The sequence below is a fragment of the Dyella sp. genome (genome assembly GCF_035503745.1).
Classification (GTDB): domain Bacteria; phylum Pseudomonadota; class Gammaproteobacteria; order Xanthomonadales; family Rhodanobacteraceae; genus Dyella_B.
On the sequence record NZ_DATJTC010000031.1, the window covers coordinates 1 to 111548 of the forward strand.

General features: G+C 63.3%; 112 protein-coding genes, 1 tRNA gene and 1 pseudogene (1 of these 114 running past the window's edge). 59 read left to right on the plus strand and 55 right to left on the minus strand.

Annotated features, from left to right (window positions below; all coding sequences use genetic code 11):
• The 5 genes from VME63_RS12105 to VME63_RS18470 all read left to right on the plus strand — a co-directional run.
• The coding region (locus VME63_RS12105) for a bacteriophage T4 gp5 trimerisation domain-containing protein (RefSeq protein ID WP_325433608.1) at positions 1-512 on the plus strand (512 nt) is incomplete at its 5' end.
• A gap of 23 nt (positions 513-535) precedes the next feature.
• Entirely contained in the window at positions 536-1225 is a 690-nt protein-coding gene (locus tag VME63_RS12110; protein WP_325433609.1) for a hypothetical protein, read from the plus strand.
• Positions 1222-3171, plus strand: a complete 1950-nt coding sequence (locus VME63_RS12115; RefSeq protein WP_325433610.1) for a hypothetical protein — start codon at positions 1222-1224, stop codon at positions 3169-3171. Before VME63_RS12110 ends, VME63_RS12115 begins: the two co-directional genes overlap by 4 nt.
• The gene (locus tag VME63_RS12120; protein ID WP_325433611.1) at positions 3171-3776 is read left to right on the plus strand and encodes a hypothetical protein; all 606 of its coding nucleotides are present in this window, start codon (positions 3171-3173) and stop codon (positions 3774-3776) included. The genes VME63_RS12115 and VME63_RS12120 overlap by 1 nt, the downstream gene beginning before the upstream one ends.
• Before the next feature lie 13 nt (positions 3777-3789).
• A complete protein-coding gene (locus VME63_RS18470; RefSeq protein ID WP_414648253.1) occupies positions 3790-4044 on the plus strand; it encodes a PAAR domain-containing protein in 255 nt (84 codons plus the stop codon).
• A gap of 152 nt (positions 4045-4196) precedes the next feature.
• Here the strand turns inward: VME63_RS18470 and VME63_RS12125 are convergent, their stop codons facing one another.
• The gene (locus VME63_RS12125; RefSeq protein ID WP_325433612.1) at positions 4197-4580 is read right to left on the minus strand and encodes a cupin domain-containing protein; all 384 of its coding nucleotides are present in this window, start codon (positions 4578-4580) and stop codon (positions 4197-4199) included.
• Between the two features lie 314 nt (positions 4581-4894).
• A complete protein-coding gene (locus tag VME63_RS12130; protein WP_325433613.1) occupies positions 4895-6286 on the minus strand; it encodes a cytochrome C in 1392 nt (463 codons plus the stop codon).
• A 297-nt stretch (positions 6287-6583) separates the two neighbouring features.
• Here VME63_RS12130 and VME63_RS12135 point away from each other — a divergent pair, with 297 nt between their 5' ends.
• Positions 6584-6916, plus strand: a complete 333-nt coding sequence (locus VME63_RS12135; RefSeq protein WP_325433614.1) for a high-potential iron-sulfur protein — start codon at positions 6584-6586, stop codon at positions 6914-6916.
• 438 nt (positions 6917-7354) lie between these two features.
• Here the strand turns inward: VME63_RS12135 and VME63_RS12140 are convergent, their stop codons facing one another.
• Positions 7355-7561, minus strand: a complete 207-nt coding sequence (locus tag VME63_RS12140) for a hypothetical protein (RefSeq protein ID WP_325433615.1) — start codon at positions 7559-7561, stop codon at positions 7355-7357.
• 307 nt (positions 7562-7868) lie between these two features.
• Positions 7869-9395: an ArnT family glycosyltransferase gene (locus VME63_RS12145; RefSeq protein WP_325433616.1), complete on the minus strand. Its 1527-nt coding sequence runs from the start codon at positions 9393-9395 to the stop codon at positions 7869-7871.
• 573 nt (positions 9396-9968) lie between these two features.
• Here VME63_RS12145 and VME63_RS12150 point away from each other — a divergent pair.
• Together VME63_RS12150 and VME63_RS12155 are read left to right on the plus strand one after the other, a co-directional pair.
• Positions 9969-10640, plus strand: a complete 672-nt coding sequence (locus tag VME63_RS12150) for a response regulator transcription factor (RefSeq protein ID WP_325433617.1) — start codon at positions 9969-9971, stop codon at positions 10638-10640.
• The gene (locus VME63_RS12155; RefSeq protein ID WP_325433618.1) at positions 10633-12084 is read left to right on the plus strand and encodes a sensor histidine kinase; all 1452 of its coding nucleotides are present in this window, start codon (positions 10633-10635) and stop codon (positions 12082-12084) included. The genes VME63_RS12150 and VME63_RS12155 overlap by 8 nt, the downstream gene beginning before the upstream one ends.
• A 58-nt stretch (positions 12085-12142) precedes the next feature.
• Here VME63_RS12155 and VME63_RS12160 read toward each other — a convergent pair whose 3' ends face one another.
• Together VME63_RS12160 and VME63_RS12165 are read right to left on the minus strand one after the other, a co-directional pair.
• The gene (locus VME63_RS12160; RefSeq protein ID WP_325433619.1) at positions 12143-12718 is read right to left on the minus strand and encodes a cytochrome b; all 576 of its coding nucleotides are present in this window, start codon (positions 12716-12718) and stop codon (positions 12143-12145) included.
• A 74-nt stretch (positions 12719-12792) separates the two neighbouring features.
• Positions 12793-14439, minus strand: coding sequence for an ArnT family glycosyltransferase (locus VME63_RS12165; protein ID WP_325433620.1), 1647 nt, complete (start codon positions 14437-14439; stop codon positions 12793-12795).
• 280 nt (positions 14440-14719) lie between these two features.
• On the opposite strand from VME63_RS12165, the gene VME63_RS12170 reads away from it, so the two are divergent.
• Entirely contained in the window at positions 14720-15814 is a 1095-nt protein-coding gene (locus tag VME63_RS12170) for a glycosyltransferase family 9 protein (RefSeq protein ID WP_325433621.1), read from the plus strand.
• 31 nt (positions 15815-15845) lie between these two features.
• A pseudogene (locus tag VME63_RS12175) lies at positions 15846-16037 on the plus strand (integrase core domain-containing protein); the annotation flags it as partial.
• 74 nt (positions 16038-16111) lie between these two features.
• On the opposite strand, the gene VME63_RS12180 reads toward VME63_RS12175, so the two are convergent.
• A complete protein-coding gene (locus tag VME63_RS12180; protein WP_325433622.1) occupies positions 16112-17419 on the minus strand; it encodes a hypothetical protein in 1308 nt (435 codons plus the stop codon).
• Positions 17420-18821: 1402 nt separating this feature from the next.
• Here VME63_RS12180 and VME63_RS12185 point away from each other — a divergent pair.
• Positions 18822-20270, plus strand: coding sequence for a hypothetical protein (locus VME63_RS12185; protein WP_325433623.1), 1449 nt, complete (start codon positions 18822-18824; stop codon positions 20268-20270).
• Between the two features lie 261 nt (positions 20271-20531).
• On the opposite strand, the gene VME63_RS12190 is transcribed toward VME63_RS12185, so the two are convergent.
• Positions 20532-21260 carry a hypothetical protein gene (locus tag VME63_RS12190; RefSeq protein ID WP_325433624.1) on the minus strand — a complete coding sequence of 243 codons (729 nt, stop codon included), beginning with the start codon at positions 21258-21260 and terminating at the stop codon, positions 20532-20534.
• A 940-nt stretch (positions 21261-22200) separates the two neighbouring features.
• Here VME63_RS12190 and VME63_RS12195 point away from each other — a divergent pair.
• Entirely contained in the window at positions 22201-22572 is a 372-nt protein-coding gene (locus tag VME63_RS12195) for a SnoaL-like domain-containing protein (protein WP_325433625.1), read from the plus strand.
• Positions 22573-22826: 254 nt separating this feature from the next.
• Here the strand turns inward: VME63_RS12195 and rpoD are convergent, their stop codons facing one another.
• Both rpoD and dtd read right to left on the minus strand, forming a co-directional pair.
• Positions 22827-24683 (minus strand): RNA polymerase sigma factor RpoD, encoded by a 1857-nt coding sequence (gene rpoD, locus VME63_RS12200; RefSeq protein ID WP_325433626.1) that lies wholly within the window; start codon positions 24681-24683, stop codon positions 22827-22829.
• 165 nt (positions 24684-24848) lie between these two features.
• On the minus strand, positions 24849-25289 hold the full coding sequence (dtd, locus tag VME63_RS12205; protein ID WP_325433627.1) for a D-aminoacyl-tRNA deacylase: 441 nt from the start codon (positions 25287-25289) through the stop codon (positions 24849-24851).
• Positions 25290-25527: 238 nt separating this feature from the next.
• Between dtd and VME63_RS12210 the strand changes: the two genes are divergently transcribed.
• A complete protein-coding gene (locus VME63_RS12210; protein WP_325433628.1) occupies positions 25528-26406 on the plus strand; it encodes a lipid A biosynthesis acyltransferase in 879 nt (292 codons plus the stop codon).
• Positions 26407-26469: 63 nt separating this feature from the next.
• On the opposite strand, the gene VME63_RS12215 is transcribed toward VME63_RS12210, so the two are convergent.
• From VME63_RS12215 to VME63_RS12230, 4 genes are all read right to left on the minus strand, one after another.
• Positions 26470-26799: a hypothetical protein gene (locus VME63_RS12215; protein WP_325433629.1), complete on the minus strand. Its 330-nt coding sequence runs from the start codon at positions 26797-26799 to the stop codon at positions 26470-26472.
• On the minus strand, positions 26796-28523 hold the full coding sequence (locus tag VME63_RS12220; RefSeq protein WP_325433630.1) for an ArnT family glycosyltransferase: 1728 nt from the start codon (positions 28521-28523) through the stop codon (positions 26796-26798). Before VME63_RS12220 ends, VME63_RS12215 begins: the two co-directional genes overlap by 4 nt.
• Positions 28524-28593: 70 nt before the next feature.
• Positions 28594-29628, minus strand: a complete 1035-nt coding sequence (locus VME63_RS12225) for a CDP-glycerol glycerophosphotransferase family protein (RefSeq protein ID WP_325433631.1) — start codon at positions 29626-29628, stop codon at positions 28594-28596.
• Positions 29628-30446, minus strand: coding sequence for a glycosyltransferase family 2 protein (locus VME63_RS12230; protein WP_325433632.1), 819 nt, complete (start codon positions 30444-30446; stop codon positions 29628-29630). The genes VME63_RS12225 and VME63_RS12230 overlap by 1 nt, the downstream gene beginning before the upstream one ends.
• Before the next feature lie 274 nt (positions 30447-30720).
• On the opposite strand from VME63_RS12230, the gene VME63_RS12235 reads away from it, so the two are divergent.
• Both VME63_RS12235 and VME63_RS12240 read left to right on the plus strand, forming a co-directional pair.
• Positions 30721-31983 (plus strand): O-antigen ligase family protein, encoded by a 1263-nt coding sequence (locus tag VME63_RS12235; protein ID WP_325433633.1) that lies wholly within the window; start codon positions 30721-30723, stop codon positions 31981-31983.
• Complete coding sequence (locus VME63_RS12240) at positions 31980-32834, plus strand: glycosyltransferase family 2 protein (RefSeq protein WP_325433634.1); 855 nt, start codon at positions 31980-31982, stop codon at positions 32832-32834. The genes VME63_RS12235 and VME63_RS12240 overlap by 4 nt, the downstream gene beginning before the upstream one ends.
• Here the strand turns inward: VME63_RS12240 and VME63_RS12245 are convergent.
• From VME63_RS12245 to def, 6 genes are all read right to left on the minus strand, one after another.
• Entirely contained in the window at positions 32824-33840 is a 1017-nt protein-coding gene (locus VME63_RS12245; protein WP_325433635.1) for a glycosyltransferase, read from the minus strand. The two genes, VME63_RS12240 and VME63_RS12245, sit on opposite strands and share 11 nt — an antisense overlap.
• Before the next feature lie 10 nt (positions 33841-33850).
• Complete coding sequence (locus VME63_RS12250) at positions 33851-34861, minus strand: glycosyltransferase (protein ID WP_325433636.1); 1011 nt, start codon at positions 34859-34861, stop codon at positions 33851-33853.
• 6 nt (positions 34862-34867) lie between these two features.
• Positions 34868-36592, minus strand: coding sequence for a glycosyltransferase family 39 protein (locus VME63_RS12255; protein WP_325433637.1), 1725 nt, complete (start codon positions 36590-36592; stop codon positions 34868-34870).
• Between the two features lie 147 nt (positions 36593-36739).
• Positions 36740-38035: a 16S rRNA (cytosine(967)-C(5))-methyltransferase RsmB gene (gene rsmB, locus VME63_RS12260; RefSeq protein ID WP_325433638.1), complete on the minus strand. Its 1296-nt coding sequence runs from the start codon at positions 38033-38035 to the stop codon at positions 36740-36742.
• Positions 38032-38958, minus strand: a complete 927-nt coding sequence (gene fmt, locus VME63_RS12265) for a methionyl-tRNA formyltransferase (protein WP_325433639.1) — start codon at positions 38956-38958, stop codon at positions 38032-38034. Before fmt ends, rsmB begins: the two co-directional genes overlap by 4 nt.
• On the minus strand, positions 38955-39464 hold the full coding sequence (def, locus tag VME63_RS12270; RefSeq protein ID WP_325433640.1) for a peptide deformylase: 510 nt from the start codon (positions 39462-39464) through the stop codon (positions 38955-38957). The genes fmt and def overlap by 4 nt, the downstream gene beginning before the upstream one ends.
• A gap of 188 nt (positions 39465-39652) precedes the next feature.
• Between def and VME63_RS12275 the strand changes: the two genes are divergently transcribed.
• From VME63_RS12275 to purD, 6 genes are all read left to right on the plus strand, one after another.
• Positions 39653-40801, plus strand: a complete 1149-nt coding sequence (locus VME63_RS12275; RefSeq protein ID WP_325433641.1) for a LysM domain-containing protein — start codon at positions 39653-39655, stop codon at positions 40799-40801.
• 84 nt (positions 40802-40885) lie between these two features.
• Entirely contained in the window at positions 40886-42034 is a 1149-nt protein-coding gene (dprA, locus tag VME63_RS12280) for a DNA-processing protein DprA (RefSeq protein WP_325433642.1), read from the plus strand.
• 194 nt (positions 42035-42228) lie between these two features.
• The gene (locus VME63_RS12285; protein ID WP_325433643.1) at positions 42229-44727 is read left to right on the plus strand and encodes a DNA topoisomerase I; all 2499 of its coding nucleotides are present in this window, start codon (positions 42229-42231) and stop codon (positions 44725-44727) included.
• 146 nt (positions 44728-44873) lie between these two features.
• Positions 44874-45446: an L-threonylcarbamoyladenylate synthase gene (locus VME63_RS12290; protein ID WP_325433644.1), complete on the plus strand. Its 573-nt coding sequence runs from the start codon at positions 44874-44876 to the stop codon at positions 45444-45446.
• A 155-nt stretch (positions 45447-45601) separates the two neighbouring features.
• Positions 45602-46984, plus strand: coding sequence for an AMP-binding protein (locus VME63_RS12295; RefSeq protein ID WP_325433645.1), 1383 nt, complete (start codon positions 45602-45604; stop codon positions 46982-46984).
• Positions 46985-47107: 123 nt separating this feature from the next.
• Entirely contained in the window at positions 47108-48391 is a 1284-nt protein-coding gene (gene purD / locus VME63_RS12300; RefSeq protein ID WP_325433646.1) for a phosphoribosylamine--glycine ligase, read from the plus strand.
• A gap of 17 nt (positions 48392-48408) precedes the next feature.
• On the opposite strand, the gene VME63_RS12305 is transcribed toward purD, so the two are convergent.
• From VME63_RS12305 to VME63_RS12315, 3 genes are read right to left on the minus strand one after another with little or no spacing between them, the layout of a single operon-like run.
• Complete coding sequence (locus VME63_RS12305; RefSeq protein ID WP_325433647.1) at positions 48409-48774, minus strand: DUF2784 domain-containing protein; 366 nt, start codon at positions 48772-48774, stop codon at positions 48409-48411.
• Between the two features lie 29 nt (positions 48775-48803).
• Positions 48804-49319 (minus strand): GNAT family N-acetyltransferase, encoded by a 516-nt coding sequence (locus VME63_RS12310; RefSeq protein WP_325433648.1) that lies wholly within the window; start codon positions 49317-49319, stop codon positions 48804-48806.
• Between the two features lie 9 nt (positions 49320-49328).
• Positions 49329-49760 carry an aldehyde-activating protein gene (locus tag VME63_RS12315; protein WP_325433649.1) on the minus strand — a complete coding sequence of 144 codons (432 nt, stop codon included), beginning with the start codon at positions 49758-49760 and terminating at the stop codon, positions 49329-49331.
• Positions 49761-49991: 231 nt separating this feature from the next.
• On the opposite strand from VME63_RS12315, the gene VME63_RS12320 reads away from it, so the two are divergent.
• Complete coding sequence (locus VME63_RS12320) at positions 49992-51866, plus strand: MFS transporter (protein WP_325433650.1); 1875 nt, start codon at positions 49992-49994, stop codon at positions 51864-51866.
• 52 nt (positions 51867-51918) lie between these two features.
• Here VME63_RS12320 and VME63_RS12325 read toward each other — a convergent pair whose 3' ends face one another.
• From VME63_RS12325 to VME63_RS12360, 8 genes are all read right to left on the minus strand, one after another.
• On the minus strand, positions 51919-52788 hold the full coding sequence (locus VME63_RS12325) for a beta-lactamase induction protein (protein WP_325433651.1): 870 nt from the start codon (positions 52786-52788) through the stop codon (positions 51919-51921).
• A 75-nt stretch (positions 52789-52863) separates the two neighbouring features.
• Positions 52864-53829: an NAD(+) diphosphatase gene (gene nudC, locus VME63_RS12330; protein ID WP_325433652.1), complete on the minus strand. Its 966-nt coding sequence runs from the start codon at positions 53827-53829 to the stop codon at positions 52864-52866.
• 16 nt (positions 53830-53845) lie between these two features.
• A complete protein-coding gene (erpA, locus tag VME63_RS12335; protein WP_325433653.1) occupies positions 53846-54214 on the minus strand; it encodes an iron-sulfur cluster insertion protein ErpA in 369 nt (122 codons plus the stop codon).
• A gap of 82 nt (positions 54215-54296) precedes the next feature.
• A complete protein-coding gene (locus VME63_RS12340; protein ID WP_325433654.1) occupies positions 54297-54719 on the minus strand; it encodes a polymer-forming cytoskeletal protein in 423 nt (140 codons plus the stop codon).
• Positions 54706-55467: a DUF6776 family protein gene (locus tag VME63_RS12345; RefSeq protein WP_325433655.1), complete on the minus strand. Its 762-nt coding sequence runs from the start codon at positions 55465-55467 to the stop codon at positions 54706-54708. Before VME63_RS12345 ends, VME63_RS12340 begins: the two co-directional genes overlap by 14 nt.
• A 114-nt stretch (positions 55468-55581) precedes the next feature.
• Positions 55582-56052, minus strand: coding sequence for a bacterioferritin (gene bfr / locus VME63_RS12350; protein ID WP_325433656.1), 471 nt, complete (start codon positions 56050-56052; stop codon positions 55582-55584).
• Between the two features lie 156 nt (positions 56053-56208).
• Positions 56209-56418, minus strand: a complete 210-nt coding sequence (locus VME63_RS12355) for a (2Fe-2S)-binding protein (protein ID WP_414648256.1) — start codon at positions 56416-56418, stop codon at positions 56209-56211.
• Positions 56419-56476: 58 nt separating this feature from the next.
• Positions 56477-57019: an RNA pyrophosphohydrolase gene (locus VME63_RS12360; RefSeq protein WP_325433658.1), complete on the minus strand. Its 543-nt coding sequence runs from the start codon at positions 57017-57019 to the stop codon at positions 56477-56479.
• A 189-nt stretch (positions 57020-57208) separates the two neighbouring features.
• Between VME63_RS12360 and VME63_RS12365 the strand changes: the two genes are divergently transcribed.
• Positions 57209-57285, plus strand: a tRNA-Met gene (locus tag VME63_RS12365).
• A gap of 608 nt (positions 57286-57893) precedes the next feature.
• Complete coding sequence (locus tag VME63_RS12370) at positions 57894-58403, plus strand: hypothetical protein (protein WP_325433659.1); 510 nt, start codon at positions 57894-57896, stop codon at positions 58401-58403.
• Positions 58404-58758: 355 nt separating this feature from the next.
• On the opposite strand, the gene VME63_RS12375 is transcribed toward VME63_RS12370, so the two are convergent.
• Positions 58759-59130: a hypothetical protein gene (locus VME63_RS12375; protein WP_325433660.1), complete on the minus strand. Its 372-nt coding sequence runs from the start codon at positions 59128-59130 to the stop codon at positions 58759-58761.
• Between the two features lie 927 nt (positions 59131-60057).
• On the opposite strand from VME63_RS12375, the gene VME63_RS12380 reads away from it, so the two are divergent.
• The 5 genes from VME63_RS12380 to arsB all read left to right on the plus strand — a co-directional run bounded on the left by VME63_RS12380 (position 60058) and on the right by arsB (position 64049).
• Complete coding sequence (locus VME63_RS12380) at positions 60058-60963, plus strand: RHS repeat-associated core domain-containing protein (RefSeq protein WP_325433661.1); 906 nt, start codon at positions 60058-60060, stop codon at positions 60961-60963.
• Between the two features lie 689 nt (positions 60964-61652).
• Entirely contained in the window at positions 61653-61997 is a 345-nt protein-coding gene (locus tag VME63_RS12385; protein ID WP_325433662.1) for a metalloregulator ArsR/SmtB family transcription factor, read from the plus strand.
• A complete protein-coding gene (locus tag VME63_RS12390) occupies positions 61994-62473 on the plus strand; it encodes an ArsI/CadI family heavy metal resistance metalloenzyme (protein ID WP_325433663.1) in 480 nt (159 codons plus the stop codon). The genes VME63_RS12385 and VME63_RS12390 overlap by 4 nt, the downstream gene beginning before the upstream one ends.
• A gap of 9 nt (positions 62474-62482) precedes the next feature.
• Positions 62483-62986 (plus strand): arsenate reductase ArsC, encoded by a 504-nt coding sequence (locus VME63_RS12395; protein ID WP_325433664.1) that lies wholly within the window; start codon positions 62483-62485, stop codon positions 62984-62986.
• Positions 62979-64049 (plus strand): ACR3 family arsenite efflux transporter, encoded by a 1071-nt coding sequence (gene arsB / locus VME63_RS12400; protein ID WP_325433665.1) that lies wholly within the window; start codon positions 62979-62981, stop codon positions 64047-64049. The genes VME63_RS12395 and arsB overlap by 8 nt, the downstream gene beginning before the upstream one ends.
• Positions 64050-64186: 137 nt before the next feature.
• Here the strand turns inward: arsB and VME63_RS12405 are convergent, their stop codons facing one another.
• Positions 64187-64945 (minus strand): sulfite exporter TauE/SafE family protein, encoded by a 759-nt coding sequence (locus tag VME63_RS12405; RefSeq protein ID WP_325433666.1) that lies wholly within the window; start codon positions 64943-64945, stop codon positions 64187-64189.
• Between the two features lie 135 nt (positions 64946-65080).
• Between VME63_RS12405 and VME63_RS12410 the strand changes: the two genes are divergently transcribed.
• Positions 65081-65302, plus strand: a complete 222-nt coding sequence (locus VME63_RS12410) for a hypothetical protein (protein WP_325433667.1) — start codon at positions 65081-65083, stop codon at positions 65300-65302.
• Between the two features lie 12 nt (positions 65303-65314).
• On the opposite strand, the gene VME63_RS12415 is transcribed toward VME63_RS12410, so the two are convergent.
• A complete protein-coding gene (locus VME63_RS12415) occupies positions 65315-65482 on the minus strand; it encodes a hypothetical protein (protein ID WP_325433668.1) in 168 nt (55 codons plus the stop codon).
• A 291-nt stretch (positions 65483-65773) separates the two neighbouring features.
• Here VME63_RS12415 and VME63_RS12420 point away from each other — a divergent pair, with 291 nt between their 5' ends.
• The 17 genes from VME63_RS12420 to glmU all read left to right on the plus strand — a co-directional run bounded on the left by VME63_RS12420 (position 65774) and on the right by glmU (position 82437).
• Positions 65774-66367: an HAD family hydrolase gene (locus VME63_RS12420; protein WP_325433669.1), complete on the plus strand. Its 594-nt coding sequence runs from the start codon at positions 65774-65776 to the stop codon at positions 66365-66367.
• A gap of 179 nt (positions 66368-66546) precedes the next feature.
• The gene (tal, locus tag VME63_RS12425) at positions 66547-67620 is read left to right on the plus strand and encodes a transaldolase (protein ID WP_325433670.1); all 1074 of its coding nucleotides are present in this window, start codon (positions 66547-66549) and stop codon (positions 67618-67620) included.
• Positions 67617-69935, plus strand: coding sequence for a glucose-6-phosphate isomerase (gene pgi, locus VME63_RS12430; protein ID WP_325433671.1), 2319 nt, complete (start codon positions 67617-67619; stop codon positions 69933-69935). The genes tal and pgi overlap by 4 nt, the downstream gene beginning before the upstream one ends.
• A 17-nt stretch (positions 69936-69952) precedes the next feature.
• Positions 69953-70978, plus strand: a complete 1026-nt coding sequence (gnd, locus tag VME63_RS12435) for a phosphogluconate dehydrogenase (NAD(+)-dependent, decarboxylating) (protein ID WP_325433796.1) — start codon at positions 69953-69955, stop codon at positions 70976-70978.
• A gap of 4 nt (positions 70979-70982) precedes the next feature.
• Positions 70983-72422, plus strand: a complete 1440-nt coding sequence (zwf, locus tag VME63_RS12440; RefSeq protein WP_325433672.1) for a glucose-6-phosphate dehydrogenase — start codon at positions 70983-70985, stop codon at positions 72420-72422.
• A gap of 56 nt (positions 72423-72478) precedes the next feature.
• Positions 72479-72841: a 6-carboxytetrahydropterin synthase QueD gene (queD, locus tag VME63_RS12445; protein ID WP_325433673.1), complete on the plus strand. Its 363-nt coding sequence runs from the start codon at positions 72479-72481 to the stop codon at positions 72839-72841.
• 164 nt (positions 72842-73005) lie between these two features.
• On the plus strand, positions 73006-73401 hold the full coding sequence (locus tag VME63_RS12450; RefSeq protein ID WP_325433674.1) for a phasin family protein: 396 nt from the start codon (positions 73006-73008) through the stop codon (positions 73399-73401).
• Positions 73402-73611: 210 nt separating this feature from the next.
• The gene (locus VME63_RS12455; protein WP_325433675.1) at positions 73612-73977 is read left to right on the plus strand and encodes an ATP synthase subunit I; all 366 of its coding nucleotides are present in this window, start codon (positions 73612-73614) and stop codon (positions 73975-73977) included.
• A gap of 3 nt (positions 73978-73980) precedes the next feature.
• On the plus strand, positions 73981-74784 hold the full coding sequence (gene atpB / locus VME63_RS12460; protein ID WP_325433676.1) for a F0F1 ATP synthase subunit A: 804 nt from the start codon (positions 73981-73983) through the stop codon (positions 74782-74784).
• 52 nt (positions 74785-74836) lie between these two features.
• Entirely contained in the window at positions 74837-75127 is a 291-nt protein-coding gene (gene atpE, locus VME63_RS12465) for a F0F1 ATP synthase subunit C (protein ID WP_414648258.1), read from the plus strand.
• 103 nt (positions 75128-75230) lie between these two features.
• Complete coding sequence (locus tag VME63_RS12470; RefSeq protein ID WP_325433677.1) at positions 75231-75701, plus strand: F0F1 ATP synthase subunit B; 471 nt, start codon at positions 75231-75233, stop codon at positions 75699-75701.
• Positions 75702-75704: 3 nt separating this feature from the next.
• Entirely contained in the window at positions 75705-76238 is a 534-nt protein-coding gene (locus tag VME63_RS12475; RefSeq protein WP_325433678.1) for a F0F1 ATP synthase subunit delta, read from the plus strand.
• 58 nt (positions 76239-76296) lie between these two features.
• Positions 76297-77847, plus strand: a complete 1551-nt coding sequence (gene atpA, locus VME63_RS12480; protein WP_325433679.1) for a F0F1 ATP synthase subunit alpha — start codon at positions 76297-76299, stop codon at positions 77845-77847.
• Positions 77848-77941: 94 nt separating this feature from the next.
• Positions 77942-78841, plus strand: coding sequence for a F0F1 ATP synthase subunit gamma (atpG, locus tag VME63_RS12485; RefSeq protein WP_325433680.1), 900 nt, complete (start codon positions 77942-77944; stop codon positions 78839-78841).
• A gap of 130 nt (positions 78842-78971) precedes the next feature.
• Positions 78972-80405 (plus strand): F0F1 ATP synthase subunit beta, encoded by a 1434-nt coding sequence (gene atpD / locus VME63_RS12490; protein WP_325433681.1) that lies wholly within the window; start codon positions 78972-78974, stop codon positions 80403-80405.
• A 91-nt stretch (positions 80406-80496) separates the two neighbouring features.
• Entirely contained in the window at positions 80497-80919 is a 423-nt protein-coding gene (locus VME63_RS12495; RefSeq protein WP_325433682.1) for a F0F1 ATP synthase subunit epsilon, read from the plus strand.
• Positions 80920-81066: 147 nt separating this feature from the next.
• Complete coding sequence (gene glmU, locus VME63_RS12500) at positions 81067-82437, plus strand: bifunctional UDP-N-acetylglucosamine diphosphorylase/glucosamine-1-phosphate N-acetyltransferase GlmU (protein WP_325433683.1); 1371 nt, start codon at positions 81067-81069, stop codon at positions 82435-82437.
• A 25-nt stretch (positions 82438-82462) separates the two neighbouring features.
• Here the strand turns inward: glmU and VME63_RS12505 are convergent, their stop codons facing one another.
• Entirely contained in the window at positions 82463-83455 is a 993-nt protein-coding gene (locus VME63_RS12505; protein WP_325433684.1) for a pteridine-dependent deoxygenase, read from the minus strand.
• A 94-nt stretch (positions 83456-83549) separates the two neighbouring features.
• Here VME63_RS12505 and VME63_RS12510 point away from each other — a divergent pair, with 94 nt between their 5' ends.
• The 4 genes from VME63_RS12510 (at position 83550) to VME63_RS12525 (ending at position 85584) form a co-directional block, all read left to right on the plus strand.
• The gene (locus tag VME63_RS12510) at positions 83550-83819 is read left to right on the plus strand and encodes a phosphopantetheine-binding protein (protein ID WP_325433685.1); all 270 of its coding nucleotides are present in this window, start codon (positions 83550-83552) and stop codon (positions 83817-83819) included.
• Positions 83820-83888: 69 nt separating this feature from the next.
• The gene (locus VME63_RS12515; protein WP_325433686.1) at positions 83889-84203 is read left to right on the plus strand and encodes a hydroxymyristoyl-ACP dehydratase; all 315 of its coding nucleotides are present in this window, start codon (positions 83889-83891) and stop codon (positions 84201-84203) included.
• The gene (locus VME63_RS12520) at positions 84200-85147 is read left to right on the plus strand and encodes an acyltransferase (protein ID WP_325433687.1); all 948 of its coding nucleotides are present in this window, start codon (positions 84200-84202) and stop codon (positions 85145-85147) included. The genes VME63_RS12515 and VME63_RS12520 overlap by 4 nt, the downstream gene beginning before the upstream one ends.
• A 2-nt stretch (positions 85148-85149) precedes the next feature.
• Positions 85150-85584 carry a phosphotransferase gene (locus VME63_RS12525; protein WP_325433688.1) on the plus strand — a complete coding sequence of 145 codons (435 nt, stop codon included), beginning with the start codon at positions 85150-85152 and terminating at the stop codon, positions 85582-85584.
• A gap of 3 nt (positions 85585-85587) precedes the next feature.
• On the opposite strand, the gene VME63_RS12530 is transcribed toward VME63_RS12525, so the two are convergent.
• The 3 genes from VME63_RS12530 to VME63_RS12540 are packed head-to-tail and all read right to left on the minus strand — an operon-like array spanning position 85588 to position 88351.
• Positions 85588-86352 carry a glycosyltransferase family 2 protein gene (locus tag VME63_RS12530; protein ID WP_325433689.1) on the minus strand — a complete coding sequence of 255 codons (765 nt, stop codon included), beginning with the start codon at positions 86350-86352 and terminating at the stop codon, positions 85588-85590.
• A complete protein-coding gene (locus VME63_RS12535) occupies positions 86349-87140 on the minus strand; it encodes a beta-ketoacyl synthase chain length factor (RefSeq protein WP_325433690.1) in 792 nt (263 codons plus the stop codon). Before VME63_RS12535 ends, VME63_RS12530 begins: the two co-directional genes overlap by 4 nt.
• Entirely contained in the window at positions 87137-88351 is a 1215-nt protein-coding gene (locus VME63_RS12540; protein ID WP_325433691.1) for a beta-ketoacyl-[acyl-carrier-protein] synthase family protein, read from the minus strand. The genes VME63_RS12535 and VME63_RS12540 overlap by 4 nt, the downstream gene beginning before the upstream one ends.
• A gap of 155 nt (positions 88352-88506) precedes the next feature.
• Between VME63_RS12540 and hemF the strand changes: the two genes are divergently transcribed.
• Positions 88507-89412, plus strand: a complete 906-nt coding sequence (gene hemF, locus VME63_RS12545; protein WP_325433692.1) for an oxygen-dependent coproporphyrinogen oxidase — start codon at positions 88507-88509, stop codon at positions 89410-89412.
• Positions 89413-89415: 3 nt separating this feature from the next.
• On the opposite strand, the gene VME63_RS12550 is transcribed toward hemF, so the two are convergent.
• Entirely contained in the window at positions 89416-90057 is a 642-nt protein-coding gene (locus tag VME63_RS12550) for a hypothetical protein (protein WP_325433693.1), read from the minus strand.
• Positions 90058-90209: 152 nt separating this feature from the next.
• Here VME63_RS12550 and gpmA point away from each other — a divergent pair, with 152 nt between their 5' ends.
• Together gpmA and VME63_RS12560 are read left to right on the plus strand one after the other, a co-directional pair.
• A complete protein-coding gene (gpmA, locus tag VME63_RS12555; RefSeq protein ID WP_325433694.1) occupies positions 90210-90953 on the plus strand; it encodes a 2,3-diphosphoglycerate-dependent phosphoglycerate mutase in 744 nt (247 codons plus the stop codon).
• Positions 90954-91033: 80 nt separating this feature from the next.
• Entirely contained in the window at positions 91034-91573 is a 540-nt protein-coding gene (locus tag VME63_RS12560) for a DUF1453 domain-containing protein (protein ID WP_325433695.1), read from the plus strand.
• Here VME63_RS12560 and glnK read toward each other — a convergent pair whose 3' ends face one another.
• Entirely contained in the window at positions 91574-91912 is a 339-nt protein-coding gene (gene glnK, locus VME63_RS12565; protein WP_325433696.1) for a P-II family nitrogen regulator, read from the minus strand.
• Positions 91913-92097: 185 nt separating this feature from the next.
• Between glnK and VME63_RS12570 the strand changes: the two genes are divergently transcribed.
• Together VME63_RS12570 and VME63_RS12575 are read left to right on the plus strand one after the other, a co-directional pair.
• Positions 92098-92355, plus strand: coding sequence for an accessory factor UbiK family protein (locus tag VME63_RS12570; RefSeq protein ID WP_325433697.1), 258 nt, complete (start codon positions 92098-92100; stop codon positions 92353-92355).
• A 144-nt stretch (positions 92356-92499) separates the two neighbouring features.
• Positions 92500-94014 (plus strand): YifB family Mg chelatase-like AAA ATPase, encoded by a 1515-nt coding sequence (locus VME63_RS12575; RefSeq protein WP_325433698.1) that lies wholly within the window; start codon positions 92500-92502, stop codon positions 94012-94014.
• A 196-nt stretch (positions 94015-94210) separates the two neighbouring features.
• Here the strand turns inward: VME63_RS12575 and aceA are convergent, their stop codons facing one another.
• The gene (gene aceA / locus VME63_RS12580) at positions 94211-95506 is read right to left on the minus strand and encodes an isocitrate lyase (protein WP_325433699.1); all 1296 of its coding nucleotides are present in this window, start codon (positions 95504-95506) and stop codon (positions 94211-94213) included.
• Positions 95507-95541: 35 nt separating this feature from the next.
• Entirely contained in the window at positions 95542-97137 is a 1596-nt protein-coding gene (gene aceB, locus VME63_RS12585) for a malate synthase A (protein WP_325433700.1), read from the minus strand.
• 251 nt (positions 97138-97388) lie between these two features.
• On the opposite strand from aceB, the gene VME63_RS12590 reads away from it, so the two are divergent.
• Complete coding sequence (locus VME63_RS12590) at positions 97389-98297, plus strand: LysR family transcriptional regulator (RefSeq protein ID WP_325433798.1); 909 nt, start codon at positions 97389-97391, stop codon at positions 98295-98297.
• A 64-nt stretch (positions 98298-98361) separates the two neighbouring features.
• On the opposite strand, the gene VME63_RS12595 is transcribed toward VME63_RS12590, so the two are convergent.
• Genes VME63_RS12595 through VME63_RS12625 form a run of 7 tightly spaced genes read right to left on the minus strand, consistent with a single transcriptional unit; the run spans position 98362 to position 103220 of the window.
• Positions 98362-98943: a 1-acyl-sn-glycerol-3-phosphate acyltransferase gene (locus VME63_RS12595; RefSeq protein ID WP_414648263.1), complete on the minus strand. Its 582-nt coding sequence runs from the start codon at positions 98941-98943 to the stop codon at positions 98362-98364.
• An 8-nt stretch (positions 98944-98951) separates the two neighbouring features.
• Positions 98952-99374: an alternative ribosome rescue aminoacyl-tRNA hydrolase ArfB gene (gene arfB, locus VME63_RS12600; protein ID WP_325433702.1), complete on the minus strand. Its 423-nt coding sequence runs from the start codon at positions 99372-99374 to the stop codon at positions 98952-98954.
• Positions 99375-99384: 10 nt separating this feature from the next.
• Positions 99385-100113, minus strand: coding sequence for a pseudouridine synthase (locus VME63_RS12605; protein WP_325433703.1), 729 nt, complete (start codon positions 100111-100113; stop codon positions 99385-99387).
• Between the two features lie 47 nt (positions 100114-100160).
• Positions 100161-101765, minus strand: a complete 1605-nt coding sequence (gene ubiB / locus VME63_RS12610; protein WP_414648264.1) for a ubiquinone biosynthesis regulatory protein kinase UbiB — start codon at positions 101763-101765, stop codon at positions 100161-100163.
• A gap of 38 nt (positions 101766-101803) precedes the next feature.
• The gene (locus VME63_RS12615) at positions 101804-102454 is read right to left on the minus strand and encodes a ubiquinone biosynthesis accessory factor UbiJ (protein WP_325433705.1); all 651 of its coding nucleotides are present in this window, start codon (positions 102452-102454) and stop codon (positions 101804-101806) included.
• Between the two features lie 48 nt (positions 102455-102502).
• Positions 102503-102973: a tRNA (cytidine(34)-2'-O)-methyltransferase gene (locus VME63_RS12620; protein ID WP_325433706.1), complete on the minus strand. Its 471-nt coding sequence runs from the start codon at positions 102971-102973 to the stop codon at positions 102503-102505.
• 40 nt (positions 102974-103013) lie between these two features.
• A complete protein-coding gene (locus VME63_RS12625; protein WP_325433707.1) occupies positions 103014-103220 on the minus strand; it encodes a hypothetical protein in 207 nt (68 codons plus the stop codon).
• 274 nt (positions 103221-103494) lie between these two features.
• Here VME63_RS12625 and VME63_RS12630 point away from each other — a divergent pair, with 274 nt between their 5' ends.
• Positions 103495-103917, plus strand: a complete 423-nt coding sequence (locus tag VME63_RS12630) for a DUF4156 domain-containing protein (RefSeq protein ID WP_325433708.1) — start codon at positions 103495-103497, stop codon at positions 103915-103917.
• A 7-nt stretch (positions 103918-103924) separates the two neighbouring features.
• On the opposite strand, the gene VME63_RS12635 is transcribed toward VME63_RS12630, so the two are convergent.
• Positions 103925-104554 carry a TetR/AcrR family transcriptional regulator gene (locus VME63_RS12635; RefSeq protein WP_325433709.1) on the minus strand — a complete coding sequence of 210 codons (630 nt, stop codon included), beginning with the start codon at positions 104552-104554 and terminating at the stop codon, positions 103925-103927.
• A 53-nt stretch (positions 104555-104607) separates the two neighbouring features.
• On the opposite strand from VME63_RS12635, the gene VME63_RS12640 reads away from it, so the two are divergent.
• The gene (locus VME63_RS12640; protein ID WP_325433710.1) at positions 104608-105177 is read left to right on the plus strand and encodes a hydrolase; all 570 of its coding nucleotides are present in this window, start codon (positions 104608-104610) and stop codon (positions 105175-105177) included.
• Between the two features lie 46 nt (positions 105178-105223).
• On the opposite strand, the gene thrC is transcribed toward VME63_RS12640, so the two are convergent.
• The 5 genes from thrC to VME63_RS12665 form a co-directional block, all read right to left on the minus strand.
• Positions 105224-106561: a threonine synthase gene (thrC, locus tag VME63_RS12645; RefSeq protein ID WP_325433711.1), complete on the minus strand. Its 1338-nt coding sequence runs from the start codon at positions 106559-106561 to the stop codon at positions 105224-105226.
• Positions 106558-107517, minus strand: a complete 960-nt coding sequence (locus VME63_RS12650; protein WP_325433712.1) for a homoserine kinase — start codon at positions 107515-107517, stop codon at positions 106558-106560. Before VME63_RS12650 ends, thrC begins: the two co-directional genes overlap by 4 nt.
• 26 nt (positions 107518-107543) lie before the next feature.
• Positions 107544-108686: a homoserine dehydrogenase gene (locus tag VME63_RS12655; RefSeq protein WP_325433713.1), complete on the minus strand. Its 1143-nt coding sequence runs from the start codon at positions 108684-108686 to the stop codon at positions 107544-107546.
• A 405-nt stretch (positions 108687-109091) separates the two neighbouring features.
• Positions 109092-111128: a bifunctional 2',3'-cyclic-nucleotide 2'-phosphodiesterase/3'-nucleotidase gene (locus VME63_RS12660; RefSeq protein WP_325433714.1), complete on the minus strand. Its 2037-nt coding sequence runs from the start codon at positions 111126-111128 to the stop codon at positions 109092-109094.
• A gap of 149 nt (positions 111129-111277) precedes the next feature.
• On the minus strand, positions 111278-111548 hold the end of the coding sequence (locus tag VME63_RS12665) for a hypothetical protein (protein ID WP_325433715.1). 1058 nt of this gene lie beyond the right edge of the window; the window shows 271 of its 1329 coding nt (coding positions 1059-1329); the start codon falls outside the window, past its right edge; it ends in the stop codon at positions 111278-111280.

Consider the following 111548-nt stretch of genomic DNA (forward strand, 5'->3'; position numbering starts at 1 on the left):
AGCACGACGAAACCGTCAGCATCGGCCATGACCGCACGGAGAGTGTGGGTAACGACGAACAGGTGACTATCGGCAAGGACCGCCGACATCAGATTGGCCAGGATGCGGAACTGACCATCGAGCGCAATCACACCATCGCCACCGGCAAGGACCGCATCGAGAACGTGGGCAACCACCGCAAGGACAAGACCACCGCCAATCACCTCATCGACGTCGGCGGGCATGTCGAGCAGACCGTACAAGGTCATCACAAGCTCAGCGCCGGTCAAAGCATCGAACGGCAGACGCAGCGGTATCAGTTGCAGACCGGCGAGCGTGCGGTGATCCGTGGGCCGGGCGGCAGCATCACGCTCGATAGCAGTGGTGTCACGCTGGAAGGTCTCGCTATTCGTTTCAAGGGCCCCATCACGCAAGAGAGCGTTGGCACCGGCCACGCTTTCCATCTCGACGGCCGTCCGCTACCCGGCGTCTCGCCGAACGATCTTTTGTCTCATCTGCCACTTTCCGAATGACCTCCTGACATCAGGACGATGCCATGCCCATCAGCCTTCCCTTTCCGACTTCCGTTAGCTCCGACGACAACAGCACAGGCAACACCCTGGGCGAGGCCACCGGCCAGGGGGCATTTCCACTGAGCCACCAATTTGGCTGGCATGGCGGCATCCACTTGCAGGCACCCGGTGGCACCAGTCCGGAAAAGGTCCGCGCCATCGCAGATGGCACCGTGGTGTTTGCGCGCGCCAGTGACGGTATCCCCGCACACGACACCGATCCTGCCATTGTCGCCGCCCACCCCTTGCTCTACTACAAAGGCTGGACCAGCAACGGTGTGGAGATCCTTCAGCACACCACCGAGATTGGCGAGGGTGTCAACGTCACGTTCTACTCGATCTACCAGCACCTGCATACGCTAGAGTCGCGTGGAGAAAAAGCCCAAGAAAAAGACGCCCACGGCAAGACGCACACCAAAACCCAGCAGCGACCACTCACGAAAGGTGACAAGGTTTACCGCAAAGATGCCATTGGCACAGCCGGCGCCATCTACGGCCAACCCAACCGCATCCATCTGGAAATTGTCGCCGACGAAGCCAACGTGCGCGCGCTCATGGGCCGCAGCACAGGGTCCATAGCCCAGGTGCGCACTACCAGCGTATGGGGTGCACGCATATCCGCGTTCCGGCGGGCACGGCCTACTACGCAAGTAACCCGTACGAGCAAACGGTGACCTACGCCGTCACCGCAAGCGACACGCCAACTAGCCTCGCGGCGCAATTCGCCACCACGCCGCAACGTCTGCGTGATCTCAACGCCACATGCATCGCCGAGCTAAGCAAGCGCTATCCCGACATGCGCGAGGACAGCTGGCTCGACGCCATCACCGGCCTCTACCAGCGTAACCGCAACCTGCCTCCGCCGAATGGCTCCGGCACCATCACGGTACCCGCACTCTGGGGCGAGGGGCGACGTCCTCAGAATGTACCAACTGAACTCTGGGCGATGTGGCAGGTGAAGCCAAAGGGACGCATCGCCGGCGAGCTGATCGTCTCCCTAAACGAGAGCGGCGGCACGATCACGCTCACCACCCGGGATGCCAACGGCGAGGCGCTGGGCACTACCACCGAAAGCAGCTACGACCTGTACGACCGCGCCACGAAACAGTTTCCCGGCTGCCCAAGCGCGGGCTATGAATTGATGCGCTTCGGGCGAGTGCTGGGGCTCGATACCTTGGCTGCCAGCGATCAGTATCGCGGCCGTGTGCCGCATCTGCGCACCATCAAACTCAACGGCAACGAGGTGGTTATCGACCTCAACGTGCCCGGTATCCAAGCGCACAGCGATGCCGACTTCCCCGAATGGCAAGGCTGGACGTTTATCGATGACGACACCGACGGCAACAGTCGGTGTGATTCACAAAAGCTGATCGCGCTGATTCTGGCGCAATTGCCCCCACCGTCCGATCCACGCCAAGCCCAGTCAGATCAGGCTGCACCCGTAGCCGCGCCGCCGACACTCGCGCAACAGCAACGCGATCGACTGCTGCGCGCTTATATCGGCTGCAACGAGCCGGCTGTCCGGGAACGCCTCAGGCGCTGCGTGGTGAAGATGCCCACCGAGTGGGCGCGGGGCGACTTCGATACGCGATGGAGTTGGGTCAAGAGCGCACCGGGCGACGTGCCAGCTAATGTGTTGCTGAGCGTGTACCTTACGCCGGAGGCGTATGAGAAGTTCAAGCGTCATCACTCGGCACTGGCATTTTGGGAGGATGCCGAGGCCGCAGGGCTACCACTAGACAAGGTGCACTATCACTTCCATCCAAAGCTGTTTGTGGAGACGTTGAAGAAGTGCGGATGGTTGAGCGAGAGCGATATAACGCAATTGTTGCCGATGTCGATCCTGCGCAAAGCTAACCATGACTGGTCATCGGAGCCGGTGACGGTCACTAGGCAGGCGCGAGACGTAATCGGCAGCACCCGCGTTGAACTCAACAAGGCTCTGCGTAAATTCGGTATCGCGTCAAGCCCGTTGCGCATGGCCTCATTCTTTGGCAATGCCGTCGAGGAAACCCAATGGTTCGGCAAGCTGTACGAGGGCAACAGTAGTGCCTGGTACTCGCCATGGGATGGTCGCGGCTTTTTGCAGTTGACTGGGCCAGACAACTACATCAGATATTGGCGATTCCGTGGTCGAGCGATTAGTGAATCACTTAAGAATGAGCTGAGCAAAGCTGCTACCAAGGCGCATGCGGAGGGGAAAAATGATGCCTTGCAGAACGGCAAGCACCCCGGGTTGACAGAAGAGATGAGGCAGTGGCGCGACCAAATGGCTGATACACGCTACATGGATAGTGCCGATGGCGCAGGTGCATATTGGGCATGGACGAATGCAGCGCAGTTCGCCGATTTGTCGTCGGCACTCAAGCGAGAAGTTCAGATCGTCGGCGGTGTAGCGCACACCTATTACAGTTGTGAGTCTTTTGGACAAGTTGCCGCCACGGTGAATTTTGGAAGCCCTGTGAAGGACGTGAGGAGCATTGCCAAGGTCAATGGCATCGTGGCGCGGTATCAGGCGTACACGAATGCGTTGGTGGTATTGGGTGACTATCGCGTGTTTCCTCATGCGCAAGGGCACCAGGACGAGATGCCGGAAGGCTACGAGCGGAGGAGGCCGTGATGAAGGCGCATATTGTAATGCTCGCCTTATTAGCTTGTAAGGCAACGCTTGCCTGTGCAAAGCAACCGAGCACCAAGGGAATCCAAGGGCATGAATGGAATTTTGATGGATGCCATTTCAAGATGGCCGATCCCTTCCGGGGGCGAACTTCGGGTCCCGGTGGGGCAGCCTATTTCGCCCAAATCAGCCCCAAAGCTCGTCATCCATTCGAGACATGGATTCAGTTTAGTTGCCAGAATCCAGTAACGCCCGAAATCTACGTGGATCGTGCGGGTATCCGAATGACGGACAAAGGATGGGCGCTTGATCCGTCCCCCGACAACATCGGCCTCAAAGAACAGCACACCACGTTCTACGCCTTACACGGCAAAGGATGGGATGGCGGTGGCGTTACGCAGGACGACATCAATGGCGACGAAAAGCGACGCACGCGCGCCTTCAGCTTCTGCATACCCCACAAGCAGCTAGCACTCTGCGGCTCCATTCAAAACGTGGCTTATTTGATGTGGCTCAAGGAGACCACGTTGCCACAGGTCATCAAGCTGCTGGAGAGCATTGAGTTTGTCGACACCCCGGCTTCGGGTGGCACCGCAGCTAAACCGTAGGGAGGGTACCGTCATGCCTGCTATCGTTCTTGTTGGTCACCGCCACTCCTGTCCCATCCACGGCGATGGCACCGTGACCACTGGCGCCAGCGGTGTCGCTGTCAACGGCCGTGCCGCCGCCTGCGTCGGTGACCACACCAGTTGCGGCGCTGTTATCACCACTGGCTCGCCGTCCACGTTCGGCGGGCAGGGTATTACGTATGTGGGATGTCAGACCAGCCATGGCGGAACACTGGTGGAGGGTGATGACAGCTGGCAACTCGAATAGTCCATTGCCCGGTGGGAAAGCTCTACAAGAAGCCGGGTTATCGCATGTAAACGCGTTCGAAAGCGAGTCTCTAGGACTCATGATCGCTATGGTTACTTGCATATGGCAAACGGCTGCTTGCCGCAACCCAGCGGAAGCCGCCAGGAACGCGTCTAAGCAGACGGCATTTCGATGCTATGTTCGGTAGGCTGGGGCGTGATGGTCATCACCTTGAGTCGGGCGGATCCTTCAAAACGGTGCCAGACACCTACGGGTATAACGATGAGTTCATGCTGGGCGAGGGTGAACCGCTCTTCCTTGGCATTTGTCAGCAGAACGATGGTGGTGGTCCCGTCCAGCACCATGACAACTTCGTCGCCGTTGGGGTGGCGCTCCCATTCGCTGGAGCCGGAGTAGTAGCTTACATACACGGCACCGTCGCGATACGGTGCGACCTCGGCAAATGCTTCGCTGGCGTCATCACCGAACGCCATCTCTGGAGTTCTGTTCGGTAGATGCTTCAATCCGGACAGAGCTTCGACAAGTGATTTCTTCATGAGCGAAGAGCGATCCTTTCTGTGTGAAATGATGACGAGTGCGGATATCCGTCAAGCACACTCCTGGCGAAGGTGTAAATGTAGCATTACTTGTATTCCTGTCATCCGTTCCGGGTGGGGGAAATGCTTTTTTTGTGCCCGTGCCGCCCTTTTAAAGTAGCGATATAACGTGTCCAATAGCTGGTTGGCGACAAACGAGCTTTCGGCTGGCCACGTTGTCCATCCGGTTGTCGGCGGGTTTCATCGAGGGCGAGAAGAGCCGTGGAGTCAAAACTAAGGTCGGTACGTGCTCGTGAAGTAGAAAGAGATCAAGCCTAGAACGCGAGCCACGTATACAGGAAGAGCGTGTTGTTATCCGCAGCAGTTCTACCCATGCCATCGACGTTGTACACCAGCCCGCTGTATCGGGTGTACCACGTATATTGCAGGCCGAAACGGACATTCAAGAACGGCTGCGCCCATGAGTCCGCCTGCCCGAATGGATTCCAATTCAACTCCACCACGCCGCCGTTGGTATTTGGACTCCCGTTATTGCCATAGAGCGTGAGGTCTTTGCTTCCGTCATCCGCAAAAGCGCCGAGCGTTACACCCCATGTGTTTTCGTACCAGTAGCTCGCATTGACATTCAACGCGTGCAGGTTGTCGTGCAAATTTGACGATCCACCCGCCGGATAGGTCGCATCCAGCTGCTGTTGTTCGCTCAGGTAGAGTCCGTTAACCGTAAGAATGTGGTTGCTGCCATTGAGCAGCTGGTAGCTGGTATCGATTCCGTAATCGGTGAATTTGTCGGTCGGGCCGCCGGCGGCAACGACGTTTCCTTGCGCATTGGTCGTTACCAGGCCGCGGGCCGCGTGGAATATGAAGCCGCCCACCTCGACGTTGCCGGTTGGCAGATTCCAGGTATACGCAACGCGCGCGTACGGCGTTGCGCCCGATAGCCGCCCGTTGAAATCGGCATTCACATCGCGCAGGAACGCGGGCGACAATGACCGATACGCACCCGCCTCAAGGTATAGTGCACCGTTGATCTGCGTATATGCATTAAGCCCGACGACTTGCTGCGCAAGTCCACCCATCAGGATCGGCGTGGCCGGCGGCCCTGGCGCGAGGTCAGGCGCCATGTACGGAAACTGCCATGCGGGCGCCGTGTTGAAGACATCCGTGACGCTCGGGTTGTTGTTGAGGGAAAGGCCCCAGATGGCCGGATGCCCATCCACGTTGTAGCTCCGCGCATAGCGAAGATCGCTGTTGTCCCAGCCGAGCAGTCCACCGTTTTGAGAATAAGTAGCCTGCGCCAGCACGCCAAGGTTTTCGGTAATGCGGCCGGCAACAAAGACCGAAGCTTGCTCCAGCTCCGTGTTGTCATTGGTGCCAAAGCCGTTGGCTGGAGGCGATGTTTGTGCCTTTTGGGTCTGTGTGTAGGTTTCCACCAGCATGAGCGACAGGGGCACTTTCGTATCGTTGCCCACTTTCAATGTGTAGCCCAAGAGTTTGAACTGCCGCCCGAAGGGCGTCAGCTGCGGACCAAAACCGCCTATATGGCAGGCCGCGCACGGTTGGTGAGTCTGCCGCGCAAACGCCGGAATGGCGTCCGCGCGGTTCGGAAAGACCAGCAAAAGCACCGCCAGCATGCACACCGCGCAAGCCAGCAGGGCACCAACGCGCCGATGCGGTGTTTCAGCCGTACGCACATATTCGATGATCATCGGACACTCCCATGCGGCTTGCCATGAACTGCCGCGGTAATCGTGAAAGACGTACGGAGGCCTGGTGACGATTGCCATCGACAAGAGGTCGATGCCGCTTTGCATTGGCTTGCATCCCCGGCGGTTACGGGTGAGCTTGCGATGGATCGGTTTGGATGGATTTGATTCAAATCAAGCAGGCGTGAGATCGGGTTCGCTATGGTTGGCGTACGTCGCACGAACGCCAGTGGAAAGGTATTTATACGGCGCAGGTTCGAAAGGACGGCATTTGAGCCACATACCCTTATTGGAGGTCTCATGTCTCACCACAGCGAAAGCAACCCGGGGCGCCGTCGATTCCTGCAGCTGGCCACAGCGGCGGTGGCCGTGGCGGCGACCGCGACGTTGACTCGATTTGCGCACGCCGATGATCAGATGCACGTCACCGACGCAGATCCCACGGCAAAAGCGCTTGGTTATGTGGAAGATGCGACAACGACCAAGAGCGCGCTGTACAAAGCCGGCAGCACCTGCGCAAACTGCCAGTTCTATAGCGGAAGCAAATCCGGTTACGGCCCTTGCCAACTGTTCCCCGGAAAAGTCGTCAACGCCAAGGGATGGTGTACCTCATACACCATCCATAAAGGTTGATGCGGCATGGTTAGGTGTCGCAGTTAAAGACGTCGCGGTTCGCAATGGGCTTTATGAAGCCGCAGCAATCCATGTGTACACCCAGGCCACGGCTCTTCCGGGCCAGCTCCGGGGCAAATTCGCGCGCAGGCCCGTCCGAGAGGCGACGCATACGCAATTCACTTGCTGGCAGCACACCGGGCGTCGCCTGTAGTGCTTTGCGATCAGCGAAGTTCTCGTTTAACTGAGGAGATCGATCCCGCCCTGGAGTGGTTACTGCTGCTTCAGTCCGGGGGGCATAGTCGGTGTTTGCCGGCAGTTCCGCACTGGCCGTTCTTCCAGCGAAATGCTACGCGAGCCGACTACGTCCTATTGAAGTTCGCCGATCGTTATCAAGCGCAGAGGACAGCCATGCTGGCTCAACCTCGATACGTACCAAGGTTGAGCCAGCATTCGTTATCACGCCGATGCGTTTATCAATTGCCCCAGCCTTTGCCCGGATGAATTGACCGTAGATTGAGGTTGAACAGTTGCCGGCGTCGAAGACGCCTTCTTTGAGCTGTCATCAGCGTCGCCATCATGATCCGGTGCGCCTGGAACTTCCGCGCTCTCGGGTTTGCCCGTGGTTTGCGTTGAGAGCGAAGAACCGACGGATGAAATGTTCATAGCAAATCCTCTGGTTGTTGGGTGCTGCCAAATCGTTATCGACTCTTCTATCAACTTCTTTATTTGGCAAGAAGATCCAACGATCCACCAAGTTGAATCTTAGAAGTGGCTTAGTTTGACGTTAACTGGTCGAAAGAAGATTGGTGGACGATAGAAGGCTTTTTGGCTAATTTTATGATGATTCGTACGCAGGTTTGACATCAGTTCTAGGGCAAACGCCGCACAACATGGTGACAAGCTTTTATTGGCGATCCGGCAATGAAATGTTCGTTCGACACGCCAATACTTGTATATATCGAGCCAGTCGTTATGGTTGCACGAGCTCCAACCTACGGCCTCGCCACGATCCATGATTGATAATTGTTCCATCTACGCAGCGACCGATGACCGCATTGATGTCGTTGGGTTTCAAATTTGGCTCGATCACTAGCAGCGACGTGCTCGAAGCGCGTAGGGCGTGGCAAAGCGCACTTTCTCCTTTCGACGCCAGCCACGGTATCCCATACACGGGCTTGCCCATGTAGAGCCGAAGTCCCCACGGAACATCTTCCTCGACGGCATAGTCCACGCCAGTTTCTTGCACGAAGATGATGGTCTCGTATGCGCGCGGATTGGCGATGGCGTCAAGTTGCCGCGCCATCAGGCGATTATCCTTGGCCGAATGGATGAAATAGGCCGTGCCAGCCTTCACCCCGATCAGGCCGAGCAGCCATAACGCAAGCATCGCAGCTTGAGGTGGGCTACGCAAATTCAGCCGGTCGCGCAGTGCCCATGCACCTAGTAGCGATAGTGGTAGAAAAAGCGGCAATAGATAGAGTGGGAGTCGGGACTGGGCGAGGCAGAACACTACGAAGGGTATCGAGAACCACATCGTGAGGAACCGCACGAGGCCACGGGAAGACGGAAGGGCGCTGTCCATGGCGCTGGATGCCCAGGCACTGGAATGCCGCATCAACAGTGGCCACCAGGGCAACGCGCCGAGGACGAGCGTAGGAAGGTAGGCTACCGCCCAGCCGAATAACCCGGGGTTGCGGTGCTGTACCGAAGTGAATATGCGCTGATACAACTCCTGATGCAGGAAGTAGTGCAAGAGACCTGCATAGCGCACGACCGCCACGGCGTACCAGGAAAGCCCTATCAGCAAAAACAGCAGGATGCCGGGTAGGGTGAAGTAGGGCTTCAGTCCGCGCCAACCGTCCCGTTGAACGAGAAACGGAATGATTGCCAGAAGCGGAAGCAGGCCCGGTGGACCCTTGGTAAGGAAGGCGGCTCCCAAGCCTAGCCAAAACAAAAGCACGTACCGCTTGAGGATGCGAGCGTCCGCAGCGAATGCGGCACTAATGAAGCCCCACATGGCAACGCCTTCGCACAGAGTCAGGAAGGCATCCGTGCTGACAACGTTGCTCGCCAACAGCGGGAACGCAGCGCAGCCGTAGATCAACCCTGGCAACCATGGCCTATCCGGCAACAGCACGCGCCCAACGCCGTACAGCGTCAGCAAGGTCAATACAAAAGCGATGGCATAGGGGATGCGCGCCGCCCAGGTGGTTCGGCCAAACACCTTGAAGGATGCAGCCAGAATCCAATACGTGGTGGGAGGTTTTGAAAAGTTGACCTCATCGGGACTGTAAGCAGGTGCGATGTAATTGCCGGAGTCGATCATCTCCAGGGCCGCATCGACGTAACGTCCCTCATCAGGACTCCACAGTCCGCGTGTACCTTGAAATGAGAAACCAAGAAGAAGACCCAATAAAATCAGGCCGAAAAGCCCTGGCCACGTTGAGTGTTTCGCCTGGTGTGCGACGTTGTCCGCGGCTGCGGAATCGTTCGGCATGAAATGTTCCGGAAGAATGTTACGGCGAGCGCGTATGTGTAGAAAGGCGCCATGGCGTGCGCGGCCGCATCAGAGCGCTATATCCGGGCATCAGCACAGCTGACGTGCGGGACAGTCCACTGGCATGCGTAGTCCCCTCGTCATTACGCGGTGCGGCAGCTGCGGAGTCGAATGACCGTCTTGGGCATAGCAACGCATCAGGCCGTCGGACGGGTATAAAGTGCACATGGATCGCGCCCTGCGCTTCGCCAGGATATGTCCGGCTTACGTAGGGCTTTCGGCATGCGCATTGTTAGTTTGGGGCTTGAATCTTTGGGGTAGCTGAGTTGAGCGTTACGTGCGCGTTATGGCGCGCGTCGGTGCGAACGCGCGCGATGATGTTTGGAGTGGAGTACGCCTCCGGTTGTATCGACGAGGCTGATAAATATTGAGGTAAATGGTGTCCAGCCGGGCTTCACCAGGCTCTTCTCGCGCGGAAACGGAGGGCACTTACCCTGCCGCGCATTGTCCTAATGTTTCGCGATATTGTGCTTGCCGGCTCTGCCGAAATCGTCCGTTTCATGGAGCAACGCCTTGAACGTCCTCCTCGTTGAAGATTCAACCCGGTTGCGCGACTCCCTCGGTCGCGGTTTGTCCGGAGCAGGCTTTACGGTGGATGCCGTCGCCAACGGCGTTCTCGCATGCCAGCACCTGGACACCTATGAATACGAGTTGATTGTGCTGGATCTGGGTCTGCCGGGCGTGGATGGCATGGGCGTGCTTCGTCACCTTCAAGGGCGTCAGGTACGTCCGCGCGTGCTGGTGCTGTCGGCGCGCGACCAGGTATCCGATCGCGTCGAGGCGCTCAACCGCGGTGCCGACGATTACATGGTCAAGCCATTCGCCTTCGACGAAATACTGGCACGCCTGCATGCGTTGTCGCGCCGTTCGAAGGATGCGCAATCCTTGCAGCTTACCCTCGGATCGCTCGCTCTGGATCCGGTTGCCCGTACCATCCATGTGCATGGGGAACCTTTGGCGCTTACGCCACGCGAGTTCTCGCTGCTCGAGCTGCTACTGAGGCATCGCGGCAGGGCGTTTTCCAAAAGCCAGATCCTTGACCGGTTGTCGGGTACGGAGTCCAGCGCATCGGATCGAAGCGTGGAGGTGCTGGTATTTGGATTACGCAAGAAGCTGGAGCAGTCGGGCGTCAAAGACCTGGTGCAGAATCGGCGTGGGTTTGGTTACCTGATAGCCAATGCCTGACGCCGGAGATGGTTTACTTATCGCCCGCGACATGATGAAGAAAGCTGCATCGCTGCACCTTCGCATTACCGTGCTTCTGATCGCGGCGATACTGTTGACGCTGGGTACTGCCACTATGGTCATCGACTTCCGCGTCGATGATGAGGTCGCGCAACGGGCTGACAACAATCTGCTGGAAAGAGCGCAGGCCTTGGCAGACGTTTTCGCCGCGCGGCACAATGGATCGTCCACGCCACTGGATGCATTTAAAATGCCGTCGTTTCTATCCGACGACGGCGTGGTGTATTACCGCATCGGCTGCGACGGTCAGCAAGTAGCTTCTTCTAGCGTGGCTAACACGCTGGCGTGGCCTGCGCCCTCCGCGGATAAGAAAGTAATGTTTGCGGATATGGCCGACCGTAACGGCGTCGAGCTTCGGGCCGTAACGCTTCGTTTCTCAAGCGGCATGCCAGCTACTGGCTATGCGGGCGACCTCAAGCATGCGGCTCCTCACAACGCTTATGGCGCGGATACGGCGTGCGCGCTCGGTCTGGCGGTCGATCGCCGTGAAGTGTTGGACTTTCAGGAGTCCATGGACCGCATCGAATTCGGGTGCGTGATTCTCGGTTTCCTGGTGGTGGCCGTGCTAACGCCGATACTCGTAACGCGGGGTCTTCGTCCGCTGATCGGCCTGGCAGACGCGATGGACAGTATTGGCCCTGAAAGTCCCGGCGTCCGTCTTGGCGATGCTCACGTGCGGGAGCTGTCGCCGCTGGTCACCCGCTTCAACGAAGTCCTTTCGCGTATGGAGGAAGGGCTGATGCGCGAGCGGCAGTTCGCGAGTGGGGTAGCTCATGAGCTGCGAACGCCGCTGACCGAATTGCGCACGGCGATTGAAGTGGAGCTGCGCTACCCAAGTGGAAAGGATCTGCGTGCGTTGCTCGCGGACATAGGCGATATCGGCAAGGAAATGCAGAGCATCGTCGCCGCACTACTGATGCTGACACGGATCGAAGCCGGGCTGGAAGTGGCCCAGGTGGAGCGCATCGACATGGTTGTCCTCACGAAGAGACTGGTTGACAGGTACGGGGCGCGTATACGGGAGCGCAATCTCAGCGTGCGCGAGGAGATTTCTTCCGAGGTGATCTGGCATGCTGATGCCGCCTTACTGGATGTCGCGCTTTCCAATCTGCTTAGCAATGCCGTGGCCTATGCGCCGACGGGAAGCCAGATTCTGCTTCGTTGCGTGGCGAACAATTGGTCTGTCGTGAACGAGGCGCCCAACTTGACCGCCGAGGATGTCAAGTTGATGCGGCAGCGTTTCTGGCGGAAAGGGCGCGACGCCGGCGTCCATACCGGTCTTGGGCTGGTGCTGGCCGATGCAGCGCTCAACGCGCTATCCATGAAGCTCCATATGATGGTGGAGAGCGGAAGCTTTCATGCTTCCATTTCACCGCCTGTCTAGGTTGCGCCGGAAAAACGCCGGTGGAGAGTGATTTTCGGTCAGTTCCATCGCGACCGCATTAGCCGAAACTCATCCTGCGCATCGTGCCATCGCCGCGGCATAGGTGGTGATACAAGGCAGCACAGGCATGTAGACCTATGACACCGTAAAACGCATTTCCTATGAATTCGTGAATCTCCTTGACGCGATGCCACAGTGCGGGAACCGGGCCGACAAGATGGATGGGCCAAGGATAGCCGGCAAGCGGAATGGGTTTGCCATCAAGGTTATAGATAAGCATGCCAAGTATAGGCTGCACGAGAACGAATGCATAAAGCAGCCCATGCACGATCCGACTGAGGCGCGCATAGATGACCGTTTCAGCGGCACGAGCAGGCGCGCCACGCCAGAGTCTCCATGCAAGCCTTGCCAGCGAGACCAGCCATAGCACGGTGCCGATCCAAACATGCGCACCTATCCACCACGATCGATGAGGGTCCGTGTGAGAGCCGCGCATTTCAATCGAAAAATAGGCAAGAGCGACCAATGTCGCACTCAGCCAGTGAAAGCTTACGGCAATGCGATCGTATCTTGCGAAGGAGCCTTTCCCGCCGCCCATATCGATTCCATCTATTGAACGGGAAGAGCCTGGCATGGAAGGCTTTGGGAACGCTTAGTACGGCGCAAAGTAAGAAACCTTCGCCAAGTCAGGAAGCGGCCATGCACAGGCTATTCCGACGGCAGCGGCCCCCACTGATCCTCACGCCAGTTCGTGATGGTCTTGGCCGACCAGAGCGCAAGCCAGACACCACGGAAAGATTGTGCGTACAAGACATGCTCGCGCGCGGCATCAGACAAATGAGATGGATAACTGATAATCACCCCATCTGGATGTTTGTTCACCCAGCTCAACAGCTCTGCCGTACCGTGCAGGGAGCTGACTGGCTGCGTCAGTCGGCCCAGAAAGCTGAATTGTCCGTCGTAGGTTTGCATATTGGCGATCGGCCGCCCCTCCGACGCCACTTTCGCAAGTTCATCGGCTGCGGGAGCAATGTTGAACTGCGGCCATATTGCGATCGTGAAGGCGCTATTGGCGATCAGGGCACCCAACAGACCCGCTACTGCAATTTGCACAAGCTCGTTGCGAGCCGGAACCAGTAGATAGATGCCAAGAAAGCAAAATGCCGCGGCCAACAGAGGGCTTATGGGTGCCAGTTGGGCAAGCTCATGCCGTGGGTGTGATATGTGATGGATGAAATAGGGAAGCGACGCCAGACCAAGACATAACAAGAAGCTCGCCATCGCCAGCGGCCAGGGGCGTAGCCAGCGATGAGCAGGTGAAACAACGTCTTCCCGGTGTGTCGCCGCCGCGAACAACAATGCAAATCCCGGATATTCCGGCAACAGATAGTAGGGCTGCTTTCCGCTGATCAGCGAGAACGCGAGCACAACCGGCACCAGCCAGCAGGCTACAAACCGATAACCTGGTGCAAATGGAGGCCTCAGCTTGCCCAGTGCCACCCACAGCCTTGGCCACAACACGAAGGGAAACAGAAGTGCCGGCAGCGCAGCCATGTACCACCAGAATGGCTCGGCATGAGCGAACGATCGGACGATGCGCCCGGCGGTCTGGTGGACTAGCAGCTGCTGCCGGTAAGCCTCCCCGCCCAGCCATGTTGCGCACAAAACCCAGACAGCGAGCATGCTGAAAGCGGCCAGCACGGCGATGGCGCCCTTTATATACCAGTTGCGTCGCGACGCCCGTGCCCAGTCGTGCCAGAGCGGCCCAAGCAGCCAGGGGAATGCAACGTGCAGCAACATGACCGGCCCCTTGGCCAACATTCCCAACCCAGTGGCGACCGCAAACAAAACAAACCTAGGCGCCTGCCGTGACGTCGTTGGCGCAAGCGCTAGCAAGGCCGCCAATACGCAATCAGCCAACAGAACCTCGTACATGATCTGAAGGCCGAACAAGAAGCCGTACGCGAGTGCGGCGAGTATCCAGGGCGAGGCGTCGGCCATGCTTTTTCCGGAAGGAAATAGCCGCCGCGCGAGAAGCCATAGCAAAGTCAGTTCCATGCCGCCAAGCATCACTTCAAGCAGGCGCGGCCATACGTCATTGACGCCGGCCACCCACCACCCGATTTGAATGAGCCAAAGCAGTAAAGGCGCCTTTTCGCTGTAAGGAACGCCATTGAGATAAGGCACGATCAGGCTATGGCGGTGCCACATCTCCCACGCCACCGACAAGGTTCGCGTCGAATACATGGGCATGGGTCCATGCTGGAAGATCGCAATCATGGCAAGCGACAACCAACAGGGAAGCCACAGCCATTGCTTGAATTGGATCGATTCGAGGAGGGAATTGAGGCCCATCCAATAGCGGCTCCTGATGCGCAAGCGGTGCACTATAGCCAATGATCCAGACGGAAAACACGTCAATCGCGCCGCATTTTTAGCAAAAAACACCGTGCGCATCGGCACATCGGTGCGGTGTAACGGCTTTATAACGTGTCGCTAAGTGGTGGCTGATTTTCACGCGACAGACTTTGCACCATCGACGCAACGGACGCGTATCCGGCCGACGGTTTTTTCGATCGCGAAGTCGTCTTTTGACCCGGAAAAGCCATGCACCGACATTTGCCCAGGGTGATTATTGAATACGCTTTCCGCTACCGCGCATGATGCCGGGATTCCATCGGGCGCCATTCATCGCATATTGATTTGCAGGCCCAACCATCGGCTTGGAAACATGCTGCTTATTACGCCGATGGTTGCGGAGCTGGAGCGCCTGTACAAAGGGGCGGAAATTGACATCGTCGGGGAAGGGGAGCTTGCTTGCGACATCTTTGCGACGTTCTTTAGCGTCAAGAATGTTTATTGCCTTCCTCGCCGTGGGTTTAAACATCCTGCAAGCTTTCTCTCCCTCATATTGAAGGTTCGCAAGACCCGATATGACCTTATCATCGACCCGTGCGTAGGTTCCGGTTTCAGCCGGACGCTGACGCGCATCTTTAAAGGCCGTTACAAGCTTGGCTTCGGCGACGTCAAAGTAACCCACGGCCTTACCCATCACGTTCCACGGGGGATGGCGCCAAAGCACATGGCCAAGCGTTCCGTGTACCTGGCGCGTTGGCATGCATCGCTCAACGCCACTGAATCGCCCGGTTTTCCGACCCTCGATATCCGGCTTACCGAGGATGAGAGGGCCCATGGTCGATCGGTAGTTCAGCAGTTGCTAGATGCGCGCGCGCTGGGTCACGCATCACGCACGATCGGAATTTTCGCAGACGCAACCGGTCGCAAGCGCTATCCGGTCGAATGGTGGATGGAATTCATTGCGTCGCTGCAAAACCTGATGCCACAAACAGCAATCGTTGAAATCGTACCGATGCACGGCACGTCGATGCTCGATTCCGCATGGCCAACGTACTACTCCAGCAGCATCCGGCGCATGGCCGCCGTCATGTCGAGCCTCGATATCGTCATCAGTGCGGATTGTGGTGTGATGCATCTGGCGGTAGCGGCGCACGTACCAACTATCGGCATGTTCAGCGTCACCGATGCAAATACCTATGGCCCCTACGGCGTATCCAATAGCTGGTTGGTGACAAACGAGCTTTCGGCCAGCGACGCTGCCCAACGGGTTGCCGATGGGGTTCAACGAGCGCGGGAGAATGCTGGACAGTCAATGGCGAATTTTCTTGCGCCAAATAGACGAAGGCTTCAACGCGACGATTGTGATGTATAGCGATGAGCTCTTTCGCCGAGCTTAGGACATCGTGGAACGGTTATGGAAATCCGTGAAGTACGAGGAGGTTTATCTGCATGCTTACGAATCGGTCGTCCAGGCCAAGGCATCGCTGGCTCGCTACTTCTGCTTGCACAACGAACGACGGCCTCACTCGGCTCTTGATCGACAGACACCCGATGAGGCTTACTTCCCCACGACGGCTTGGCCCAAAGCCGCTTAAACCACGCAGGCGGTCCACTTATCCCGTCGAGCTTCGCTGTTAAAACTTCGGGACAAGCTCTGCATTAATAACGATCATTGGCGATCCGTTACAAGATGAACTTCAAATTGGCTTGTCTTGAAATTACACACTTCTTGCGCGCCAGATGAGTTAACTTTCCAAAGTTGGCTCGGCAACTTAGCCCCTTTCATGAGGTACTCAACGTACGTCACACCACCGTACGTAACCAATCGCGCGTGGAATCGCTCGGATGGCTTGTTATCCACACCGCGGCCGAGCTGCTTGAACCAGAGGGCGTTTTTGCCTTTTGTTGGATCGGCGACAGATTTGTCGTCAAACAATACGGGCGTTTCGGAATAGCCACCGCTTCCTGCGCCAGCGCCAGAGGCATACTCGTAACTTATCACTCCTACGTGGTGCTTCTTGCCCGAGTTGTCGAGATCGACTACGCCCGATTGAAGCAATGCCAAGGTGACACTTCCAAAGTCAGCCATGAAATCCATACGTGGATAATTTCCACCGCGAGGGTAGTCATCAATGCTCGGAACATAGGCGTCAGGTACATCCATTCTCTTCGCACTGATCCACGGATTCGAAATAGCAAGCCGATCGTCCGGACCCGGTGCATCCATTTCGACATTTGCCGCAGCACCTTTTGCTACAGCGTCACATACCCCTCTGTCCGTCGCCTTCATAACGATTGCTCGTGGAGCGACAACAAGTTTTGCATCACACACCGGCACGATATCGCCGCTTCTATCGATGGAAGATAGCGAAAAGTTCTCCTCATGTGCGTTTCTACCAAGCACCATAGGCTGTCCAAGGACCTTAACCAGTGACTCGGAAATGCCAAATCCCCAATCATCAGCACCATTGTTCAAGGCGTCTCTGGCATCTCGATCCGATGGCGACAATTTCTTCTTGAAGTCTTTGGACCAGACTAAAATTTCATTTGAGTGATCGGTCCCAACACTTGTGATCGACACCAAATTCAGGACAACCCCTTGAACAACGACGCGAGAGCCTCCTGAGGCATAGTAGTTGCTGTCAAGTTGAAGCTGGCCTGTCGCACGCGGATCCAGCGGCGTCAATGAGATGGATGGCATTGCCTCACTAAAGCGTCCCGCATTCAATGCAGACTGGACGGCACCGCACACAGCGTCAGCATTGGATGGCAAAGGAACATGGGGCGTGCCTGCTTCTTTTAGGTGATTGCTATCAACCCAACCCACCGAAACTTGAGTTGGCCCGTGGTATCGAACGAATGTTTCGTTTCCGCACTTCGTAACTGCATCAACGTTGTCGCCGCCAACAAGGTATGCCGAGCCCTGATCCTGATGGACGTCATCGGGGTTTATATCCAAGTCACTAAAGCGATGCATCGGAACACGCTCGCCCGTTTGGCTTACGATGACGGCCGACGTAACTTCAAGTTGCCCCCAAGCCGTCCTTCCTAGACTGCAATCATTGGCCTGAGCCATAGCTACAGACGCGCTGAAGATGGCGATGATTCCTACCAATAAGCAGGTGATGCTTCGACCAATACCTCGCATAAATCTCCCTGGCTGGCAATGACCTTCGTATACCTGAAAGATTAGACGTACTTCTGCTCTGGTTCCTAGCTGTGTGAAATAGCAGACGTCAGTATTTGGACTTGCGACTGCGTGTTATGACTTGTCGGACCCGCGACTCTCATAACGTCCTGTTATGCTCTGGAGCCTTTGAGGCTTGGAAATCTTGGTGTTCGAGCGCAGGATGCGTCGGCATGAGAGCATTAACTTCGATCATCGAGTTTGTCCCTGACAATTGTTGCCCTCATCGAAACTCTTGAGCCTGCTGCAACACTGGGCAAATTGAATTGTCGCCCTGGCGGTGCACGTGTCCAAGCATATCCGCGGTGTAACCATGGCTACCAGCTGGATTGGCAAGGACTGTAAGGGGGCAGGCAGGGGGCGTTAGGAAGCAGACCCTAGGAGATGTTTGGAGATCGACTCCTTGCAACGTTAGACGCAGGGCAGCAGAGCAGCGGAACACCTAGAGGTTCTCCGCTTACGACGTAAAGGTACGGATGCTGCTCTGGGTTGGCTCTAAGCTAGCTAGGCTACCAGTGAAAACTGGCAGTACCGTTACCAGCGAAAGGTGTCAAAACTGACAGTTATTGCTGGTATTACCACCACTGGTGTTCGCTAAAACATAATTTGGCCACGCGGTTAAACCATAAATTGGCCAACCGAAGGTGGTTTCGCGGCGCCAAATGGATTGGGGTATCGCAGACGAAAGTCCAGGAGGCAGGTGATCGCGAGCGGCCGATAGACTTGCTGACTGATACACGCTGTTGCCTACAGCGCTCGTGTGGAGGACCTCGCAATGGATGCGGCCCCTTGGTCGCCAACTGGGCCGATTCCTCAACGGAACTATCGCCAGAACATAGGGGCGTATCGTCGGCTGCTATCGGGACGCGGTAGATGGCTTGGCTCCCGATCCAGCCCGCCTCCTACGCTGCCATCTCCGGGGGTCAAAGCGACGCCATTTATAGGCTGGCCTCGAGCCCATTGCCCCGCCAGTAAACTGCGCGCAAAATCCAGCGTGACGTTGATAACAGCTTTTTTGCGCGCGGTGCATTTTCACAAGTGACTGATTTATCTATGAATAAATCGCCACCCTTTCTTTAAAAATAGTGTCGCCAAGCCTTTGGCTTTTGACCCCTAAAAACAGCGCAGCGTGACAGGACTGGCTATGATAATCGAGGCCCTAAGAAAACTCGGTCCGAGCTTGAGCACAAGCTTGATTGACCATCTGGCTTCCACCGGCCTTACCCGTGCCACGGCGCGTAAGCGCCTGAGCCGGGACATTGAGGCGGGAACGGTCGAGATCATCGAGGACCTAAAGTTCGCGCATGGAGCTAGGTTCGTCTACCTGCGCACCCAGAAAACATCGCTGGCATTCACCCGCGCGCTGAAAGATGTGGTCCTAGCGGAAGGGGGGGCCTACGCGAGGGCCGTCCATGCAGTCCAGGCACGCAGAGTCGTCCCCAAATGGCAGTTCGCGGCCGCATCCGGCGCGCCCCTCCAGCGCAAGGGGCACCTTACCCCGGGGCAGGTGCTCGAGCGTCTGATCGCCGCCGGCCTGTTCGTCGAAGAAGACATCGGTGGCCTCGGGCCAGCTATCGCTCTGGGCGACCGTTCCCGCACCATACCGTCGGCGGATGCCGCTAACTCCATTGCCCGCGGTGTGACCGAAACACTGCTCCTGGACATGGTTCGCGAATGGGCGAGGCGGCATGCGTTCTCATCATGGGAGGCCACGAAAGTCCGGCAACAAAAACGACCTCCTCCCGAAGCCGGATCGTATGCATGGGACCTGACCAGCCCTTGCTATCTGTTGCCCCTCATCGGCTGGTCGAGAGGCAAGAAGACTCACGGCTTTTTTGTGTGCGATGTGTTGCTTGCCGGAAAGGTCAAGGAGAACGGCGTATCAGCCTTTCTCCATAAGTGTGGGTCTCTTCGCCATCTCAGAGTTGGCCCAGTGCTGCCTTTGTTTGTTACCGACAGCTATGACCAAAAAGCCTTCAACCTAGTCAAGGCAGCCGGGGTGGTCCCGGCAACCATTGACTCACTATTCGGCAAGGACGCAGCCGCCGCTTTTCAAGAACTGGCCCGCGTCCTGTCTGATGCTCTTAAGGGCAATCTCGATGCCGCACATCTGGCCGACGTCGTCCGGCGCCTCACGAAAGTAGAAGGTGCGCTCGGCAATCTGCAAGGCGCTCTGTTTGAATTCATCGTTGCCGAAATTGTCCGACATGAAGCACCCAGCACCCGTCTTGAGCTAAATCGTCACTGCAAGGACCGGGCGGGAAAGAGCGTCGAAGTCGACGTCTGGGCGCTCGACACTAATATCGCCCGCTTCGTCGAGTGCAAGGGCCGCGAACCAACGTCCGAAGTCGCCGACGCCGAAATTGATCAGTGGCTCGATGTCCGCATTCCGGCAGTTCGTCACCACCTGGAACAACTGGCCCAACTCGCGTCGGTGCCCCGTCCGACTTTTGAGCTTTGGGTGACGGGCCGCCTTTCAGACAAATCGACGGAGCGCATCAAGCGCACGCGTGCTGCCAATATTCGAAAGTTCGACCTCATCGTAATCGACGCGAACGGGGTAAAGGAAAAGGCGCTCGCCACCCCCAACAAAGCCCTCGTCGATACGCTCGAACAACTATTCAAGGACACGCCAGGCTGACAGTCGTTGAACCGCAAACTGGCCATGTGAAATACTCTTTGCACTGGCAAGCGCTAAATTCAAGCTACCTCTGCAGCGCTAAATTGGCATCTCCCGGATGCGGGGGCTTCCATGGGCACTCACGGGAAATGGTGTCGGAGACAGCTCGGCACACCTAAACCCATCTAGTTGTCCCCAACACCATTCTTCAGAAATCACTAGGCGCAGACGTTCAACGCCTAGGTCAAACCGACTTAAATAAGCGACTATTTAAATAGATCGTTACGCATTTGCCGAATCAAGCGTAATGTCGATAGCCACCTTGTACGTCGTCAGAGAAATACCCCAGATCTCATCATGTTCTTCACTACCACCGCAAACAAGCGCAACTGGAGTGCCGGCGCCATTGACAATAGGGGCACCACTGCATCCGCGAAAATGGACGTGCCCAGGATGCTTAAAGGGCAGCTTAAAGACGTGGTAGTCACCCTCTGTGCGGAGGAGTTTCAATCCCACGTAAGGGCGAAGCTCACCGGAGAAGTACTGTTGACCAAAGTGTTCCTCTCGCTGGGCCATGACCATACCGCAGAATCCGAAGGTGTCGTCGGGATCCGGTGTTTCTGAGAAGGTCAATGTGTGGACAGTAATAGGTGCTTCAGCCTTGATCCTGTTTGTCGGGGCTTCTATCTCTTGTCGGTACGGAGCGGTGGTTCCTGGAATTTCCACATACGAGAAGTCCACGTCCTCAAGTACTGGTGAGGTAAGTGTCGCTTTAGCCAAAAAATTCATGGCACCCAAGCGGTGCAGCTGGGTGCCTACCTGTGGCAGGTAGCGAAGTTGCAGAGCCCAGTTCGCTTGATCTCCGGTTGCGTGTGCGACAGTTAGCAGAAGCAACTTGTCACGATACCTCGCGAGACAAGCGGATGCGGCTCCAGTCGGCATGGAATCTTGCCCAATACGAACAAGAGGAGCGCTAGACAAGAGCAAGCTTGTTTGATCTTCAGCGTCCATAATCGATGGTTTCCCCAATAGACACAACAATCGAAGTAAGTGGCCGCAAACCCTAACCCGAATACGCCTTACGCGTAGGTCTTTCCCCACGCCCAATTCTTTGCGACAACCACAAAAACGGTTGCCTTGAGGCGCTCCTCGAGTAGAATTTTTCTAACTCTTTCCCTAAGTAAATCCCGAAGTTCACCGGCGCGCTTCTCATTCCAGCGGCCCGTGTACTTTGCAACGTAGGTGTTCGCCGGAATCCTGCGAGTCTCGTTATCGATCGAAGCGCGAACGTACTTATTGAGCTTTAACCTTGCCAATCGTCTTTTAACTATTGCGTACTTTTCTGGTTTAGCTCCATGCAAGTCAAATGTCACAAGTGCAAAAGTCGCCATATTGCGCTCTGATTGTTGGTATGCAGGTGTCCGAAACGGCCAACTTATGCTTTAACGAACAACTGGACATCCCTGGATGTCTAAGTGGTGGGCCCACCAGGATTCGAACCTGGAACCAAGGGATTCGCGTGTTCCGAAAGTTTCCTTTCGGCGCGGACTATCTCTTCACCCTCCGACGTTGTTGCACGTGCGGGTGGGGTGCGGGACGCTCGAGCCTGTTATGAAGGGCGCTGTAGCCCTCAGGTAGTCTCTGCACCGTCCGGCGGTGTACCGCCGGCTTGGCTCAGGGTTGCCATCGATCCGCGCGGGCGCGTCGCTAAGGTTTCCCTGAATTCATCCCGATCCCGTTCGCGCATTACGGCGCGGCGGCACCTTTCGATGAGTCCCCTGCTCTAACCGTTGAGCTATAGGCCCTATCTCGTTGGGCATGATAACAGCATGGCGGGCGGGCTGGGTTGCCGGGGAACGTTGTTTATTAAGGCGAGAAAAACCTCACGCTTCGGCCTTCTTAACGTGGTGAGGGCCACGATGGGTTCTCTTTTTCGCGTGGAGGTGTGGCTATGAGCACTGCAACGGTTGCGGACCGTCTGGTCTCGTTGTGCCGCGAGGGCAAGTACGAGGAGGCGCAGCGCGAGCTGTATGCGCAGGATGCGCTAAGCATCGAGCCGCAGGAGATGGCCGATGGCCCGATGGGGAATGTGAAGGGTCTGAAGGCGATTTTGCAGAAGGGCCAGCATTGGAAGGATAGCCTGGAGGCGGTTCACAGCAGCGAAGTGAGTGATCCGGTGGTGGCCGATGGTTGGTTTAGTGTCGCGATGCACGTGGATGCCACCATGAAAGGGCGAGGACGTGCGGATATGCGCGAGATCTGCGTTTATCACGTGAAGAACGACAAGATTGTGCAGGAGCAGTTTTTTTACGACGTGCATTGAGCGCGCGGAGCGGCTTGCGATGCGTGCCTGGCGGGAAGACTCCCCTGTCCACGTGCGCCGGGCACGGCGTTGAGTTGGGTCTTGGCGACGTTCTGTCGCGAGGTTGGGTGTCCCTCCCCAGTTCCCTCGGCGAGCGGGGAGGGGCAAAGGATGGCCTTCACCCGAGCCTTCTCCCCGAAGAGAAAAGAAAAAGCCCCGCATGCGGCGCTCCGCATGCGGGGCTTTATTTTGCGGTGCGCGCGTTTGTGAGGTGCTCAGTCGATATCGAGGAAACTGCGCAGCTGTTCGGAGCGGCTGGGGTGACGCAGCTTGCGCAGGGCCTTGGCTTCGATCTGGCGGATGCGCTCGCGGGTGACGTCGAATTGCTTGCCGACTTCTTCCAGCGTGTGATCGGTGTTCATGTCGATGCCAAAGCGCATGCGCAGCACTTTGGCTTCGCGCGGGGTGAGGCCGGCGAGGACGTCGCGCACGGTTTCCACCAGGCCCGTTTCCGTGGCCGAGTCGATCGGCGAACTGGCGTTGGTGTCTTCGATGAAGTCGCCCAGATGTGAGTCTTCGTCGTCGCCGATCGGGGTTTCCATCGAGATCGGTTCTTTGGCGATTTTCAGCACCTTGCGGATCTTGTCTTCGGGCATGTCCATTTCCTTGGACAGCTCTTCCGGCGTCGGCTCGCGGCCGAACTGCTGCAGCATCTGGCGCGAGATCCGGTTGAGCTTGTTGATCGTTTCGATCATGTGCACCGGAATGCGGATGGTGCGCGCCTGGTCGGCGATGGAGCGGGTGATGGCCTGGCGGATCCACCATGTCGCGTAGGTGGAGAACTTGTAGCCGCGGCGGTATTCGAACTTGTCCACGGCTTTCATCAGGCCGATGTTGCCTTCCTGGATGAGGTCGAGGAACTGCAGGCCGCGGTTGGTGTACTTCTTGGCGATGGAGATCACCAGGCGCAGGTTGGCCTCCACCATTTCCTTCTTGGCGCGGCGAGCCTTGGCTTCGCCCACGGACATGCTGCGGTTGATTTCCTTGATGTCGGTCAGCGGCAGGAACAGCTTCTTTTCGATGTTCTGCAGTTTTTCCTGCTCGCCATCGATCTGCTCGCGATACGCCTTGATGTTGGGCGACCACTTCTGGCGCTTGCGGCCCAGCTCTTCGGCCCAGCCGAGGTTGCCCTCGTTGCTTGGGAAGGTCTTGAGGAATTCGGCCTTGGGCATCTTTACGTGCTTGACGAAGATGTCCATCAGCACGCGTTCGTGGTGGCGAATGTCGTTGACGACGTCGCGCAGCTTGCGCACGAAGCTGTCGATCAGCGCGGACGGCAGCTTGAGCTTGAGGAATTCCTCCGCCATCTGGTCGCGCAGCTTGGTGACTTTCTTGTCGTTGATGTCGGTCGCCTTGGGGGCGGCCTTCTGGAATTTGCCGTAGTAGTCGCGCAGCAGTTCCATGCGGCGCTTGACCTCTTCCGGATCGGGGCCGCTGGGGCCTTCGTCTTCGTCGCTGCCGGCTTCGCTTTCTTCTTCCTCTTCTTCCAGGCCGTCGGCGTCGGCTTCGGCCAGTTCCGCTTCGGCCAGCGCGGCGTCGGCGGCCTGTTCCAGGTCGGCGAAGCCGGCCAGGATTTCGCTGAGACGGCGCTTGCCGTCCAGGTGCTGGTCGTACTCTTCCAGCAGCAGTTCGATGGTCAGGGGAAAGCTGGCCAGGGCGGTCTGCACCTGGGTGAGGCCTTCTTCGATGCGCTTGGCGATGGCGATTTCGCCCTCGCGGGTGAGCAGTTCCACCGTGCCCATTTCGCGCATGTACATGCGCACCGGATCGGTGGTGCGGCCCACCTCGGCGTCCACGGCCGAGAGCAGCGCAACGGCTTCCTCGGCGGCGGTTTCGTCGTCGGTGGTGGAACCGGGGGCGTTGTCGGCGAGCGGATCGGCATCGGGCGCGGCGTCGTGCACGTCGATGCCTACGCCCTTGAGCACCGCCATGATGTCTTCGATCTGCTCCGGATCGACGATGTCGTCGGGGAGGTGATCGTTGATCTCGGCGTAAGTCAGATAGCCCTGCTCCAGACCCTTGGAGATGAGCGCTTTGATTTCTGACTGTTGCTCGTGGGCTTTGTTATTCATAGCGTCCGCCGCGGGAGTGGAACTGACCAGTATAGCTATGTGCTGCTTTTTTGACCAGTTTCAAGTTGAAAAATTCGCAAATCCGCACACGCAAAAATCGCGCCAAAACATGGGTTCCGGCGCTTTTTTCGGGGTGTCCGAGCGATTCATTCGCATGCCGTTCGGCTACTGCGCATCCAGCCAGAACGTTACGGGACCATCGTTGATCAGGTGTACCTGCATATGGGCGCCGAAGCGCCCGATTTCCACTGCCGGATGCGCGGATTTGGCCAAGGTCACCAGCCGTTCGAACCAGTGGCGCCCATGCTCGGGTGAGGCGGCGCTGGTGAAGCTGGGGCGCATGCCCGACCGGGTGTCGGCGGCCAGGGTGAACTGGCTGACTAGCAACAGGCCGCCGCCGGTGTCGGTAAGGGAGCGGTTCATCTTGCCGGCATCGTCGGAAAACACGCGATAGCCCAGCAGACGTTCCAGCATGCGCCTGGCCTGCGCTTCGCCGTCCTCGGGTTGGATGGCTACCAGGGCCAAGAGGCCCGGGCCGATGGCGCCTACGGTTTGGTTGTCGACATCGACGCGCGCGGACAGCACGCGCTGGATGAGTGCAATCATGGATGGGCGGCTGGCAGCAGGACGAGTACGGCAACTTTGCAGGGGAATGGCTGGACGGTAAAGAGGTTGGCGGGTCAGCGAATGCCGATGGCGCGCGAAGGCGTTCACTGAGCGGTGCATCTGCAGTGTTCAGCGGCAGCGGCGGCGAAAGCTTGAGTGCGTGCCGCTGCCCCCTCGCTACCGATGCGGCCTGCCTTTACCCTTACGCGTCCGCCTCAAGCGCCGCCCGTTTACCTCCATGCGTCCCGACATCTACCTGGTCTATCTGCTGCTGCGCCTGCTCGGCTTGCTGCCTTTGCGCTGGCTGCAGGCGATCGGTGCGGGCCTGGGGCGGCTGGCGTTGCGCCGGCGAGGGCGGATGGCGCGCTACACCGAGGTCAACTTGACGATTGCGCGGCCGGACCTGGACGACAAGGCGCGCGCCGCCTTGTTGGGCGAGGTCATGGAAGAGGCGGGCAAGTCGATGACCGAGATCGTAAAGATCTGGGGTGCCGGTGCCGAGCGCGCGCTAGGCCTGATCCGCGAGGTGCGCGGCGAGGCGCTGTTCGATGCGGCGCTGGCTTCGGGCAAGGGCGTCATCATTGCGGCACCGCACCTGGGTTGCTGGGAACTGCTCAATTACTGGCTGTGCCGCAAGACGCCGATGGCCATTCTCTATCGCCCGCCGCGCATCGCGGCGGTGGAGGCGCTGTTGCGCAAGGTGCGCGGCGCGCTGGCGCCCGAGCAGGTGCGTGCCGAAGGCGCGGGCGTGCGCGCGTTGTACAAGCGCCTGGCGGCCGGCGGCACGGTGGGCATTCTGCCGGACCAGAAGCCGCGCGCGGGCGAGGGCGAGTTCGCGCCGTTCTTCGGCCGCGAAGCGATGACCATGGTGCTGCTGCCGAGGTTGGCCGCGCGCACCGGTTCGACGGTGTTGTTTGCGTTCGCCGAGCGTCTGCCGCGCGGCGCGGGGTATCGGATCCACTTTCTGCCGGCGCCCGAGGGCCTGGCCGACGCGCAGTTACCGTGGGCGTGCGCGGCGCTCAATCGCGGGGTGGAGCAATGCGTGCAACTGGCGTTTGCGCAGTATCAGTGGCATTACAAGCGGTATTCGGCGGATAACCGGCCCAGTCCGTATTGACGCCCGATGGGGAGGTGGCGCGTCATCGGGGCGCGTCACGGCCCATGCGGCCCAAGCCATGAATCAGCCTGGGCCTTTTTGCTCGATCCTGCGCAAAAACACCACCATCTCTTTCTCTGCCTGCTTGTCGCCACGCGTACGCGCTACCTCGATGCCTTGCCGCCACGCTTGGGCGGCGCCGGTTTCATCGTGCAAAGCCAGGCGAGCTTTACCCAGCAGTTTCCATGCCGCCGAGTAGTTGGCGTCGAACGACACGGCATGCTGAAATTCCGCCGCCGCCGCCGCGTGTTCGCCTTGTTCCAACAGCGCATTGCCCAGCGAAAACCGCAACAACGCACCGTCGCGCGGGCCGCCGCATTGCGCGCGCAAGCTGGCGATCAGCGCGGCGCTCACGGCTGCGCGCCGTACTGCGCCTCGGCGCTGGGAAACACCTGCGGCTGCTGCGCGGGCTCGGGCGGGGTGCGGTGCGCGCGCAGGTCCGCCAGGGTCGGCGCCGGCCACACCACCACCCAGGACGAGCGGAACGGTTGCGCCATCAGCGCATAGCGCAGGGCGTCGGCGTCGAGGTGGTTCGGATGGGTAATGATCAGGCCGTTGGGGTTGTCGCGGGCGAAATCCTGCAGCGATTTGCCATCGCGAATTTCGGTGATCGGTTTGCTCAGCCGCCCGGCGAAGTGGTACTGGCCTTCGTAGCTGCCTTCGATGCCGATGGGCCGGTTGCTCTCTTGCGCGGCGGCGATGAAGGCGGTCGCGGGCGTCAGGTCGTATTTGTGCCACAGCGTCAGCGTAAACAGCGTGTTGAGCGCCAGCGCGCCGAACAAGCCTGCCACCGCGACACGGCGCATTTCGCCGCGTCCGCGCACCAGCAGCAAGCTGCCCAGCAGCAGGAACGCCACGCTGAAAGTGCGGCTGTAGGGCGCGGCGCCTTCGAACCATTCGCCATGCAGGTGGTGATGCGCCACCAGGTTCGGCATGGCGAACAGGAACAGGGCGAACAGCACGCTGCCGATGCCCAGCGGCCAGCTACCCAGCCAGTAGTTTTCCGCAAGCGCCGTGTGGCGTTCGCGCATCACCGCGATCGCGCCTGCCAGCAGCAACATGCCGCCGCCGAATTCCGGCAGCGGGTAATAAAGCTGTTTGCCGCTGATCAGCGAAAACAGCACGAACACCGGTACCAGCCAGCACAACGCGAAACGCATGCCGGCGTCGAACGGCCGGCGCAACGTGGCCAGCGCCGCCCATGCGCGCGGCCAGCCGCTGAAAGGAAAGGCCAGCAACAGCAGGAAGGGCACGTACCACCAGAACGGACGCGCGTGCGCCTGCAGCGGCTGGTCGTGATGGATGCCGCTGACCACGCGCCCGGCCGTCTGCGTGAAGAACAGCCGGTGCCGATACGCATCGCCGCCGCTGAAGCCGGCGGGAATCGCCCACGCCAGCAGCATGGCCATGCCAAGCAGGATCGACAGCACCCCGCGCCCGTACCAGCGCGCTCGATGCTCGCGCGCCCAGTCGTTCCAAACCGGACCCAGCAGCCACGGGAAGGCGATGTGCAGCAGCATCACCGGCCCCTTGGTCAGCAGGCCCGCGCCGATCAGCAGGCCGAACAACACCCAGCGCGGCTCGGCGCGATCGGCTTTGGGCGTCAGGCACAGCAGCGCGCCCAGCACGCAGTCGGCCAGTAGCACTTCGTACATGATCTGCAGGCCGAACAGGAACGCATACGACAAGGCCAGCAACATCCACGGCGCGGCCTTGGCAACCCACGGGCGCAGCGGGAACAAGCGCCGCGCCAGTGACGACAGCAACACCAGCTGCACGCCGCCGAAGATCACTTCCAGCACGCGCGGCCACGCGTCGCTGACACCGAACACAAACCAGCCGGCGTGGATGAGCCAATACAGCAGCGGCACTTTCTCGCTGTACGGTTCGCCGTTGATGTAAGGCACTAGGAAGTGGTGTTCGCGCCACATCTCCCAGGCCACCGCCAGGGTGCGGGTGGAATACAGCGGCATCGGCCCGTGCGAAAAAATCGCGAGCAGGGCGACCGCGGTCCACAACGGAAGCCACGGCCATAGGCTGCGGAAATCTTCGGATCGGCGAAGGCTGTTGGTCGACACGATTTGTCAGGCCGTCCCTGTCTAAGGTGAGCGTAATTTTAACGAATGAGCGGGCTGAACCGGCTATTACTCAGGCCGGCCCCCAATAGCCGATGCGGCGGCGCAATTTTAGCTTGCGCCATAAATTCAAAGGCTTGCGCCTGCGATTGCGTGCGCCTGCAGCAATGAACGCATCGATGGCATCCAGCACGCGTTCGCTGGAATGGCCGTCGCGATAGGGGTGGATCGCTTCGCCGAAGGCTTTGATCGCCTGCATCAGCTCCGGCGGGCGCGCCAGCGCGCGCTCGATCGCCGGTTCGAATTGCGCGGGGTCGTCGATGTCGATCAGCTGCGGACCGGGCGCGCGATTCTTGAAGGTGACGACCGGCTTGCCGGTGAGCAGGAATTCGCTCAGCGCAGAGGAGGTGTCCGAACACATCATGTCGACCTGCGCGAACAGCTCCAGGATGTTGTCGTTTTCGGCGAAGGTAAGGTGCTCGTTTTGCAGCGCCTTGAATTTCGCGGTCGTCTCCGGCGCCATCTTCGGATGGAACGACACGATCCAGCGCCAGCGGCCGTCGCGCGAAAGACGCTTCACTTCTTCATAGAGCGTTTCCGCCGCGCTCCACGATGGCGAAAAGGTGGAGTGATAAAGGATTACCGGCGGCGTGCGCACCGGCGGTAACCCGCCGGCGATGTCCTTCATGAAAGGATCGAGCTTGGGCCAGCCGGTTTCGGTCACGGTGAAGTGGCCGAGTTTTTTTGCCAGCGCGCCGAACTGCGCGGTGTCGCGCGGACCGGTGGTGCAATACAAGTCGAAGAAACCGCGGATGTACACATGCCGCGGCTTGCCGGCGTTGAAGCCGTGGAAGGTTTCCACTTTCACGCCGGGGAAAAAATGCGGCAGGTGATTGCTGGAGGTCACTACGGCGATCGGGTTCCAGCGGCGCACCTGTTCTACGTCGAGCAGTCGCTCGCCTTCCACCAGGTCTTCGGCGCCGGGACCGTCGAAGAACCACGCCGCCTCGTCGCCGCGCGCGCGAATGGCCGCCTGCAGCGGGCGCAGGATGGCCAGCGCATAGCGTTCGGAACCGTACAGCAGGTAGTGCTTCTTGGGTGCGGGCATCACGGGTCCAGTCCGGCGCGGGTCAATGCGTTGGCCGCGGTATCGCGGGACGGCGGATTCTGCCGCATTTCGTAATAGCGCATGCGCTTGTACGCGGCATAGCTGGCGGCGGTCTGCGAGATGGCGTAGCCGCGCCAGCCGTCGAGAAAGCCAAGGCGCAGCAGGTAATCCTTGATGAAGGCCAGCGCGAATACGAACGGCGTCTGCCACATGCGCGCGGGCTTGTCCTTGTCCAGCCAGTCACGGCATTTCAGCTCGGCGTACAGCAGCACCTTGAGCTGTTTTTCCGCCAGGCTGGGATTGTTGTCGTGCAGGAACGGCGCCTTCATGGTTGGCGCGGCGCCCTGGAATTTAAGCGATTCGTGCACGCGCGCATCGCTCCAGCGCGCGCGCTCGCGATGGTAGAAGCGCGCCATCTTCTCGCCCACGGCCGGGCGGTACCAGCGCATCGGCCGGCCCATGTAGATGAGATGCCGGCGCAATATCGCCGCGGCACCGTCGCTTTGCATCAGCGCGGGCAGCCGCAGCTGGAGTTCCTCGATCAGCGCGGGCGTCAAGTATTCGTCGGCATCCAGCATCAGGATCCACGGATGGCTGCACTGCGTGGCGGCGAAGTTGCGCTGCGGGCCGAAGCCCAGCCAGTCCTGATGCAACGTGCGCGCGCCGTGGGCCTGGGCGATGGCCACGGTGTCGTCGGTGCTGCCGCTGTCCACCACCAGCTTTTCGGCGGCGAAGGGGACGCTGTCCAGGCAGCGGGCGATCTTTGCCGCCTCGTTGCGGGTCATCACGACAAGCGTGAGCGGAAGAGGATGAGTCATGCGGGCATTCTAGCGGAACGCTGTCGCCGGCCACGCCGCCCGTGCCTGTCACGCCGCGGCAACACGCAGGCGGCCCATCCTGACAAGCGCGGCGGCAAACTCGCAAATCGTGATGCGCGGCGGTGTATGCCATTTGCCAGTCCGTTGCGTTTCAGCTTGTTTGGGGCAACATGCTCGGCATTCGAGCCGGTCGCTGGATGCCGCAGGGATGAGGGGCGCCCGTTGCAGGGCGCGACGGATAGGGCGCGATGAAACCTGGGAAGCACGTTCCAGCATGCAGCTAAAAGAATCCAAGATGTCGGCGGTGCGCGGACAGCGCCTGCACCTGCAGGCCGATGTACCCCAGTGGGTCGGCCGCTGGCTGCTGCTGGGCATGTGGTGGCTGCTGGTGGGGCTGGCGGCAAGTCCGGTGGGCGAAAAAGTCTGGAACCCGGGCAAGCCGTATCACGACAGCCTTGTCGTGCTGTTCATCGCGCCGGCCGTGTGGTGGGTGTGGAAGCGCCGCGGTGAATTCGGCCGCCGGCTGGTCGGTGGCATCGACGGCTGCCTGCTGCTGGTGTTTCTGGCCTGGGCCAGCCTGTCGGCGGTCTGGGCCAACTACGGTCACGTTGGCGACATGGTGTTCAACGCCCTCTACATCCTGCTGTTTGTGGTGGTGTGGGCGGCGCTGGTGGCGGGCAATCCGCAATGGTTCCGCCAGCTGCTGTTCTGGGCGGCCATGGGGCTGGCGCTGGTGGCGCTGGGCGCGATCACCGTCTTCCCCTCGCGCGTGCTGCATACGTTGAGCTGGCAGGAAGAAGGCCGGCTGGTCGCGTTCGGCGCACTGGACAATCCCAACCTCGCCGCGTTCGCCTATGGCGCGGCCATCGTCTGGCTGGCGCAGAGCGCGGTGCGCGAGCGCTACAAGCACGTGCTGCAGGTGCTGGCGCTGATCGCGATGGCGGCATTCGTAGTGGTGACTTATTGCCGTTCCGCGTGGCTGGCGATCCTGGTGGCGCAGGGCTGCATGCTCGTCGCCGCGCGGCATGGGCACGTTCGGCTGCGCGCGCTGGCGATCCTGGTGGTGTCGGGCCTGGCGGTGGCGTTTGGCGGCTGGCGCTACGTCGCCGAGCGCGGCATGTCCTACCGCGCGCAGATCCTTGAGCAGGCCTGGGGCTGGATCAAGATGCATCCGTGGCGCGGCCTGGGCGAGGGCAGTCACTACACGATCCAGGTCGCCGACCAGACCTGGACGCACAGCCATAACGCCTTCACCCACAATGCGATCATGCTGGGCATCCCCGGCGCGCTTGTGTGGGTGGCGCTGTGGCTGATCGTGGGCTGGCGCGGCTGGCTGTTCCGGCACATCAGCGCAGGGCGCTGCCTGCTGGCGCTATGGGTGTTCGCCACGGTGGCATTCCAGTTCGACGCGCCGGAGCTGATGCAGAAGCCAAGCGTGGAATGGTTCCTGGGCTGGCTGCCGGTGGCGATGAGCATGGGCCTGGCCTGGCGCGTGCAGGACAGCCGGCGTACCCGCGGCACGGAGGTTCGCGCATGAGCGAGGCGGCCAAACCGCAAAAAGTGTCGCTGATCGTCATCACCTACAACTGGCCGGCCGCGTTGCAGCAGGTGCTGCGCAGCGTGGCCGGGCAGCTGCGGCTGCCGGACGAAGTGATCGTCGCCGACGACGGTTCGACCGACGACACACGGCGGTTGATCGCCTCGATGGCGGCCAACTTTCCCGTGCCGCTGCGCCATATCTGGCAGGAAGACCTTGGCTTTCGCGCGGCGCGTTGCCGCAACGTGGGTATTGCGGCCAGCCGCGGCGACTACATCGTGCTGATCGACGGCGACATGGTGCTGCATCGGTCCTTCATCGCCGATCACCTGATGCTGGCCGAGCCCGGCTACTTCCTGCAGGGCGGACGCTTCAAGACCAGCGCGCAGGAAACGGCGCGCCTGCTGGCGGGCGGCCGCCCGGTATTCGCGCCGTGGGCCGATGCCGATTTCCATGTCTTCGACGGCATTCGCCGCTTGTACGCGTTTCACGCCCCGGCACTGGCACGCTGGAAGGCGCGCGGCAAGAACGGCGGTCGGGTCATGAGCTGCAACACCAGCTTCTGGCGCGATGACTTGCTGCGCGTCAACGGTTTCGATGAGCGCATGGAGGGCTACGGCGCCGAAGATCGCGAGCTGGCCGCGCGCCTGGAAAATGCCGGCCTGCGCCGGCGCCAGCTGAAATGGTGCGCGCTGGCGGCGCATCTTGAGCATGCCTCGCGCGCGCAGATCGACGTGAACGACATGAGCCTGCCCAACAATCGCCTTTATCGCCAGACGCTCACCGAGCGCATTACGCGCTGCGCGCAGGGCATCGACCAGCATCTGGACGACCCGGCGCTTAGCGCCTGATCTGGGCCAGCGCGTCGCCCACGCGCGCGGCGAAGCCTTCGTGATTGCTTTGGAACCAACGGCGTGCGCGTTGGCCGGTGGCGTGCAGTGTTTCATCGCTCATGGCCATGGCCTGGGCCATCGCTCGTTCCATCGCCGCTTCGTCGAAGAAGTAGGTGGTGGTGTGGCCCATCGTGCCGGTGCTTGCGTGGCCGACCAGCAAGCCGCGCCCGGCGTCGATGAACTCGTTCATCGGCGCCGCATCCGTGGTGATGACCACGGCGCCCACGCCCATCGCCTCGGCGATGTAATGCCCCCATCCCTCCGCCTCGGACAGGCATACGTGAAACGCGTGCGCGTTCTGCAGTTCGCGCAAGGCTTCGGGCGATACGTATTCGGTGAGATGGCGGATGTTCGCCTGTGCCGGGGCAGGCGTGGCGCAGTGGGGGTTTTGCAGTACGGTCAGCAGCGGCCATTCCGGATGCTTGCGCCACAGCGCGAGCAATCGTTCGGTGCCCTTGATGCGGCTGCCGCCGGCCAGATGGAAAAACTGCCGCGTGCGTGGAACCTGCGCGTCGTAATGATCGTCGCTGTCGAAGCCGACATAAGACGTCTTGCAGCCAAGGCGTTCAAACAGCGCCTGTGCGTGAGCGGTTTTCGCCCACACCCGATCGATGCGCCCAAGATGCGCGGCATCCTTGCTGTCGAACCATTCGGGATTGGGCAGCGCAATGTTGTGGCGCGCCAGCGGCAGATGCAGCGGCCACAGATGTTCGAACATGATGTTGAGGTCGAAACGCGCCTGTCCGCGCAGCTTGGCCCACGCGTGGCGCAAGTGACTGAACAGCACGCGCCGGCCGCGGCCGTAACGCCAGCGGTTGTGTTCGTCTGCCTCGCTTAGCGAGGTGATGTGCACCTGGCAGCCATTCGCCTTCAACGCGTTGGCGAGCAGCTGCGCGTCGCGCGTCAGCCCCAGGCCGTTGTCGCGCACAACCAGGTTTACGCTCAAAGGCTGGGGCGTGTTCACGGGGCCGGCCTCAGTCGTTCGGCGCTACAGGCAGCGCGGCGGCAATCGCTTCCAGGAAACGCTGCTGGAAAGCGCGGTCGTTGGCTTCGTACCAATCGCGCGCGGCCGCGCCGAGCGTGGCTTGTTCCTCGGCTGTCATGGCGATGCAGCGCTCGATGGCCATGCGCATCGCGTCGGGATCGAAGTCGTACAGCGTGGCCAGTTCCTGCGTGCCGGCAGCGTGCGCGCCCACCACCACGCCGCGCCCGGGCGTGACCAGTTCGTTCATCGGTTCGGCATCGGTGGTGATGGTGACGCAGCCGGTGCTCAGGCTTTCGATCAGCGAATGGCCAAAACCCTCCGTTTGCGACGGACACAGGTGAAACGTGTTGGCGTTATGCAGGCGCCGCAGTTCGGCCTCGGGCAGGAAATCGCGAATCAGCGTTACATGGGCGGGCGTCGGCGGCAGGTCGATGTGCTTGCGGCGCCACACGACGGTCAATCGCGGCCACTGCGGGTGGCGCGCCCACAGTTCCAGCAAGGGCAGCGTGCCCTTGTTGCCGCTGCGGCCGGGGCCATGGAAGAAAGTGGGCTGGCGCGCGACGCTGGCGTCCAGGTAGTCCGAGCCGGTGAAACCGATGAAGCGGGTACGGCAGCCCAGTTCGCTGAAGATACGCTCGGCGTGGCGCGTCTTGGCGAAGATCAGGTCGATGTGCGGCAGCTCCGGCAGCCATTCCTCGCGGAACCATTCCGGATTGGGCACCAGGATGTTTACGTGCGCCTGGTCGAACGATTCGGGCCGCACGTGTTCGAGCATGATGTTGATGTCATAACGCGCGTTGAGGATGCCGCTGAACCATCCGCGCAGCAGCCGGCGCAGGCGCGCGTGCAGGCGGCGCAGGCGGTTGCTGAGACGGCTGCGATGGCCCAGCCCCGTGATGGTGACATCGTGGCCGCCCTGGCGCAGCAGGCCGGCGAGCAGGTGCATGTCGCGGGTGAGGCCGGCGCCGTTGTCGCGTGCGATGAGGTTGATGTTGGCCATGGTCGATCAGTCGCCGGTGTCGTCCGCCTCGGTGTGCGCCGCCGGCTTGCAGCCGGGCACCAGCGCATCGGCCTTGAACAGCCACCAGTCGCGGCGATTGGCATGGCCGACGTCGATCGCCTTGTCGCGCTTCACGCAATGGCCCATCGCCGGTTCCTGCACGAACAGCCAGCGCGTGGCGGGTGCGGCGGCCTGCCAGGCGACCGCGCGCGAAAACTGCAGCGTGGTCGGCGCGCTGAAGCCGAAATCGGTGGCGGGATGATCGAGCATCAGCATGTTTTGTTCCGTCCAATCGACCAGGCCGATTTCATCCTGCGGCCCCAGATGCGCGCGCACCGCGTTCATCAGGCCCGCGGAGGAGGAGCTGTCGTTGAGCAGCGGATACGCCCACGTACCCCACACCAGCCACAGCGCCAGCATGCCGCCGGCCACCGCCCAGTGCGCGCGGCGCAAGCGGAAGACGGCAAGCAGGATCCCTTGCGTGGCACCGATGACGATGCACATCCACCATAGACTGTTTTCAGGGCCGTCGAAACCGCGATCCACGGCGAGCCTGGCCGCAAACGCCGGATGCGCCACCAGCGCATACACGCCCAGCGCCAGCATGCCGGTGCCGAGCAGCGCGACGAACACTGCGCACAGTGCGCGCAGCCAGCGCGTGTGCAGCAGTTCGTCCAGATACGGCGCGGTGATCAGTGCCAGCATCGGCAGCATCGGCAGGATGTACACATCGCGCTTCCCCGCCGAGGCGCTGAAGAACAGCAGCACCAGCACCATCCAGCCCAGCGGCAGCAGGATGCGCGCGTCCCTGGCCTGCAACGCGCGCCACCAGCGCGGCAGCGTGCCGGGGTAGGTCAGCGACAGCGGCAGCCAGTTGTAGAGCAGCAATGGCAGGTAATAGAACGCCGAATGGATGTGGTGCCATGCATGCGCATAACGGCCGGCGGTCTGGTGGAACAGGATATCGCGGACGTAGGCCGCATAGCGCGGATCGCCCGCGCGCGCATGCGCGGCCAGCAGCATCGGCACCAGCCACAGGCCGATGGCGGCAAGCGTGGCCACCAGCCCAAGCAGCCAGCGCCACCACGCATGGCGGCCCATCCTGGCCACGCCGTGCCACCCGCGCAGGCTGGCCCATGCGTAGGGCAGCAGCATCAGCAAGGCGAGAAAGCCCACGCCCTTGGTAATCACGCCCAGGCCCGCGCAAAAGCAGCCGAACCAGTACGCGCGCCAGTTCGGCCCGCACAGCGTATGCCGCAGCAAGCCCCAGTTGGCCGCGGTGATGAAGAACACCACCAGCGGATCGATCTGCGCGCGCTTGGCCTGGAACACGAACTGGATGCACATCAACGCGGCCATCGCCGCGTACAGGCCCACCTTGCGCGTCCATAGCCGCCCGGCGAGGTCCTCGATCAGCCATAGCGTGCCCAGTGCGGACAGCAGCGAGGGCAACATGAAGGCGATGCGCCAGTTGCGCACGATTTCGAAGCTGGCCGCCTCCAGCCACATCAGCATTGGCGGCTTGTCGGCGTACAGTTCCACGCCGCGATGCGGGAACAGCCAGTCGCCGCTTTCCACCATCTGCTTGGCGACCAGCGTGAAGCGGGGCTCGTCCGACGGCCATGGATCGCGCAGGCCCAGGCCGACGCCGAGCATCAGCAGGGCGAACGCGGCGAGCAGCCAGAAAAGGCGGCGTTCCTGCGGCGTGGCGGTGGGGGCGGTTGCTGGCATCACGACGTCCGACGGCTTGGCTCCTCCCTCTTGCCTAGCAGGGGGAGGTTGGGAGGAGGTGGCGCGCTTGCGGCAGAGTGTGGGTTTTACCCCACCCCGGCCCGCCCCGGCTGCAAGCGGGGGCGGGGGACTACGGCATGCGTTGCGTCACCGGCGTTCGAGCACGGCATAGTACATGCCGTCGAGGTCGCCATCGCCGGGAAGGATCTGCCAGCCGGTGGCGGCGGGCTGTCCCGCGGCCAAGGTCAGCGGCACCGCGTTGGCGTCCGCGTGGCCGGCGAGGAAGCGCTCGATCACCGCTTCGTTCTCCGCGCGCAGCCATGAACATGTCACATAGACCAGCCGGCCACCGGGCGCGAGCAGCGGCCACAGCGCGGCGAGAATGCGCTGCTGCTGCGCCGCCAGCGCCTCGATGTCGCTGGCGCGGCGGTGCAGGCGTACGTCCGGGCGGCGACGCAGCACGCCGGTCGCCGAGCAGGGCGCGTCGATCAGGATGCGGTCGAACGATTTGCCGTCCCACCAGGCGGATGGATCGCCGGCATCGCCCACGCGCACCTCGGCGGCAAGACCCAGGCGATCGAGGTTCTGGCCGATGCGCGTGGCGCGCTCGGGGTCCCATTCCAGCGCGGTAAGCATGAGGTCCGCGCGTTCCAGCAGATGGCAGGCCTTGCCGCCCGGCGCGGCACAGGCGTCGAGCACGCGCTGGCCGTCGCGCACCTGGGCGAGATCCACGGCGACTTGCGCGGCGCCGTCCTGCACGGCGAACCAGCCTTGGTCGAAGCCGGGCATGCGCGTCACATCGCCGCTATGCGGCAACACGATGCCGTCGGGCAGCCATGGATGCGCATCGGCGCGGTAATCGGCCGCGCGCAAGGCATCGATCACGCCATCGCGCGTGGCGCGGCGGCGGTTGGCGCGCAACATCAGCGGCGGTTCGCGGTTGCTGTGGGCGAGCACGGCGTCGGCGTGTTGCGGCCAATCGGCATGCATCGCATCGACCAGCCAGCGCGGCATCGCATGGCGCGTGGACGCGTCGGCATCCAGTTGCGCCAGCAGCGTGTCGCGCTCGCGCTGCCAGCGACGCAGCACGGCGTTGACCAGCCCCGACAGCCGCGGGCGCTGCAGTGCGCGCGTCGCTTCCACGGTGGCGGCGACGGCGGCGTAATCGTGCAGTTGCAGAATTTCCAGCTGCACCAGGCCCAGCACCAGCAGGGCGTGCACGGCCGGCTCCTTGCGGCGCAGCGGCTTGTCGAGCAGGTGGTCCAGCGCGGCGTCGAAACGCAGCCACCAACGTGCGCCATCGCTGAGCAAGGCCATCAGCAGGGCGCGATCGCGCGGATCGCGCAGCTTCGGTGCGCGCTGCTCCATCGCCTCGCGCAGCGATTTGCCGTGCAGGGCGACGTCCGCCAGTGCCTGTGCGGCCAAGGCGCGGGTGTCGTTCATCGCGCGCCGCGCAGTTCGGGGCGCGCGTTGAGATAGTCGGCAGCGGTGATGCGCTTGCCGCCTGCACGTTGCAGGGCGGTTACGCGCAACACGCCCTCGCCGCAGGCGAGATCGATGCCATCGCGTTGCGCGGCGACCACGCTGCCGGGCGTGGCGCGGCTGTTTTCATCCAGCGCGTGGGCGGCCCAGATGCGCAGGTTTTCGCCGGCAATCTCGCCTTCGGCCACTGGCCATGGATCGAAGGCGCGGACCTGGTGTTCCAGTGCGATCGCTGCGCGGGAGAAATCCAGCCGCGCTTGGGCTTTTTCCAGCTTGTGCGCGTAGAGCACGCCTTCTTGCGCTTGCGCGCGCGCATGCAGCGTTTCGCCTGCCAGCGTGCGGCGCAGGCCTTCGGCCAGCACCTGGGCGCCCAGCTGCGATAGACGGTCGTGCAGCGTGCCGCCGGTGTCCTGGCGCGTGATCGGCGTGCGGCGTTCCAGCAGCACGGGGCCGGTATCCAGGCCCGCTTCCATTTGCATGAGGCCGACGCCGCTTTCGCGGTCGCCGGCGAGAATCGCGCGCTGGATCGGCGCCGCCCCGCGCCAGCGCGGCAGCAGGCTGGCGTGCACGTTCCAGCAGCCCAGGCGCGGCAGCGCGAGCACCTTGCGCGAAAGGATCAGGCCGTAGGCCACCACTACCATCAGGTCGGGGCGATACGCGGCGAGCGTTTCGCGCGCCTGGAGGGTTTTAAGTGTTTCGGGCTGCTCGACGGGAATGCCCGCGGCCAGCGCGGCTTCTTTCACGGGGCTGGGCGTGAGCTTGCGTCCGCGACCGGCGGGGCGATCGGGCTGCGTGTACACCGCAACCACCTCGGCACCGCTCGCGCGGCAGGACTCAAGACAGGGGACGGAAAACTCCGGCGTGCCGGCAAAAACTATTCTCACGCGCTGGCGGCCTGCTTGCGCTGCTTCTCCATGCGCTTGAGCAGGATCGAGCGTTTCAGCGGCGAGAGGTAATCGACGAAGACCTTGCCCGCCAGGTGATCCATCTCGTGCTGGATGCACACGGCCAGCGGGCCTTCCACGTCCAGCTCGAAGGTTTGGCCGGTCACATCCTGTGCGCGCACCTTCACCTTGAGCGCGCGGGTGACGTCGGCATAGATGCCGGGGAAGGACAGGCAGCCTTCCTGGTAGACCTGGGTGCCGTCCTTCTCCAGGATCTGGGCATTGATCAGGGCCAGCGGCTGGTTGCGCTCTTCGCTCATGTCCGCCACCAGCACGCGCTGGTGTACGTTTACCTGGGTCGCGGCCAGGCCCACGCCGTTGGCGGCGTACATCGTCTCGAACATGTCATCGACGAACTGCTTCAATGCGGCGTCGAAAACAGTGACCGGCGCAGCCTTGGTGCGCAGCCGGGGGTCGGGGAATTCGAGAATGGTCAGGACGGACATGGGCTCACCTCAGGCGCTGAAAATGCGGGCGATTTGGTGAAAAACCAGCCCCAGCGCAGTCTAGAATGTGGTTATTGTACGTGGTTCAAGCTGTTGTAGGCAGAAGAATTTGCCAACTGGAACGTGTTGCTTGGGTTAATGGTTCGGTTACACTCGCCCGAGCGTCGGGGGAGGGGGGATTCCCGTTTATGATCAGAAAGTCCATCGGGCTGCTGGCCGGCATGCTGGTCACCGTGGCCGTTTATGCGGCCGGAACACAACTGCGCGCCGATCACCCCGACAGCTACACCGTGCGCCGTGGCGACACGCTGTGGGGCATTTCGGCCCGGTTCCTGTCCAAGCCCTGGCTGTGGCCGGAAATCTGGCAGGCCAACCCGCAAGTCCGCAATCCGCATCTTATTTACCCGGGCGACGTGCTCGACCTGTCCTTCATCAACGGTGGCCCGGGGCTGCGTCTGGAGCCGGCGATCCATCGCGAGGGCGATGCCATCCCGGCGATCCCGCTCGACCAGCTGCTGCCGTACCTGAAGGATTCGCGCGTGGTGGATCCCGAAGCGGTCAAGAACGCACCCTACGTGATGGGTTTCGAGGAGGGTGATCTCACCGGCACCTCGGGCCGCAACATCTACGTGCGCCACCTCGATGCGCAGCCCGGCCAGCGCTGGGCGGTGGTGCGCCCGACCCACGTGTTCCGTACCTACGGCGGCGACGAGGCGCGGCAAAGCGACGAAATGGCCGCCAACATCGCCGACAGCGACGTGGCCACCGGCCGCTCGCCGTGGACCGAGGAGTGGCAGACCGACATCGGCAACGACCGTCCCAACCACGCCTTCCGCGGCAACTCCCTGGCGATGGAAGTGACTGTGATCGGCACCGCCGAAGTGCTGCGCGGCGGCGATCCATCGACGCTGCTGCTGCTCAGCTCCACCATGGAAGTGCGTGCCGGCGACCGCCTGATGCCGATCAACGACACGCCGTACGACCCCTACTACTACCCTCACCCGCCCAAGACCCTGCCGGCCAACGGCCGCGTCATCGCCTTCTCGCAGGAGCGCCTGAGCGAAGAGGGGCCCAACGATGTGGTGGTGTTGTCGATCGGCTCCAAGGACGGCGTGGACAACGGCACCACGTTCTCGCTGTGGCAGCCCGGCGAGCAGGTGCCCGACGATGTCGCGCACTCCAGCTGGAGCCGCTACAACCACAAGTTCGTGACCTTGCCGGATGAGTACGTCGGCCACGTGATGATCTTCCGCACCTTCGACCGCGTCAGCTACGGCCTGGTGATGGACGGCTTGAAGCCGGTGAGGATCGGCGCGCGGGCCAAGATGCCGGAATAAACCCCGGCGTCATCGGCTCAGGCCCACACAACGGCGCGGCATTCCCGCGCCGTTGTCGTTTTCGGCCTCGCGTAGACTCGCCCGATGAATGAGCAAGCTGAGTTGCGCCACTGGTTGATCGCCCTGCGCACGCCGGGCCTTGGCCCAGGGGGATTGCGCGAACGGATGGCGGCGGCGCAAGGCCGCATCGAGGAGGTACTTGGGCAACTGCGGCGCCACGCGGCCGCGCTGGATGCCAGGGCGCCCGCGTGGCTGGAGCAACCCGATGAAGCGCAGCTCGCCGCCGACCTGGCGTGGCTGGCCTTGCCCGGCCATCGGCTGCTGCGCTACACCGACGCGGATTTTCCGCCGCAATTGGAAACCATCCCGCAGCCGCCCGCGGCGCTGTTCCTGAGTGGCGATAGCAGCCTGCTGCTGCATCCGCAGGTGGCGATCGTCGGCGCACGCAGCGCCAGCGCGGCGGGCAAAGCCAACGCGCGCAGCTTCGCCCGCAGCCTGGCGCAAGCGGGCTTCGTGGTCACCAGCGGCCTGGCCGACGGCATCGACGCCGCCGCGCACGAGGCGGCCCTCGACGCGGCGCGGCCGACCATCGCCGTCATCGGCACCGGCCCCGACCTGGTCTATCCGCGCAAGCATCGGGCGCTGTCGGCACGAGTAGAGACGCAGGGCCTGCTGGTCAGCGAATTTCCGCCCGGCACGGCGGCGCGCGCCGACCACTTTCCTCGCCGCAACCGCATCATCGCGGGCTTGTCGCTGGGGACGCTGGTGATCGAGGCGGGGTTGCAGTCGGGCTCGCTGATCACCGCCCGGCTGGCGGCCGAGCAGGCGCGGGAGGTATTCGCCGTGCCCGGGTCGATCCAAAATCCGCTTGCCCGCGGCTGTCACCGCCTGATCCGGGATGGTGCCCGGCTGGTGGAAAGCGCATCGGAAATCGTCCAATCCCTCGTCCCCGCCGCGCGGGCGCTGGGTGTCGAACTGGCTCAGCGCCTCGAACAGCCGGCGGCAGCACCCGGTAAAGGCTCGCGGGCGGCCGCTGGCGGCTGGCGCGCCGATCCGGAGTACCAGCGCCTGCTGGACGCCCTGGGCCACGATCCCGTGGCCCTGGACGAGCTGTCGACGCGAACCGGCCAGGCCGCCGCGGTGTTGTCATCCATGCTGCTCATGCTGGAGCTGGAGGGTTGCGTGGAAGGCCTGGCGGGCGGGCGCTACCAGCGGCTGCCCGATCTGCCTTAGGCGACGGGCGGCAGCCTCAAACCCGACGTTACGCCGCCCGCGTTGTCCTGGGCCGCAAACTCCGGGTGACCGGACCTGCGAACACTTCTCTTTCACAAAGGTTGGCTTGACAGTCGCAGAGTCGGCATGCGCCAACTATATATAGGGCGCCCATCCATACGGGCGCGAATGGAACATTTGGAACCCCACGCTGCATGGCAAAGAACCTGCTCATCGTCGAGTCGCCGGCCAAAGCCAAGACGATCAACAAATACCTCGGCAAGGACTTCCAGGTCCTGGCCTCCTATGGCCACGTACGCGACCTGAAGCCCAAGGAGGGCGCGGTCGATCCCGAGCATAACTTCGCCATGAAATACGAGGTGATCGAGCGCAACGAGAAACACGTCGACGCGATCGCCAAGGCGGCCAAGGTGGCCGACGACATCTATCTGGCGACCGACTTGGATCGCGAAGGCGAGGCGATCAGCTGGCACATCAGCGAGATCCTGCGCGAGCGCGGCCTGGACAAGGGCAAGCAGCTGCACCGGGTGGTGTTCTCCGAAATCACGCCCAAGGCGATCAAGGCCGCCGTGGCCGCACCGCGTTCGCTCTCCCATGACCTGGTCGATGCGCAGCAGGCGCGCCGCGCGCTCGACTACCTGGTGGGCTTCAATCTTTCGCCGGTGCTGTGGCGCAAGGTGCAGCGCGGGCTGTCCGCCGGTCGCGTGCAAAGTCCGGCGCTGCGCATGATCGCCGAGCGCGAAGAAGAAATCGAAGCCTTCGTCGCGCGCGAGTATTGGACCGTCGAAGCGCAGCTAAAGCACGCCGACGGCGATTTCAGCGCGCGCCTCACCAAGCTCAACGGCAAGAAGTTCGAGCAATTTGACCTTACCAACGAAGCCGATGCGATGGCCGCGCGCGCCGCGCTGAAGGAAGCTGCGCGTGGCCGCCTCACCGTCAGCGAGGTCGGCAGCAAGGAACGCAAGCGCCGTCCCGCGCCGCCCTTCACCACCTCCACGCTGCAACAGGAGGCGGCGCGCAAGCTCGGCTTCGGCACCAGCCGCACGATGAAAATCGCGCAGGGCCTGTACGAAGGCGTGGGCCTGGGCAGCGAGGGCAATGTGGGCCTGATCACCTACATGCGTACCGACTCCACCGCCTTGTCGGACGAAGCGGTCGGCGAGCTGCGGCAGCTGATCGCACGCGATTACGGCAACAAATCGCTGCCGGACGCGCCCCAGGTCTACCGCACCAAATCCAAGAACGCGCAGGAAGCGCACGAGGCGATCCGTCCCACCTCGGCGATGCGCACGCCGCGCGAAGTGGCCGCGTTTCTCAACGACGAACAGCGCAAGCTCTACGAGCTGATCTGGAAGCGTACCGTCGCCTGCCAGATGATGCACGCGACCTTGAACACCGTGTCGGTGGACTTTGACGTCAAGCACGTCAAAGGCGGCGACGCCGCCTTCCGTGCCACCGGCACCACCGTGGTCGAGCCGGGCTTCCTCGCCGTCTACGAGGAAGGCCGCGACCAGAAAAGCGCCGAGGACGACGATGAAGGCCGCCGCCTGCCGAAGCTGCACAAAGGCGAAGACGTGCCGCTGCACGACATCCTCGCCGACCAGCATTTCACCGAGCCGCCGCCGCGCTATTCCGAAGCGAGCCTGGTGAAGGCGCTGGAGGAATACGGCATCGGCCGTCCGTCCACCTATGCCAGCATCATCCAGGTGCTGCAGAACCGCGAATACGTGCTGCTGGAAAACCGCCGCTTCAAGCCGACGGACGTGGGCCGCGCGGTGAGCAACTTCCTCACCCAGCATTTCACCCGCTACGTCGATTACGACTTCACCGCCAAGCTCGAAGACGAGCTGGATGCAGTAAGCCGAGGCGAAGAAGCCTGGGTGCCGCTGATGCGCCGCTTCTGGCAGCCGTTCAAGCAGCAGGTGGAAGAGAAAACCGAATCGGTCGACCGCAGCGAAGCCACCGGCGCGCGCGAACTGGGCATCGATCCCAAATCCGGCAAGCCCGTTTCCGTGCGCCTGGGCCGCTATGGACCGTACGCGCAGATCGGCAACAAGGACACCGACGAAAAGCTGCAGTTCGCTTCGCTGCGTCCGGGCCAGAGCATGCACACGATCACGCTGGACGAGGCGCTGGAGCTGTTCAAGCTGCCGCGCAAGCTCGGCCAGGCCGAAAACGGCGATGAAGTGAGCGTGGGCATCGGCCGCTTCGGTCCGTTCGTGAAGCAGGGCGGCACCTATGCCTCGCTCAAGGCCGAGGACGATCCGTACACCATCGAATTGCCGCGCGCCCTGCAGATCGTGCAGGAAAAGCTGGACCTGATCGCCAACCGCATCATCCTGGACTTCGGCAACGGCGTGCAGGTGCTCAACGGCCGCTTCGGCCCGTACATCACCGATGGCGAAAAGAATGCGCGTATCCCCAAGGACCAGGAGCCCAAGGAGCTGACCCAGGAACAGTGCCTGGAGCTGCTGGCCGCCGCGCCGGTCAAGAAGGGCCGTTTCGCCAAGAAAGCCGCCAAGAAAGCCGCGCCCGCGGCCAAGAAGGCGGCCAGCAAGAAGCCGGCTACCGAAAAAACAGCCAGCAAGAAGACCGCAAGCAAGAAAACGGCGGCGAAGAAAACAGCCACCAAGAAGACGGCGGCGAAAAAGGCGCCGGCCAAGAAAACAGCCGCCAAGAAAGCCCCGGTCTGAGCACGCCGCCACGGCGCCCTCTCCCGAAGGGGGAGGGCTGCGGTTACGCCGATCAGCACCCGTTGCAGCGGCAAGACCAGGCTTGAGGCAAGCCTTGTCCTTCACGTCAACCCTCTCCCCCGGAAGGGAGGGGAAGAAAAAACCAAATGCCCAAGCCCTACACCGTCGCCGAAATCCCCGCTCTGGCCGATGCCTTGCATCGCGGCAGCGTGATCGCCTATCCCACCGAGGCGGTTTTCGGCCTCGGCTGCGATCCGCACGATCAGGATGCTTTCGAGCGCATCTTCGCACTCAAGCAACGTCCGGCTACGCAGGGTGTGCTGCTGATCGGCGCGGATTTCGCGCAGGTGGAACGCTACATCGACACGGCCAAGGTGCCGGCGGATGTCATGGCGCAGGTACACGCCAGCTGGCCCGGGCCTTTCACCTGGGTCTTTCCGCGCAGCGCGGCGGTGCCCGCGTGGGTCGCCGGCGCGCATGCCGGCATCGCCTTGCGCGTGACTGCGCACGCCCCGGCGGCGGCACTGTGCCGGGCCTACGGCGGCGCCCTGGTCTCGACCAGCGCCAATCCCCACGGCCAACCCCCGGCACGCGACCTGCCCACCCTCGAACGCTACTTCGGCCAGGCGCTGGACGGTGTGCTCGACGCTCCGCTCGGCGGCGCGGCCACGCCTACCACCATTCGGGATGCGCTGACTGGCAGTATCATCCGAACCTGAATCCTGCAGAACGCGGTCGCCGGTGCGGTAGGTGCCGATTCAGCGGCGACCCTGAGGATAGGGGGCGCAGGAAACCTCCTGCTTAGGGCAGCAACCGACCGATTCGGCCGGAGCGGGGCTTATTGCATCGATAGAACAACACTGGAGTGCGCGGCGTGGCGATCGTCTACGACACCTATCAACGCGACGAAGCGGAGCGCGTGCTGCCTTTGTTGAAGGTGGACGATCCGCGGCGCGTGGTGGCGGTGCACGAGGGCGAGCACGTTACCGCCGCGCAGTTCGTCGCGCATGTGGAACGCGTTGCCGCGCTGCTGCCTGACGCCACGGCCGCGGTGAACCTGTGCGAGGACCGCTATGCCTTCCTGGTCGCCTTCTGCGCGATCGCCTTGCGCGGCCAGGCCAACCTGCTGCCACCCTCGCGCGCGCCGCACGCGGTGGAAGAAGTAATGGCCGCGCACCCAGGCTGCCATGCGGTGGGCGAGCGCGCGATGGATCCGGCGCCCCATCGCTATCACGCCCTGCCGCCGCTGCCGCGCGATGCATCGATCCCGGCTCAGGTGTCCTGGCCGACCTTGCCCGCCATGCAAACCGTGGCCGTGGGCTACACCTCCGGCTCCACCGGCACGCCGCGCCCCAATGCCAAAACCTGGCGCAGCCTGCATGCCAGCACCGCCGGCAACCTGCGCATGCTGCAGCACGTGGCAGGCGAGCGTTTTTCAGTGGTCGCCACGGTGCCGCCGCAGCACATCTACGGTATGGAAATGTCCGTGCTGCTGCCGCTCTTGGGCGAGGTGCAGGTGCACTCGGGCCGGCCGTTCTTCCCGGCCGACATCGCCGGCGCGCTGGAAGCGATGCCGGCCCCGCGCGTGCTGGTGACCACGCCGGTGCACCTGCGCGCGCTGGTGGAATCGGGCGTACGCCTGCCACCTATGGCGGCCATGCTGTCGGCCACCGCGCCGATGTCCGCGGAGCTGGCGGCGAAGGCCGAACGCTGTTTCGACGCGCCGCTGCTGGAGGTATTCGGTTCCACCGAAACCTGCGCCTTCGCCTCGCGCCGCGTCACGCTGGATGGCCTGTGGTCGCTGTACCACGGCGTGCACCTGCATCCGCAACCGGATGGCACGCAGATCGACGCGCCGCAACTCGATGCCCCCGCCACGCTGGCCGACATCGTCACGCTGCACGACGAAGGCCGCCGTTTCGAGCTGTGCGGCCGGCATGCGGATCTGCTGGAAATCGCCGGCAAGCGCGCCTCGCTCGGCGATCTCACCCGCCGCCTGCTGGCGATTCCGGGTGTGGAGGATGGCGCGATTTTCCAGCTCGACGAAGCCGACGCCATCGGCGTGCGCCGCATCGCCGCACTGGCGGTGGCGCCCACGCTTGACGAAGCGATCATCCTGGACGCGCTGCGCGCCTCGATCGATCCGGTGTTCCTGCCGCGTCCGTTGCGTCTGGTGCGGGCGCTGCCGCGCAATGAAACCGGCAAGCTGCCGCGCGCCGCGCTGCTGGACCTGCTCGATCGCCACATCTGCGCCTGAACTTTTGCGCTTTCCCCTGCACGCAGGGAAGGGCCTAGGGAGGGGCGGCCACGCGCAAACCCCCGCTACAATACCCGGCTCGCCCCAGCATCCCAGGGCGCCCGCAGTCACGGAGTCCACAGCATGAAAGTCCTGGTCATCGGCAATGGCGGCCGCGAACACGCGCTGGCGTGGAAGCTCAAGCAATCCCCGCGCGTGAGCGAGGTGATTGTCGCCCCGGGCAATGCCGGTACCGCACGCGAGCGCGGCGTGCGCAACGCCGAGGTGGCCGTGACCGATATCGAAGGGCTGCTGAAACTGGCCAAGGCCGAGAAAGTGGAACTTACCGTGGTAGGCCCGGAAGTGCCGCTGGTGGCCGGCGTGGTGGACAAGTTCCGCACGGCGGGCATGCGCATCTTCGGGCCGCGCGCCATTGCCGCGCAGCTGGAAGGCTCCAAGGCCTTCGCCAAGGATTTCCTGGTTCGCCACAACATTCCCACCGCGCGCTACGCGGTGTTCACCGAACTCAACCCGGCGCTGGCCTACGTGCGCGAGCACGGTGCGCCGATCGTCATCAAGGCCGACGGCCTGGCCGCCGGCAAGGGCGTGGTGGTGGCGCTGACCCTGGGCGATGCGGAGCTCGCGTTGCACGACATGCTCGGCGCGCACGCTTTCGGCGATGCGTCCGCGCGTGTGGTCATCGAGGAATTTCTCGACGGCGAAGAAGCCAGCTACATCGTCATGAGCGATGGCAGCCGTGCGCTGCCCATGGCCAGCAGCCAGGACCACAAGCGCCGCGATGACAACGACCTGGGCCCCAATACCGGCGGCATGGGCGCGTACTCGCCCGCGCCGGTGGTCACGTCCGAGGTGGAAAAGCGCATCCTCAAGGAAGTGATCGAACCCACGCTGCGCGGCATGGCGTCGGAGGGCGCACCCTTCATCGGATTCCTGTATGCGGGCCTGATGATCGACAAGCACGGCGCGCCCAAAGTGATCGAATTCAACGTGCGCTTCGGCGATCCGGAAACGCAGCCGATCATGATGCGCTTGAAATCCGACCTGATCGAACTGATCGAGGCGGCGCTCGACGGCGAGCTGCATCACACGCATGCGCAATGGGATGCGCGCCCGGCCATCGGCGTGGTGATGGCGGCCGGCGGCTATCCGGGCAAGGTCAGGAGCGGCGATGTCATCGAGGGCCTGGATCAGGCGTTCGGCAGCCAGGTAAAGGTGTTCCACGCCGGCACCAGGCTCGACGCGCAAGGGCGTGCGACCACCGCGGGCGGCCGCGTGCTGACCGTGTGCGCGTTGGGCCAGGACATCGCCGACGCGCGCGAGCATGCTTACGAAGCGGCCGGCAAGATCCGCTTCGACGGCGCGTTTTTCCGCCGCGACATCGCGCATCGCGCATTGCGCCGCCGCTGAGTCCGCCGACCGCGCGGTCAGCGCGCCTTGCGGCGCGTGATCAGCAGCGCGTAGACAGAGAGATTGACGATCATCACGAACGCGGCGAGCGCGAACTGCATGTCGCGCGTCAGTCCGTCGGGGTAGATCGTGGCCAGCAGATAATGCTCGATGAAACCTTCGCTGTAGCCGGCTTGACCCGCGCGATGGCGAAAGTGATTCTCCAGCAGCGTAAGCGGGCAGATTCGCCCGGAATATTCGACAAAAAACCCCCACGCCGCGGCGGGTAGCTGCACAAGCGCCACCCGCCGCCACTTCAGCGCCAGCAGCGCGCCGAAGGCGGCGAACAAGATAAACGCCAGGTGGAACAGCAAGACCGCGTTGGCGGCGAACAGCGCGAACATGGCGCAGGTTCCGTATCCGAAGAAGGGTGCTAAGCCTGATTCAGGCGTAGCAGATAATGCGCTTGGCCGAAAAATTGTCCGCCAACGTACAGCGCGTCCGGCTCCAGGCCGTAGGGCAGAAAGCCTGCCGATTCATACAGTACCCTCGCCGCCGTGTTGGTGGCGTTGACGCCGAGCTTGAGCTGGCGAACTCCATCGAGCGCGCGCGCCTGATCGATCGCCGCCCCCAGCAGCGCCCGCCCCAGCCCACGCCGCCGCTGCGCGGGTGCGACGAACATCCCGGCGATCTCCGCGCCGTGGCGCAACTTCGCCCGTTGCGGATGGATCAGCGCTACGAATCCGGCCAGCGCCTGGCCATGGAACGCGCCAAGCATGCGGATCGATCCATCCGGCGCGGGCGCGATGCGTGCGGCGACGTCATCCAGCGAGCGGCCCACTTCCTCTTCGTAGCTGGCGCTGAATGCGGTGGGGCTGTCCTGCAGCGCGAGCAGGCGAAGCCGTTGATAGGCTGCCGCATCGCCAGCATCGAGTACGCGGATGGTCATGGGCATTTCCTAATGGGCTGATGTCTCGATAACCACTCGCGGCACCCATAGCGCCAGCCAGCGCGAGATCTTTTCGTCCTGACTCAGCTGCTGCGGCGATGCGCCAAGGGCTTGGGCAAAGCCGGTGGCGTCGTCCAGGCACGTCACGTTGAGGGTGCCGTAGGTGCCCGACGCATGGTCGAAGACGACACCCACCAGCACGCCGCAATCCTTGCACAACAGAAATCGCGCGGTGTTGGATCCTTGCCGGTATTCCTTGATCGCGTCGGCGTGGCGTTGGACAATCGACAGTGAACCGCCCGGGTCGGAGACATACGCCGCGCCGTGCTTCATGCAGAACGAGCAATCGCAGGCGCGTGGCTGAAAATCCGCCGCAAGCTTGGCGGTGGTGAACGCGACGCTCAATGCTCCGCAATGGCAACTGCCGTGCATCACAGTCATGGGGTCGGTTATCCGGTTGCGTGAAACATCGGGAGTGGCCTCGGCACCAGGTTGGACCAAGCACCGGTCGTGAGAAGTAGTGCTGCCGGACATCTCATGGAACGTGGGCGCTTTCTCCAGCCGCTTAGGCCGATGATACGCACACCGTCGCGGCGTTAACCAGTAAGGCAGCTCCAACGACGGCCGCCTTTGGGCTAGGCTACGCAGCGTTGCATCTGCACAAGGATCCGCATGAGCCAGTTCGCCCTGCTAGGCCGCCGCCGCTTTGCGCCGTTCTTCTGGACGCAGGCGTTGGGTGCGTTCAACGACAGCGCGTTCCGCAATGCGATGGTCATGATGGCGGCCTTTCAGATGGGCCTGTCCGATCGTCAGGTGGGCCTGTATACCAACCTGGCGCCGGCGCTGTTTATCCTGCCGTTCTTCCTGTTCTCCGCAACCGCCGGCCAGCTGGCGGAGAAATTCGAGAAGACGCGCATCATCCGCTTCGTGAAAGTGTTCGAGATCACGGCGATGGTGCTGGCGGCGTATGGCTTTATCGGCCACCACCTGTCGTTTCTGCTGGTGGTGCTGTTCATGATGGGCGTGCACTCGACCGTGTTCGGCCCGATCAAATACGCCATTCTCCCGCAGGCGCTGCAGTCGTCGGAACTGGTCGGCGGTAACGGCCTGGTGGAAATGGGTACGCAGATGGCGATCCTGATCGGCATGATGACGGGCAATGCGCTGATGCTGATCGCGGGCATCGGGCCGCATTTTTCCGCCGCGCTGACCATCGGTATCGCGGCGGTCGGCTACGTCGCCAGCCGCTTCATTCCGCCCGCGCCAGCCACCGCGCCGGAGCTGCGCTTCAACTGGAACCCGCTGAGCGAAACGGTGCGCGTGTTGCGTATCACCGGCGAGGACCGCGCGGTGTACAACGCGGTGCTGGGTATTTCCTGGTTCTGGTTTTTCGGCACGGTACTGGTGGCGCAGCTGCCGCTGTATACGCGCATCAATCTGGGTGGCGACGGCTCGGTGAACACGCTGGTGCTTACGCTGTTTTCGATCGGCACCGGCGTGGGCGCGCTGATGTGCGAAAAGATGTCGGGCAAGCGCGTGGAGATCGGCCTGGTGCCGCTGGGCGCGTTCGGGCTCACCGCGTTCGGCGTGGATCTGTTCCTCGCACGGCCGGGCGCGGCAGCGGTGCGCGGCCTGGACTGGCATGCGTTCCTGGCCACGTCGGGCAGCTGGCGCATCGTGCTGGATCTCACTTTGATCGGCGTGTTTGCCGGCTTCTACGTGGTGCCGCTGTTCGCCTTCGTGCAGGCGCGCACGCAACGCGACCGGCTGTCGCGCGTGATCGCGGGCAACAACATTCTCAATGCGTTGCTGATCGTCATCGCCTCGGTGTTCGGGCTGGGTTTGGGGATGCTGGGCTTCAATGCGCCGCAGATTTTCCTGCTGGCCGCGGTGCTCAACGTGGTGGTGGCAGCGTACATCTTCACGCTGGTGCCCGAGTTCCTGATGCGCTTCATTACCTGGGTGCTGGTCAATACGCTTTATCGCATTCGCGTGGACGGTGCGCAGAACGTACCCGAAGAGGGCGCCGCGGTGCTGGTGTGCAACCACGTAAGCTTCATGGATCCGCTGCTGCTGATGGCAAACCTGCCGCGCCCCGCGCGCTTTGTGATGTATTACAAGATCTTCAACATTCCGCTGCTGCGCTTTGTGTTCAAGACCGCTAAGGCGATTCCCATCGCCGGGAAAAAGGAAGATCCCGCTGTGTTGCAGCACGCCATGGAAGAGATCGATGCCGCGTTGGCTAACGGCGAGCTGGTGTGCATCTTTCCCGAAGGCGGCCTGACCAGGGATGGCGCCATCGCGCCGTTCCGTTCGGGCGTGGAAAAAATTCTCGAGCGTCGGCCGGTGCCCGTGGTGCCGATGGCCCTGCGCGGTCTGTGGGGCAGCGTGTGGAGCCGGCGCGATTCGATGCTGGGACGTGCGCGGCTGCCGCGCCGCTTTCGCGCGCGGGTCGAGCTGCTGGTGGATGTGCCCCGGCCCGCGGCGGAGGTGAATGCGCAGGTACTGGAGCAGCGGGTACAGGTATTGCGCGGGGATTTCGCTTAAGGCGTTGCCTCCTGCCGGCCTGCGCCCGCGCGCCGGGGAGGCAGGCGCGGGTTCAGGAGATCCAGCTGCCCATCACGATCAGCGCCACCACGCTCAGCCAGGCGAGCAGTGCGCGCAGTAGCGCGTCGCGCAGGCGGCGCAATTCGTGTAGCGGGTCAGTGCGCTCTTCGGTGTAACCGTCGCCGCCTTCAATGTCGGTGAGCACGTCCGCGCGTGCGGCGGCGCCAAGAAAACCCGGGGCGGAGAGATACCAGCTGTTCGGCGCGGCCTGCTGGTGCCAGCGGCGCCATGCGCCGATCACCGCATCCCAGTGGCCGACCAGCGCCAGCGTGAACACCATCAGCTGCGCGGGCAGCCAGTCCAGGCCATTGGCGAGATAGCGCGCCGCGGTGCGTGCGCCGGCATCGAGCGCCAGCGACGGGTCGTGGCCGAGCTGGCGCGCCAGGCGATAGAGCAGGGCGCCCATCGGCCCAAGCAGGAAGAACCACAGCAGCACGCCGAAGCGGCGGCGCAAGGCGGCGTAGGCGGTGGCTTCGCCCAGGTCGGCGGTGGTCCAGGCGACAAACTCGCCCTCGTCGCACAGCGCCTGCGCGGCGGCTTCGCGGCTGCTCTGGTCGGGCGCCTTGAGAATGGACTCGATGTCCGCTTCAAACGCATGCGGGCCGAACGAAAACAGCAGCACCACCAGCGCGAAGGCCAGCATCAGCAGGTCGGCCAGCGGCAGCTTGTGCAGCATCCACATCACCAGCAGGCACACCGCCACCGGCACCAGCACCGCCAGCAGCACGCGGCCTGCGCCGGTGGTGTCCGACAGCTGCTCGACCCAGCGCCGGAAACCGCCATCGTTGCGCCAATGGGCAAGCTGTGGCTGCACATGCAGCAGTCCCAGGGCGATGAGTGCGGCAAGCAGGCGAATGGCCATGAAAACGGACTCCGTTGGATGGGCGCATTGTATGCGAGTGATGGCAAGCGGTTCACGCTTGCGCAGCGGGGCGACTCAGCGCGTGCGCCCCGTCGGCGTCAATGCATCCAGCTCCAGCCCCGTGCGTTCGCGCAACCAATGCGAAATCAGCTGATAGGAAACCGAGAGCGGTGTCGGCGTGGCCAGGCTTCCGTCGGCCAGTCCGTCGATAAGTTGTTGCGGCGTGAACCAGCGCGCGTCTTCCAGCTCGCCATCGCGCAGGCGGATCGCCGGCGACAGCGCGGTGGCGGTGAAGCCCACCATCAGGGAGGCCGGCATCGGCCAGGGTTGCGAGGAGTGATAGTGCACATCGCCGACGATAACGCCCGATTCTTCGGCAACTTCGCGGCGAACCGCGTCTTCGAGCGCTTCGCCCGGTTCCACGAAGCCGGCCAGCGTGGAGTAGCGCCCGGGCGGCCACACGGCCTGGCGACCCAGCAGGCAGGCGCCCTGGTACTCGACGATGACGATGATCGCCGCATCCGTGCGTGGAAAATGCAGGCGTCCGCAGGCCGGGTTGGTGCATTGCGCGCGATGGCCGGACGACACCAGTTGCACCGGCGCGCCGCAGCGCGCGCAGAAGCGGGTTTCGCGCTGCCAGTGGGCCAGGCCCTTGGTGTAGGCAAACAGGCCCGCTTCATCGGCGGCAAGCTGCAGGCCCGCTTCGCGCAGACCCGCACGGCGCGCACCGAGCGCGGCTTCCAGCGCGGCGATGTCGTCGTCTTCGTCCAGCACCAGCATGAAGTGCGGACGGTCTTCGATCAGGCCGAGCAGGCTGCTCGGCGCACGCGGCAACAGGCGATGGCGCTCGGTGGCGTCAAGCCAGCGCAACGCTTCGCGGTCATGGTGCAGGAAGGCGTCGCCGGCCGGATCCAGCAACAGGTAGCGGGCCTCGGCGGCCTGTCCCTGGGTCAGCACCCAGTCCGCCTCGTCGCGTTGCTCGGCAACGCGGTCCAGGATCAGGCTGAGTCCGGCGAAGGTGTTGAGGTTCGTCGAAGCCATCCGGGACGCGGGCCGCTCAGGTGGAGAACGAGGAACCGCAGCCGCAGGTGGTCTTGGCGTTGGGATTGCGGATGACGAACTGCGAACCGCTGAGGCTTTCCGAGTAGTCGATCTCGGCGCCGGTGAGGTACTGCAGCGACAGCGGATCGACCAGCAAGGTGACGCCTTCGCGGTCCAGCGCGAAATCGTCTTCGGCCTGGCTCTCGTCGAAGGTGAAGCCGTACTGGAAGCCCGAGCAGCCGCCGCCGGTGATGTAGACGCGCAGCTTCAGTTCGGGGTTGCCCTCTTCCTGAATGAGCTCGTGCACTTTGCGCGCGGCGGCCGCCGTGAAGATCAGCGGGGCGCCGGCTTGGCGGTAATCGGGGATGGCGAGGATGGTTTCCATGGGGCGGATATGAGGCTGGGGCGATGCGGACTCAAGGATACCGCACCGCCACCTCCGCCATCAGCCGAAATCCCGGGCCGGTTCAGGCGGTGACCGGTTCCGGACGCACTTCCGGCGCCGGCAGCTCGCGCTGGACGTGGTCCTCGCCCTGGTGCGCCATGCGGCCGTTGACCTGCGCGCCGGCGGCCATTTCCAGCTGGTTGTAGCGCACGTCGCCGATCACGCGGGCTTGCGCGGCCAGTTCCAGGCGTTCGCTGGCGTAGATGTCGCCATTCACCTGGCCGTTGATCATCGCGTGCGGTACGCGCACTTCGCCCTGCACCTGGCCCTGCTCGCTGAGCGTGAACAGCGCGCTGGAGCCTTCGCCGATGACGGCGCCCTCGATGCGCCCGTCCAGGTGCAGCGTGCCGGTGAAGCGGACGTCGCCGCGGATGATCGTGCCGAGCGAAATGAGGCTGGTTTCGGCGTTGCGGCTGGGTTGGTCGTTGCGTTTACGGCTGAGCATCGGTGTCCCCCTGAATGGCGGTGACGGGAGTGGATAGGGCGTCGTTCCAGGCCACGGCGCGGCTGACCGGATCCCCATTTTCCGGCTGGACTGTGACATGCAATCGCGTCGGCCGGAAATCGGACGGAAGCGCAATCGTTGTATGAATTTGCTGAAAATAGCGGAAGCGGAACGGAATGCCGTCCTTCTCGGCGGCATCGCCCAGCGTGGGCCAGGCCAGCTGATCCACCTTGTTGTTGCGCAGGCCTTCCACGCTGACAGTGATGGTGCCGTTGGTGTCGTCGTCGCGCTTGATGTTCTGGGTGAGGCTGATGGTGAGGTTCCACGCAGGCGAATGCAGCACCGGTTGCAGCGACACTTCCTGCACCTTCAGCCCTTCGCGTTGCGCATCGCCGCCGACCAGGCGCGAATAGAAGCCAAGATCGGCGCGCAACCCGCTGATTTCCTCGTCGCGTTGCGAGATGGTCTGGCGCAGCGCCTTGGTGGCGATGTCGTTGACTTGCTGCGAACGCTGCAGGTTTGCCACCTGTTGTTTCAGGTCGTCATTCGCGGCGGTCAGCTCACGCACCGCGCGCCGGTCGGCGATACGCGGCACCACGCCTTTCCACGCACCCACCGCGAGCGCCACGATCAATCCGGCCAGCACCACGCTGCCAAGCCACGCCGCGCCCAGCCACATCATGCGGCGACGCTGACTGGCAGCGTCGTGCGAACGTACGACGTAGCGCGGTGGTGGACGGGAAGCCATGCGCGGCCCGTGCGGCAAAACGATGCATATAGCCTGGACGTAAGGAAGCCGTCAAGGAACCGTGGACGGGTTTGTGCCCCCGGTCGCTATGCCGCGCTCCGGGGGCGCGTCGGTTCAGCTTTCCATTTTCGACTGCAGGTAACGCTCCGCACCGATGTCCTTGACCAGGCTGAGCTGGGTCTCCAGCCAGTCGATGTGCTCTTCCTCATCGTGCAGGATGTGCTTGAACATGTCGCGGCTCACGTAATCGGCAATGCTTTCGCAATGGGCGATCGCTTCGCGCAGATCCTTGGTGGCAGCCAGTTCCAGATCCAGATCGCCCTTGATGCATTCAAGCACGTTCTCGCCGATGCGCAGCTTGCCCAGGTGCTGCAGATTGGGCAGGCCTTCCAGGAACAGGATGCGCTCCATCAGGCGATCGGCGTGCTTCATCTCCTCGATCGATTCCTTGTACTCGTGCTCGGCCAGTTCCTGGTAACCCCAGTTCTTGAACATGCGGTAGTGCAGGAAATACTGGTTGATGGCGGTCAGCTCGTTGAAGAGCACCTTGTTGAGAAATTCGATGACCTTGGTGTCGCCCTTCATCGCGGCTCTCCGTGGGTTGGCTGATTAAAGAAACTATACGGATTCTGCGTGCATGCGGCGGAAATGCGAATACGTCGCGCATGCAAAAACGCCACCGCGTGGTGACGGCGGCGTTCTCGATGTCGCGTCAGGAAAGGCTGATCCGCGTGAGGGTGATCAGGCTGCGACGAAAATGGGCAGGTCCAGCGCAACCTTGGCGACCGCTTCATCCAGCGTGGCGCGGGCCTCCGCCTCGCAACAGCCGCAGCAATCGGAGCAACCCGTGCGGGCCTGCAATTGGGCGAACGTGTGCACGCCATCGGCGGCGGCGCGCCGGATGTCGTGATCGGTGATGGCGTTGCAAAGACAAATGTACATGCCGCGCATTTCAACGCGAATGCGAATGATTGTCAACAAGTATTGAGTACGAAGCCTGGCCCGCGGTTCAGGCGGCCCGCCGGTTGCGGGAGGCGTTACGGCGCGGCTGCGGCTGCGGACCCAGCTCGATGCTCAGCATGGTTTCCACCAGCGGGGCAAAGTGGCGCAGCGCACGGTGATAAACATCTCGTTTAAAATTAACCACATGCACGGCCGGGTACCAGAAGTCCACCCAGCGCCAGAGGTCAAATTCGGGCTTCTCGCAGGCATCCAGGCACAGCGCGTCCTCCCCGCCCACCAGCTTTAGCAGGAACCACACCTGCTTCTGGCCGATGCAGGTGGGGTGCTGGTGGTGACGGATATAGCGGCTGGGCAGCTTGTAGCGCAGCCAGCCGCGGGTGCTGGCCAGCACTTCGACGTGTTGGGGCGAGAGGCCGGTTTCTTCCTGCAGTTCCCGGTACATGGCTTCCAGCGGCGTCTCGTCGCTGCGCATGCCGCCCTGGGGAAACTGCCAGCCGTCGCGATGGACGCGGCGCGCCCAGAACAGCCGGCCGTCTGCATTGAGCAGCACGATGCCAACATTCGGACGGTAGCCATCAACGTCAATCATCCAACCTCCTCGGGTCGTGTCAGCGCAGCCTGCCATGGCGCGTGCGCCTAACCCGAGATCGATTCAACCACAGCCTACAAAGCTGGAGCAAGCCAACCACTTGAACCGGAAGGGCCAGACGATTACACTGCCGCGCCCCGCCTGAATCCAGCCCGATCCGGCCGAAACTGCCCGGACGGCGCACCCCTTGGCTATGTAGCTCAGCCGGTTAGAGCACAGCACTCATAATGCTGGGGTCGGTGGTTCGAGTCCACCCATAGCCACCATTTGCCCGTCCATTCCCGTCCAGACACGTCCCAGGAACCGCGTAAAACCGGGCTTTTCTGGCGGTTTGGTGTCTCATGTCGTCCAGCCGCATCCATTGAAATCCTGGCATCGGTGACGGTAGGTTTGACGGTAACAGGCCTTACCGTCAGGGGTGTTACCGTCATGAAGCTCAGTGACGCGGGAATTCCCAGAAAAAAGCCGGCGGACAAGCCATACAAGCTCACCGACGGCGACGGTTTGTAACTGCTGGTCAAGGGTCAAGCCACGGGGATATGAAAAAGATAGTTCTGCTTCTTTACTTTTTGCCGGTGATGGCTGTCCATGCGGCAACCCATCATTCCAGCAGCTCGTCGTACCACAGCTCATCTCGCTCCGCGGTACATAAGAGTTCGTTAGATGTGCATGTGCACAGCTATACCAAGCGCAACGGTGAGCATGTTCAGTCTCATATGAGGTCGGCGCCGGATGGCACGAAGGCGAACAATTTTTCCTCGCGGGGCAACGTAAATCCGTACACGGGGAAAGTTGGCACCAAAGATCCGAATGCTCCGAGTCACTGATTGGAAGAGAGAGCAAGCCATCCCTTTTGGATCGTTGGAGCTATGACATGAAGCTGGTAAACGTAGTTGGAATCGTTGCTTCCTGCCTTTTATTGTCGTCGTGCCTTCCGCCCGTATATAAGTCACTGCCTACAGGCGGTGATACAGCCGCCGTATTTTTATCAGGCGACCCCGAGTATTCGAGTGTTGGGCAGATATATGACCATTCTGAAACATGTTCGGGCCGGAAATGGGTTTACGGTGGCATCGCGGGTACGCCCAAATGGATCAATGTAAAAGGCGGTGAGCCGGTCACTATTTCCATTAGCGTCGGCACCGGACTTAGAGTCGAGGGATCGGACATCGTCAATCACATATGCACGGGGATGGCTACGTTCACCCCAGGCATTGGGCGTCGCTATGTCGCGAACGTAGTCACTAGAGATGGCATTCAGCACTGTGGCTTAGTCGTGGACGAGATCGGCCCGGATGGGCAGGTTGTAGGAAGGGTTGGTGTGACGCAGCGGCTCTTTAAATTGGCAGAGACCGAACACTCATCGTGGTGTAAGGCGCTCTAACCCGAGTTTTCAATTGCTTCGACCGACTTATCGTCTGGGTGGATATGAGTGTTGGACAAGAATGTCAAGGTGGCCGGATGCGCCCCGCTGCTACATCCGGCCTATACGGCGCGGGCCTTTACTTCGACTGGGGTCCTGATTCGTCACGATATTTGCATCATATCGAGCACTGACCAGCATCGCCTGATCCAGAACAGTTCCTGTCTTCATTAGGGTTGGGCTCCAAACGTGAATAAGTAGGCATATGCTTGATACATCGCCGGGTCAAGATGCATCAAAAGATGAGGGTCTATCTTCAATCCAAAGCTACATCCTCAATGCCAATTGTCTTTTTAACAAAAAAGCTTGCGCTTAATCATTGATGGCTATTGATAAGCCGAAGACCTAGATCCCCGTACTCATCATCAAGCAAGCGTTCAATCAAAAAGTCGGTACCGGGAAACGAAACGCGTACCTGATATGACCACGCCTGCTCGAAGACTGACAAAAGCCTGTTTACGGCAGGGTCATTTGATTCCCAGTCGTCACCAACAACTTCAGAAATGAAGTCATCTAACAGAACGATGTTCATCCACAGCTGAGCTTCAGACATTGATCCATAACTCCCTGTCTTCTTTCGAAGACCGCTTGGACCCAGACCTAGTCGATCAATGAAAAGGTAGCCGTCTAAATTTTCGATTCTTGGAGTTACATCTTCTAGCCAAAAAGCTAACCTCTGCAGATCCATTTCTTAGGGTCCTCCACTTGTCTTCGGTGGCGGCGGCGGTGCTTGCTGCGGGGGTGGCGGCACCTCGTGAGACTCAGGCGGCCTAACTTCTCCCTTGATGCTCAGTGCTATCAGGAGAAACGTTGGGTTTCCATTCCTTAACGTTAGGACGGGGAATGTTCCCATGAGACTTACCAGTGGGTCGATTCAAGTGAAGACGCCGCGTCTATGGCCACCTCGGTCGTGGATCATCAGGTAAAGAAAATCGTTGGTAACACAGTTCTTGATTCCTACGACGATAAAGGCTGCGTGGTCTATTACACTGGTCTATGAGGTGGAAGATGAAACGTTTGGCATATTTTCTTCCCTTGTTAGCCGTGCCCTTAGCGATTGTTCCCTTTGGAAAGGTGAGCGCGCAGAGTCGCAACTGGCAGCAGTCCACCGATAGCCAAACCCAACTGTGGGTACGCGATAAGAATCAAGGCTCCCCTTATCAAGCCACATTCATTGTGGTCGAGCCAAACGGGGAGAGCATCACTCGCGCAATCCGTTAGGGAGGCGATGGCTCGGCGTCAGCAACCTTCGCCAAAGACTTTGGAGTGTTCCCACCGCTACCGGTTGGAAAGTATCACTGGACGGTCACGGTGAACGGCAAGATTGCAGCGAGCGATGACTTCAGTCGATAGATAATTTTCGGAAACGACGTCCGCTACTGCCGATACAAGTTTGGTTTTTTTGACTTCCTTTATTCGACGTTTTCTTCAGGTGAACTAGGGCGACATTTGGGAAGCATGTTAAATTCGACAGTTTGAACGTTTCGCTGGAGGCTAGTCACAGTATTGTGGTGCTGGGCCATCTAGGGGTGTTGGCAGACTGCTTTGCGGTAACCTAGCGAAACCGTTTAGGGACCATTAGGGGGCAGGCATGGCCGGTCACGGAGTTCGGCGGTTGTCGTTCAAGTGGATGTTCCATTTGCTGCTCCTGCTTGCTTGCGGCGTGTTGCACGCCCAGCAACAGGGGACAGTCACATATGTATATACCGATCCGCAGGGGACGCCTTTGGCGGAAGCGGATGCCAATGGCAACATCACGGCGACTTACGACTACGCGCCATATGGGTCGATCGCTTCATACGGAACTGGCGTCGGCGGTCCGCCGAATGGCCCGGGATACACAGGGCATGTGAGTGATCCTGAGACGAACCTCGTCTATATGCAGGCTCGTTACTACGACCCCGCCACAGGTCGATTCCTGAGTGTGGATCCTGTTGCACCTAAACCTTCTGATTCGTTTGGATTCAACCGCTACAACTACTCTAAAAATAATCCCATCATAAATGTTGATCCTGATGGAAGAACTGTAACTTGCGATCAAAACGCTTGCCACATACATGCAACTAGGCTTGGCGAGTTGATGATCGACTATGTCGTCGTTGCGACTGTATACACAGAGAGAGCGATTCAAAACACCATCAATTCAACACCGGTAGTCCACAATGAAACGCAAGGAGAGCCGACCCCACTCCCCGGAGGGCTTGTAGGCCAACAAGATGGTAAAACAGGTCAGCAAGGTAAACGGATAAACAACGGTCCACTGGCGCCTTCAAATGGTGGAACAGGGGACGCAGAAAAGGACTTCGACAATCTAACTGGCGGAAAGTCCTCACCAGCTCCAACAGATAAGGGTTATCCCGCAGGCACGCTGGTCGGCGACAACGGAATTTCCTATAGACCGGGCACGGACAAGACCGGCCCACGTATTGATATACCAGCAAATGGAAACAAGCCACCGGAAACGCTGCACTACCCAACGCCGCCGCCGCCTCCTCCGCCCCCGCCATCCACGCAGCAATAACCGATGATGACGACTTCAAATCCACTCGCTAGGCTAGAGCAGGCACTCCAAGATACATCCGATGTCTATGTAGGCGCGTCAATGGACAGGGATACCTACATTGCAGGTCTAGCTGAGGATATTCGACAGCACAGCTGTGCGCCGTTCCCAATTAGCGCGACAGCAGTGCCGCCCGGCTTTCCAGATATAGAAGATGGGAGCGTCATATCGGGTCTTTGTGTTGCGCACAATGCGGGATACTGGCTGGTTTACCACCCAGAGCAAGATCGTTTCTATTGCTTTTGGGGAACAACATCCGAATCGCTTAGTGCGCCCGGAGTTTTTGGTAGTCCGCTGTATTGTTGGTCAGCATAAAGACTGCGCCAATGTGAGCTTGGCAACTTTCGTAGACGCCTTCAGCCAACCCATTGCTTCACGAATGGCCATTACTATCAACTGATACCATCTCGTCGTCTATCAGGCAGATGTTTGGAGCGTTCGGTAGATCGTAGCCACTCCAACATTGAACCGCTCTGGGCGGCTCTCTGCCTGCCTACCAGACCTCTTCTCAGAGTAGATCCGTGTGCAGCCGCAGCCGATCTTCAAAGGTGGACGTCATCACGCGGCTGATCCGCCCGAGGTGGCCCTGCGAGGACTGCCGGTTGCGATAGCCCATTGACGGCACCATATATTTCTATAATTATAGAAATATGGAATCGACAAACGCACTGGCTTGTTTGGCTGCCCTGGCCCAAGAGCACCGTCTGAACCTGTATCGCCTGCTTGTCCAAGCGGGGGATGAGGGTTTGTCTGTGGGTGAGCTGGGGCAGGCGACCGCAATCCCTGGCGCCACCCTCACCAGCCATCTGCACATCCTCCGTCGCGCCGGATTGGTGAGCGATGAACGGCGGGGGCGTGTCATCCAGTGCAGGGCGAACTACGACCAGATGAATGCCTTGCTCGGTTACCTGACGGAAAACTGCTGCGCGGGGTCGGCGTCATCCGCCGCCTGTCAACCCGCCACGGTCTGCAAACCTGCCCGGAGAATCTCATGAAGCGCTTTCATGTCCATGTGAATGTTCAAGAGATGGAAAGCAGCATCCGCTTCTATTCGATGCTGTTTGGCGCCCAGCCCAGCGTCGTGAAGTCCGACTATGCCAAGTGGATGCTGGAAGATCCGCAGGTGAACTTCGCCATCTCGCAGCGAGGCGGTGAGGTTGGCGTGGACCACTTGGGGATTCAGGTGGAGCAGGTGAACGAGCTGGCCGATATGGGCCAGCGCCTGGGCGATGCGGACGCGGTGGTTCTCGCGGAAAAAGCCACTACGTGCTGCTACGCGCGATCCGACAAGTATTGGGCGCAAGACCCGCAGGGTGTCCGTTGGGAAAGTTTCTACACCCACGGCGAAGCCACCACATACACCACTGCGCCAGAAGGCGCCGCCACAGGCGAAGCGAGCCCGTGTTGCGGCCCCCAATCGAATGTAGCCAATACGACGTGTGGCCCCAAGGGGGCCGGTAGCTGCTGCTGAGACTTGAAAATGCGAACACAACCTTACAACGTTCTATTTCTCTGCACGGGCAATTCGGCGCGCAGCGTCATGGCGGAGAGCCTGCTTAACGTGCTCGGTCAGGGGCGCTTCCACGCTTTCAGCGCGGGCAGTTTCCCAAGCGGAAAAGTCCAGCCGATGGCGGAAGAGCTGGCGCGCAGCATCGGCTACAAAGAGCCCTTGCGCAGCAAGAGCTGGGACGAGTTTGCACAGCCTGATTCTGCGCCCATCGATATCGTGATCACGGTCTGCGACAACGCTGCTGGCGAAGTGTGCCCCATTTGGCCCGGTCACCCGGTAACCGCTCATTGGGGGGTGCCCGATCCCGTAGCGGTCGAGGGCGATGACGAACGCCGGCGCGCGTTCCGTTCGGCCTGGATGATGCTAAAGCAGCGTATCGATCTGCTGCTGGCGCTTCCTTTGGAAAAGCTCGATCGCGTTGCCTCCCAGCAGGAGCTTCGTGCCATCGGTCAAACCGGCACGCCCCATGAGTGATAAACAGGCGGTTGCGACGATAGGTGTCTTTGCACGGTATCTGACGCTGTGGGTGGCGCTGTGCATCGTGGCGGGCATCATGCTCGGGCATCTCTTCCCCTCGCTGTTCGCGGCTCTAGCGGGTTTGGAGGTGCAGCACATCAATCTGCCGGTGGCGCTGCTCGTATGGTTGATGATCGTGCCGATGTTGCTGAAAGTGGATTTCGCGCAACTCACAGGCGTGCGCCGGCAGCTGAGGGGCATTGGGGTCACGTTGCTGGTCAATTGGGCGATCAAGCCGTTTTCGATGGCGCTGCTGGGCTGGCTGTTCGTGCGGCATGTGTTTGCCGCGTGGCTGCCTGCAGGCGAGCACGATGCGTACATCGCCGGTTTGATTTTGCTTGCGGCTGCGCCCTGCACGGCGATGGTTTTCGTGTGGTCGCGGCTATGCGGCGGGGAGCCCAACTTCACGCTGGCGCAGGTGGCATTGAACGACACGATCATGGTCGTGGCATTCGCGCCCATCGTCGGGCTTCTGTTGGGGGTCGCGTCCATTCACGTACCGTGGGGCACCCTGCTGTTGTCCGTCGTTCTCTACATCGTCGTTCCGGTATGGCTGGCGCAGCTATGGCGCTGGTACCTGCTTCGACGTGGAGGGCAGCAGACGCTGGATGAGACGATCCGCCGAATCGATCCCTGGTCCACTACGGCGCTGCTGGCGACACTGGTGCTGCTCTTTGGCTTCCAGGGGCAAGCGATCATGGCGCAACCCATGGTCATCGCCTTGCTGGCCGTACCCATCGTCGTGCAGGTTTACCTCAACGCGGGCATTGCCTATGGCCTTAGCCGCTGGCTGGGTGTGCCGCACTGCATCGCAGGGCCATCCGCGTTGATTGGCGCCAGCAACTTCTTCGAGCTTGCGGTTGCTGCCGCCATCAGTCTGTTTGGATTGCGTTCGGGGGCGGCATTGGCAACCGTCGTGGGGGTGCTTGTGGAGGTGCCTGTCATGTTGTCAGTGGTGCATATCGTTCGCCGCACCGAAACATGGTTCGGCCAGCAAGGCGCCGCTGAGATCGCGACCTGAGTTCCGTCGGGATATTTGCCTGCACCGCGCACGAGACGTGCGTCCTGCCTGGCGGGATTTCCCCGCAAGAGGTATGGCCACGCTGGACCGTTGCTACGCAGGATGTCGATGTCCCACCGGCCAAATGCAAGGCGGCGCTAGCTCGTCACGAACAATCCCACGGTAAGCGCAACGCCGATGCACACCACGGCGATGCGCAGCGCGTTCTCGTTGACTCGATGCAACAAGTGCGCGCCCAATTGGCCGCCGGCGATCGCGGGAACCGCCACGCAGACGATCTGCAGCCATGGAAGCATGCGTGCCTGGATCAAAAAGATCACCACGGCCGAGGCATTCATGATCGCCGCCAGCACGTTCTTCGTGGCGCCGGCTTGGCGAACGCCCAGGCCCGCCGCCGTCAACGCCGCCAGCATCAGGATGCCGATGCCGCCGCCGAAGTAGCCGCCGTAGATGGCGATGCACAACTGCACCAACATCGCGGCGCGCCGGTCAAGCGATGCCTTGTCGCCGTTGCCGGATGGTTTCCTGAAAAAACTGCCCCAGGCAAACACCACCGTGGCGAACAGCACCAGAAACGGCACGAGCCGGGTGAATACGCTTACCGGCGTAACGAGCAACAAGACCGCTCCGAGCGCGCCGCCGAACAGGCTGATCCAGCATAGCGCGCGCAACGACAGGCCTTCGGCGCCTGCCATATGAGCGCGCCCGGCCAGCCCCGTGGTCACCTGGCCGGGAAACAGGGCGATGGTAGAGGCGATGTTGGCCGTGCGTGGATCGATGCCGGTGAACAGCAGCGCGGGGAAAGTAAGGAATGACCCGCCGCCGGCCAGCGCGTTCTGCACGCCCGCGGCGAACGAAGCGACGATCAACGTTGCCCACGACCATGTCAGATGCATAGGATCGGTCTGTTCAGTACATCGTGTAAGGCTGTGTTGTTGAGAAGTGTGCCATGGCCTTTTCTGGCGCCTCGCGCGAAGTACGCGGCGCACGTCGCTACGCTAGCACGAGCGAGCAGGGCCTGGCGGCACGTGATGTACCTGTCGGGCTTACGCGAATACGGCAACTTCGGGCGCGCCGCCGGGGGCGACAGCAGCTCCTGGTCGAGCGATCAGTTTCCGGCCGGCGCGCTGGAACTCGCCGTCAATCAATCGAAGATGCTGGATTTCTTCCAGGCGGGCAAAACCTGTCCGATCACGATTCAGGCGCTGCAGCGGCGTTCGCCGTGCAGCGCAGCGCGTGTTTTCCCCTTTTAGTGCCGCCAAGCGCTACGCCAGTTCGGCGGCCACGCGATGGGTGTAGGTCGCGTCGCTCTCCTGATAGAGGCCGGACCAGGGGTTGAGCACATAGCCATCGAGGGGCTCGAACGATACGCGCTTGGCGTTTTCGTATTGCTCCGCACTCGCAACCAGCGCATCAAGGGTCATCGGATCCATATGCACTCCACAGTTGTGTGTGATGGGAGGTTCAGGCTATCGATCCGATCGTTGGCATACGGTTAAACAAGCCGGCGGGTTTGGCGAACGCGATTTTTATAAGTCCGGCGGCGCGGATACTTATGACATATCGTTGACATTTGCATCGCGTCAAACGCATCACGCACGCGGCGGGGCGCGATGGGCGCCGCGTTGACCCTTTCCCGCGCGAAGCCTGCCGGTGGCTGGCCGCGGTCAACGCTGCTTGCGTAGACTGCGGCGAGGAAAGTTTGCCCAGGGGACGCACGGCGCATGAATCTGGCTTTGTTCGATTTCGATGGAACGATCACGCAGCGCGAAATGTTCGCCGATTTCGTGCGCGCGGCGGTCAGCACGCGGCGAAGGCTTGCCGGCGCGCTGTTGTTCGGGCCGATGCTGGCCGGATACAAGCTTGGCCTGGTTTCCGCCAATGCCATTCGCGCCAGCGTGGTGCACTTCGGTTTTCGCGGCGTGCCCGCCGACGTGGTGGACGAAGCGGGGCGCCGCTTCGCGCTGGATGTGCTGCCGGCGGCGCTGCGGCCCGATGCGCTGGCGCGCATCCGCTGGCATCGGCAGCAGGGCGACCGGGTGATGGTGGTGTCCGGTGCGCTGGACGTGTACCTCGCCCACTGGTGCCGCCATCACGAACTGGATCTGCTCTGTTCCCGCCTGGAGACGCGCGGCGGGGTGCTTACCGGGCGCTACCGCGGAGCCCAATGCGTAGGGGCGGAGAAGTCGCGGCGCATCCGTGAAGTACTGGATCTAGATGAATTTCCAGTGATTTATGCCTACGGCGACACGCACGAAGACCTGGACATGCTGCGCCTGGCGCACCGCCGCTACTACCGCGGGCAGGAGCTGGCCTGAGGGCTCGAATCGGGCCAATCGCGTCGTTGCGGGTCATCAGGCCGCGACAAGCCACTTGATACTCTGCTGAATGGATTTAAATTCGAGAGCTGAGCTTCCCCACGGGCCGTCGCCCCGCCTTCGTGCGCAATGCACCTCGACGACGCCTCCTCGCCTCATTCTCATGAAGGAGTAACGCCATGCAACACCCGACCCGCACGCTGAACGGACTTGGCCAGAGCCTATGGCTGGACAACATCACTCGCAGCATGCTGGGCGATGGCACGTTGCTGGGTTACCGCGACCACAAGACGGTGACCGGCCTCACCTCCAACCCGACCATCTTCGCCCAGGCGATCAAGGCCGGTAAGGATTACGACGCTTCCATTCGCGCAGGCGGCCAGAAAGACCCCGAAGCGGTGTTCTTCGACCTGGCCATCGACGATCTGCGCCGCGCCGCGGCGATCTTCGAGCCTGTCTATCAGCGCACGCACGGTGTGGACGGCTGGGTCTCGCTGGAAGTGTCGCCGCTGTTGGCCGACGATACCCAGGGCACCATCGAGCAGGCGCTGGTGCTGCATAAGAAGGCGGCGGTGCACAACCTCTTCATCAAGGTGCCGGGCACGCCGGCCGGCATCGGCGCGATCGAGGAGCTGATTTTCCGCGGCGTGCCGATCAACGTCACGCTGCTGTTCTCGCCCGAGCAATACGAAGCCGCCGCCGAAGCATGGCTGCGCGGCCTGGAGCGCCGCCACGCGGCGGGGCTGGAGCTGGATGTCGCCTCGGTAGCGTCGGTATTCATCAGCCGCTGGGACGTGAAAGTGGCCGACAAGGTGCCCGCCGAGCTGCACAATACGCTGGGTTTTGCGGTATGCGAGCGGATCTACGCCAGCTACCGCAGGTTGCTCGATTCGCCGCGCCTGCAGCGCTTGCAGAACAATGGCGCGCGCGTGCAGCGCCTGCTGTGGGCCAGTACCGGCACCAAGGACCCCAAGGCCAGCGACACGCTCTACATCGAGCACCTGGCCGCGCCGCTCACCGTCAACACCATGCCGGAAAAAACCCTGCTCGCCTTCGCCGACCACGGCAAGGCCGAGCAGCTGATGAGCTTGAACGGCATCGACACCGCCAGTGTGCTGGCCAAGTTCCAGGCTGCCGGTATCGAAGTGGAGCCGCTGGCCAAGGTGCTGCAGAAGGAAGGCGCCGACTCGTTCGTCAAGTCCTGGCATGAGCTGCTCGATACCGTCAGCCAGCGCCTGGAGGCCGCTGCATGAGCGCGCTGCGCGAGAAGGCCGCATGGCGCGCGCTGGCGCAGCATAAGGAAAACATCGCCCCCGAACATCTGCGCGACCTGTTCGCCGCCGACCCCGGCCGTGCCGACCGTTATCGCGCCGAGGCGGCCGGCTGGCGGCTGGACTATGCGCGCCACCGCATCGATGACGAAACGCTCAAGCACCTGTTTGCGCTGGCGCGCGAGTGCGGCGTGGAGGCGCGGCGCGATGCCATGTTCGCGGGCGAAAAGGTCAACACCACCGAGCAGCGCGCGGCCCTGCACGTGGCGCTCCGCACGCCCGCGCGCAAATCGATCAAGGTTGATGGCGTCAACGTGGTGCCCGAGGTGCACGCCGTGCTCAAGCGCATGGCGGAGCTGGCCACGGCCATCCGCGAAGGACGCTGGCTCGGCTTCTCGGGACGGCCGATCCGCAACATCGTCAACGTCGGCATCGGCGGCTCGGATCTGGGTCCGGTGATGGCCTATGAAGCCTTGCGCCATTTCAGCGATCGCGGGTTGACCCTGCGTTTCGTTTCCAACGTCGATTACACCGACTTCGCCGAAGCGGTGCACGATCTGCGCGCTGACGAAACGCTGTTCATCGTCGCTTCCAAAACCTTCACCACGCTGGAAACCATGACCAACGCGCACAGCGCGCGCGATTGGCTGCTGGCCGCCGCGAACGGCGATGAGAAGGCGGTGGCCAAGCACTTCGTCGCGCTGTCCACCAATGAAAAAGCGGTGACGGCGTTTGGCATTTCCACCCAGCAGATGTATGGCTTCTGGGATTGGGTCGGCGGACGCTATTCGATGGACTCGGCGATCGGCCTGTCCACCATGATCGCCATCGGCCCCGACGCATTCGGCCAGATGCTGGCCGGCTTCCACGCCATGGACGAGCACTTCCGCACCGCGCCGCTGGAACGCAACCTGCCGGTGATCATGGGCCTGCTCGGCGTGTGGTACACCGATTTCTTCGGCGCCGAGACGGTGGCGGTGCTGCCGTATGAGCAATACCTCAAGCGCTTTCCCGCGTACCTGCAACAGTTGACGATGGAGTCCAACGGCAAGCACGTCACCATCGACGGCAGCGCGGTCGATTACGCGACCGGCCCGATCTACTGGGGCGAGCCGGGCACCAACGGGCAGCATTCGTTCTATCAGCTGATCCATCAGGGCACGCGGCTGATTCCATGCGATTTCGTGGGTTTTGGTCAGTCGCTCAATCCGTCCGGCCGCCATCACGATCTGCTGCTGGCCAATATGATCGCCCAGGCCGAGGCGCTGGCCATGGGCAAGACGATGCAGCAGGTGAAGGACGAAGGTATCGCCGACGAGTTGGCGCCGCATCGCGTGTTCGAAGGCAACCGGCCGTCCAGCCTGCTGTTGGCCGAACGCCTGACGCCGCATGCATTGGGCAGCCTGGTGGCGCTTTACGAGCATCTTGTGTTCACGCAGGCGGCGATCTGGGACATCAACCCGTTCGACCAGTGGGGCGTGGAGCTGGGCAAGCAGCTGGCGCTGCGCGTGGTGGATGAAATCGAATCGCCGCGCAAGCCGCTCAATCACGACAGCGCCACCAACGCGGCCATCGCCTGGTACCGCAAGGCGCGTCGCAAGACCGAAGCGGCGGCGCCCGCCGCGGCGAAAGAAAAGCACGGCCAACGCGTGCTGGCGATCGATATCGGCGGCAGTCACGTCAAGGCGATGATCAGCGGCAATGCGCGCGAAGTGGAGATCAAGTCCAGCCGCACGCTGACGCCCGAGGCAATGATCAAGCTGCTGCGCCCCTTGATCCGCAGCTGGAAATACGACGCGGTGAGCATCGGCTATCCCGGCCCCGTGTTGCACGAGCGCATTGCGCGCGAACCCTACAACCTCGGCAAAGGCTGGGTAGGTTTCGACTTCACCAAGGCGTTTGGCTGCAAAACCAAAGTGGTCAACGACGCCGCGATGCAGGCGCTGGGCAGCTACGAAGGCGGCCGCATGCTGTTTCTCGGGCTCGGCACGGGCCTGGGTTCGGCCTTTATCGTGGACGGCATCATCGAGCCGATGGAACTGGCGCACCTGCCCTACAAGAAAGGCACGTTCGAGGATTACGTGGGCACGCGCGGCATGAAGCGACACGGCAAGAAAAAGTGGCACCTGCACGTGGTGGATGTGATCGAACAATTGCGCGCGGCACTGGAGCCCGATTACGTGGTACTCGGCGGCGGCAACGTGCGGCATCTGCCGGAGCTGCCCGAAGGCGTGCGTCGCGGCGACAACAAGAACGCATTCAAAGGCGGCTTCCGCCTGTGGGAGAACAAGGCATGAGCGGGCATAAGGAATCGATGCAGCTGGGTTTCATCGGCCTGGGCCGCATGGGCTTGAACATGGTGCGGCGCCTGCAGGATGCGGGCATCGAATGCGTGGTGTTCGACACGCATCTGGAAGCGCGCCGCGAAGCGGCCGGCCACGGCGCCACCGCGGCCGATTCGATCCAGGATCTGATCGCCAAACTGGAAGGGCCGCGCGCGGTATGGCTGATGCTGCCCACCGCGGTGGTGGATGCGGTGCTCGATCAATTGACGCCCCTGCTGGCCGAAGGGGACGTGCTGATCGACGGCGGCAATTCGCATTACGTGGAAGATTTGCGCCGCGCGCAAGCTTTGACCAAGCACAAGCTGATGTACGTCGATGTGGGCGTGAGCGGCGGTGTGTGGGGCCGCGAGCGCGGTTACTGCCAGATGATCGGTGGACCGGAACAGGCGTTCAAGCGGTTGGAGCCGGTGTTCGCCGCGCTGGCGCCGGGCGTGGATGCCGCGCCGCGCAGCGATGGCCGTTCGGGCGAACCGACGGCGGCGGAAAAGGGCTACCTTTACTGCGGCCCCAATGGCGCGGGCCATTTCGTGAAGATGGTCCACAACGGCATCGAGTATGGCCTGATGGCCGCCTATGCCGAAGGCCTCAACGTGCTCAAGAACGCCAACGCCGGCAAGCAGCAGCGCAGCGCGGATGCGGAAACCTCGCCGCTGGAAAATCCCGAGCGCTATCTGTACGACTTCCCCATCGGCGACATCGCCGAACTGTGGCGGCGCGGCAGCGTAATCGGCTCGTGGCTGCTTGATCTCACCGCGGCCGAATTGGGCCGCGATCCCACGCTCAACGATTACACCGGCCGCGTTTCCGATTCGGGCGAAGGCCGCTGGACTGCGCAAGCGGCCATCGACGAAGGCGTGCCGGTGCCGGTGCTTACCGCGGCGCTGTTCGCGCGCTTCACCTCGCAGGGCAATGATCTTTATGCCAACAAGGTGTTGTCGGCGATGCGACACTCCTTTGGCGGCCACGCCGAAATCAAAACCGACAAAAAAGGCTAAAGCCATGGCTACGACGACGCTTGTGATCCTGGGTGCAAGCGGCGATCTCACCAAGCGCCTGCTGATGCCGGCGCTGTTTCGCCTGCACGTGCTTGGCCTGACGCCGGATTTACGCATCGTCGGTTACGCCAAGGAAGGATGGAGCGCCGATTATTTCGAGCGGCACATCCAGAAGGCGCTGCGCGAGTTCTCGCCCGAATACAGCCTCGCGCATTGGAACCGCTTCCGTCGCCAGCTCGATTACGTGGGCGGTGAACTGGAAGCCACGCAGCTGACCATGCTCAAGGACAAGCTCAGTCCCGCCACCTTGTTCTACCTCGCCCTGCCGCCGCCGCTGTTCGGCGTGGCGGCCAAGGCGCTGGGCGAGGCGGGGTTCGCCAAAAGTCCGCGCAACGGCTGGCGGCGCCTGGTGGTGGAAAAGCCGTTCGGCACCGACCTCGCCTCGGCCCAGGCGCTGCGCACGCAGATGCATCTGCACTGGGAAGAAGAGCAGATCCTGCGCATCGATCACTTCCTCGGCAAGGAAACCACGCAGAACCTGATGGTGTTTCGCTTTGCCAATCGCTTCATCGAGCCGATCTGGAATGCGCAGCACATCGCGCAGGTGCAGATTACCTACGCCGAAACGCTGGGCGTGGAAAAGCGTGCCGCGTATTACGACAAGGCCGGTGCGTTGCGCGACATGCTGCAGAACCACCTGATGCAGTTGTTCAGCCTGACCGCGATGGCGCCGCTGGCCGAGTGGGATGCCGAAGTGCTGCGCAATCACAAGGTGGAAGTGCTGCGCTCGACCGTGCCCATTACCGCCGCCACGCTGGATGCGCATGCGGTGCGCGGGCAATACCGCGCCGGGCAGCTGGGACGCAAGAAACTTCCCGGCTACCGCAGCGAACCGGGCGTCGCGCGCGGTTCGTGCACGGAAACCTTCGCGGCGCTGCGCCTGGAAATCGATAACTGGCGCTGGCGTGGCGTGCCCTTTTATCTGCGCAGCGGCAAGCGGCTGGCCAGCAATTACTCAGAGATCGCGGTGCAGTTTCACTCCGTGCCCGGGGCGCTGCCCAAGGCTGTGCATGCGGGCAACAACTGGATGATCTTCCGCATTCGTCCGGTCGAGCAGATGGACTTGCTGGTGACGGCCAAGCAACCCGGGCTCGAACTGGCCGGTCGCCCGGTGGTGCTGACGGCGCCGTATGCCACGCCCGACGACCGCGAGTTTTCCGCCTACGAGCAGTTGCTGATGGATGCGTTGGAAGGCGACCGCACGAACTTCCTGCGTTTCGACGAGGTGGAATGGGCCTGGCGGTTGCTGACGCCGGTATTGGAGGCGTGGCAGAGCGGAGCGCCGGATTTCTACGCGGCCGGCTCCGAAGGGCCGGCAACGCAGAACCGCCTGCTCGATGCGGGCCATGCCTGGCGCTCGATCGCGCGCAACGGCGAGGCTTAACACCTGCGCTTCATAGGTACCGGCGGCACCTGGGCGCCGCCGGGTAGAATGGCGCCATGCATATTTTCAAAGTTTTCCAGATCGAAGCCGCGCATCGCCTGCCCAACGTGCCGCCCGGGCACAAGTGCGCGCGCCTGCACGGCCATTCCTTCCGTATTGAAATCCATCTGGCCGGCGAGCCCGATCCCACGCTCGGCTGGGTGATGGACTTCGCCGACGTGAAGACCGCCTTCGCCCCCCTCTACGCGCAGCTCGACCACCACTATCTCAACGACATCCCCGGGTTGGAGAACCCGACCAGCGAGATGCTCGCGCGCTGGATCTGGCAGCGGCTGGAGCCGACCCTGCCGGGGCTGGACAAAGTGGTGGTGCACGAGACCTGCACCTCCGGCGCCAGCTGCTCCCGGGCCAGCTTTTGACATAAATTTGACGCGGCGCAAAAATTTCCGATCTGTTACTAACTATTCGTCTTTATTGAATATTTCGTGACATAGCAGATTATTAACAAAAAAGATATTGCGCTGCACAAAAAGTGCTGCTAGGCTTTGTCCCACTCTCCCATTTCCCTTCGAGGGACTTAGCCATGACGCAGCAACTGAACTCCCAGCTCTTTTCCTATGCCAAGCAGCTGTCGGAAAACGCCTTCAAGGCGCACGCCCTGACCATCAAGGGTCTGGAGCAGGTCGCCGAACTGCAGCTGGCCGCGCTGGAAAAGCAGGCCCAGGCCACCGCTGATTTCATCGCCCAGGCCGCCGAAGTGCGCGACGTCGATGCGCTGCGTGGCCTGTGGGAAAAGGGCACCAGCCTGAGCCGTGAGCAGGCCGAGCACGCCGTGTCCGTGACCAAGGAAGTGGTCGCCGTGGCCCAGAAGACCGCCGAGTCCCTCAATGCGCTCCTGCAGGAACAGCAGAAGGCCGCCAACGAAGCCGTGGCCGCGCCGGTCGCCGCCATCAAGAAGGCTGCCGCTTCCGCCAAGTAATACCTTCTACGTATCGCGACTCCCCTTGCGATATGTCCTTAGGCCGGGCCATCAGCGCCCGGCCTTTTTCTTGTCCGAAACTCTCCGCCAGGCGAGGTGTCACAGGGTGCGCGGCTTGCTGGGCCAAAAGTCACGCTGATATACTTTTCCGGATTGGATCGTGACCCGTGGCGTGGTTAAAGCCTGGTGCGAAAACCGCGGGAACCTCACGTGCTCAACAGTTTAGCCTCCGGTCGACGTCTCGCCCTGCGATTGCTGCTATGGCAGCTAGTCGCGGCGGTGGTTGTGGGCCTCGCTTTTTCGGTACAGGGGTTCCGATGGGCGATAGCGGCGGCGGCGGGCGCGGCGATTGTGGCGATAGGTACTGCGCTGCTATCGAGTAGGTTGTTCAGTCAGGTGAGCGGCGCGGGTCTCGCGCTTGGCCGCCTGCTGACGGGCATGCTCCTTAAGTGGATGGTGATCGTCGGGGGGCTGATCATCATCATGGTTCAATACAAATTGCCGCCACTGGCTGCCATCACGGGGCTGGGGGTGGCGTATGCGGTTAATCTGCTGGCGTTCAGATTCAAGGGTTAAGAGATGGCAAGCGAGCCGCAGGGCGGTCTTACCGAATACATCAGGCACCACCTGGAACACCTCAGGCCGCCGCACATCAGCGAGGGCGCGTTCTGGACGCTGAACATCGACTCCGTCACGGTGTCGCTGGTGCTCGGCATCCTGTTTTGCCTGTGGTTCTGGCTGAAGGCGCGCAAGGCCACCGCCGGCGTGCCGGGCAAGGGTCAGGCGTTCCTGGAAATCGTGCTCGAATTCGTCGACGGCCAGGTCAAGGACGTGTTCCACGGCGACCGCCGCTTCCTTGGCCCCCTGGCGCTGACCGTGTTCGCCTGGGTGTTCCTGATGAACGCGATGGACCTGCTGCCGGTCGATCTGCTGCCGATGATCACGGCCAAGTTCGGCATAGGCCATTTCCGTCCGGTCCCCACCGCCGACGTCAACATGACGTTCGCGATGTCCATCACCGTGCTGGTGCTGGTGATCTTCTACAGCTTCAAGGCCAAGGGTTTCGGCGGCTACATGCACGAACTCTTCACGGCGCCGTTCGGCAAGTGGCTGTTCCCCTTCAATTTCGCCCTGAACATGGTGGAGCTTGTCGCCAAGCCCGTCAGCCTGGCGATGCGACTGTTCGGCAACATGTACGCGGGCGAGCTGGTGTTCCTGCTCATCGCGGGCCTGTTCAGCACCGGCAGCGTGCTTCTGTACAGCCTGGGCATCATTGGTTATGCGGTGTGGGGCGTCTTCCACATCCTGATCATCACCATCCAGGCCTTCATCTTCATGGTGCTCACCATCGTGTATATCTCGATGGCCCACGATCACCACTAATTGCTTTCACCTTTGTCAGAACAACCGCTTTCTTTTTCTTGAGGAGATCATCGTGGAACTAGTCGCTCACATTGCTCAGGTCCAGGGCTTCACCGCCATCGCGCTCGGCTTGATCATCGGCTTCGGCGCCCTGGGCGCTTGTATCGGCATCGGCATCATGGGCTCGAAGTTCCTCGAGGCGGCCGCCCGTCAGCCTGAGCTGGTCCCGCTGCTGCAGGGTCGCATGTTCCTGCTGGCCGGCCTGATCGACGCGGCGTTCCTGATCGGCGTGGCCCTGGCGATGTACTTCGCCGTGGCGAACCCGCTGCTTGTCAACGTGATGGCTGCTGGCGCGGGTCACTAAGACGCTCAGGTCCGCGGCGCCGCCTCGCGTGGCGCCGTTGTCCCGTCGGGGCGCTTCACCGCGTCCAAACCCGTAACACTACGCAAGTACAGGTACCGCAGCGATGCAATTCAACGCCACACTGATCGGCGAAATGATCGCGTTTGCGATCTTGATCTTGTTCTGCGCGAAATTCGTCTGGCCCCATCTGAACAAGGCCATCGAAGAGCGCCAGCTGAAGATCGCCGAAGGCCTCAATGCCGCCGAGCGCGCGCACGCCGAATTGAAGGACGCCGACAACAAGGTGGCGGCCGAGATCAGGCACGCGCGCCAGCAGGCTGCCGAGATCATCGACCGCGCTCAGCAGCAGGCCAACCAGATCCTGGACAAGGCCCGCGCCGATGCCATCGCCGAGGTGAACCGCCAGAAGGCCGCCGCGCAGGACGACATCGCCTCGATGGCACAGCGCGCCCGCGAAGAGCTGCGTGAACGCGTGGGTGCCTTGGCGGTGCAGGGCGCTTCGAAGATCGTGCAGCGCGAGATCGATGCGTCGGCACACAAGGCCATGCTCGACCAGCTCGCTGCCGAGATCTAATCCATGGCCCAGGCAATCACGCTCGCTCGCCCCTACGCCCGCGCCGCTTTCGAGCTGGCGCAAGCGGAAGGTGCCCTTGGCGCCTGGTCGCAGGCGCTGGCTTTCGCCGCCGAAGTGGCGCGGGATGCCCGCGTCGCCGCGCTCAATAACGATCCGCGCGTCACGCCCGAACAGCTGGTCGCGCTGCATCTGCCCGAGGGCATGAAGGCCGATAGCGCGTTCGGCAACTTCCTTGCGCAGCTCGCCGAAAAGCACCGCATGGCGCTGCTGCCGGAAATCGGTGCGCTGTACGAAACCTACAAGCGCGAGTCGGAGTCGCAGCTCTTGGTGAAGGTTACCAGCGCGATGGCTCTGGACAGCGCGCAGGCCGAGCAGCTGAAGGCCTCGCTCAAGCGCCGCTTCAAGCGCGAGATCGAACTGCAGACGCAGGTCGATCCGTCGCTGCTGGGCGGCGTGGTGATCGACGCAGGCAGCGAAGTCATCGATGGCTCCGCGCGTGGCCGCCTCGAACGCCTCGCCAACGCCTTGACGCACTAAACAGATTTCAAAAATCACCGGGTGCCGCTAGCGCGGCGCAAACCCAAGGATAACGACCATGTCCAGCACCACTCTCAACCCGTCCGAGATCAGCGAGCTGATCAAGAACCGTATCGAGCAGTTCAAGCTCGGCGCGGAAGCCCGCAACGAGGGCACGATCATCAGTGTGTCCGACGGCATCGTGCGCATCCACGGCCTGGCCGACGTGATGCAGGGCGAAATGATCGAACTGCCGGGCAACGCCTTTGCGCTGGCGCTGAATCTTGAGCGCGACTCGGTGGGCGCGGTGGTGCTGGGCGAATACCAGCACCTGCGCGAAGGCGACGTCGCCAAGACCACCGGCCGCATCCTCGAAGTGCCGGTCGGCACCGAGCTGCTGGGCCGCGTGGTGGATGCGCTGGGCAACCCGATCGACGGCAAGGGCCCGATCAACGCCAAGCTCAGCTCGCCGATCGAAAAGGTCGCGCCGGGCGTCGTGTGGCGCAAATCGGTGGACCAGCCCGTGCAGACCGGTTACAAGTCGGTCGACTCGATGATCCCCATCGGCCGCGGCCAGCGCGAGCTGATCATCGGCGACCGCCAGACCGGCAAGACCGCGCTGGCCGTCGATGCGATCATCAATCAGAAAGATTCCGGCATTAAGTGCGTATACGTGGCCATCGGCCAGAAGCGCTCTTCGATCGCCAACGTGGTGCGCAAGCTCGAAGAGAACGGCGCGCTGGCCAACACCATCGTGGTCGTCGCTTCGGCTTCCGAATCGGCCGCGCTGCAGTACATCGCGCCGTACGCCGGCTGCGCCATGGGCGAATACTTCCGCGACCGCGGCGAAGACGCGCTGATCATCTACGACGATCTCTCCAAGCAGGCCGTGGCCTACCGCCAGATCTCGCTGCTGCTGAAGCGCCCGCCGGGCCGCGAAGCGTATCCGGGCGACGTGTTCTATCTCCACTCGCGTCTGCTTGAGCGCGCCGCGCGCGTCTCCGAGGAATACGTCGAGAAGTTCACCAACGGCGAAGTGAAGGGCAAGACCGGCTCGCTCACCGCGCTGCCGATCATCGAGACGCAGGCCGGCGACGTGTCCGCGTTCGTGCCGACCAACGTGATCTCGATCACCGACGGCCAGATCTTCCTGGAAACGGACCTCTTCAACGCCGGCATCCGCCCGGCCGTGAACGCCGGTATCTCGGTGTCGCGCGTGGGCGGTGCGGCGCAGACCAAGATCGTCAAGAAGCTCTCCGGCGGCGTGAAGCTGGCGCTGGCGCAGTACCGCGAGCTGGCGGCGTTCGCGCAGTTCGCTTCCGACCTCGATCCGGCCACCCGCGCCCAGCTCGACCGCGGCCAGCGCGTGACCGAGCTGATGAAGCAGAAGCAGTACGCGCCGCTCTCCATCGCCGAACTGGCGCTGTCCGTGTACGCCGCCGAAAAGGGCTACCTGGACGACCTGCCGGTGAACAAGGTGCTGGCGTTCGAGAAGGGCCTGCACGACTTCTTCCACCAGAACCACGCCGAGCTGATGAAGAAGATCGTTGCCACCGGCGACTGGAACAACGACATCGAAGGCACCTTCAAGTCCGGCCTCGACGAGTTCAAGAAAACCGGTAGCTGGTAAGCAAAAAAGGGTGTGCGGCCATCCACGGCGGATGGTTGCACCGCACGCCGGTCGGGCGATCGGCACGGCATAGACCCAACAAGTTGAGGCAAACGTGGCAAGCGGACGCGAAATCAAATCCAAGATCAAGAGCACGCAGAACATGCGCAAGGTGACGCGTGCGCTCGAAATGGTCTCGGCCTCCAAGATTCGCAAAGCGCAGGACCTGATGAAGGCCTCGCGTCCCTATGCGCGCACCATGCGCAAGGTGATCGCGCACGTCGCGCAGGCGAGCACGGAGTTCAACCATCCGTTCCTGGTCGAGCGCAAGGACGTGGCGCGCGTGTGCTATGTGGTCGTCACCACCGACCGTGGCCTGTGCGGCGGCCTCAACTCCAACCTGTTCCGCCGCCTGTTGCCGGCGATCCGCGAGCAGCAGGAGAAAGGTACCGAGATCGACGTCGTGGCGATCGGCCAGAAGGCGGTGCAGTTCTTCCGCCGCTTGAAGGGCGTGAACCTGATCGGCAGCACCACCCACCTGGGCGAACGTCCGAAGGTGGAGCAGCTGATCGGCGTAATCAAAGTCGTGCTCGACGCCTACACCGAAGGCAAGCTCGATCGCGTGTTCCTCGCCTACAACGACTTCGTCAACACCATGACGCAGAAGCCCACGATCGACGCGCTGCTGCCGTTGCCGGCGGTGGCCGCCGAACTCGAGGCGCAGCACGTGCAGGGCGCGCAGCTGGAGCAGGCGCACGACTGGGACTACATCTACGAACCCGACGCGGCCACCGTGCTGGAGCACGTGCTGTCGCGCTACATCGAATCGGTGGTGTACCAGGCCGTGCTGGAAAACCTCGCCAGCGAACATGCCGCCCGCATGGTGGCGATGAAGGCCGCCTCGGACAACGCGAACAAGGTGATCGGCGAACTGACGCTGCGCTACAACAAGGCGCGCCAGGCCGCGATCACGCAGGAAATTTCCGAAATCGTCGGCGGTGCGGCGGCGGTGTAAGTGCGGTCATCCGTGATCGCAGAACGTCGAAAAGCCACCACCCGTGGCGGCCGATCAAATTTAAGAGCGACGCCCAGGCGGCGCTGTCACAGTAAAACGAACCTTTAAAAGATCCATCCGGAGCACATCCATGAGCCAGGGTAAAGTTGTACAGATCATCGGCGCGGTCATCGACGTCGAGTTCGCACGCGATCAGGTGCCGCAGGTGTATGACGCACTGAAGATCGACGGCACCCAGATCACGCTGGAAGTCCAGCAGGTGCTGGGCGACGGCGTGGTGCGCACGATCGCCCTCGGTTCCACCGACGGCTTGAAGCGCGGCCTGGTTGCGCGCAACACCGGCGAAGGCATCAAGGTGCCGGTCGGCAAGGCCACCCTCGGCCGCATCTTGGACGTGCTCGGCAACCCGATCGACGAAGTCGGTCCGATCCAGGCACAGGACCATTGGGTCATCCACCGCGAAGCCCCTTCCTACGACGAACAGGCGCTGGCCAACGAACTGCTGGAAACCGGCATCAAGGTGATCGATCTGGTGTGCCCGTTCGCCAAGGGCGGCAAGGTCGGTCTGTTCGGCGGCGCCGGCGTGGGCAAGACGGTGAACATGCTCGAGCTGATCAACAACATCGCCACCCAGCACTCGGGCCTGTCGGTGTTCGCCGGCGTGGGCGAGCGTACCCGCGAAGGCAACGACTTCTACCATGAAATGCAGGATGCCGGCGTGGTCAAGCTGGACAACCTGCCCGAGTCGAAAGTGGCGATGGTGTACGGCCAGATGAACGAGCCGCCGGGCAACCGCCTGCGCGTGGCGCTGACGGGCCTGACCATGGCCGAATATTTCCGCGACGAGAAGGACGAGCACGGCAAGGGCCGCGACGTGCTGTTCTTCGTGGACAACATCTACCGCTACACGCTGGCCGGTACGGAAGTGTCCGCGCTGCTCGGCCGCATGCCGTCCGCGGTGGGCTACCAGCCGACGCTGGCCGACGAAATGGGCGTGCTGCAGGAACGCATCACCTCCACCAAGACCGGTTCGATCACCTCGATCCAGGCCGTGTACGTGCCCGCGGACGACCTGACCGACCCGTCCCCGGCCACCACCTTCGCGCACTTGGACTCCACCGTGACGCTGAGCCGCCAGATTGCCTCGCTCGGCATCTATCCGGCGGTGGACCCGCTCGATTCCACCAGCCGCCAGCTCGACCCGAACGTGGTCGGCGCCGAGCACTACGACGTCGCCCGTCGCGTGCAGGGCACGCTGCAGCGCTACAAGGAACTGAAAGACATCATCGCCATTCTCGGCATGGACGAACTGTCCGAGGAAGACAAGCAGGTGGTGTACCGCGCGCGCAAGTGCGAGCGCTTCTTCTCCCAGCCCTTCCACGTGGCCGAAGTGTTCACGGGCGCGCCGGGCAAGTACGTGACGCTGAAGGAAACCATCCGTGGCTTCAAGATGATCGTCGACGGCGACGTGGACCATATCCCGGAACAGGCGTTCTACATGGTCGGCGGCATCGACGAAGCCATCAAGAAAGCCGAAGAAATGGGCGCCAAGAAGGCCGCCTGATCGACCGTCCCGCCGGAGTCGCGCGCACCTGCGCTGACTCCGGCCAGACCGCATCCTTTCCGTTCGATACGTCGGGCGAAGCGAGAGAGTTATGAGCACCATTCGTTGCGACATCGTCAGTGCCGAGGCCGAGATCTTCCACGGCGAAGCGGTGATGGTCGTGGCCACCGGCGAACTGGGCGAGCTGGGCATCACGCCCCGCCATGCGCCGTTGATCACGCGCCTGAAGCCCGGCCACATCGACGTGGTGCTGGAGGGCGGCGAGCGCCAGCAGTTCTACGTCTCCGGCGGCATCCTGGAAGTGCAGCCGCAGGTGGTTACCGTGCTGGCCGACACTGCCGCCCGCGCCGCGGATCTTGACGAAGCCGCCGCGCAGCGCGCCAAGAAGGAAGCCGAGGACGCCCTGGCCAACCGCGCCGATGCGGAAGACATCGCCCAGGCCCAGGCCAAGCTCGCCCAGGCGCTGGCCCAGCTGCAGGCGCTGGAGCGTCTTCGCAAGAATCTCAAGCACTAAGCGGTATAGTGTCCTCACCGAGCCAGAAAACGCCGGCCCCGTGCCGGCGTTTTCGTTTGAACGGCTCCATCCTCGTCGCCGCCCCGTGCCCGATGGCCGCCCCATCGAGCCGGTATGTTCAACCCGCAACGACACGCGTGATCCGCCATGAGCCAGCCACCTTTGCACGTCATCGTCCTCGCCGCCGGCGAAGGCAAACGCATGAAGTCCAAGCGGGCCAAGGTGCTGATGCCACTGGCGGGCCGGCCGATGCTGGCGCACGTGCTGGCGACGGCGCGCACGCTCAAGCCCGAAGCCATCCACGTCGTATACGGGCACCGCGGCGACCAGGTATTGGCCGAGTTCGACGGACAGCCCGATTTACGCTGGACGCTGCAGGTCGAGCAGCTCGGCACCGGGCACGCGGTAGATCAGGCCCTGCGCAACGTGCCCGATGCGGCGCAGGTGCTGGTGCTTTATGGGGACGTGCCGCTGACCCGCGCCGAAACCCTGCAGCGCCTGGTTGCTACCGAAGGCGGGCTGACCATGCTCGCCACGCGGGTCAGCAATCCGCAGGGCTATGGCCGCGTGATGCGCGACGGCAACGGCCTGGTGCGCGCCGTGGTCGAGGAAAAGGACGCCGACGAATTCCAGCGCGCGATCAACCTGATCAACACCGGCATCGTGGCGGCCGAGGCGGCGGCGCTCAAGCGCTGGATCAAGGGCCTGGATCGTAACAACGCGCAGGGCGAGTATTACCTTACCGACATCTTCAAGCTGGCCGCGGCCGAAAACCGCGCCGCACAAAGCATCGAATGCGATGATCCGATCGAAGCGGCGGGCGCCAACACGCCCTGGCAACTGGCCGAACTGGAAGACGCCCATCGCGCGCGCGCAGCGTGTGCGCTGACCGCCGAAGGCGTGCGCATGGCCGACCCGCGCCGGGTGGACGTGCGCGGACAGATGCAGGTGGGCCAGGATGTGGAGCTGGACATCGACGTGATCTTCGAAGGCGATGTGCAACTGGGCGACGACGTGCGCGTGGGGCCTTTTTCAAGGCTGAAAGACGTAAAGCTGGCGGCCGGCACCGTCGTGCTTGCGCATTGCGACCTGGAAGGCGTGGTGACGCACGGGCCGTGCACCATCGGTCCGTTCGCACGCCTGCGCACGGGCACCGAGCTGGCGGCGGGCGTGCACGTGGGCAATTTCGTGGAAACCAAGAAAACGCTGATCGGCGAAGGCAGCAAGGCCAATCACCTCAGCTACCTGGGCGACACCGTGATCGGACGTGACGTCAACGTCGGCGCGGGCACGATTACCTGCAACTACGACGGCATCAACAAGTTCACCACCGTCATCGAGGACGGTGCGTTCATCGGCTCCAACAGCGCGCTGGTCGCGCCGGTGACGATCGGCGCGCAGGCGACCATCGGTGCCGGTTCGGTGATCACGCGCAATGCGCCCGCCGGCGAACTCAGCGTCGCGCGCGCGCGCCAGGCCAGCTTGCCGGGCTGGAAGCGGCCGGCCAAGAAAGACTGATTCAAAGCGGCCGGCCGCCCGCGCCTCAGGCGAAACGCCAGCCGTCGATTTCCACCAGCAACTCGCTGCGGCAGACGTCGCCGTGCATCAATAGCACCGGCACGCCCGGCAGCCGGCGCTGCAGCAGATCGCGCACGCGTGTCGCGTCGGTGGGCAGGCGCACATAGGCCTTGAGCGGCGAATGGGTATCAAAGCCTGCCGGCATGTCGGCGCTGGCCAGCAGGGCTTCGAGGTTGGTCAGCGTTTCGTTGAGCTGCGCCTCCAGATCGCCTTCATGCGTGGAGGCGTGCCCTACGACGGCCGCCGTGCCGGAAATCGCCAGCGCATCCTGCGCCGGCATCAGCATGGCGCGCGCGAAACCCGGCGACGTGCGCCCGTACTGGCGCGGATAACGCCAGGCGCTCACCTGGCGTGGATTTTCCACTGCGGTGCCGGCATCCGTACCGGCAAGCAAGTAAATCTGCAGCACGCGCGAGCGATGATGATGGCCGATGGCCGTGGCGGCGGGAAAACCCTCGGCGAAGAAATCGCCCAGGCCGGCGGCACGGCCGTCGCAGAACTGCTTGTAGCGTTCCCAATCGCCGTCGCCATCGTTGATGCCGCCGATGTAATTCCACAGGCGCAGCACCTTGTACCCGCCGCGCGTGCCCATGAACTGGCGCAGCGCCGCGTACGCCGTGCGGGCGGCATCCTCGCTGCCGGCGTATGGGCGCTCGTCCAGCTCGATCGCGGCGAACAGCCAGCCGCCGCCGCAGGACCAGCGCACCGCATCCTCGCGGCCGCAGCTTACCTCGCCATCGACCTGCCACAGTTCCAACGGAGCAGGGGCGTCGAAGCTTTCCAGCGCCACGCGCAACCAGCGCGGGTCGTCGCTGAGCGGAGCGCCATCGCCAAAACCGAACACCGCCAGCGCGCCCGGTTCGGCCAGCGCGGCCGCAAGGTCGGTCATGCGGTAGGTAACGCGCGGGGTGCGCGGCAGGCCCGGCTGGACCTTTAGGTGTTCGCTTGCCTGGGCCATGCTTGCAACCGGGAACCTGACAGACCCCCTATGTTACACTGGCAGGCCGCTCCAGCCCCCGAGCCTGGCAGCGTTTCCGGAGCACCAAACACCCATGCCCACGCAGACCGCTGCCGAACACGAACTGGCGATCCTGATTGTGGACGCCCTCAACCTGGAAACGGTCGACCCCGCGCAGATCGATCCGCAGGCACCGCTGTTCGGCGGCGAGATGGGCCTGGATTCGATCGACGCGCTGGAAATCGCGCTGGCCGTGTCCAAGCGCTATGGCATGCAGCTGCGTTCCGACCATCCGGACAACCAGCGTATTTTCAGCAGCTTGCACGCGCTCTCCGAGCATGTTGAACGCGAGCGAACGGTCTGACGGCGCGTTAAGGCCGCTGACAGGTCCGATCAGCATCATCATTGCCGGTATTCCCAGCGGCATCTTTACGTGGACCCAAGCCATCCCAGCGCTCCGCGCTACCACGCGCACCTATGCGTCGCGCCCGAGCACCCCTGCCTGCCGGGACACTTCCCCGGCCAGCCGCTGGTGCCTGGGGTGTTGTTGCTTGAGCACGTGGCCAGGGCCTTGCGCGAATGGCGGGCGCAGCGTCTTGCGCGCGTGGTGGAGGCGAAGTTCCTGGCCCCGCTGCATCCGGGCGAGCCGGCCGAAGTGGAGCTGGGCGAAAGCGCCGGTCGCATCCGGTTTGAAATCCGCCGCGGGGACACCGTGCTGGCGCGCGGACTGATCGAGGGTGCCGCATGAGCGCGCATTGGCAGGCACAGCGTGAAGGTGGCGATCGGTTCTCGATCGGCCTGGCCGTGCGCGTGGCGCTGTGTTTCGGGCGAGGCGTCGCGCGCGCGTGCCTGCTGCCGGTCACGCTGTACTACTTCTTTCGCCGGGGTGCGGAGCGACGCGCCTCGCGCGATTATCTAAGCCATGTGCTTGAGCGCCGCGCGCGCAGCTGGGAAGTGCTCAAGCATCTGTATTATTTCGCCGTCACACTGACCGATCGCATCTATCTGCTGGCGCGCGGCGAGCGCGATTTCGAGATCGACGTGCACGGCATCGATTGCCTGCAGCACTACATCGCGCAGGGCAACGGCGTGCTGCTGGTCGGTTCGCACCAGGGCAGTTTCGAAGTGCTGCGCACGCTCGGCGCACGCTGTCCGCAAGTGCCGCTGCGCGTGTTGCTCGACAAACAGAAAACGCCGGCGATTACCCAACTGCTCGAAGCGCTTGCGCCCGATGTGGGCGAGGCGGTCATCGATGTCTCGCAGGGCGGCGCGGGCATCACGCTGGCGGCGGCCGAAACCCTGCGGGCTGGCGGCATGGTGGCGCTGCTGGCCGATCGCGGGCGTGCGCACGAAAGTTTGCGCCGTGTCGATTTCCTGGGCGAGCCCGCGCCGTTTCCGGTCGGTCCGTGGCTGCTCGCCCATGCATTGCAGGTGCCGGTGATGCTGTGCTTTGGCATGTATCGCGGCGGAAAGCGTTATTCGCTCACCTTCGAACCTTTCGCCGAACGCGTGGACATTCCGCGCGAGGATCGCCAGCGCGCGCTGGACCACGTGCTGCGCCGCTATGCGCAGCGGCTGGAATATTACGCGCGCCAAGAACCGTACAACTGGTTCAACTTCTACGACTTCTGGCAGCAGGACATCGCGCAGGACAGCGCGCCCACGCGCATCGATTCCATGCGCGAGGCCTGATCATGAACCCGCGCGCCGACTGGATGGAACGCATCCCGCATGCCGGCGCCATGCGCCTGCTCGATGTCGTGCACCGCTGGAGCGAAACGCACATCCATGCGATGGGCGAGCGGCACCCATCGCACCAGCATCCGCTGCGTAGCGACGCCGGCCTGCATGCGGTGCACCTGGCCGAATACGGTGCGCAGGCGGTCGCGGTGCACGCGGCATTAATCGCCGCCTCGCGCGGCGATACGCGCACGCGGCAAGGCCGGTTGGTGAGCCTGCGCGATGTTCAGCTCATGGCCGAATATATCGATCTCGCCGTCGCGCCGCTGGATGTCCACGCGCAATGCCTGGTCGCTGACGAACGCGGTGCGCAATACAGCTTCCGGGTGGAACAGCGGGCGCAGTTGCTGGCGGCCGGGCGCGTGGCAATCATGCACGTGGACGCCTGATCGTCACACGGCGCGGCGCGAATACGTATCGTCGATGACCAGCGGTTGCGCGCGCGAGCGGCGATAGCTGGCACGCAGCCCGCCGTAATGGAACACGCGCCCGATCGTGTACATCGCAATGCGGGTGACGTCGCGCACGGGATTGAAATGGCTCAGGCGGAATTCGCCCTGATAGCGCGAGGCGATCGGTACCGAGATGATGCCCAGGCCCTTTTCGCGCGAGGCGGCGATCAGCACCGCCGCTTCGAATACAAAGTTTTCCGCGTTCAATTCCACCAGCTCCAGTGCGCTGCGCGGATACCAGCGCTGGCCGCTCTGCGTATCGGCCACCGGCTGGCCGCAGGCCCAGGAAATGCCCCAGTCGGCAAAGGCATTGGCGCGGCGGCGCGCCTTGGGCTGCTGCTCGCGCTGCAGCAGGCGCGCGCCGATGACGATGTGGTCGGGGTAACGCCGGGCCACGTCGACCAGGCGCGGAATGTCCGAGGCAAGGTGCTGGCCGTCGCCGTCCATGGTGACCACTGCATCGAAGCCTTGCCGTAACGCTTCGCGAAAACCCGCACGCAGCGCGTCGCCCTTGCCTTGCCGCGTGGCATGTCTTAACAGCGTCACCGGCAACGCGCCGACGATGGCGGGCGTGCGGTCGGTCGAGCCGTCGTCGATCACGATGACCGGCACGCCGAGCCGCAACGCCGATTTCACCACCGACGCAATCGCCGCCTCTTCGTTGAGGCAGGGAATCAGCACGCACCAGCGTGGCGTTTCGCTCATGCGACCATCTCCATTTCCACACGCAATCCCGAGCGGTCGGAGAGTGCCAGGACGCATTCGCCACCGCCGCGCGCAAGCAAGGCCAGCAACGGCAGGCTCGCGGCGGAGGGGTTGTCGTGCATCCACGCCGTGCATGTTTGCGGCAATGGCGCATGGGAAGGTGTCTGTGCCACCGTGGCGAGCATCCATGCCGGCGCGCCGATGTCCCTGCACGGCGACAGCACCAGCGCACTGCCAAATGGGCGGGTACAGCCGATGAGTTCACCCAATGGACCGATGCCTGCCGTATCGCTGCACACCAGCAGCACGGCGCGATCGTCCGCGCAGGCCTGCACGGCCGCTTCAAGCAAACCCGCGCCGAAACTGGCGTGTCCCGCGCACACCGCACTGGAAGGTGCGCGGCAGTTCGCGGCGATCGTCCAGTAGCCGGCGGATGCGTTATGCACGGAGTTGTGAAAACGCGTGGGCGACAGTTCCGCCGGTGCGCGCGCCAGCACGCGGCACATGTAATCGGTGGTGGCCTGGTCGCCATAGGCGGAGGCGAACACACAAGCCAGCGTATCGGCTGCGCGTCCGCTCATCGCAACCGCCTGCGCGGCCACTTCCATGGCCACCAGCACGCTCTCCGGCGCGCGGCGGCGTTCGTTGGGCGACAGCGCGGTGCCCGGTGGGCGCGCGGCGGTTGCCGCGATCGCATCGCCCTGCAGCAAGCCGCGCAAGGCGGCGAAATCGGCTACGGCCGGCGACCACACGCCCACGCCTTCCACTTGGACGCGCAAGCTGCTCATATGCCAATGTCCGTGGCGGCGTGTGCGAACGCGAGGCAGGCATTGCTGCCGCCGAAGCCGAACGAATGGCTCAGCGCGACGCGAATCGGGCGCGCTTCGTTGCGCCACGCAAAATGGGCCGAGCAGGCCGGATCGGGTGTGACGATGCCCGCGTTGCCGGGCACGAACGCTTCGCGCATCGCCAGCAGCGTGAGTACCGATTCGACGATGCCGGCCGCACCCAGCGTGTGTCCGGTCAGGCCCTTGGTCGAACTGACGCGCGTGCTTCGCGGAAAGTGGTGCGCGACCAGCGCCGCTTCCATCGCATCGTTCTTCTGGCTGGCCGTGCCGTGCAGGTTGATGTAGTCGATCTGCGCGACGTCGATGCCGGCACGGTCGAGCACCTCGCGCAAAGCCATTTCGGCGCCCACGCCTTGCGGATCGGGCGTGGACATGTGATGCGCATCGCTGGATTCACCGCAGCCAAGCACGCGCGGCGCATGTGCGGTGTCTGCACCGACGCGCTCGAGCAAGGCGAAGCCGGCCGCCTCGCCGATGGAAATGCCGCGCCGGCCCGCGTCGAACGGACGGCAGGGTTCGGGCGAAATCAGTTCCAGGGCATTGAAGCCGTAGAGCACGCTGTCGCACAGTGAATCCACGCCGCCCACCACGGCCGCGTCGACAATGCCAAGTCGCAGCAGTCGTTCCGCGCTCGCGAACACCTTGGCGCTGGATGAGCATGCGGTGGAGATGGTAAGGCAGGGACCGTCGATCTCCAGCGCGGCAGCGACGAAGGCGGTCAGCGAGTGCGGCGTGTGGATCGCACGGCGATGCAGGTCGGCCGGAAGCCGGGCATCGTCGTCCAGGCGGCGATAGCCTTCCTCGGTGGCGCCGATGCTGGCGGTCGAGGTGCCCAGCAGCAAGGCTACGCGCGCCGGTCCATGACGCCGCCGGGCGGCGTCCACCTTCGAGGCGAAGGCATCCTGGTTCAAGCCTAGCCAGGCGAGGCGGTTATTGCGGCAATCCCATGCTGCGTAGCGAGCGGGCAGCGCAGCCGATTCAAGTCCCTCGACGCGGCCGATCCAGCACGCCAAAGGCGCTTGGCCCAGATCGTTGGCGCGCAGCCCGCTACGCTGTCGGCCAAGCGCGTCCAGATGAGCGTCCAGGCCAAGGCCCAGTGCGGAGGTGGCGGTGTAGGCCGTTACCGCCAGTGGAAGGGTCGTCGCGCGCATGCGATGAGCCTAGCGACCGTTCCGTACCTTGCCTAGATGGTCCCCATGGCCCCTGCCGGCTGGCGTTCACGCAGTTGTGTGGCGCTGCACCGCAGCTTCACACGGACATGACCTTGCTAAGCTTGCGCCATACACACGTGTTGGCAGATGGGATCATGAGCGGCGAACAAGTCGAACGAAGTGAAATGTTTTTGCGTGCGCTGCAGGATCGCATCTGCGCGGCGGTCGAGCAGGTCGATGGCGGCGCACGTTTTATCGAAGACGGCTGGACGCGCCCTGCCGGCGGCGGCGGACGCACGCGCGTGCTGCGCGATGGCGGCGTCTTCGAACAGGCGGGCGTGAATTTTTCGCGCGTGCACGGCGACAAGCTTCCGCCGAGTGCGACCGCGCATCGTCCCGAATTGGCAGGCGGCAGTTTCGTGGCCGCCGGCGTGTCGCTGGTGCTGCATCCACGCAACCCCTACGTGCCCACCACGCATGCGAACGTGCGCTACTTCGAAGCGAGCAAGCCGGGCGTGGAGCCGGTGTGGTGGTTCGGCGGCGGATTCGACCTGACGCCGTTCTATCCGTTCGACGAGGACGTGCGGCATTGGCACGCGGTCGCGCACCAGGTGTGTGCGCCTTACGGGGCACAGGTATATCAGCGCTACAAACAGTGGTGCGACGATTACTTTTATCTCAAGCACCGTGACGAAACGCGCGGCGTGGGCGGCTTGTTCTACGACGACTTGAACGAAGGCGGCTTCGAGCGCTGCTTCGCGTTCACGCAAGCGGTGGGGCAGGGATTTTTGGATGCCTATCTGCCGATCGTCGAACGCCGCCGGGCGATGGCCTTTGGCGAACGCGAGCGCGAATTCCAGCTGTATCGGCGCGGCCGCTACGTGGAATTCAACCTCGTCTACGATCGCGGCACGCTCTTTGGGCTGCAATCGGGTGGCCGCACCGAATCGATCCTGATGAGCCTGCCGCCGCGCGTGCGCTTTGAATACGCCTACCAGCCCGAACAGGGGTCGCCCGAAGCGCGGCTCGCCGATTACCTCAAGCCGCGCGACTGGCTGTGACGATTACTGCGGCGCGGCGCCGCTGAAGTGCTGCGGCGTGGCGCCTTTGACCGGGCCGATCTGCGCGCTGTCGCTCACTTCAAGCACCACCTGGCGGCGAAAATCCAGCGTGCCTTTGACGATCGCGTGCGGCCCGATCACCACGTGCGGCGGGCGATTGTTGGAGCCATAGCCTTGCTGCTCATGCACGATGATGCCGTTGCCGACTTGTGAATCCTCGCCCACGGTGATACTGCCGCTGGTGGTTTCGATACTGCCGCCAACGCGCGCGTGCCGCAGTTCGATGGCGCCATTGACGTTGGCGAGACCGCCCTTGACGTCGGCACCGGGATTGAGGTCGATCGCGCCATTGGTGCTTTCCACCGAACCGCGCACCTGGGCGCCCTGGCCCAGGACGATGGCGCCGTTGACGGTGCGCAAATGGTCCGCTTGCGCCTGCGCGCCCAGTTCGACCGCGCCGTTGACGGTTTCGGCGCTTTGCACCGAGGCACCGTCGCCGATGGTCACCGAACCGTTCACGGCTTGTACGTGCCCGGCGTGCTCGCCGGCGGCGACGGACACCGCGCCATTGACCTTGCTGATGTCCTGGGCTGCCGCGGCCATAGGCAGGGTCAGGGCCACGAGGGCCAGCGTAACGAAGCGCATAGGAAACATTCCTTCACATGGATGGTGACAGGCATGAGATGCCCGCGGCCGCCAAGAGGTTTAAAGGCACATCCGGCCAGGCCGGGAATTGACGCGGCCTGGCACCGCCTGCACCATTCCCCCTCTTATCCCGCTTCCTCCGAATCCGACCCATGCACAAGCTCGTATTGATCCGCCACGGCCAATCCCAGTGGAACCTTGAGAATCGCTTCAGCGGCTGGGCCGACGTCGATATCACCGAGCAGGGCGCGGCCGAGGCGCGCGAGGCGGGCGAGCTGCTGCGCGAGGCCGGCTACCATTTCGACGTGGCGCACACCTCGGTGCTCAAGCGCGCCGTGCGCACGCTGTGGCACGTGCAGGATGCGATGGACCTGATGTGGATTCCGGTGCTGACCGACTGGCGCCTCAACGAGCGCCACTACGGTGCCCTTACCGGCCTCAACAAGGCCGAGACCGCCGCCAAGTACGGTGAGGACCAGGTGAAGGTGTGGCGCCGCAGTTACGACATTCCGCCGCCGGCGCTGGCGCGCGAGGCCAATCCTTCGCTGCGCGATCCGCGCTACGTCCACCTCGATCCCACGCTGATTCCCGATACCGAGTGCCTGAAGGACACGGTCGCCCGCGTCATGCCCTATTGGAATGACGTGCTGGCGCCGGCGATCAGCGACGGCCAGCGCGTCATGCTGGTGGCGCACGGCAACTCGATTCGCGCGCTGGTGAAGTACCTCGACGGCATTTCCGACGATGACATCATGGAATTGAACATCCCCAACGGCGTGCCGCTGGTGTACGAATTCGACGACCGGCTCAAGCCGCTGCGTCATTACTATCTGGGCGACGCTGACGCCATCGCCGCGAAAATGGCCGCCGTGGCCAACCAGGGCAAGGCCAAGTAAGCCTGCGCGCGGCGGGTACCGGTCGCCTATCGCGTGGCCGGTTGCTAAGCTGCGCCATCCTTCCCGGCATGGGCCGCGCCATGGCACCGCATCTCACCGCACCGTTGGTCATGATTCCCCTGTTGGCGTTCGCGGTCTGGCGGCGCGTGCGTCGCCAGTTCGGCGCGCAGCCGATCCAGCGCAAGCGGATGATCTTGCGCATCGCGATCTTCGTCGTGCTGGGCGTGTTGTCGGCGGCCTTGGCCATGCGCGACCTGCGGCTCATCGAGGGGCTGGCCGGGGGCCTGGTGGCCGGTCTGGTGCTGGGCTTGGTCGGACTGCGGCTGAGCCGCTTCATCGTGGACCCCGCGAAAGGGGATTGCTACGTGCCCAACCCCTATGTGGGCGCGCTGGTTACGGTGCTGTTCCTGGGCCGGTTGCTGTGGCGCTTCTCCGTGCTGTTCCCGCAAATGCAGGATCCCACCGGCGCCACGCCGCCCGCGCAGGGGCCGGCGATGGGCCAGAGCCCGCTGACCCTGGCCATCTTCGGCATCTTCGTGGCTTATTACATCTGTTATTACGCGGGTCTTTTGATCCATCACCAGCGGCTGCTGCGCAGCCGGCCGGAGCTGGCGCCGTGATCAGAGCGCGTCGTGGTCCAGCTCGCCGGTACGGATGCGGATCACCTGCTCCAGGCTGCTGACGAAGATCTTGCCGTCGCCGATCTTGCCGGTGCGCGCCGACTGGGTGATGGCTTCGACCACCCGCTCCAGCTGGTCGTCGGCGACGGCCACTTCCAGCTTGATCTTGGGCAGGAAGTCGACCACGTATTCGGCGCCCCGGTAGAGCTCGGTGTGGCCCTTCTGGCGGCCGAAACCCTTTACCTCGGTCACGGTAATGCCCTGCACCCCGACCTCGGCCAGCGCCTCGCGGACGTCGTCCAGCTTGAACGGCTTGATGACTGCCACCACCAATTTCATAGGATTTCCTTCCTCGTCGGGCCGATGGGTCCCGGCCACGGGTTGCCAAGCCTGCATTTTGCCTTGCTCGCCGCAGCCTGTCCCCTTGTGTAGGAAAATGCCTACAAACTTTGATGGAGCAGGCTGATGGTATCCCTTTGCAACTTCTACATAGACTTCACCCTGACGAGTTCGAGGTGCCTACCATGAACGGCAGGCAGGATATCGATCAAATTGTCCATCGACTTGTGTCGTTGGTGCCGCCAGGGCTGGCAGACGCGCATACGGATTTGCGCGCCAATTTTCGCGATATCCTGGCGCAAGGACTGCGCCGTCTCGAGCTAGTTACCCGAGAGGAGTTCGATGTTCAGGCCCAGGTATTGGCGCGTACGCGCACCAGGGTCGAGGAGCTCGAAAAGCGCGTGGCGGAGCTGGAAGCCGGCATGTCACCTCGCGGGACATAGCCAGTTCCGGTAGCCGCCCCCGATTTGTCACCATCACCCCAAAGAGTCGGGGGCGGCCGTTTTTCCGCCCCTGATGATATGGAGTCGCCCGATGGACCGCCGCAGCAGCGACTCCCCGGCGTCACGTTGGTGCCCCCGTCTTCCATGAGCCTGGCCGTCACATTAAGCCGTGCCCAGGAGGGTGTCTCCGCGCCGCAGGTGATGGTGGAAGTGCACCTTTCCGGCGGCCTGCCCAGCACCAGCATCGTGGGCCTGCCCGAAGCTGCCGTACGCGAAGCGCGCGATCGCGTGCGCGTGGCCATCCAGAGCGCCGCGTTCGAATATCCCAACCGCAAGGTGACGGTAAACCTGGCCCCGGCCGAGCTGCCCAAGGACGGCGGCCGTTTCGACCTGGCCATCGCACTGGGCATTCTGGCCGCCGGGCATCAGGTTCCGCGCGAAAAGCTCGACGATTGCGAATTTCTGGGTGAGCTGGCGCTTTCAGGCCATTTGCGCCCGGTCTCGGGCGTGTTGCCGGCGCTGCTGCGCGCGCGGGCACGCGGGCGGCGCGTAGTCGTGCCGCGGGGCAACGCCCAGGAGGCGGCGCTGATTCCGGAAGTCGATGTGCTGGTGGCCGATACGCTTACCGATGTCTGCGGCTGGCTGCGCGGCGTGCACGAATTGCCGCCGCCGACATCGGCGCTGACGTTGAGCAACGATGACGACGGCCCGGACCTGATCGACGTGCGCGGCCAGCTGCAGGCGCGGCGCGCGCTGGAAATCGCAGCGGTCGGTGGGCACCACATGCTGCTGATGGGCCCTCCCGGCACCGGCAAGACCATGCTGGCCGAACGCCTGCCGGGCATCCTGCCGCCGCTGAGCGAACCGGAGGCGCTGGAAACCTGCGCGGTGTTGTCCGTGGCCGGTCAGGCGGTCGATCCCGCGCGCTGGCGCTGCCGCCCGTTTCGCGCACCGCACCACACCGCCTCCGCCGTGGCCCTGGTCGGTGGTGGCTCGCAACCGCGGCCGGGCGAAATTTCGCTGGCCCACAACGGCGTGCTGTTTCTCGACGAGCTACCCGAATTCAGCCGGCATGTGCTGGAAGTGCTGCGCGAGCCGATGGAGTCGGGCGAGATCCTGATTTCGCGTGCCGCACGGCAGCTTACGTTTCCCGCGCAATTCCAGCTGGTCGCAGCCATGAATCCGTGCCCGTGCGGCTACGCGGGCGACGCGCGCCAACGCTGCCGCTGCACGCCGGACCAGGTCACGCGCTACCGCTCGCGTATCTCCGGCCCGCTGCTGGACCGCATCGATCTGTGCGTGGAAGTGCCGGCCGTGCCGCTAGCGGAACTGAGCACGCCGCGCAGCACGCACGAGGAGAATTCGGCCACGGTGCGCGCCCGGGTCATTCGTGCGCGCCAACATGCGCTGGCGCGCGCAGGGCGCTCCAATGCCGAGATCAGTACGCGCGAGCTGGAACGCGATTGCGCGCTGGGACCCAGCGAGCGTCGCTGGTTCGATGCCGCGCTGGAGCGGCTGGGTTTGTCCGCGCGCGCGTACCATCGCACGCTGCGCGTGGCGCGTACCATCGCCGATCTCGACGGCGGCGCGGCGGCGCTCGATCTGACGCATCTGGCCGAGGCCTTGCAGTATCGGCGCTTGTCGCTGGTGGCCGATTAGGTACCGCTGGACTTCATCCACGTTCGGTTATCGAACGTTCCGGCCGACTTCGATGGTGACGCGTTGGTCGTCAGGCACGGGCAGCGCTTGTTGCTGGATGGTTGAACCCTCCCCTGCAGGCAGGGGAGGGCGTGGTGGCGGCGGGCGTGCCGCCTGCGGGGCGTGTGCCATCTCCCCGCGTGCGTTGGAGCCGTATTTACGCGGCGCTGGCGCGGTGGAATTGCGCCTCCTCGGTCGATCCCTTCAGTGCCGTGGTTGAAGACTGGCCCTGCTGGATCGCCTGCGTCACCGCATCGAAGTAGCCGGTGCCCACTTCGCGCTGATGCTTGACGGCGGTGAAGCCGCGTTCGGCGGCGGCAAATTCCTTCTCCTGCAATTCGACGAACGCGCTCATCTGGCGGCGCGCATAGCCGTGGGCGAGGTCGAACATGCCGTAGTTGAGGCTGTGGAAGCCCGCCAGCGTGATGAACTGGAACTTGTAGCCCATCGCACCCAGTTCTTTCTGGAACTTTGCGATGGTGGCGTCGTCCAGGTTCTTCTTCCAGTTGAAGCTTGGCGAGCAGTTGTAGGCAAGCAGCTTGCCCGGGTATTTGGCGTGGATCGCCTCGGCGAATTTGCGCGCTTCGTCCAGGTTCGGCTTGCTGGTTTCGCACCACACCAGGTCTGCGTACGGCGCGTAGGCCAGGCCGCGGCTGATGGCCTGGTCCAGGCCGGGGCGTACGCGAAAGAAACCTTCCACGGTGCGCTCGCCGGTGGTGAAGGGCCGATCGTTTTCGTCGATGTCGGAGGTAAGCAGATCCGCGGCGTCCGCATCGGTGCGCGCCACCAGCAAGGTCGGCACGCCGAGCACGTCCGCGGCCAGGCGCGCGGCGTTCAATTTATCCACCGCTTCGCGCGTGGGTACCAGCACCTTGCCGCCCATGTGGCCGCACTTTTTCACCGCGGCCAGCTGATCCTCGAAATGCACGCCGGCGGCACCGGCCTCGATCATCGCCTTCATCAATTCGAACGCGTTGAGCACGCCGCCGAAACCGGCTTCCGCGTCGGCCACGATCGGCACCATCCAGTCGATCTCATCCTTGCCTTCGGCGTGATGCAACTGGTCGGCGCGCAGCAGCGTGTTGTTGATGCGCTTGACCACCAGGGGCACCGAATTGGCCGGATACAGCGATTGGTCCGGATACATCTCGCCCGCGACGTTCGCATCGGCCGCGACTTGCCAGCCGCTGAGATAAATCGCCTGCAAACCGGCCTTTACTTGTTGCATGGCCTGGTTGCCGGTGAGCGCGCCGAGCGCGTTGACGAAATCTTCCTTGTGCAGCGATTTCCACAAGCGTTCCGCGCCGCGGCGCGCCAGCGAATGCTCGACGCTGACGGTGCCGCGCAGACGCGCCACATCCTCGGCGCTGTAGTTGCGGCGTACGCCGTTCCAGCGTGGGTTGTTTTTCCAATCCAGCGCAATCTGTTCGGCGGTGGGCAGTGTGTGTTTCATGGGGTGTGCTCCGTGATGGATCGTTGCGCGCGCGCTCAGGCGAGCTGCTCGTAGGCGGGAAGGGTGAGAAAGTCGCCGAGCTGATCGGCATGCGTCATGGCCGACAGCAGCCTGGCCGCATCTTCGGCGCGGCGTGCGCCGGGCAGGGTGCTTTCGCGCAAGCGATGCGCGTGGGTGGCCAGTGCGTGGTTGAACAGCGCAAAGTCGATCGGCGCGTGATCGGGAAATTCCAGCGCGCCGTGATGCAGCCATTGCCATAGCTGGGCACGCGCGATTTCGGCGGTGGCCGCGTCCTCCATCAAGTTGTGGATCGGCACGCAGCCCAGGCCTTCCAGCCACGCGGCGGTGTAGCGCAGCGCCACTTCCACGTTGTTGTCGAAGCCGGCGCGGCTGATGGTGCCGCTGCAAGGCGCGATCAGCGCATCGCGATCGGCACGAACATCCTCGCGCTTGACGTGCAGTTGGTTCGGCTCGGGCATGTGGCGGTCGAAGATGTCCTTGGCCACCGGCACCAGCGCGGGATGCGCCACCCAGGTGCCGTCGTGGCCGGCCTGCACTTCGCGCAGCTTGTCGGCGCGCACCTTGGCCATGGCCTTGTCGTTGGCGTCGTCGTCGCCCTTGATCGGAATCTGCGCGGCCATGCCGCCCATCGCGAAGGCGCCGCGGCGATGGCAGGTCTGGATCAGCAGTTCCGAATAGGTCTTCAGGAACGGCACCGTCATCACCACCTGGCCGCGGTCGGGCAGCAGGCGGTCGCGATGGCTGCGCAGGGTTTTCAGGTACGAGAAGATGTAATCCCAACGACCGCAGTTGAGGCCGACCGCGCGCCCGCGCAGTGCGTACAGGATCTCGTGCATCTGGAATACCGCCGGCAGCGTTTCGATCAGCACAGTGGCTTTCATCGTGCCGTTGGGCAGGTCCAGCTCGTTTTCCGCCAGCGCCATGACGTCGTCCCACAACGCCGCTTCTTCCATCGCTTCAAGCTTGGGCAGGTAGAAGTAGGGGCCCAGGTCGCGGGCATGCAGCGCCCTGGCGTTGTGAAAGGCGTACAGGCCGAAATCGACCAGCGCGCCGGCCATGACCTGGCCGTCCACGCGCAGGTGCCGCTCCGGCAGATGCCAGCCGCGCGGACGCACCACCAGCACCGCCGGGTTGTCGCCGACGCGATAGTCCTTGCCCTCGGGCGAACGGTACTGCAGCGTGCCGTTGACCGCGTCGCGCAGGTTGAGCTGGCCATCGAGCTGATTGGCGAAGCTCGGCGCGGAGGAATCCTCAAAGTCGGCCATGAACACCTTCGCGCCACAGTTCAGCGCGTTGATGATCATCTTGCGCTCGACCGGGCCGGTGATCTCCACGCGACGGTCCTGCAGCGCGGCCGGGATCGGGGCCACGCTCCAGTCCGACTCGCGGATCGCCCGGGTGTCGTCACGGAAATCGGGCAGCACGCCCATGTCGTAGCGCGCCTGGCGCTGGCGGCGGGCTTGCAGCAGCTGCTGGCGCCGCGGTTCGGCGAAGCGGTGCAGCCGGGCCAGGAAGGCCAGGGCCTCCGGGGTCAGGATGTGCGCATAGCCGGCGGTCTTGGCGAGGATCTCGACCGGCTGGCTGACGATTTTTTCGCTGGGTACTGCCATGTGCTTCTCCACCTTGGGCCTGGTGCGCAAGCTAGTCAGCGGATATCGATTTGACAAAACAAATGTTTCAATTTTTGATATTGTAAAATTCAATACATACGCTAACGTATTGAGCTAGCTGTCATGAAAAGTCTGACCAAACGCCGAACATGACAAAAAAAGTGCCAGGCAAAGCCGCCCGGCGGGCTCCCAAAGAAGCCCGCCAGGCCGAGGGTGGCCGCTATTACTACAAAGGCAATCGCCTCAAGCAGATGCGCGCCTTTGTCGCCACCGTAAAGCTGGGCACGCTCAGCCGCGCCGCCGAGTCGCTGTACCTGTCCCAGCCTTCGATCAGCCTGCAGTTACAGGCGCTGGAGCGCGAATTGGGGGTGGCGTTGCTGCAACGCACCCGCCGGCGCATCAACCTCACCGATGCGGGCGAGGCGCTGTACGAGCTGGCCCGCCCGCTGGTGGAGGGCTGGGAAACCCTGGATCGCGACTTCCAGGCCAGGGTCAAGGGCCTGCAGACCGGCCGCCTCACCATCGCGGCCGGCAGTTCGACCATCCAGTACCTGCTGCCCGAATGGGTGCGGCGCTACCGCGAACGCTACCCGGCCGTGCAATTGCAACTGGCCAATGTCACCGGCAAGGACGGCATGGCGTTGTTGCGCGCGGACGAGGCCGACTTCGCGGTGGGCTCGATGCTCGACGTGCCCAACGACATCGCCTGGGCACCGGTCTATCACTACGATCCGATGCTGATCATGCCGCCGGATCATCCGCTGGCGCACAAGCAGTCGGTGACGCTGGAAGACCTCTCGCCCTACGGTTTGATCCTGCCGCCGCAGCGCCTGTCCACCTACCGGCTGGTGGACCTGGTGTTTCAGCAGCGCCAGGTGCCCTACCAGGTGGCGATCGAAGTCGGCGGCTGGGAGGTGATCAAGGAGTACGTCGCGATGGGTTTGGGAATCTCCATCGTCACCGGCATCTGCATCACCGATGCCGATCGCACGCGCCTGGCCGTGCGTAACATGCGCCAGTATTTCCCGCAACGCAGCTACGGCGTGGTGATGCGCAAGGGCAAGTTTCTGAGCGCGGAAGCGCGCAATTTCATCGACCTGATCCGTCCGGGCCTGCTGACCCATCGCGACTACGACGAGCCGGGCCACTCCGAGCGCTGAGCCGGATCGGCGGCCTTGGGCCTAGCCGGTCACGCGCGTGCGCCGCGCATGCAAAGGCGCACAGTCATTCGGTGTTGCGATGCTTGCCGCGATACGGCCGGAATAGTGCGCGAATGGCGGCCATGTCCGCATCGGGGTCGTCGCTGGCGTGGATCAGCGGACCGAGCGTGAATGTCTTGCTGGGATAGTCGATGAAGACAGTCTGCACCGGCACGTTCGCCTCGCGCGCGATGCGCAGAAAGCCCGACTTCCACTGCTTGACGTGCTTGCGCGTGCCCTCGGGGGTGATGCCAAGCCACATCCGTTCGTGTTCCTCAAAGCGCACCACCATCTGGCCAACCACGTTCAGTGCGGCGCTGCGGTTGATCGGGATCAGGCCGATCGGACGCAGGATGATGCCCAGCGGGCCGTCCAGCACCTCGCGCTTGATCATGATGTTGACGTTGATGCCCAAGCCGATCTTCATCATCAGTCCCCACACGCCATCCCAGTAGGAGGAGTGCGGGGCGCCGATGATGATCAGTTTGGGCAGATCCGGCAGCGCTCCCAGCAGGCGCCAGCCGGAGAGGCGCAGCAGGCCGCGCATCAGCCAGGGCCAGAAGCGGCTGTTGAGCTTGGGGGCTTGCGCCGGCACGGCCGGAAGCATGGGTTGGCTCACTCGTGGCTCCAGGCGCGCGAACGGGTCTGCTTGAGTTTGGCGCGTTGCTGCTTGCCGTCCAGGCGCCGCTGTTGCGAGGAGCGCGTGGGCTTGGTCGCGATGCGTTGCTTGGGCGCTTGCAGCGCCCCGCGAACAATCTCCGCCAGCCGCTCGCGCGCGTCTTCGCGGTTGCGGCCCTGGTCGCGAAAACGGCGCGCCTGGATCACCAGCACGCCTTCGTCGGTCAGGCGCCGGTCGCGACGCGCAAGCAGGCGCGCCCGCACCTCCTCGGGCAAGGAGGGCGAGTGGAGCACGTCGAAACGCAATTCGACCGCGCTCTCGGTGCGGTTGACGTGCTGGCCACCGGGGCCGTCCGCGCGCAGGAAGCGCACAACCAGCTCCGATTCCGGCAAGACGATGGATCGGCTTAACTGCAACATGCCGCGCAGTTTAGCTGGTCGGCGAGAGGCTTATGGATGGGGCGGCGGGAAGCTGCCAGCCGAAGCGTTCGAGCAGTGCGCGGTAGGCCTCGTCCAACGGTGCTTCCAGCGCCATCGGCCGGCCGTCCACGGGGTGGCGAATGTTAAGGCGCCAGGCGTGCAACAGCATGCGATGGCAGCTGAAATACTGCTTGTAGAGACGGTTGTGATCGCTGCGCCCGTGCTGGCAATCGCCGATCACCGGGTGGTGGATGTGCGCCATGTGCTTGCGGATCTGGCGGAAGCGCCCGGTCTGCGGTTCGGCCAGCACCAGCGCATAACGCTGCTGCCGATAGCGTCCCAGCGCGATCGGTACTTCGACCGTGGCCAGTCGCCGGTAATCGGTGCGCGCGTCGCGGCGCGGGCCGGTCTGGCGCGCGCCGGGCAGGGCATAGTCGATCATGCCTTGCGCAGGCTCCGGCCAGCCGCGCACCACCGCCAGGTATTGCTTGTGCACGTCACGGCCCATGAACTGCTCGCCCAGCGCGGCGGCCACTTCGGTGGAGCGTGCGATCAGCAGCACGCCGCTGGTGGCGCGGTCCAGGCGATGGGCCAGGTACACGGTGCCGCCCACCTGCTCGCGCAGCAGGTCGATAAGAAATACCTCGGCATTGCCGACCATCTTGGAACGATGCACGGCCAGACCGGCGGGCTTGTTTACGGCGATCAGGGCATCGTCGCGATAAAGGATTTCAAGCATCACGCCACCTGCTCACTCCCCGGCGTGCAGGGGGAGGCGCCCAAGCGTCATCGACGCCACCAGCCGAACGCAAAGGACGCCAGGCCCGCCGCACCCAGGCACAGCGGCGGCCAGAGGCCGTGTTGCGGCGCGAATGTCCACATGACCGTGGCGCAGATGATCAGCGTCGCGCCGAACATGCCGGCGCCGATCGCAGTGAGCATGCGGCGCACCAGATGGCGCTGGTGCATCAGTTCGTCGGCGTCGGCCAGCACCTGCTGCTCGCCTACCGCGACCTGGCGCAACGCGTTGCGCACCAGTTCGGGTAGCTGCGGCGCGTTGTGGAACCACTCCGGCACGCGCTTGCTGATCTCGCGCAGCGTGCGCAACGGGCTGTAGCGTTCGCGCAGGATGCGCTTTAGCACCGGATGCGCCACCGCCCAGATGTCGATATCCGGATCGAGCATGCGGCCCACGCCTTCGATGTTGAGCAGGGTTTTTTGCAGCAGGATCAGCTGCGGCTGCAGGGTAAGCTCGAAACGCCGCGCGGTCTGGAACAGCTTCACCACCAGCTCGGCCAGCGAGATCTGCGACAGCGGACGCGTGAAGTACGGCTCGCACACGGTGCGCACAGCCGCTTCCAGTTCGTCCAGGCGGATGCTGGCGGGCATCCAGCCGGCATCGATGTGCAGCTTGGCGATGCGCGCGTAATCGCGCTCGAACAGGGCGATGAAATTCTGCGCCAGCCAGTATTGATCCGCTTCCGGCAGCGAGCCCATGATGCCGAAATCCAGCGCGATGAAGCGCGGCTCGTCGATGCGCGTGGGATCGACCCAGATGTTGCCCGGATGCGCATCGGCGTGGAAAAAGTTGTCGCGGAATACCTGCTCGTAGAACAACCGCACGCCCTTGGCGGCGAGCTTCTTGCGATCGATGCCGGCCGCGTCGATCGCGATGATGTCGTCGCAGCTCACGCCCGACACGCGTTCGAGCGTCAGCACCCGCGCGCTGGTGAGTTCCCAATGCACCTGGGGCACGTACAGGTCCACGCCGCTGGCGAAATTGCGGCGCAGCAGGCTGGCGTTGGCGCCTTCGCGCTGCAGGTCCAGCTCATTCTCCAGCATTTTCTCGACTTCGATCACGACGTCGAGCGGGCGGATCTTGTCCGCGTTGGGATGCCAGCGCTGGGCCAGTTCGCCGAGCGAGTGCAACAAGCGCACGTCGCGCGCGATGCGCTCATCAATGCGCGGCCTTAGCACCTTCACCACCACCGAGCGTCCGTCTTTCAGTGTCGCCGGATGGACCTGGGCGATCGATGCGGAAGCCAGCGGGACCGAATCGAAACTGCCGTACAGCGCTTCCACCGGCGCCTTCAATTCGCGCTGCACGATGTCGCGCGCCTGTTCGCCTGGGAAAGGCGGTACCTGGTCCTGCAGCAGCGCCAGTTCGTCGGCGATGTCGTCCGGCACCAGGTCGCGGCGCGTGGACAGCACCTGGCCGGCCTTGACGAAAATCGGGCCCAGTTCGTTCAGCGCCAGCCGGATGCGCGCGCCGCGCGAGAGCGGGCGCACATCCACCGCCGGACGTCCCAGCAGCGGACGCACCAGTTTCAAGGGACGGAAAAGATGCGTCGCGTCGACCAGTTCGTCCAACCGGTAGCGCAACAGGACCATCGCCACGCGTAACAGGCCCGGCACTGCCCGTAGCGGCGTCACGGAGCCGTTCCCTGGTGTGCGCGTTCCAGTCGGGCAAGTCGCGCTTCAAGGCGTTCGGTGCGTTCGCGCAGGTGATCCACATCGTCGAGGAAGGCTTCCACTTCGCCCGGCGCCAGCGCGATGCGCGATTCGTCGCGCAGCCACGCGGCGCCGTCCTGGCCCAGGTGCGTGGCGGTGTCGCGCGCGTGCGCCAGGCCGCGGCGCACGGCCGCGGCGATGGGGACGCCCAGCACATCGCCGAAGGTGCGCGTAAAGGCCTCCTCGACATCGGGCGCGAAACCGCTGGCGAGTTTTTCCAGTCGCCGCGCGAGTTCGGCATCGCCGGCGATATCCACCTTGCCGGGCGATACGCCGTCGCTGTGCCGGCGTAGCAGCACCGAGAGCAGGCTGCCGGGTGTGGCGGCCACGCGCAGATCGCTGGACGCCGGCGCGGGACCCACTTTCACGCGGCTGCCTTGCACGGTGACGGCGAGCGCCAGATCGAGCCCGCGCAGCTCAAGCTGCACGCTGCGGCCATCGAGCGCGGCGAGCCTGGCCTGGGTATCGGGATCGAGCGAAAGCGCATGATTGAGCGCTGTTTCCAGCGCACGGCCGGCCAATTGGCGCAGCGGCTGCGGTAGCACAGATGAGGACGGGGCGGCATTCATAGCGCGATTGTAGCCGCCCGCGTCATGCACCTGCCCTAACCGTTGCGATCACAACGCCACGGCACCGGGAAAGCCCAGCTGCCGCCATGCTTCATAGACGGCCACGGCCACGCTGTTGGAAAGATTGAGGCTGCGGCTGTCCGCGCGCATCGGCAGGCGCAGGCGTTGCTCCGGCGGCAACGCGTCGAGCACGTTGCCCGGCAGGCCGGCGGTCTCGCAGCCGAACAGCAAGGCGTCGCCCTCGCCGAAGCGCGCATCCACGTGCCGGGTGCGCCCGCGCGTGGAAAAGGCGAACACGCGCGGATGGCCGATCGCCGCCAGGCAGGCGTCCAGATGGTCGTGCACCGCCACGCGGGCGTACTCGTGATAATCCAGGCCGGCGCGTTTCAAGCGCGCATCGTCAAGCTCGAAGCCCAGCGGGCGCACCAGGTGCAGGCTGGCGCCGGTGTTGGCGCACAGTCGGATCACGTTGCCGGTATTGGGCGGAATTTCGGGGCGGAACAGGATGACATGCAGCATGCCGCCATTATCCGACGGCGAGGGCGATCGCGTCTTGCGATCAGCCCAGACTACCCGGGCAGGCGATTTCGCGGGCCATCGGCAGCGCGCAATGGCTGGGCGCGGAGGCGAGCAGGGTGCTGACGCGGCTGCTGTTGGCCAACTGCACCGGCGCGGGCTTGGCGGTAACCATGCCGGCCAGGATCAGTCCGCAAACCAGCATGCAGGCGACGAAAAGGCTGCGTAGAACCATGGTCTCGAATTTCATGTCCGTTCTCCTTGCGTTTGGACGGGAAGGTCCTCGCCCTGTCCGGAGCAATCCCTGTGCCAGCCCGGCATTTTTTCCTAAAATATTGATATATAAATGTTTATTTTTGAACGTCGGCGTGCGCCGGCTTGTCCGCGGACAGTGCGTGCCCGCCAGCGGACAGTGTCCGGACAGGCGCGCTAAGCCTGCGTTCGGGGATGGCGGGCACCAAAGCGTTACGATCCAATGCATCGCCGCATCATCCGCACTTCCCCGCCTATACACGGAGCTACTCATGCGCAAGACCCTGCTGCTCGCAACTGTCGTGCTGCTTGGCGGTTGTACCTGGGGCATCAATCCTGCACCCGGTTCGGAGAACGTTCGCACCGCATGGAGCGGCGATGTCTCCAATTGCCACGACCTGGGCAAGATCACCGTTTCGGTGACCGATCACGTTGGACCCTACGACCGCAACGACATCAAAGTGCGCGACGAACTGCAGGTGCAGGCACGCAACAGCGCCCTCGACATGAAGGCGGACACGATCAAGCCGCTGGCCGATCCGGTGGACGGCTCGCAGCCGTGGGAAGCCTATTACTGCGGCAATCGCGTGGTGGGGCCATCCGCGCCGCCGCCGGTGCAGGGCGGCACGCAGCCGCCACCGCCGCCGCAGCAGCAGAGCGGCGGCTTCCAGACATATCCCAGCAAAGGCGGTTAAGGGCGGCTTAGGTTTCCAGCACGTCATGCAGATACAACTGCATGGCGCGCTGCAGTTGCGCCTGCGCGGCCTGGCGGCCGGGCATCCCCGGCTCGGCATGGATCGCCACCGCTGCCTTCATCATCTGCTGCACCACCACGGCGGCGGCGTGCATCTCATCGGCCGAACGTTCCGGCGCGCGCTGCGTCAGCAAGGCTTGCAGCTGGGCGCGGAAGGCACGCCGTATCGCCATGCCGTCGGCGGCCGGCGCGGGGCCCGATTCCACCAGGATCACAAAGGCCGGGTGGCGCCGGCGGAACACAATCAGGAACGTGCTCAACTGCGCGGCGAGTTCGTCGATGCTCACGTTCAGCGACTGCGCGGCGAGCTTTTCGATGGCCGCGTGGAACGCCTGCCCGTATTGCTCCACCAGCGCTTGCGCCAGCACTTCCTTGGTGGGAAAGAACTGGTATAGCGAACCGATCGCCGCCCCGGCGCGGGCGGCCACCTCGGTCATCGTGGCCGCCTCGTAGCCCTTTTCGACAAAGCATGCGGCAGCCGCTTCCAGCAGCGCCGCCACGCGCTCGCGGCCGCGCTGCCGCTGCGGTACGCGGCGGCCCTCGGACGGTTTCGGCGCGCTTGATTTTTGTGAGGGCATCCTCATAAACTCCAAAGTGAGGATGTCCTCACCTAACTCTGATGGAGAAGCCGATGGACAAGCTGGACCCAGGCAAAACGGCGCTGGTTCTGATCGACCTGCAGAAGGGTATCCTACCGTTTGCAGGCGGCCCGCATACCGCCGCCGACGTGCTGGACAAAGCCAGTGCGCTGGCCGCGCGTTTTCGCCAGTTGCATGCACCGGTGGCGTTGGTGCGAGTGGGCTGGTCGGCCGATGGCGGCGATGCGCCGCGCCAGCTGGTGGACCGGCCGATGTCGGGGACGACGCTGCCGGCCGATTGGTGGGAGTTCCCCGAAGCCTTGGGCGTGACCGACAGCGATATCCGCATCGTCAAGCGCCAGTGGGGCGCGTTCTACGGCACGGAATTGGAATTGCAGCTGCGCCGCCGCGGCGTGGAGCACATCGTCCTCGGCGGCATTTCCACCAACATCGGCGTGGAATCGACCGCGCGCAACGCGTGGGAAATCGGCTTTAACCTGGTGTTCGCCGAGGATGCGATGAGCGCGCACAACGGCCAGCAGCACGGCTTCGCAGTGGAAAACATTTTCCCGCGCCTGGGCCGCGTGCGCAGTACCGCGCAGATTCTGCAGATGCTCGATTGACCGATGCCGCCCGGCGGGGCGGCAAGTCTGCGCGGCGCGCCTGCGTTCAGGAGAGCACGGGCGCCTTGCGCGTCGCCCGTTCGAGCAGCCAGCGACGCAAGGCATCGTCCTCGGCGGCCATCGCCTCGGCCGAGGACGGGCGCTGCAGCATCGCGCCCAGCGCGACGGGAACCTCCACCGGCCGTCCGATCAAGGGCTCGACCACGCTTTCGAACTTCGCCGGGTGCGCGGTGGCAACCACCGTCCAGGGCGCCTGGTTGCCGGCCTCGCGCAGTTGGTCCAGCAGATGCATGGCGGTGGCGGTGTGCGGACAGAACACTTCATCGTGTTCGCGCGCGTGCGTGGCGATCGTCGTACTGATGGTGCGGTCGTCCACGCTTTGCGCCTGGATCTGCGCGCGCAGCAAAGTGTTGTCGGGCAGCGTCCAGCGCAGGCGCTCGAAATTGCTGGGTGCGCCGACGTCCATCGCATTGGCCAGTGTCGCGAGGGCCTCGCGCGGGGCGTAGTCGTGGCCGGCGAAGAAATCGGGCAGCGTGGCGTTGGCGTTGCAGGCCAGCTTGATCTGGCTCACCGGCAAGCCCGTTGTGCGCACCCATTGCGCGGCGAGCGCATTGCCCAGGTTGCCGGTCGGCACGATCAGGTTCAGCGGTTCGCGCCGCTCGCGGCAGCGTGCGACCGCCGCGTGCGCGTAATAGCTCATCTGCGGCAACAGTCGGCCGAGGCTGATGCTGTTGGCCGAAGAAAGCGGTACCTGCGCCTGCAGCGCCGGATCGTTCAAGGCGGCCTTGACCATGCGCTGGCAATCGTCGAAACGGCCCTGCACGCGCAGTGCATGCACGTTGTCGCCCAAGCAGCCGAGCTGATGCGCCTGGCGCGGCGACACGCGGCCATCCGGATACAGGATCACTACTTCGATGCCGGGTTGGCGGTGGAAGGCCGCGGCCACCGCCGCGCCGGTGTCGCCGGAGGTCGCCACCAGGATGGTCAGCGGTGCCGCGCCATCGCCGCGCAGCCGGCGCATGCAGGCGGCCAGGAAGCGCGCGCCGACATCCTTGAATGCCGCGGTCGGGCCGTGAAACAGTTCCAGCAACGAGGTTTTAGGATGCTGCGGCAACGCGCGCAGCGGCGTGGGAAAGGTCAACGCTTCGGCGCATATCGCCCGCAGTTCGCCGGCCAGCGCATCGCCGGCAAAAAAAGGCGCCAGCAGCGTTGCGGCGGTATCGGCGAGGTTGCCGTCGGGGTCGAATTGCTCCAGCAGCAGTGCGGGCAGACGCTCCGGCACGTACAAGCCGCCGTCCGGCGCCATCCCGGCGGCGATCGCTTCGCTCAGCGTGGCTGCCCGGGCGGTGCCACGCGTACTCAAGTATCGCAACGCCACGCTCATGCTGCGTCGTCCTCGTCGGGTGAAGTAGTCAATGCGGCAGCGGGGCCATCGACCGGCGCGACGAAGCGGTCGCTATCCAGGCCCGCTTCGGCGAACGCCGCGCACATCGCATCGGCTGCCGCTTCGGCCTCGGCACGGTGTTCGAACCAGCCGAATACGCTGGGACCGCCGCCTGAAATGCTTGCGCCCAGTGCGTTGTGATCGAGCGCCGCTTGCTTGACGCGTGCGAAATGGGCGATCAGCGGCGCGCGGCGCGGTTCGATCAGCACGTCCTTCAAGCCTTCCCGCACCAGCGCGGCGTCGCCGCGCCAGCAGCCGGCCAGCACCAGCGCCAGGTTGGCCGATTGCGCGACGAATTCGCCCAGCGCGTAATCGCCGGCCAGGGCCGCGCGCGCCTTGCGCGTTTCCAGCACCGCATGCGGATGCACCAGCGCGCAATGCCAGGTCGGCGGCACCGGAACGCGTACCAGCCGCTCGCGGGTGGCCAGCACCAGGCCACCAAGCAGCATCGGTCCGACGTTGTCGCCGTGGCGACCGCCGCTGGCCACCGCTTCGCCTTCGAGCGCGAAGTTATACAGCGCTTCGCGCGGCAGCGGACGCTCGAGCAAGGCGTTCGCCGCCACTAGCGCTGCGACGCATGAAGCAGCCGAGCCACCCATGCCCGAGCCGAGCGCAATGCCTTTGTGCAACGACAACTCGAAGCCGTACTGCAAGCCCAGCGCCTTGCGCAGCGCCATCAAGGCCATGCCGGCGGTATTCTGTGCCGCGTCGGTGGGCAGCACGTCCACGCAGCCGTGGATGCCGGCGATGCGCACCGTGGGCGTATCGATACGCCGTACTTCGACGCGATCGCCGGCGCCTTCGATGCAGTGGCCCAGGATATCGAAGCCCACGCCCACGTTGCCCACGCTGGCGTAGGCGATGGCGCAGGCAGATTGGAGCGGGTGCGCGGACATGTGGGACTTCGTGGCAAGTGGAGCGTTCATGCGCGCACCTCCAGCGATTCGGCAATGCGCAGCAGATCGGCGAACACGCCCGCGGCCGTCACTTCCGGGCCGGCGCCGGGGCCCTGTACCAGCAGCGGATTATCGCAGTAACGCCGGGTGCGGAATTGCACGATGTTATCGGTCAGGCGCGTATGCGCGAAGGGGTGGGCGCCGGGCAATACCTGCAGGCGCACCTGGGCGCGGCCGTGATGGTCCAGGCTGGCCACGTGACGCAGCACGCCGCGCTCGGCCTGGGCCGCGGCAAGGTGCGCGGCCATCGGTGCGTCCAGTTCGTCCAGCCGCTGCATGAATTCATCCAGCGGCAGCACCTGCAAAGGTGCAGGTACCAGGCTTTCCACCGGAACATCCGGCAGCGACAGCGGCCAGCCGGCCTCGCGCGCCAGGATCACCAGTTTGCGCGCCACGTCCATGCCCGAAAGGTCATCGCGCGGATCGGGCTCGGTGTAGCCCAGCGCATGCGCCTCGCGCACCAGTTGCGAGAACGGACGCGAGCCGTCGAACTGGCAGCACAGCCATGCCAGCGTGCCGGAGAACATGCCTTCCACCGACAACAGCTGGTCGCCCGTATCGAGCAGGTCGCGCAGCGTCTGCACGACCGGCAGGCCCGCGCACACCGTTGCTTCGTAGCGGAAGCGGCCGCCGTGCTGGCTCGCCGCGCGAATCGCCTGCCAGCGCGACAGCGGACCGCTGCTGGCCAGCTTGTTGGGCGTCACCACGTGCAGGCCCGAGGCAAGCCAGTACGGATAGTGCGAGGCCACGCCGTCGTTGGCGCTGCAGTCGATCAGCATCGCGTGGTGTTGATCTTCGCCGCGGACATAGGCGGCAAATTCGTCGAGATTGGTGGGGCGCCAGGTTTGCGCATCGTGTTGCGCATTGAGTTCGGCGTCGTCGCAATCGAGCCACATCCGGCGGCTCGCCGCGACGCCGCGAAGCTTTAGCTCCAGTCCGGTTTCGCGCGCGAGCCGTGCCTGCGCCGCGCGCAGTTGGGTCAGCAGTACGCCGCCCACGCGTCCGGGGCCGATCAGGCCGAGTGCCAGCGTGCGGCGGCGCGTGCTGGCGGCCGGGATCGGCGGCAGGCGATGAGGGTGTTCGGCGATGAGTGGTGCACAGCTGTCCATGACGGCCTCCGGTAGAGACCCCTTTCGCTGTGGCGGTTCGGTGATGGCCGGCCCGCCTCGTCGAGGGGGCCGTTGCGTGTGAAAAACCTTATTCGCGCACGGACACCCACCCAGAGCCGGTCGTACCGGTTCCGGTAGTGGTGGTAATGGACGTGGCGATCGTCGCGGCAAAAACGCTTGCACGCCCGGCGTTGGCCGGGGTGTGTTGCATGCGTGCTGGCGTGAAAAGTGGCGACATGGGATCGACCTTAGTTGTGCGCTGCAGCGGCTGTCAATGGTTGCTTGCGAAACTAAAGTACGTGTTGCCGGGTTGGCGGATGGGGGTGCCCACGACAGGCATGGGCGCCCCGCCGCTCCCCGGCCTTCCAGGCGAGGCGGGCCGGTCCGGCAGGCTTTTGCCGGCTTTCAGTGCGACAGGTCGATGGCGTAAACGGCGGTGCCGTCGCCGTTGTCGCGCAGCTGGCGCACGTTGTGCAGACCATCGGCCTGCGCCACGGCCTGCTTGCCGCTGGCCGAGGTGAACACCACCGTGCCGCGCGTTTTCAGCCGGGCGAAATGCCATGAGGCCGGCGGCAGATCCTTGGCATCGAGCGAAGGATGCGCCTGCAGCCAGCGCGCCACGATCTCACGCGTGCCGTCAGGCGCGGCCAGCACCACGTTGCCGCCGTCAAGGCCCGGGAAGTGACCGCCGCCGCTGGCGCGGTAGTTGTTGGTCACCACCACAAAAGTTTGCGAGGGCGCGATCGGCTTGCCGCGGTAGGTCAACTTCACTATGCGCTGGCCGACCGGCTTGGACACGTCGATCACGTAGGCGATGCCGCCCTGGATCTGGTCGAAGTTGTAGCCGACGTACTTCGCGTTGATCAGCGGCTGCTCGCCGGTTGCGTTCGGGTCGATGCGGTTGAAGCGTCCGGCCGACATTTCCAGCCACGCTTTGACGCCCGCGCCATCGAGTTTCACTGCCGTCAGCGTGTTCGGATAGAAATACAGATCCGCCGCGCTGCGCAGCGTCAGCGGACCGGGCATGACGTCGGTGTAATCGTCTGGGCCGCCGAAGCCGGTTCGAAATGCCGCGGCCGAGCCGAGCACCGGCACGTTGGCCAGTTCCGGATGGACGGCCGGCAGTGCGTGTCTGGTGTAGTCGATCTGCGCGGCATTGACCGGTGCCAGCGCGCTCATGTCGCCTTCGTCGGCGAAATAAGTGCTCATGCGCAGCTTGCTTTGGCCGATGGGCGTGTTGACGTAGTCGATCGCCGCCTGCTGCACCTTGCCCACGGCGAGCGACACCTGCGGATCGGCGGCCACGCAATGAGCGGCCGAAACGGTGAGCTTGCCCGCGATCGTCGAGGGCGGACAGATCGGCCACACCTGGCTGAAGGTCTTGCTCTTGTCGATGACCCAATGCCCGTGCTGGCGCACCAGCGCAAGCCGGATCACGCCCAGGTCCTTGCCGAAAAATCCGCCCATCACGGCGGGAACGCCGCGCACGAAACCATGCTGGTCATCGACATCCTGCATGTGCGCGAAACGAGGCCCCGGAAATTGGACGTGTTCGTGGCCCAGCAACAACACGTCGATGCCCGGCACGCCGGCGAGGTACCAGCCACCGTTTTCCATGTCGCTGGTATAGGGCGATGTATTCAAGCCGCCGTGCAGGATCGCGATGACCAGGTCCGGATGCTGCGCCTGGATCTGGGGCATGTATTTGCGCGCCGCCTCGACCACGCCGGTGACGGTGACCTTGCCCTGCAGGTTCTGCTTGTCCCACTGCATGATCGGCGGCGGCGTGAAGCCGATGATGGCCACGCGCAACGGCACGCTAAGCTCGCTGCCGTCCGGGGTGAAGGCGGCAATCTTGCGCTCGATGATTGTCCACGGCTTGAAGATCGGTTTGCCGTCGCGCGCGCTGTCCACGTTGGCCAGCACCAGCGGATAGTGTGGGCCGGCGCAGGCTTGCGTGCGGCCGCCGTCCACGTTCATCGGTGTGCCGGTGACCTGCGAGAGATAGGGCAGGCCGTAGTTGAATTCATGGTTGCCGATGGTGCCGCCGTCGTAGCCGATGGCATCCATCGCCTTGTAGATGGCCAGCTCCTGAGTGCAATCGATCTTCTGCACCTGTGCCTGGTAATCAGCCAGCACGCTGCCCTGGATGGTGTCGCCGGCATCGAACAGGAAGCTGTTGGTGAACTGCGTGCGCGCCTTGCGGATCAGCGTCACGGTGCGTTCGAAGCCCAGCGTGGGGTCGGCCTTCTGCTTGTAGTAGTCGTAGCTGAGGATGTTCGAATGCAGGTCTGTGGTTTCCAGCACCGCCACGTCGGCGCGCACGCCGTCGGCCAGATGCTGCGCCGGTGCCTGCGGCGGTGCGGCCGGCTTGGGGCTTGCGCATCCGGCCAGCAAAAAGGCCAGGGCGAGAGCGGTCGAACGGCAGTCACGAAGCGGCATGAGGGTTCCGGCGAAAGGCGAGCAGGGCATGAAGCTAACAGATATGCATGACTGTTCGCTGCTTTCGACGGGCTTTTTGCGCCAATAACGGCGCAAAACGAGCTGTCGCCGGTGGCCGCGCGATGCGCTGTCGCCTTACCCATGCAGTGCTACGACGTGCGCCGAAGGATGCTTTGGATATTCCTTTGATCGACCATGCCGCCTTTTTCGCCCATGATGTTGTTTTCGTAACCGGGATCGGAGACATGGCCGGCAACGCCGTTGACGTCGGTCAAGGCGTAATGATCGGGCTCGCCCATTAGATGGCCGGCTTCGTGCGCGGCGACAAATCCCAACTGCGACCTCGAATATGGCGATTGGCCTGGTTCGGACGTATACAGCGTGACGTTGTTCTTGTCGGTGACCGAATACCCGGGCTGG

Bases quoted from the DNA above. Each gene is read 5' to 3' on its own strand.
- VME63_RS12325 (WP_325433651.1), bottom strand. From the start codon at position 52,788: ATGGCCATTCGCCTGCTTGCCGCACTCATCGCCCTGGGACTGCTGCAT.
- VME63_RS12590 (WP_325433798.1), top strand. From the start codon at position 97,389: ATGCGCGCCTTTGTCGCCACCGTAAAGCTGGGCACGCTCAGCCGCGCC.
- VME63_RS12620 (WP_325433706.1), bottom strand. From the start codon at position 102,973: ATGCTGCATGTCATCCTGTTCCGCCCCGAAATTCCGCCCAATACCGGC.
- VME63_RS12140 (WP_325433615.1), bottom strand. From the start codon at position 7,561: ATGAACATTTCATCCGTCGGTTCTTCGCTCTCAACGCAAACCACGGGC.
- aceA (WP_325433699.1), bottom strand. From the start codon at position 95,506: ATGAAACACACACTGCCCACCGCCGAACAGATTGCGCTGGATTGGAAA.
- glnK (WP_325433696.1), bottom strand. From the start codon at position 91,912: ATGAAATTGGTGGTGGCAGTCATCAAGCCGTTCAAGCTGGACGACGTC.
- VME63_RS12155 (WP_325433618.1), top strand. From the start codon at position 10,633: ATGCCTGACGCCGGAGATGGTTTACTTATCGCCCGCGACATGATGAAG.
- def (WP_325433640.1), bottom strand. From the start codon at position 39,464: ATGTCCGTCCTGACCATTCTCGAATTCCCCGACCCCCGGCTGCGCACC.
- VME63_RS12405 (WP_325433666.1), bottom strand. From the start codon at position 64,945: ATGCATCTGACATGGTCGTGGGCAACGTTGATCGTCGCTTCGTTCGCC.
- VME63_RS12415 (WP_325433668.1), bottom strand. From the start codon at position 65,482: ATGGATCCGATGACCCTTGATGCGCTGGTTGCGAGTGCGGAGCAATAC.
- VME63_RS12160 (WP_325433619.1), bottom strand. From the start codon at position 12,718: ATGCCAGGCTCTTCCCGTTCAATAGATGGAATCGATATGGGCGGCGGG.
- VME63_RS12540 (WP_325433691.1), bottom strand. From the start codon at position 88,351: ATGCGCGCGACGACCCTTCCACTGGCGGTAACGGCCTACACCGCCACC.
- VME63_RS12355 (WP_414648256.1), bottom strand. From the start codon at position 56,418: ATGCGCGGCATGTACATTTGTCTTTGCAACGCCATCACCGATCACGAC.
- VME63_RS12235 (WP_325433633.1), top strand. From the start codon at position 30,721: ATGCAGCTAAAAGAATCCAAGATGTCGGCGGTGCGCGGACAGCGCCTG.
- VME63_RS12310 (WP_325433648.1), bottom strand. From the start codon at position 49,319: ATGACCATCCGCGTACTCGATGCTGGCGATGCGGCAGCCTATCAACGG.
- thrC (WP_325433711.1), bottom strand. From the start codon at position 106,561: ATGAGCGTGGCGTTGCGATACTTGAGTACGCGTGGCACCGCCCGGGCA.
- VME63_RS12450 (WP_325433674.1), top strand. From the start codon at position 73,006: ATGACGCAGCAACTGAACTCCCAGCTCTTTTCCTATGCCAAGCAGCTG.
- VME63_RS12290 (WP_325433644.1), top strand. From the start codon at position 44,874: ATGCCCAAGCCCTACACCGTCGCCGAAATCCCCGCTCTGGCCGATGCC.
- VME63_RS12285 (WP_325433643.1), top strand. From the start codon at position 42,229: ATGGCAAAGAACCTGCTCATCGTCGAGTCGCCGGCCAAAGCCAAGACG.
- VME63_RS12575 (WP_325433698.1), top strand. From the start codon at position 92,500: ATGAGCCTGGCCGTCACATTAAGCCGTGCCCAGGAGGGTGTCTCCGCG.
- VME63_RS12595 (WP_414648263.1), bottom strand. From the start codon at position 98,943: ATGCTTCCGGCCGTGCCGGCGCAAGCCCCCAAGCTCAACAGCCGCTTC.
- VME63_RS12560 (WP_325433695.1), top strand. From the start codon at position 91,034: ATGGCACCGCATCTCACCGCACCGTTGGTCATGATTCCCCTGTTGGCG.
- VME63_RS12345 (WP_325433655.1), bottom strand. From the start codon at position 55,467: ATGGCTTCCCGTCCACCACCGCGCTACGTCGTACGTTCGCACGACGCT.
- rsmB (WP_325433638.1), bottom strand. From the start codon at position 38,035: ATGAACGACACCCGCGCCTTGGCCGCACAGGCACTGGCGGACGTCGCC.
- VME63_RS12375 (WP_325433660.1), bottom strand. From the start codon at position 59,130: ATGGATCTGCAGAGGTTAGCTTTTTGGCTAGAAGATGTAACTCCAAGA.
- VME63_RS12530 (WP_325433689.1), bottom strand. From the start codon at position 86,352: ATGAGCGAAACGCCACGCTGGTGCGTGCTGATTCCCTGCCTCAACGAA.
- VME63_RS12340 (WP_325433654.1), bottom strand. From the start codon at position 54,719: ATGCTCAGCCGTAAACGCAACGACCAACCCAGCCGCAACGCCGAAACC.
- nudC (WP_325433652.1), bottom strand. From the start codon at position 53,829: ATGGCTTCGACGAACCTCAACACCTTCGCCGGACTCAGCCTGATCCTG.
- VME63_RS12615 (WP_325433705.1), bottom strand. From the start codon at position 102,454: ATGAATGCCGCCCCGTCCTCATCTGTGCTACCGCAGCCGCTGCGCCAA.
- VME63_RS12255 (WP_325433637.1), bottom strand. From the start codon at position 36,592: ATGCCAGCAACCGCCCCCACCGCCACGCCGCAGGAACGCCGCCTTTTC.
- dprA (WP_325433642.1), top strand. From the start codon at position 40,886: ATGAATGAGCAAGCTGAGTTGCGCCACTGGTTGATCGCCCTGCGCACG.
- atpA (WP_325433679.1), top strand. From the start codon at position 76,297: ATGTCCAGCACCACTCTCAACCCGTCCGAGATCAGCGAGCTGATCAAG.
- VME63_RS12475 (WP_325433678.1), top strand. From the start codon at position 75,705: ATGGCCCAGGCAATCACGCTCGCTCGCCCCTACGCCCGCGCCGCTTTC.
- gnd (WP_325433796.1), top strand. From the start codon at position 69,953: ATGCAGCTGGGTTTCATCGGCCTGGGCCGCATGGGCTTGAACATGGTG.
- VME63_RS12630 (WP_325433708.1), top strand. From the start codon at position 103,495: ATGCGCAAGACCCTGCTGCTCGCAACTGTCGTGCTGCTTGGCGGTTGT.
- VME63_RS12315 (WP_325433649.1), bottom strand. From the start codon at position 49,760: ATGACTGTGATGCACGGCAGTTGCCATTGCGGAGCATTGAGCGTCGCG.
- VME63_RS12275 (WP_325433641.1), top strand. From the start codon at position 39,653: ATGATCAGAAAGTCCATCGGGCTGCTGGCCGGCATGCTGGTCACCGTG.
- VME63_RS12195 (WP_325433625.1), top strand. From the start codon at position 22,201: ATGAGCACTGCAACGGTTGCGGACCGTCTGGTCTCGTTGTGCCGCGAG.
- VME63_RS12180 (WP_325433622.1), bottom strand. From the start codon at position 17,419: ATGCATCGCTTTAGTGACTTGGATATAAACCCCGATGACGTCCATCAG.
- VME63_RS12550 (WP_325433693.1), bottom strand. From the start codon at position 90,057: ATGCGCTTCGTTACGCTGGCCCTCGTGGCCCTGACCCTGCCTATGGCC.
- VME63_RS12605 (WP_325433703.1), bottom strand. From the start codon at position 100,113: ATGCTTGAAATCCTTTATCGCGACGATGCCCTGATCGCCGTAAACAAG.
- bfr (WP_325433656.1), bottom strand. From the start codon at position 56,052: ATGAAGGGCGACACCAAGGTCATCGAATTTCTCAACAAGGTGCTCTTC.
- dtd (WP_325433627.1), bottom strand. From the start codon at position 25,289: ATGATTGCACTCATCCAGCGCGTGCTGTCCGCGCGCGTCGATGTCGAC.
- VME63_RS12505 (WP_325433684.1), bottom strand. From the start codon at position 83,455: ATGGCCCAGGCAAGCGAACACCTAAAGGTCCAGCCGGGCCTGCCGCGC.
- gpmA (WP_325433694.1), top strand. From the start codon at position 90,210: ATGCACAAGCTCGTATTGATCCGCCACGGCCAATCCCAGTGGAACCTT.
- VME63_RS12135 (WP_325433614.1), top strand. From the start codon at position 6,584: ATGTCTCACCACAGCGAAAGCAACCCGGGGCGCCGTCGATTCCTGCAG.
- VME63_RS12525 (WP_325433688.1), top strand. From the start codon at position 85,150: ATGAACCCGCGCGCCGACTGGATGGAACGCATCCCGCATGCCGGCGCC.
- VME63_RS12655 (WP_325433713.1), bottom strand. From the start codon at position 108,686: ATGGACAGCTGTGCACCACTCATCGCCGAACACCCTCATCGCCTGCCG.
- VME63_RS12130 (WP_325433613.1), bottom strand. From the start codon at position 6,286: ATGATCATCGAATATGTGCGTACGGCTGAAACACCGCATCGGCGCGTT.
- glmU (WP_325433683.1), top strand. From the start codon at position 81,067: ATGAGCCAGCCACCTTTGCACGTCATCGTCCTCGCCGCCGGCGAAGGC.
- VME63_RS12570 (WP_325433697.1), top strand. From the start codon at position 92,098: ATGAACGGCAGGCAGGATATCGATCAAATTGTCCATCGACTTGTGTCG.
- VME63_RS12535 (WP_325433690.1), bottom strand. From the start codon at position 87,140: ATGAGCAGCTTGCGCGTCCAAGTGGAAGGCGTGGGCGTGTGGTCGCCG.
- VME63_RS12370 (WP_325433659.1), top strand. From the start codon at position 57,894: ATGAAGCTGGTAAACGTAGTTGGAATCGTTGCTTCCTGCCTTTTATTG.
- VME63_RS12250 (WP_325433636.1), bottom strand. From the start codon at position 34,861: ATGGCCAACATCAACCTCATCGCACGCGACAACGGCGCCGGCCTCACC.
- VME63_RS12190 (WP_325433624.1), bottom strand. From the start codon at position 21,260: ATGGACGCTGAAGATCAAACAAGCTTGCTCTTGTCTAGCGCTCCTCTT.
- VME63_RS12660 (WP_325433714.1), bottom strand. From the start codon at position 111,128: ATGCCGCTTCGTGACTGCCGTTCGACCGCTCTCGCCCTGGCCTTTTTG.
- VME63_RS12120 (WP_325433611.1), top strand. From the start codon at position 3,171: ATGAAGGCGCATATTGTAATGCTCGCCTTATTAGCTTGTAAGGCAACG.
- arsB (WP_325433665.1), top strand. From the start codon at position 62,979: ATGAGTGATAAACAGGCGGTTGCGACGATAGGTGTCTTTGCACGGTAT.
- VME63_RS12495 (WP_325433682.1), top strand. From the start codon at position 80,497: ATGAGCACCATTCGTTGCGACATCGTCAGTGCCGAGGCCGAGATCTTC.
- pgi (WP_325433671.1), top strand. From the start codon at position 67,617: ATGAGCGCGCTGCGCGAGAAGGCCGCATGGCGCGCGCTGGCGCAGCAT.
- VME63_RS18470 (WP_414648253.1), top strand. From the start codon at position 3,790: ATGCCTGCTATCGTTCTTGTTGGTCACCGCCACTCCTGTCCCATCCAC.
- VME63_RS12520 (WP_325433687.1), top strand. From the start codon at position 84,200: ATGAGCGCGCATTGGCAGGCACAGCGTGAAGGTGGCGATCGGTTCTCG.
- VME63_RS12110 (WP_325433609.1), top strand. From the start codon at position 536: ATGCCCATCAGCCTTCCCTTTCCGACTTCCGTTAGCTCCGACGACAAC.
- queD (WP_325433673.1), top strand. From the start codon at position 72,479: ATGCATATTTTCAAAGTTTTCCAGATCGAAGCCGCGCATCGCCTGCCC.
- VME63_RS12420 (WP_325433669.1), top strand. From the start codon at position 65,774: ATGAATCTGGCTTTGTTCGATTTCGATGGAACGATCACGCAGCGCGAA.
- VME63_RS12360 (WP_325433658.1), bottom strand. From the start codon at position 57,019: ATGATTGACGTTGATGGCTACCGTCCGAATGTTGGCATCGTGCTGCTC.
- atpD (WP_325433681.1), top strand. From the start codon at position 78,972: ATGAGCCAGGGTAAAGTTGTACAGATCATCGGCGCGGTCATCGACGTC.
- VME63_RS12510 (WP_325433685.1), top strand. From the start codon at position 83,550: ATGCCCACGCAGACCGCTGCCGAACACGAACTGGCGATCCTGATTGTG.
- VME63_RS12390 (WP_325433663.1), top strand. From the start codon at position 61,994: ATGAAGCGCTTTCATGTCCATGTGAATGTTCAAGAGATGGAAAGCAGC.
- erpA (WP_325433653.1), bottom strand. From the start codon at position 54,214: ATGGAAACCATCCTCGCCATCCCCGATTACCGCCAAGCCGGCGCCCCG.
- purD (WP_325433646.1), top strand. From the start codon at position 47,108: ATGAAAGTCCTGGTCATCGGCAATGGCGGCCGCGAACACGCGCTGGCG.
- VME63_RS12320 (WP_325433650.1), top strand. From the start codon at position 49,992: ATGAGCCAGTTCGCCCTGCTAGGCCGCCGCCGCTTTGCGCCGTTCTTC.
- arfB (WP_325433702.1), bottom strand. From the start codon at position 99,374: ATGTTGCAGTTAAGCCGATCCATCGTCTTGCCGGAATCGGAGCTGGTT.
- VME63_RS12385 (WP_325433662.1), top strand. From the start codon at position 61,653: ATGGAATCGACAAACGCACTGGCTTGTTTGGCTGCCCTGGCCCAAGAG.
- zwf (WP_325433672.1), top strand. From the start codon at position 70,983: ATGGCTACGACGACGCTTGTGATCCTGGGTGCAAGCGGCGATCTCACC.
- hemF (WP_325433692.1), top strand. From the start codon at position 88,507: ATGAGCGGCGAACAAGTCGAACGAAGTGAAATGTTTTTGCGTGCGCTG.
- VME63_RS12410 (WP_325433667.1), top strand. From the start codon at position 65,081: ATGTACCTGTCGGGCTTACGCGAATACGGCAACTTCGGGCGCGCCGCC.
- VME63_RS12470 (WP_325433677.1), top strand. From the start codon at position 75,231: ATGCAATTCAACGCCACACTGATCGGCGAAATGATCGCGTTTGCGATC.
- atpB (WP_325433676.1), top strand. From the start codon at position 73,981: ATGGCAAGCGAGCCGCAGGGCGGTCTTACCGAATACATCAGGCACCAC.
- VME63_RS12395 (WP_325433664.1), top strand. From the start codon at position 62,483: ATGCGAACACAACCTTACAACGTTCTATTTCTCTGCACGGGCAATTCG.
- VME63_RS12625 (WP_325433707.1), bottom strand. From the start codon at position 103,220: ATGAAATTCGAGACCATGGTTCTACGCAGCCTTTTCGTCGCCTGCATG.
- tal (WP_325433670.1), top strand. From the start codon at position 66,547: ATGCAACACCCGACCCGCACGCTGAACGGACTTGGCCAGAGCCTATGG.
- VME63_RS12650 (WP_325433712.1), bottom strand. From the start codon at position 107,517: ATGTCCGCGCACCCGCTCCAATCTGCCTGCGCCATCGCCTACGCCAGC.
- rpoD (WP_325433626.1), bottom strand. From the start codon at position 24,683: ATGAATAACAAAGCCCACGAGCAACAGTCAGAAATCAAAGCGCTCATC.
- ubiB (WP_414648264.1), bottom strand. From the start codon at position 101,765: ATGGTCCTGTTGCGCTACCGGTTGGACGAACTGGTCGACGCGACGCAT.
- VME63_RS12210 (WP_325433628.1), top strand. From the start codon at position 25,528: ATGCGTCCCGACATCTACCTGGTCTATCTGCTGCTGCGCCTGCTCGGC.
- VME63_RS12225 (WP_325433631.1), bottom strand. From the start codon at position 29,628: ATGCCCGCACCCAAGAAGCACTACCTGCTGTACGGTTCCGAACGCTAT.
- aceB (WP_325433700.1), bottom strand. From the start codon at position 97,137: ATGGCAGTACCCAGCGAAAAAATCGTCAGCCAGCCGGTCGAGATCCTC.
- VME63_RS12145 (WP_325433616.1), bottom strand. From the start codon at position 9,395: ATGCCGAACGATTCCGCAGCCGCGGACAACGTCGCACACCAGGCGAAA.
- VME63_RS12240 (WP_325433634.1), top strand. From the start codon at position 31,980: ATGAGCGAGGCGGCCAAACCGCAAAAAGTGTCGCTGATCGTCATCACC.
- VME63_RS12125 (WP_325433612.1), bottom strand. From the start codon at position 4,580: ATGAAGAAATCACTTGTCGAAGCTCTGTCCGGATTGAAGCATCTACCG.
- VME63_RS12640 (WP_325433710.1), top strand. From the start codon at position 104,608: ATGGACAAGCTGGACCCAGGCAAAACGGCGCTGGTTCTGATCGACCTG.
- VME63_RS12635 (WP_325433709.1), bottom strand. From the start codon at position 104,554: ATGCCCTCACAAAAATCAAGCGCGCCGAAACCGTCCGAGGGCCGCCGC.
- VME63_RS12165 (WP_325433620.1), bottom strand. From the start codon at position 14,439: ATGGGCCTCAATTCCCTCCTCGAATCGATCCAATTCAAGCAATGGCTG.
- VME63_RS12230 (WP_325433632.1), bottom strand. From the start codon at position 30,446: ATGACTCATCCTCTTCCGCTCACGCTTGTCGTGATGACCCGCAACGAG.
- VME63_RS12305 (WP_325433647.1), bottom strand. From the start codon at position 48,774: ATGTTCGCGCTGTTCGCCGCCAACGCGGTCTTGCTGTTCCACCTGGCG.